The following is a 114,800-nucleotide window of genomic DNA, read 5'->3' as shown; positions in this document are numbered from 1 at the left end:
CAGATGCCAGAAGGCCTGGATACTCAGGTCGGGGAAAACGGCGTGTTGCTCTCTGGCGGTCAGCGTCAGCGTCTGGCGATTGCGCGGGCACTGTTGAAAAACGCGCCATTGCTGATCCTCGACGAGGCCACCTCGGCCCTCGACACCGAATCCGAGCGCCATATTCAGGCGGCGCTGGACCAGGTCATGAAAGGTCGCACCACGCTGGTCATCGCCCACCGCCTGTCGACGATCGAAAAAGCCGACCTGATTCTGGTCATGGATCAGGGCCAGATCGTCGAGCGCGGCACCCACGCTCAATTGCTGGCGCAAAACGGTTATTACTCGCGCCTGCACGCAATGGGACTGGACGCGCCGGCCGAAGACATCGCCTGAAACCCTCTTTTGCAGGAGCTGCCGCAGGCTGCAATCTTTTGACTTCGTTTTTAAAGAAGCTCAAGAGATCGCAGCCTCGTTGCTCTCGACAGCTATAGTCTCTTCGCGAATTTATCCGTTGCAGCCGTCGCACAAGCCTGCGGCTGCCCTGTGTTAATATCGCGCCCCTGTTCATTTTGTATGTGGGTTGCTCCATGAAGTTGTCCATGCCGCGATTCGATCAAGCCCCTGTCTTGGTGGTCGGCGATGTCATGCTCGACCGTTATTGGCATGGTGGTACCTCACGGATTTCCCCTGAGGCACCAGTACCGGTAGTCAAGGTCGAGCACATCGAGGACCGCCCCGGCGGTGCCGCCAACGTTGCGTTGAACATTGCCGCCCTCGGCGCCCCGGCCTCGCTGGTCGGCGTGACCGGCGACGATGAAGCCGCCGACAGTCTGGTCAATAGCCTCAAGGGTGCAGGCGTGCGGGCGCTGTTCCAGCGCATCGCGCACCAGCCAACCATCGTCAAGCTGCGGGTCATGAGTCGGCACCAGCAATTGCTGCGTATCGACTTCGAAGAACCGTTCGCCACCGACTCGCTGGCGTTGTCGGTGCAAGTCGACGAACTGCTCGAAGGCATCAAGGTGCTGGTCTTGTCTGACTACGGCAAGGGCGCACTGAAAAACCACCAGGTGCTGATCCAGGCCGCCCGTGCCCGTGGCATTCCGGTGCTGGCCGACCCCAAGGGCAAGGATTTTTCGATCTACCGTGGTGCGAGCCTGATCACGCCGAACCTCAGCGAATTCGAAACCATCGTCGGTGGTTGCGCCGATGAGCACGAGCTGGTGAGCAAGGGCGCGCAGTTGATGCACGACCTCGACCTCGGCGCGTTGCTGGTGACCCGTGGCGAACACGGCATGACGTTGTTGCGTCCGGATCATCCGGCCTTGCACCTGCCGGCCCGCGCCCGTGAGGTGTTCGACGTCACAGGTGCCGGTGATACGGTGATTTCTACCCTGGCGGCGGCGATTGCTGCAGGCGAAGAACTGCCGCATGCGGTGGGCCTGGCCAACCTGGCGGCGGGCATCGTGGTCGGCAAACTGGGTACGGCAGCGATCAGTGCACCGGAACTGCGTCGCGCCATCCAGCGTGAAGAAGGTTCGGAGCGTGGTGTGCTGGGCCTCGAGCAGTTGCTGCTGGCCGTCGATGACGCCCGTGCGCACAACGAGAAGATCGTGTTCACCAACGGTTGCTTCGACATCCTGCATGCCGGCCACGTGACCTACCTGGAGCAGGCAAGGGCGCAAGGCGATCGTCTGATCGTTGCGGTCAACGACGATGCGTCGGTGAGCCGCCTGAAAGGGCCGGGTCGTCCGATCAACAGTGTCGACCGGCGCATGGCGGTACTGGCCGGTTTGGGCGCGGTGGACTGGGTGATCAGCTTCGCGGAAGGCACGCCGGAGAACCTGCTGCGCGAGGTCAAGCCGGACGTCCTGGTCAAGGGCGGGGATTACGGGATCGACCAGGTCGTCGGCGCGGACATCGTCACCGCTTACGGCGGCACCGTGAAAGTGCTGGGGCTGGTGGAAAACAGTTCCACGACCGCGATTGTCGAGAAGATCCGCAAGTCTGAGTGATTCAGCCCTTGTAGGAGCTGGCAAGTCAGCTCCTACGGGTTCAGGAGCTGACTTTCTTGCGCGGCACGATCTTCTTCAGCAGCAGCTTGGCCTTCCCCCGCAACCGCGCCAGGCCGCTGTCTTTGTCCGGCGGGTTCAACCCTTGCTGCCTCACCCAATCCTTCCAGCGAATCCGCTCATCGCGTACCAGCCAGCCTTCCTGCCGGGCAAAACTCTCGGCCAGAAACAGCCCGCGCGTGCTCGCCGGGTACAGCTGATCCTTCTTCAAGGTATACAGCTCGGCCATCGGGTGGCCGTCTTGTAAAGGCATCAAATACAGGTCGGGACGTTTGCGATCGAGGCGCGCCACCAGTTGATCGCCTTCCAGCCGTTCGTCGACGTGGAACAGGCTCAGGGACTTGGCCTCCTTGGGCACTTCCAGGCGCAAGTCGTAAATCAACTGCAACGAGGCCGTCGGCAAGTGCACATAGGCCCGTGGTCGTTCGATCAGCTGCAGGTTGGCGCAACGCACCGGCCGTGCCGAGCCGGACAGTGGTGACAGGCGAAACGGCAGGGCTTCGCGGTAATGCAGGGCGGACGAGTAGGGCGCTGGCAACCAGGTGTCATTGAAGCGCCCGCCGAGCCAGCCTTCCGGGGTTTCCAGCAGACACTCTTCGGCAATCTCCTGGATCGCCGTGTGCAGCGGCAGGTTCAGCTCGTGGGCTGGCACGTACCCGGAAATCAGCTTGAGCACCACGTCCCCGCGATCCTGCCGACGTTGACGCACCAGTACCCAGTAATCTCGATTCTGCCAATGCAGCGTGAGGCGCACCGACACTCCGAGGTTGGCCAGTTCCAGGGCAAAACGCTCGGTGTCGGCGACGGTCACCGGGCGGCGACGTTGCAAGGTCTGGGAGAAATTCAGCGGCCTCCCGACGCTCTGGTAACTCAGGCCTTCGGGAGTCGCTTCGACGAATAACGGCAGGGTCTTGAAGTTGCTCGGGTTCTTTCTTATGAGCGTACGCGGCATGTCGGCTCCTGCTTTAGGCCGCGTGGGGCGGCATCAGTGGCTGCGTAGGACCTGGGCAACGGTCGCGACGTTATGGGCGAGGTGCAGCGGGTTGATTGTCCCGACAATAGCACTGGCCACCCCCGGATGTTCAAACAACAACTCGAAACTGGCGCGCACCGGGTCCACCCCGGGACTCAGGCATACGTGACCACTGGCGAGGGCTTTTTTGACCAGAATGGCTTTGCCGTGAGCAGCAGCATAGTCAATCACGGCTTTTTCGGTTTGCTCGTTCAGATTGTAAGTGACCATCGCGCAGTCACCTTGTTCCAGAGCCTTCAAGCCACCCTCGACGGTTTTGCCGGAAAAGCCGAACCCGCGAATCTTGCCCTCGGCCTTGAGCGCGGCGAGGGTTGCGTAGACTTCGCTATCGTTGAGGATCGCCAGATCGTTGCCATCGGAGTGCACCAGCACCAGGTCGATGAAGTCTGTTTCCAGACGTTGCAGGCTGCGCTCCACGGAGAGCCGGGTATGCGCAGCGCTGAAGTCGTGGCGCGATTGCCCGTCGGCAAACTCTTCGCCGACCTTGCTGACGATTACCCAGTCCTGACGCTGACCGCGCAGGAGTGGGCCGAGGCGTTCTTCGCTGCGGCCATAGGCGGGGGCCGTGTCGATCAGATTGATGCCAAGGTCGCGGGCCAATTTGAGCAGCATCCGCGCTTCGTCGTCATCGGGAATCTGGAAGCCACTGGGATACTTCACCCCTTGATCACGGCCGAGTTTCACCGTGCCCAGGCCCAGCGGCGAAACCAGCAGGCCGGTGCTGCCCAGCGGGCGATGCAGGTCGAGCAAAGTGGTTTGGCTCATGGCAGAAGTCGCTCCCAGGCCGGAACGCCCATCGGTGGCTTTGGCAGCGGCGGCAGCGCGGATACCGGACCCGGTTGAATGCCGTCTCGGGCAAGGCTGTCGATCACCCGGTCGGCAAAGTCAGGCGCCAATGCCAGCTTGGTAGGCCAGCCGACCAGCAGTCGACCTTCCTCGGCGAGGAACGCGTTGTCGGGGCGGGTCAGGCCTGATTGCAAGGGTTCGGCACGATCCACGCGCAAGGTTGCCCATTGCACCGTGCTCAGGTCGATCCAGGGCAACAACTGGCCGAGTTCTTTTTGCGCGGTGGCGATCTGTTCGGCTGGCTCGCGGGCCACGCCTTCGCTTTCGGCGATATCGCCGCCCATGTACCAGACCCACTGGCCATCGGCAGCCGGATGCGTGGTCACGGTAATGCGCGGTTTGGTGCCGCCACCCAGGCAGTGGGCGTAGAGAGGTTTAAGGCTCGGGCCTTTGGCGATGATCATGTGCAACGGGCGGCGTTGCATGGCGGGTTGGCTCAACCCCAATGCTTCGAGCAGCGCAGCTGTTCCGGCGCCGGCGCTCAAGACGATGCGCTGCGCGCGGATCTCGCGTTCGTCGACTTTCAGGCCGACCAGCACGCCGCCTTCCAGCAACGGTTCGATTTTCTGTCCGGCGAGCAGGCCATCACCTGCAAGATCCGCCAGGCGCTGGATCAGGCTCGGCACGTCGATGACCAATTCGGCCAGGCGATAGACTTTGCCTTTGAAACGTTTGTCTTGCAGGGCCGGTGGCAGTTGATCTCCCTTGACCTGATCGACGCGGCCGCGCACGGCTTTGCTGGCGAAGAAGCTGGTGAGGTTGCCGGCGATCGTGCCAGGGGACCAGAGGTAGTGGGCTTCGGACAACAGGCGCACGCCGGACAGGTCCAGCTCGCCGTCACCGGCCAGCGCTTCGCGCCAGCGACGCGGCATATCGGCAATGGCTTCGGAGGCACCGGTCAGCGCGCCATGCAGTGCGTACTTGGCGCCGCCGTGGATGATGCCCTGGGACTTCACGCTCTGCCCGCCACCGAGGGTGGCGCTTTCCACCAGCACGGTCGAAAAACCCTGGCGGCGCAGGCGCGCATTCAGCCAGAGGCCGGCGACACCAGCGCCGACAATCAGAGCGTCGGTGGAAATAACGGATGGCATTCGGCGACCTCAGTGTTCAAGACGAGGACGCAGTATACAAGGCATCTTCAGGATCTGTTGCAGGTGACCTGTAGGAGCCGGCTTGCTGGCGATAGCGGTGCATCAGATACACCGCCATCGCCGGCAAGCCGGCTCCTACAGAGTGTGTCAGTGCCCGGCGGTTTTGGAGAACAGCTGGATGACAACGACACCCAGCACAATTAACGCCATGCCCAGCATCGCCGGCACATCGAGCTTTTGCCCATAGATAAACAGCGCCGCCACACTGACCATCACGATGCCCATGCCGGCCCACACCGCGTAGGCGACACCCACGGGAACGCTGCGCACCACCAGGGTCAGCATCCAGAAGGCGATACCGTAGCCGACGATGACCAGCAGCAGTGGCAACGGCGTGCTGAAGCCTTTGACCGCTTTCATCGAAACAGTGGCAATCACTTCGGCGCAGATGGCGATGGCCAGGTAGTAGTAAGCGGTCATGGTTCAATCCTCGTGTGAAGTGTTGCTTTCTGAGGTCGGCATTCTAGTGTTTCTCCAGATGCGGTAAAGTCATTACCTATCAGCATGGGAGATAGGTTGAGCCATGAACACACAATGGAATCTGGAGCAGTTGCGCCTGTTTGTCAGCGTAGCGGAGCAGCGATCGTTTTCCGCCGTGGCGCGGGATCAGCGCAAGGCGCAATCGGCGGTCAGCAGTTCGATTGCATTGCTGGAGGAAGACTTGGGTGTCAGCCTGTTCGACCGCAGCAGCGGGCGTCAGCCGACACTCACCGAGGCCGGCACCGCCTTGCTGGAAGAGGCCCGCGAAGTGCTGCGCCAGTGCGAACGGCTCAATGGTCGGGCGCTGGCGATGATGCGCGGGCAGGAGGCCCGATTGCGGGTGGCCCAGGACGAGGCCATGCCTTACCAGCCGATCATCGAAAGCTTTGAGGCCCTGGCGGAAAAATTCCCCAGTGTCGAAGTGCAATTGACCAGCGCCGCCCAGGGCGATGTGGCGCGTAAACTGGTGGAGCGCAGGGCCGATCTGGGGTTGTTGTTCTTTCATGACCAGATTCCCGAGGCGCTTGAGCGGCGGGTGCTGGGCAGCGTTGAAATGGTCACGGTGTGTGGCAAGGATCATCCGCTGGCGACCAAGGGCACGGTGGATTGCCAGCAATTGGCGCAGCACCGTCAGCTGTTGATGTCGACCGAGTCCAGCATCTATCCCGGCAGTGAGCCGGCCAGCCCGCAAGTCTGGCGAGCCGACAGTTTCTACGTGATGGCCGAATGGCTGGTGCGCGGCCTCGGTTGGGCTTGGCTGCCGCGCCATGTGGTGCAGTACCCGACGTATCAGAATCAGATGGTTGAACTGGTCAGCGAGTGGACTCCACCGGCGCTGGTGGTGGAGCTGGTCTGGCGCCGCGACGAACCCCTCGGCCCGGCGGCGCGCTGGCTCGCCGAACGTTTTGCCGTGCACTTGCAGGCGATCGGCGAAAAAAGCCGATAAACTCCGCCGCCATGAATAGAACTCTCTACACCGCGCTGTTTTATCTGGGGCTGCCATTGGTAGCGATTCGGCTGTGGCTGCGCGCGCGCAAGGCGCCGGCCTATGCCAAACGCATCGGCGAGCGTTTCTCCTACGCAATGCCGGCAATGAAGCCGGGCGGCATTTGGGTGCACGCGGTGTCGGTAGGCGAGAGCATCGCCGCCGCGCCGATGATTCGCGCCTTGCTGCTACGTTATCCAGACCTGCCGATCACCGTGACCTGCATGACGCCGACCGGTTCCGAGCGCATCCAGGCGTTGTTTGCCAATGAGCCGCGCATCCAGCACTGCTATTTGCCTTATGACTTGCCGTGCGCTGCAAAACGCTTTCTTGATCGGGTCCAGCCAACACTGGCGGTGATCATGGAGACGGAATTGTGGCCCAACCATATTCATCAATGCGCCAGGCGCGCAATTCCCGTGGCGCTGGCCAATGCGCGGTTGTCCGAACGATCCGCCAGGGGCTACGGCCGCTTCGGTAAATTGACCGGGCCGATGCTCGCCGAGATGAGCCTGTTCGCCGTGCAGACCGAAGCCGAGGCCCAGCGCTTCCGTGATCTGGGCGCCCGAGCCGAAACCGTCGAAGTCACGGGTTCGATCAAGTTCGACCTGACCATCGACCCGCAGCTGTTGGAGCGCGCCAGCGAGTTGCGTGGTCAGTGGCAGGCGCAGGAACGCCCGGTGTGGATCGCCGCCAGTACCCATGACGGCGAAGATGAAGTGGTACTGGCGGCCCATCGTCAGTTGCTGGCCAATCACCCTGATGCGTTGCTGATTCTGGTGCCGCGTCACCCGGAGCGATTCAATTCGGTCTACGGGTTGTGCCAGCAGCAAGGGTTTGCCACGGTGCGGCGTTCCAGCGGCGAGCCGGTCACCGCTGCCACGTCGGTGCTGCTCGGTGACACCATGGGCGAACTGCTGTTTCTCTATGCCTTGGCCGACAGTGCATTTGTCGGCGGCAGCCTGGTGCCGAACGGCGGGCATAACCTGCTGGAGCCGGCGGCCCTGGCCAAACCGGTATTGAGCGGTCCGCATCTGTTCAACTTCCTCGAGATCGCCGCGCAGTTACGCAGCGCCGGGGCGTTGCAGGAAGTGGAAGATGCCGAAGGGCTGGCGCTGGCGGTGCAGCGGCTGTTCGAACTGCCACGGGATGCGCAGCGGATGGCGGAGGCGGGCTTGAAGGTGATGCGCCGCAATCAGGGTGCGTTGCAGCGGTTGCTGGATGGACTAGGCCGGTTGATCGACCGGGCTTGAATCGATCGTTGTCCGATTGTGGCGAGGGAGCTTGCTCCCGCTGGGCTGCGAAGCAGCCCCATACCCCGACACCGCGCTAAATACAGACATATCGCATTGCCAGGTTTTACGACTGCTTCGCAGCCGAGCGGGAGCAAGCTCCCTCGCCACAGAAAGCTTTCACCCAAGTTACCTTTTTACTGCCCCGGTCTTGCCTTCAACTGCTCAGCCGCAGCCTTGGCCAGATCCGGTGGCAGGAAGTCCTTGTCCGGGTTGTAGTCGGCTTTCAGCCAACGAGCCAGGTCCTGCAAATCCCCCGGGTTCAACGTACCGGCCTGTTGCTTGAGGCGCAGGTTGTCGAGGATGTAGTCGTAGCGGGTGTTGTTGTAGTCGCGCACCGAGGTGTACAGCTGGCGCTGCGCATCGAGCACGTCGACGATGTTTCGCGTCCCCACCTGATAACCGATTTCGGTCGCTTCCACCGCGCTCTGGTTGGAGATGATCGACTGTTTGCGTGCCTGTACCTGCTCGACATCGGTGTTCACCGCGCGATGCAGGTCGCGGGTGTTTTCGACGATTTGCCGGCGCAGGGATTCACGCTGCTGCTCGGTCTGGTCCAGTTGTGCGTACGACTGACGGACCTGGGAATTGATCAATCCGCCACTGTAGATCGGGATGTTCAGTTGCAGGCCGATCGTGGATTGCTCGACATCACCCTTGTACGGCTGGCCAAAGGCGTTCGGGTTGCTGAAACCCAAGGCGTCGTTGTCGCCCTTTTCGTATCGGGCCACGGCGTCGACGGTCGGCGCATGGCCGGCCTTGCGCTGCTTGAGGGTCTGCTCGGCGGCGCTGACGGCGTAGTTGCTGGCCAACAGATTGAGGTTCTGTCTGGCGGCGGTTTCGACCCATGCCTTGGCATCGTTCGGCACTGGCGGCAGGATCGGCAAGTTATGGGAAATGCCCCAGATGGCGTTGTACTGACGGTTGGTCAGGGTCACCAGGGCTTCGAACGCATCATCCACCTGGCGCTGCGCAACGATGCGGTTGGCGCGTGCGGTGTCATAGCTGGCCTGTGAGTTCAGCACGTCGGTCTTGTCCGAAAGGCCGACATCGAAGCGCTCGTTGGATTGGTCCAGCTGGCGCTTGAATGCGGCTTCTTCGGCCTTGGTCGAAGCCAGGTTGTCCTGGCTGCGCAACACGTTGAAGTAGCTGTCGGCGGTTTGCAGGATCAGGTTTTGCTCGGTCGCCGAGAGTTGCAGGGCGGCCTGTTCGTTGACGTCCTTGGCGGCCTGGAACTGGAACCAGCGATCGGCACGGAACAGCGGCTGCGCCAGGGTGGCCTGGTAGGAGTGGGCATTGCGGTTGGCCGTGGCCGACGGCTGATCGATCGAGGTGCGGACGCTGGAAACATCCGCGCCGCCCGACAGATTCGGCAGCAGCCCGGCGCGGGCCTGGGGCACGACTTCTTTCTGGGCACCATATTGAGCGATGGCAGCCGCAAGGTCGGCGTTGTTGTCCACCGCCTCCTGATAGACGCTGACCAGATCGTTCTTTGTCGACAAGGGCGCTTCTGCTGCCCAGGCCATTCCATTGGACGCACATGACACGGCTACGGCCAGTGAGAGTTTGCGCAGCATAGGCGATCCCTAGTAGAAATATTACACAAGTAATTTGAGCGCCAAGGCTAAGGCGCTACAGGTGCAGCGTCAATGCGCAGCTCGGCGTAGCGAGTGTAGTTGTGCATTCGAGCGGCAACAATCCTGCCTGCCCCTGTAATTACGCCATTCATCATGGTGTTTACAGCGGTGTTGGCGTTCTTTGTCAGTTGTGTCTAGACTGGCCGGGTTCTTGTCGGGGTGCCTTGCTATGAGGCTGAGATCGAATAATTTCGGATCCCGTTGAACCTGATCAGGTTAGCGCCTGCGTAGGGAACAAGATTTCTCGTCACCCGGCGAGTCCTCTTGTGCTTCGTCCGGGATGTTGTTCGACAATCGAACACCCCTCGAGCACTGAGCACAGCACAGCTGGATTTCCCAGCGCACGTGCGTCCATTCGTTTACAGGTTCGCTCCGACAAAAATCCATTGCCTGGATGAGTGTCTGGAGAGCCCGTGATGACTACAAAAGCAAAAATTACTACCAACCTGAGTGACTCGGCCAAGGTCGATCAGCAATCGGTGCAGCCGTTTACCCGCTCGCAAAAAATTTACGTCCAGGGCACTCGCCCGGACATTCGCGTGCCGATGCGCGAAATCAGCCTCGACGTGACGCCGACCGACTTTGGCGGCGAGGTCAACGCTCCGGTCGTGGTGTATGACACTTCAGGCCCGTACACCGATCCCAACGTCATCATCGACGTGCGCAAAGGCCTGGCCGACGTGCGTTCGCCGTGGATCGAAGCCCGTGGCGACACCGAGCGTCTAGCTGGCCTGAGCTCGAATTTCGGCCAGGAACGTCTCGCCGATCCCGAGTTGACCAAGCTGCGTTTCGCCCACGTCAACAATCCACGTCGCGCCAAACCAGGCGCCAACGTCAGCCAGATGCACTACGCGCGCCAAGGCATCATCACCGCCGAGATGGAATACGTCGCCATCCGCGAAAACATGAAGCTGGAAGTGGCCCGCGCCGCCGGCCTGCTGGACCAGCAACACGCCGGCCACAGCTTCGGCGCCAGCGTGCCGAAAGTCATTACCCCCGAATTTGTCCGTGACGAAATCGCCCGTGGCCGCGCGATCATTCCGGCCAACATCAACCACACCGAACTGGAACCGATGATCATCGGCCGTAACTTCCTGGTGAAGATCAACGGCAATATCGGCAACAGCGCCCTGGGTTCGTCCATTGAAGAAGAGGTGGCGAAACTGACCTGGGGCATTCGCTGGGGTTCGGACACGGTCATGGACCTGTCCACCGGCAAGCACATTCATGAAACCCGCGAGTGGATCATCCGCAACTCGCCGGTGCCGATCGGTACCGTGCCGATTTACCAGGCCCTGGAAAAAGTCGGCGGCGTCGCCGAAGACCTGACCTGGGAGCTGTTCCGCGACACGCTGATCGAGCAGGCGGAGCAGGGCGTCGACTACTTCACCATCCACGCCGGCGTGCTGTTGCGCTATGTGCCGATGACCGCCAAGCGCGTGACCGGCATCGTTTCCCGTGGCGGTTCGATCATGGCCAAGTGGTGCCTGGCGCACCACAAAGAGAACTTCCTCTACACCCATTTCGAAGACATCTGCGAAATCATGAAGGCCTACGACGTCAGCTTCTCGCTGGGCGATGGCCTGCGTCCAGGCTCGATTGCCGATGCCAACGATGAAGCGCAGTTCGGCGAACTTGAGACCCTCGGCGAGCTGACCAAAATCGCCTGGAAGCACGACGTGCAGTGCATGATCGAAGGCCCGGGCCACGTGCCGATGCAGTTGATCAAAGAGAACATGGACAAGCAGCTCGAGTGCTGCGACGAGGCGCCGTTCTACACCCTCGGCCCGCTGACCACCGATATCGCACCGGGCTACGACCACATCACCTCGGGTATCGGGGCAGCGATGATCGGCTGGTTCGGTTGCGCCATGCTCTGCTACGTGACGCCGAAGGAACACTTGGGCCTGCCGAACAAGGATGACGTGAAGACCGGGATCATCACTTACAAGATCGCCGCTCATGCCGCCGACCTTGCGAAGGGGCATCCGGGCGCGCAGATTCGTGACAACGCCTTGAGCAAGGCGCGCTTCGAATTCCGTTGGGAAGACCAGTTCAACCTGGGCCTCGATCCGGACACCGCTCGCTCGTATCACGATGAAACCCTGCCGAAGGATTCGGCCAAGGTCGCGCATTTCTGCTCGATGTGCGGGCCGAAGTTCTGCTCGATGAAAATCACCCAGGAAGTCCGCGAGTATGCGGCCAACCAGCGGATCGAAGCAGTGGACGTGGACGTCGCCCAAGGCATGGCGGAACAGGCTGAGCGGTTCAAGAAAGAAGGCAGTCAGCTGTACCAGAAAGTTTGATCTGAGCAGCGCACATGGGTGCGCCGCTTACCCTTGTGGCGAGGGAGCTTGCTCCCGTTCGGCTGCGAAGCAGTCGCAAACCCTGTATTCGCGATCTGTCTGTCGGAGCGCCGCGACTGGTTTTGGGTCTGCTCCGCAGACCAGCGGGAGCAAGCACCCTCGCCACACGGGTGGTTTGCACAACAACAATGTCCCTCTGAGATAACACCCTTGAGCATTCAACCCAGCACTTACTCACCTGACCTCGCGGTGCCGATCGACAAACGTGTCTTCGGCGGTCGCGATCTGTTTTCCCTGTGGTTCTCCCTCGGCATCGGCCTGATGGTTCTGCAGACCGGTGCACTGCTCGCGCCGGGCCTGGGCCTGTCCGGCTCGTTGCTGGCGATTTTCCTTGGCACGCTGGTCGGCGTTCTGCTGCTGGCGGCGGTCGGCGTGATCGGCAGCGACACCGGCCTGTCATCGATGGCCGCGCTCAAACTCAGCCTCGGTGCCAAAGGCGCGAGCCTGCCGGCGGTGCTGAACCTGCTGCAGCTGATCGGTTGGGGTTCGTTCGAAATCATCGTCATGCGCGATGCTGCCAGCCTGTTGGGCGCAAAGGCTTTCAGCGACGGCAGCCTGATGTCCAACCCGATCCTGTGGACGCTGTTTTTCGGCGCCCTGGCAACCTTGCTCGCGGTCAGCGGGCCGTTGACCTTCGTGCGCCAGATCCTGCGTAAGTGGGGCATCTGGCTGCTGTTGGCGGCGTGCATCTGGCTGACCTGGAACCTGTTTGCCAAAGCTGACCTGGCCGCGCTGTGGGCGCAGGCCGGCGATGGCTCGATGCCGTTCGCCGTGGGCTTCGACATTGCCATCGCCATGCCGCTGTCGTGGCTGCCGCTGATTGCCGACTACTCGCGTTTCGGCAAGCGGGCGAAAAACGTTTTCGGTGGCACTGCCATCGGTTTCTTCATCGGTAATTTCTGGCTGATGAGCCTGGGCGTGGCCTACACCCTGGCGTTCGCGCCGAGCGGCGAAGTCAATGCCTTGCTGTTGGCGCTGGCCGGTGCCGGCCTGGGGATTCCGCTGCTGCTGATTCTGCTGGATGAGTCGGAAAACGCCTTTGCCGATATTCACTCGGCGGCGGTGTCGAGCGGGATTCTGTTGCGTTTGAAAGTCGAGCACCTGGCATTGGCCATTGGCGTCGTCTGCACCTTGATCGCCTTGCTGGCGCCATTGGCCCAGTACCAGAACTTCCTGCTGCTGATCGGCTCGGTGTTTGCGCCGTTGTTCGGCGTGGTGCTGGTGGATCACTTCATCCTGCGCAAACGCAGCGGCCAGGTGGCGTCAGCCGCATTGCGCTGGCCGGCGCTGCTCGCCTGGCTGGGCGGGGTCAGCACCTATCATCTGCTGGCCAATCTCTATCCGGATATCGGCGCAACCCTGCCGGCACTGGTGGTGGCAGGGCTGTTGCAGCTGGTGCTGGGTCGGGCCTTCAGTTACGGCCGGGAAACAGCTCGGGCTTGAGGATGCCGTTCAGGCGGGGGTAGGGGATCTTCAGTTCGACATGGCCCAGCGCGTAAGGCGCGATGCTGCTGGTTTCGTACTTGAGGATCACCCCGCCATAGGTCAGCGCCACGTTCTGGGTTTTCTGGAACGGCCAGCTCTTGACGAACTCCGGTTCCTGATCGAGCTTGGTGCTGATCAACCAGCTGTTGTGCGCCACCTGCGCGGCTTTCCAGAACGCGTCTTCCTGCCCAGGCACCAGCATGTCCGACAGCGTCAGCACTTTATGCTGCTGACGGGAATAGTTGATGAAGCCACGACCCGGCGTGCCATGGGCACCACCTGTGTCCAGGTAGCTGGACAATTCGATGATCACCAAGCCGTCATGCTGCTCGCGTACTTTCGCTTGCAGGTAGCTGCTGTTGCGCGGGCCGGCGGTACGCAAGAACTGCTCGCGGTAAGCCGCCAGTGTCGGTGCTACCGGGGCATCGGGCGAGGTGCGGGTCATTTGCAACAGGCGTTTTTCGATGATGCCGTCCAGCGCGGGCTCGGCAGGAAAATGCAGGGTGTCGATGTTCACCAGTGGGCAATCCTGATCCTTGCAACCCGGCTGGAGCTGTTCGGTGGCGTCGCGGGTTGTTTCCAGCGGCGCGCGATAATTGGGCTGGAACAAACTCTGGCAGGCGCCCAGAGTCAGGGCGACGGCGGCCATGGAGGCGATTTTAAAAAGCGACATGGGTGTCCTTCATAAATCAGGGAAAGGCAAAAAGTTACCCGCTTCGACTATCAACGGAGCAGTCAGTTCGCCACTAAGCTAATTAGAGTGGGTTTCGCCCTCACCGTCTATCCCGCTGACAGGAAAGGGGCTGCATCAAACCTCACGGGCGCGTTAGGATGGCGCGAAGTCGAGGCTCCAGGTAACGGAGCCTCGTATCGGTTTGAAGTAAGAGGATAGTCATGACGGATTTTGCCAACGCCATTCCGACCGCCGTAGAGATCGTTCGGCGCGAAAAGTGCTTCGAAGGCTTCTACAAGCTTGATCGCGTGCACTTGCGCCACGAATTGTTCGCCGGCGGCATGAGCCGCGAAATCAGCCGTGAACTGTTCGTTCGTCATGATGCAGTGTGCATGCTGCCGTACGATCCACAGCGTGACGAAGTGGTACTGATCGAGCAGTTTCGGGTCGGCGCCCTGGGCAAGACCGACAATCCGTGGCTGGTAGAACTGGTTGCCGGTCTGATCGACAAGGATGAACAACCGGAAGAAGTTGCTCACCGCGAAGCGCAGGAGGAAGCTGGGCTTGAAATCAGGGCGCTCTGGCCGATGACCAAATATTTTCCATCGCCGGGCGGCAGCAACGAATTCGTGCATTTGTACCTGGGGCGTTGCGACACCACCGGAGTTGGCGGCCTGCATGGGCTGGAGGAAGAGGCAGAAGATATCCGCGTTACGGTGTGGGCCTTTGAAGATGCCCTGCAAGCCGTACGCGACGGACGTATTGCCAATGCGCCAAGCATCATTGCCTTGCAATGGTTGGCTTTGAACCGCGTTGAAGTGAGGGGGTTATGGTCGTAAACAAACTGCGCGATCGCTATCGGGTGGACCTCGTGGGGCTGCAAGCGTCCTGCGAGGCGAACTACGCGCGCCTGATGCGACTGTTGCCTGACATGCGCAGCGAGCCCGCCGCGCGGCGCATCGCCGTGACCCATGGCGACCAGATGCTCGGCGTGCTGGCGCTGGAGGTGCTGCAGGTCTGTCCTTACACCACCACCCTGCAAGTGCGTCAGGAACACAGCCTGCCGTGGCTGCCGGTGCCGCAACTGGAAGTGCAGGTCTATCACGACGCCTGCATGGCCGAAGTGGTCAGCGCCGAACATGCGCGACGCTTTCGCGGCATCTATCCTTACCCGAATGCCTCGATGCACCAGCCTGACGAAAAGGCCCAGTTGAATATGTTCCTGGGCGAGTGGCTGAGCCATTGCCTGGCATTGGGGCATGAGTACGAAGTGGTCCGTTAACTTCCGTCGCAGTTGTGAACTGCGTCAGGTTCACAGGTTTCTTCTTTCGATCGTCCCCCAGCATAATTGCGCCAATCATCCAATCCCGTGATCACGCCCTGGGAGAACACCTTGCCGAGCGTATCCACCTTGAGCTCCGCCGAGCCGGCACTGCTGGTGCAAATTTCTGACAGCCATCTGTTCGCCGAGGCGGACGGTACGTTGCTGGGGATGAACACCCGCGACAGCCTGCAAAAAGTCATTGAGCTGGTGCAGGCGCAACAGCCGCAGATCGATCTGATCCTGGCTACCGGCGACCTGTCCCAGGACGGCACGTTGGAGTCTTATCAGCAGTTTCGCGATCTGACCCGACAGCTCGATGCGCCGGCGCGCTGGATTCCTGGCAACCACGACGAACCGCAGATCATGGCCGAGGCCGCGGTGCAAAGCGCCTTGCTGGAGCCGGTGGTGGATATCGGTAACTGGCGGGTCACGCTGCTGGATTCGGCGGTGCCGGGTTCGGTGCCGGGCTTTCTGCAGGACGACCAATTGCAGTTGCTGGTCCGCGCGCTGAGCGAGGCGCCGGAACGCCATCATCTGGTGTGCTTTCACCATCATCCGGTGTCCATTGGTTGTGCGTGGATGGAGCCGATAGGCTTGCGCAATCCCGAAGCCTTTTTTGAAGTGCTCGATCGTTTTCCACAAGTGCGTGCAGTGCTGTGGGGGCATGTGCATCAGGAAATCGATCAATTGCGTAACAACGTACGTCTGGTCGCCTCGCCATCGACCTGCATTCAGTTCGAACCGGGCAGCGAGGATTTCAAGGTCGGCGAGCAGGCGCCGGGGTATCGCTGGTTGCGGCTGTTGCCGGATGGGCAACTGGAAACCGGGGTAGAGCGCGTGACTGGCTTCGACTTCCAGGTCGATTACGGCTCAGACGGCTACTGACATATTGGTCATTTACCTATACCGCGCCGCGGCCATCGCGAGCGTGCTCGCGATGGCGTCCGCTCAGGCGACGTGAATTCCACGGATATCCCCCATTCCCCAGTCTCCCTGTAAACTCCGCTTCTTTACCCGACGCGCAGGGAGTTCAAATGTCCGGTTCGATCCTCTATATCCACGGTTTCAACAGTTCGCCGTCGTCAAAGAAGGCATGCCAGTTGATCGACGTGATGGACCGCCTGGGCTTGAGCGAAAAATTGCGTGTACCCGCCCTGCATCACCATCCCCGCGAAGCCATCGGTCAGCTCGAACAGGCGATTGAAGCACTCGGACGGCCACTGCTGGTCGGCAGCTCACTCGGCGGCTACTATGCGACTCACCTGGCCGAGCGCCATGGCCTGAAAGCCCTGCTGATCAACCCTGCCGTCAGTCCGCACCGGATGTTCGACGGATTCCTGGGGACGCAGAAAAACCTGTACACCGATGAGACCTGGGAATTGACCCACGACCACGTAACGGCCCTGGCCGAGCTGGAAGTGCCGGCACCTCAGGACCCGCAGCGGTATCAGGTATGGTTGCAGACAGGTGATGAAACGCTGGACTATCGCCTGGCGCAGCAGTATTACCGGGCCTGTGCCTTGCGTATCCAGGCCGGCGGTGACCATAGTTTCCAGGGGTTTGCCGCACAGCTTCCAGCCATGCTGAGTTTTGCCGGCATTGGCGCCGATTTGTATCAGGCGATAGATTTCACGGCATTGTGAAATCTCGCCCCCTATTTTCAATGAACGACTGACGACGAGACCCCATGGCCACTCCCAGCGCTAGCTCTTATAACGCCGACGCCATCGAAGTCCTCTCGGGCCTCGACCCGGTGCGCAAACGCCCCGGCATGTACACCGACACCAGTCGGCCGAACCACCTCGCCCAGGAAGTCATCGACAACAGCGTCGACGAAGCCTTGGCCGGGCACGCCAAATCGGTGCAGGTCATCCTGCACGCCGATCACTCGCTGGAAGTCAGCGATGACGGCCGTGGCATGCCGGTGGATATTCACCCTGAAGAGGGCGTGTCGGGCGTCGAACTGATCCTCACCAAACTCCATGCGGGCGGCAAGTTTTCCAACAAGAACTACCAGTTCTCCGGCGGTCTGCACGGGGTGGGTATTTCCGTGGTCAACGCCTTGTCGAACGAAGTCCGCGTACGTGTGAAGCGTGACGGCAACGAATACCAGATGACCTTCAAGGATGGCTACAAAGCCACCGAGCTGGAAATCGTCGGTACGGTCGGCAAGCGCAACACCGGCACCAGCGTGTTCTTTGCGCCGGACCCGAAGTACTTCGATTCACCAAAATTCTCCATCAGCCGTCTCAAGCACGTGCTCAAGGCCAAGGCCGTTCTGTGCCCGGGGCTGCTGGTCAGTTTTGAAGACAAGGCCACCGGCGAGAAAGTCGAATGGCATTACGAAGACGGCCTGCGTTCCTATCTGGTGGACGCGGTCAGCGAATTCGAGCGCCTGCCGGACGAGCCGTTCTGCGGCAGCCTGGCCGGTAACAAGGAAGCCGTGGATTGGGCGCTGCTGTGGCTGCCGGAAGGTGGCGACGCGGTGCAGGAAAGCTACGTCAACCTGATTCCGACCGCCCAGGGCGGCACCCACGTCAACGGTCTGCGGCAGGGCTTGCTCGACGCCATGCGTGAGTTCTGCGAGTTCCGCAGCCTGCTGCCGCGCGGCGTGAAGCTGGCGCCGGAAGACGTTTGGGAACGCATCGCTTTCGTGCTGTCGATGAAAATGCAAGAACCGCAATTCTCCGGCCAGACCAAAGAGCGCCTGTCGTCCCGGGAAGCGGCGGCGTTCGTGTCCGGTGTGGTCAAGGATGCGTTCAGCCTCTGGCTCAATGCCCATCCGGAAACCGGTCTGGCGCTGGCCGAGCTGGCGATCAACAACGCCGGTCGTCGCCTGAAGGCGAGCAAGAAGGTCGAGCGCAAGCGCATCACCCAAGGGCCGGCATTGCCGGGCAAACTCGCCGACTGCGCCGGGCAGGACCCGATGCGTTCCGAACTGTTCCTGGTGGAAGGTGATTCCGCCGGCGGCTCGGCCAAGCAGGCGCGGGACAAAGAGTTCCAGGCGATCCTGCCGTTGCGCGGCAAGATCCTCAACACTTGGGAAGTCGACGGCAGCGAAGTACTGGCCAGTCAGGAAGTGCACAACATTGCCGTGGCCATCGGCGTCGATCCGGGCGCTGCGGACTTGACTCAGTTGCGCTATGGCAAAATCTGCATCCTCGCCGACGCCGACTCCGACGGCCTGCACATCGCAACCTTGCTCTGTGCCTTGTTCGTCCAGCATTTCCGCGCGCTGGTCGATGCCGGTCACGTCTATGTAGCCATGCCGCCGTTGTACCGTATCGACCTGGGCAAAGAGATTTACTACGCCCTCGACGAAGCCGAGCGCGACGGCATTCTCGATCGCTTGGTGGCGGAAAAGAAACGCGGCAAACCGCAGGTCACGCGATTCAAAGGTCTGGGCGAAATGAACCCGCCTCAGCTGCGCGAAACCACCATGGACCCAAACACCCGGCGCCTGGTGCAATTGACGCTGGGCGATGATTTCGAAGCGACCTCGGAAATGATGGACATGTTGCTGGCGAAAAAACGCGCTGGCGACCGCAAGACCTGGCTGGAGTCCAAAGGCAATCTGGCGGAGGTGCTGGGCTGATGCGCTTGGGCTTTGCCCTGGCGTGTGCGTTGCTGCTGACCTCGATGACGGTGTCTGCCGAGCCGACTGCGCAACTGCGTCTGTTGTCCGAGCATGCCGTCGATGGCATGCGCGGCGGCAACCTGTCCGGGCTGGCCCAGTGCGGCAACGAGCTGTGGACGGTCTCCGACCGCGACGACGATCAGATCTACCGCCTCGATACCCAAGCCAGTGTCTGGCGCGCAGAATCTGTGGGCATCGGCGTGCCTGTCGTGCCCGACAGTGGGTTGCCCTGGGGGTTGCGTTCACGGGCCTGGGCCGCTTCGTTCGTGCGTGGCGGCAATCTGGATTTCGAAGGCATCACTTGCGACAGCGCCGGCAATCGCTATGTGGTCAGCGAAGCCCATGCAGCGGTATTGCAAATACCGCCAACCGGTCCCGCGTCCTGGCTGAAAATTTCGCCACTCATGGTGCGTGAAGCCCGGGCCAGTGGCCTGTTGTTGCGCTTCAATGCGCTGTTCGAAGGCCTGGCGATCAATCCTGAGGGTGACCAGCTGTGGTTGGCCGCCGAGCGTGAGAGCCGCGGCTTGCTGCTGATCAAGCGCAAGCAATCGGTGTGGGACTGCGATGGTGGCTGCGTGCTGCTGAGTGAAGCCGGAAAAGAAATGCAGCCAGCACAATTTCCTCATGCCAGAGCGATGCCCCGGGATTTTGCCGATCTGTCATTGTTCAACGGCAAGCTGTTCACCCTGGAGCGCAATGCGTTCGAGATCTGCCGCCGGGATGCGCAGACCGCCAAGGTTGAGCGTTGCTGGTCGTTTGCCGATGAGGCATTGCAGGAAAACCGCCGTTATCCACAGGATTATGGCCTCGCGGAAGCGCTGGTCGTGGACGCTGACGGTGCCTGGATCGGTATCGACAACAACACCGGTGCTCGCGCCGATGGTGAAGTTCGTCCGATCGTCTGGCGCTTTGCCGCGCCTGACGGTGGCTGGAGCGCCAAGCCGTGAGTCAGCAAACCCCGGGCAAGCGCGTCGGTCGGGTGTTGATGGTGCTGGCCTGGTGCGCGGCGCTGTTTCTGGCAACGCGTTTTTTCGGCCAATGGGAAGAGCGGCAGCAAAACCCGAATGTTGTCGTGAGCTCGGAACAGGGCGACGGTTTTATCGAGGTGAAACTGGCCAGCAATGCCCAGGGGCATTTCGTCGCCAGCGGTCAGATCAACGGGCAGCCGGTGAATTTCATGCTCGACACCGGGGCGACCGATGTGGCGATCCCGGCCGATCTGGCCAAGCGATTGAAGCTGGAGCAAGGTTTCGGTGTGACCCTGAGCACGGCCAATGGCCTGAGCCAGGGCTATCGCACGCGTATTGAACGCCTGCAACTGGGCGACATCGTGCTGCGGGATGTCCGCGCACTGGTGGCGCCCGGCCTGCATGGCGACCAGGTGCTGCTCGGCATGAGCGCACTGAACAAACTTGAATTTACCCAGCGCGGTGGCACCATGCTGCTGCGCCAGACAACGAACCGATGAGGCCCGCATGAGCGACATCCTTGCAGACAGCTTAGATGGCGTAGAACGCCGATCGCTGGCTGACTTCACCGAAAATGCCTACCTCAACTACTCCATGTACGTGATCATGGACCGTGCCTTGCCGCATATCGGCGACGGCCTGAAGCCCGTGCAGCGGCGCATCATCTACGCCATGAGCGAGTTGGGGCTGGACGCCGATTCCAAGCACAAGAAATCGGCGCGTACCGTCGGTGACGTGCTCGGCAAATTCCACCCCCACGGCGACTCGGCCTGCTACGAAGCCATGGTCCTGATGGCCCAGCCGTTCAGCTACCGTTACACGCTGGTCGACGGCCAGGGCAACTGGGGTGCGCCGGATGATCCCAAATCCTTCGCCGCCATGCGATACACCGAGGCACGCCTGTCGCGCTATTCCGAAGTGCTGCTCAGCGAACTGGGCCAGGGCACGGCGGACTGGGGGCCTAACTTCGACGGCACCCTCGACGAACCGCTGGTGCTACCGGCACGTTTGCCGAATATCCTGCTCAATGGCACCACCGGCATCGCCGTGGGCATGGCCACCGACGTGCCGCCGCACAACCTGCGGGAAGTCGCATCGGCGTGCGTGCGTTTGCTCGATGAGCCAAAAGCCACGGTCGAGCAGCTCTGTGAACACATTCAGGGCCCGGATTACCCGACCGAAGCGGAAATCATCACTCCGCGCGCCGACCTGCTGAAAATCTACGAAACCGGCAAGGGCTCGGTGCGCATGCGTGCCGTGTACCACATCGAAGACGGCGACATCATCGTCACCGCGCTGCCGCATCAGGTTTCGGGCGCCAAGGTACTGGAACAGATCGCGGCCATGATGCAGGCCAAGCCGTCCAAGGCCCCGCAAATCGCCGACCTGCGCGACGAGTCCGACCACGAGAACCCGTGCCGGATCGTGATCATTCCGGTGGCGCGGAAAAACTTCGACCACGATGCGCTGATGCAGCATCTGTTCGCCAGCACCGAGTTGGAGTCGAGCTACCGGGTCAACATCAACATCATCGGCCTCGATGGCAAACCGCAACTGAAAAACCTGCGCGCCTTGCTGGTCGAGTGGCTGGAGTTCCGGGTGCAGACCGTTCGTCGTCGCCTGCAATTCCGTCTCGATAAAGTCGAACGTCGCCTGCACCTGTTGGACGGCTTGCTGATCGCCTACCTCAACCTGGATGAAGTGATCCACATCATCCGTACCGAGGAACACCCGAAAGCTGCGCTGATCGAGCGTTTCGCCCTGAGCGAAATCCAGGCCGACTACATCCTCGACACCCGTCTGCGTCAGTTGGCGCGACTGGAAGAAATGAAGCTGCGCGCCGAGCAGGATGAACTGCTCAAGGAACAAGCCAAGCTGCAAGCCTTGTTGAGCAGCGAAGCCAAGCTGAAGAAGCTGGTGCGCACCGAGCTGATCAAAGACGCTGAAACCTATGGCGATGACCGCCGGTCGCCAATCGTCGAGCGTGCTGAAGCCAAGGCCCTGACCGAACACGATCTGCTGCCGAACGAGAAAGTGACAGTCGTGCTGTCGGAAAAAGGCTGGATTCGCTCGGCCAAAGGCCACGACATCGACGCTACGGGGCTTTCCTATAAGGCCGGTGACGGCTTCAAGGCCTTGGCCGCCGGGCGTTCCAACCAGTTTGCGGTGTTCATCGACTCCACCGGTCGCAGCTATTCGGTGGCTGCGCATACGTTGCCATCGGCCCGTGGCCAGGGCGAACCGCTGACCGGTCGTCTGACACCACCGCCGGGTGCAAGCTTCGAGTGCGTGCTGATGCCGGAAGACGATGCGCTCTACGTGATCGCTTCCGACGCTGGTTACGGTTTCGTGGTCAAGGGCGAAGACCTGCAGGCCAAGAACAAGGCGGGCAAGGCGCTGTTGAGCCTGCCGAACAACGCCAAGGTCATACTGCCGCGGCCTGTCGCCGATCGTGAACACAACTGGTTGGCGTCGGTGACCACCGAAGGTCGCCTGCTGATCTTCAAGATCAGCGATCTGCCACAATTAGGTAAGGGCAAAGGCAACAAGATCATCGGGATTTCCGGTGAGCGTGTGGCCAGTCGCGAAGAATATGTCACGGACATCGCCGTTATCCCGGAAGGCGCAACCTTGGTGTTGCAGGCCGGAAAACGTACCTTGTCACTGAAAGCGGACGACCTCGAACACTACAAGGGTGAGCGTGGGCGTCGTGGTAACAAACTGCCACGTGGCTTCCAGAGGGTAGATGCGCTGCTCGTCGAAAACCTCAATTAGGCGTGCTAGAGGCGTCGTTCTACGATTTAACGCGTAGATCGACGCTTTCGCGCTGGAGTCGGAACGCATATTCACGGATGATATGGCCTTTCAAGCGCCGGCGTGGCCGAGCGTTCTTCATATTTATTGAGTATTTTCACTGTGGTTAGCCTTGTGGCAATCACCTGGATGGGACGATGACTGCTCTGCGCCTTCCTTTTATTCTGATGCTCGCCGGCGTTCTTGGCCTGGCGGGTTGCAGCGTTCACCAGCCGGTGTCGCTGTATCAACTGGACAGCGGAAGTCCGGTTCCGCCTGCGCAAAGCGCGGGCATGGCGGTATTGCTGGGCCCGGTGACCGTGGCCGACTATCTGCAACGTGAAACCCTGCTGCAGCGTCAACCCGATGGCAGCCTGCAAGCTGCGACCGACGGTCGTTGGGCTGGCAGCCTGTCTTCCGATATCGACCAGCTGTTGCTGCGTCAGGTCGCCGGTCATCTGGACAGCCAGCGCGTGGTGTTGGCGCCGGCAACCGTGGGCTTCACCCCGGACGTTCAAGTGCTGCTGACCATTACTCGCCTGGATTCGGGTCAGAAGCAGCCGGCGATCCTTGATGCGCAATGGCGCCTGATCGACCGTCGTGGGCAAGTGCGCGACAACCGCATCATTCATTTGCAAGAGCTGCACGCCGGCACCACGGCGGCGCAGGTTCAGGCTCAGGGTGTGTTGTTGCAGAAGCTGGCCGAACAGTTGTCGATCGCGCTCAAGCCCTTGGCCAACCAGCCGCCAATCGCCGAAGCACCAAAGAAGCCGGCCGCCAAGCCTGTGGCGCCTGCGGCGGAAGCGGAAAAGCAGCCGAAGATTCCAATGGCTTCGCCGATTCGTACCGATATGGAAGTGTTCCGCTTCTAAGTCTGGCTCGAGTCGAACCAAAGCCCGCCTTGTGCGTAATGCTGTTCATTTAAGGACGAACACTGTACCTGTGGCGAGGGAGCTTGCTCCCGCTGGGGAGCGAAGCGCCCCCCCAAAATGGGACTGCTACGCAGTCCAGCGGGAGCAAGCTCCCTCGCCACAGGTTACTGATTGCTCGCTCTATCTCTTATCTGAACAGCATTACGCCTTGTGCGGGCTTTGTTGTTTCTGCTGATTGGAGACTTCCAGTGCGGCTGATGGCCTCATCGCTGGCAAGCCAGCTCCCACAAGGGTATCTGTTGAGCGCAGATTGTATGTACGACATCAATCACTGTGGGAACTGGCAAGCCAGCTCCCACAAGGGTATTTGTTGAGCGCAGATTGTGTACGACATCAATCACTGTAGGAGCTGGCTTGCCAGCTCCCACAAGGGTGTCTGTTGAGCGCAGATTGTGTACGACATCAACCACTGTAGGAGCTGGCTTGCCAGCGATTGCGGCAGTACAGGCAATAAAAAACCCGCAGACGCGTGATCGTCTGCGGGCTTCTTCGCAACCGGGCTTAAGGCTTACGCCCGGCGCTCATGCATCCGCGCCAGTTGCCGTTCGAGCATCGACGGATAAGGCTCCATCAGCCGTTCTACGCAGCAAGCGCCTTCAGGGCTGGCGATCGGGCGGATTCGCGCACGTTGGCGGATCAGCGCGTCGTCACTGATCTTGCGCTCCACCAGCAGCAGGTTGCGGCTGTGTTGCGACAGGGCCAGGGCGTCCTGGGCGGAATCGGTCAGCAGCAGGTCGATCTGGCTCAGGCCGAACAAATCGTCGCCCAGGGTCAGGCCCAGCTGCAATTGCAGGGTGATGCCGCTGTCGGCGACTTCGATCTGCAACTGATGGCCGAGTGCGCGCAGCAACTCGCCGCAGCAAATGGCATTGGTCAGATAGTCGTCGCCGCTGTCTTCGGTGTGGAACAGCATCAGCGTGCTGCCGTCGTTCAACGTGTGCAGTTCGCTTTGGTACAGCGAAGCAGCCTGATCGAGGCAGTCGCGGTAGCGTTTGAGCAGTTCTTCCAGGCGGGTGCGCGGCAAGCGACGCAGTTGCTCCTGGGAGCCCAGCTGCACGGCCAGAACGGCGCTGTGCTGCGGCACGTTCGAGGGAGCAGGGCGGGCTAACGGTTTTGCGGCGCTGTCTGCGTCATCGAGCAAATCCGCAAACGCATCATCATCGTCATCATCTTCGACAGTGCTGACAACGCGTCGTGGAGCTGCCTTCATCGCTGCCATCGGGCGGCTTTCATCGAAGCTTGGATCGCGCAGGTTGCGCACTTCGAACTCCGGTTCGGCATCGTCGTAATCGCTGTCGTCGAGCTCCGGTTCCTGCACGGGTTCCGGCTCGGCCGGCTCTGGTGCGAAGTTGGCGTGCAGTTGACGCGCCAGATCTCCAATCTCGTCCTGACGTTCGGTGGCCGGGGTGTATTCGTCGATATTGCGCAGCCACACGCGCAGTTGCAGGAGCGGCGTGGAGATGTGCCGGCCCAGACGCAGGCTCAAGGCCAGGGACAAGGCCAGCAGGATCGCGCTCAGGATGCCCATGCTTTGCAGGCTGATGGTCATCGGTTGCTGGAACTGATCCATGTCCAGGCTGATGCGCAGTTGCCCGGCAGTCACGTCCTGAAAGGTGATCTTGCTCTGGTACATACCTTCGGCTTCGCCCAACAGGCCGTGCTTGGGACGCTGACCGGCTTCGGCGAGGATACGGTTATCCACGCTATAGATGGCGGCGTGGGCCACCAGCTTGTTCTTGGTCAGGTTGTTGAGCAGCACGTTGAGACTGAGGATGTCGTTCGACACCAGCAACTCGGTGGCCGAGGTGGCGGTCTGCGTGGTCAGGCTTTCGCCCAGCGCATCTGCCTGCTCGTGCATGGCCTGCTTGAACTGCAAACCCATCACACAGGCGTAGATCACCAGGGCCAGAGCGACCAGGATCACGTTATGGCTGGCAATGCGCAATGCAATCGGTACACGGCGGTGACGCAGTGCCCGGAAGATCAGCAGGAAGAAGTTATCGGTTTTTACTGGCGTGGGCCGGTTCACTTGAGCTCGGCTCTTTTGTCCGTGAAGTTGACGCGCAGTATAGCGACAGGCCCTAGACCGTCAAAGCGCTCACGGTGCCCGATGGTCACTGAAAGTGGGTAGAATGCGGTTTTTTTCCACCTGCGGGGGTGCGCCTTGCGCGAAATCGTCCTGATAAACATCACGGGAGTCGACCGTCCGGGTCTGACTGCGGCCATTACCGGCGTTCTGGCCCAGGGTGGTGTGAACATTCTCGACATCGGTCAGGCGGTGATCCACGACACGCTGTCGTTTGGCATCCTGGTTGAAATTCCCGACACCGAGCAAGGCAAATCCGTGCTCAAGGACATCCTGTTCAAGGGTTACGAGCTCGATCAACAGGTGCGTTTCACGCCGGTATCCGAAGAGGATTACCAGCAGTGGGTTGGCAACCAGGGCAAAAAGCGCCACATCGTGACGCTGCTGACCCGCAAGGTCACCGCCGGACAACTGCAGGCCGTGAGTTCGATCACCGCCAAATATGGCTTGAACATCGACCACATTGATCGCCTGTCCGGGCGCATGCCGCTGGATACCCCAGCTGATAAAGGCAAGGGTTGCATCGAGTTTTCCGTCCGTGGCGAAGCGGCCGATCCGCAGGCGCTGCGTGCCGAATTCCTCAGCGTCGCCCAGGAACTGAACGTCGACATCGCCTTCCAGGAAGATTCGTTGTTCCGCCGTAACCGTCGTCTGGCGGTGTTCGACATGGATTCGACCCTGATCGAAGCCGAGGTAATCGACGAACTGGCCAAGGCCGCCGGCGTGGGTGACAAGGTTTCGGAAATCACCGAGCGGGCGATGGCCGGTGAACTGGATTTCCGTGCCAGCTTCAAAGAGCGCCTGGCGTTGCTCAAAGGCCTGGATGTCGGCGTGCTGGATTCCATCGGCGCTTCGCTGCGTTTGACCGAAGGTGCTGAAACCCTGTTCGCCGAACTCAAGCGCCTGGGGTACAAGACCGCCATTCTGTCGGGCGGCTTTACCTACTTCGCCAAGCAATTGCAGGCCAAGCTCGGAATCGATTACGTCTTCGCCAACGAACTGGAAGTGGTCGACGGCAAGGTGACTGGCGTGGCGGTCGAGCCGATTGTCGACGCGCAGCGCAAAGCGGATCTGCTCAAAGAGCTGGCACACAAGGAAGGTTTGCGTCTGGAGCAGACCATTGCGGTCGGCGACGGCGCGAATGACTTGCCGATGCTGGCGATTGCCGGGTTGGGCGTGGCGTTCCGTGCCAAGCCGCTGGTCAAGCAGTCGGCCAAGCAAGCGATCTCCACCCTGGGACTGGATGGCGTGCTGTATCTGCTGGGCTTCCGCGATCGCGACGGCCAGCTCTAACGGCACCGCAAAACCACTGCAGGAGCTGGCTTGCCAGCGATGGAGCCCTCATGGATGCCATCGCCAGCAAGCCGGCTCCTACAGGTTTGAGTACAACAAAGAATTTATGCCTTTGGCAGGCCCATACCCTGGCCCATTTGCACGGCCAGGCCGGCAGTCATGTCTTCAGCCCATTTCACCTGATCCGGCCCGAACAGCACGACAGCGGTCGAACCCAGCTTGAAGCGACCCAGCTCCGCACCTTTTTCCAGGTGGATCGGCGCGCGTGCGGCTTCGTCGTAGCGGAAGGTTTTCAGCTCGCGTTTCGGCGGCGTAACCAGGCCAGCCCATACGGTTTCGATCGACGCAACGATCATCGCACCCACCAGAACCACGGCCATCGGCCCGCGCTCGGTGTCGAAAATGCACGCTACGCGCTCGTTGCGGGCGAACAGTTCCGGCACGTTTTCAGCGGTGGACTGGTTCACCGAAAACAGGCGGCCCGGGATGTAGACCATTTCGCGCAGGGTGCCGGCCAGCGGCATGTGCACACGGTGGTAGTCTTTCGGCGACAGGTAAATAGTCGCGAAATCACCGCCCATGAACGGCGCAGCATTGGCCGCGTCGCCACCCAGCAGTTCCAGCACGCTGAAACTGTGGCCCTTGGCCTGGAACACGCGACCGTGTTCGATCGGGCCGAGTTGGCTGATCGCACCGTCGGCCGGGCTGAGGACCGCGCCCGGGGTTTCGTCGAGCGGGCGGGCGCCGTCTTTCAAGGCGCGGGTGAAGAAGTCGTTGAAGTGCTCATAGGCGGTCAGGTCTTCGACCAGTGCCTGGGACATATCCACCTGATAGCGCTTGGCGAACCAGGCGGTAAAGGCATTCTTGAACCAGCGAACGCGGCATTCGGCGATGCAGCCGGCCAGCCGCGAGAGCAAGTGATGGGGCAGCAGGTACTGGCTGAGGATAAACAAACGCTCTTTCATTGGGTGTCCTTAAAAACCTTAAAGCTCGACAGGCGTGTCAGGGTGATTGCCCCATTCGCCCCAGGAACCGGCGTAGCCTTTGACCCGCGGATAACCGAGGGACTTGGCCACCAGATAAGTGAAGCCCGACCGGTGATGGGTCTGGCAGTGGGTAATGATTTCTTTGTCCGGCGTGATGCCGAGTTTTTCGAGGATCTGCGGCATGTCAGTGCGTATACGCAGTTGGCGCGCCTGATCCATGCCCGCCGTCCATTCGAAATTGACCGCGCCGGGGATATGCCCGGCCTTGGCCGCGAGCACTTTCTCACCGGAATATTCCAGCGGTCCGCGGGCATCCCAGATCGCCAGGTCAGCGGCGCCGAGACGGCTTTGCAGGTACTCGCGTGTAGCGGTGGGTTCGTCGTGCAACGTCAGGGCAACCGGGCCGCCCACGGCTGGCGGGATCTGGATCGACATCGGCAGGCCTTCAGCCAGCCAGGCCGACAGGCCGCCGTCTATATAGTGGTACTTGCGGTGGCCGATGACATCCAGCAGCCAGATAAAGCGACCGGCCCAACCGCCGCCTTCGTCGTCATACACCACGTAGACCGCGTCGGGGTTATGGCCCAGTTCACCGAACAACGCTTCCAGCGCCGCTTGCGGCGGCATCAGGCCCGGCGCAGGTGCCTGACCGAGTTGCGTGCGCTTGGGGTCGACAAAACGCGCACCGGGAATGTGCCCTTCGGTGTAGCGGGCACTGCTGGTCAGGTCCACCAGAATCAGTTCGCGGGCGTCGAGGCGAGGGAGCAAGTCGCTCGGCTCGATCACCAGCGGCAAGCCAGAGAAGTCAGACATGTGAGGTCTCCAGGGCACAAAAAGGGAAGATTGTAACGCAGCCTCACTGGCCGCGGTGGCTAAAGCTGTGCAGGGCTTTCTCGATGCATTGCGCAGTTTTGCCAAAGGCTTGTACGGTAATTTCCGAAAAAGGTCCGCCGCCCTGATCCGCCACGACAATCATGATCACCCGGCCATTGTTGACCAGCGAGCGCAGCATCAGGTGTTCGCCGCTGAACTGTGAGCGCAGGCTGTTGGGCAGCAGGGCGGAAAATTGTGCGTTGTTGTCTGGTGTCAGGCGCACCTGGGCCTGTTGCGCGAGCAGTCGTTGCAGGACGCTGCTCTGACTGACCACGAAATTCAGCCCGGCCGCTTCTTTCGGCAACCCGGCGGTCTGGTGCACCCGCAGGTTGGCGTGGGTGCGATCGGCCATCAGGATCATTACCCGGCGCATGCCGCACGCGACCAGCGCGTCACGGGCCGAGGTGGTCAGGTGCATGGCGTTGGTGAAACGACTCGGCTCGACCAGCAGTTCGGCACATTGCCGGCGCCACCGGGCCAGGTCATCAGCGGTCGGCGCCGGGGCCGGAAGCAGTCCGGCGTGAACGCGATGCGTGCCCCACGGCCAGAGCAACGCAACGGCAGGGTGCCAGAGGTCGGGCATGGCGTGATGGCGGGCGCTGTTGGCGGCCTGCTGGTGCAATTGTTGTTGCACCTCATCCATGGGTATTTGCAGGTAGAGGCTGGTGAGGTACTGCCAGCGCTCGCTGTGCGGGCTGTCCCAGGCCTGTTGCGCCGAGAGCGCCAGCCCGTTGGCCAGCAGCACCGTGTTGGCCGGCTGGTTGAGCCAGCGGCGCAAGGTCGGATCGTCATCGAGGCGATTTTGTTGGCGCAACGGATGTTCGCTGTCGCGGGCAATGCGCAGCACTTTGACCAGTTCCCGCTGCTCGGTGAGCAACAGTTTATAGCCTTGCTGCACCCAGATCGGCAGGCGCCAGGTATCCACCAGGGCCAGGCCGATTTCCAGCAGCCGTGCGCCAAACAACTGCTTTTCGACTTTGCGCGCTGACTCACCTTTATGGATGACCCGCAGTTCCCACTCTTCGAGCAGTTGCGGGTGCGTCAGTGCCAGCGGCCAGAGCGGCGACAGAAACAGCAGGCTGCCCCAATGAATATCCTGCCACAGGCGTGCGAGGCGGCTGGCGAAAAAACCGTTGGCCTGTTGCGTCGCGTGTTGGCTGATCATCTGCAGCTGACGCAGCGCCTTGGGAATCTCGGCCATGGGTTTGGCGGGCAAGCGTGCGAGCAATTCTTCGGTGCGTTTCAAGCCGAGGCGATTGATCGCCACCTCAAGGTTTTCCGCCGGCTCGGTCATGCTGCCGTGGGTGTGGCGGTTGGCTTCGCGGATCACGCTCAAGGCCAGGGCCGGGCTGTCCTGCATCAAGTCGGCGATATCACGCAGGGAGCTGCGACTGTCGCGCAGCGCCCGGCAGACACGGTCGTGACTGGCCTGCGGAACCGGCAGGCGCACGCCATCCAGAAGCTTGACCCAGTCTTGGAGAGTGGTTGGTTTTGGGGTCGGGACGTTCGTTTCGTTAACCATGTCTGGAGGCGATCATCGTCTGCATTACCTACGCCCGGAATGGGTCAAATTGGCTTTTCGCCTGAACTGGCTATAGTCTGGCGCAGTTTTGCCGATAAGTAGAAGAAGAGATTTTTTAACTTCCGAATATGACCTTGAACCCGACTCAGTAAGTGCTCTCCTACCTATGGCTAAAATAATCGGCATCATCGTCGTATTCGCGAGCGTGCTCGGCGGATACGTGCTCTCCCACGGCAAAATTGCCGCCCTGATCCAGCCTTTCGAGGTGCTGATCATTGGTGGTGCGGCCCTCGGTGCATTCCTGCAGGCCAACCCCAGCTACATGACCATGCACGTGCTTAAGAAGTCGCTGAGCATGTTCGGTTCGCGTTTCACCCACGGCTTCTACCTTGAAGTGCTCGGTCTGATTTACGAGATCCTCAACAAAAGTCGTCGTGAAGGCATGATGGCCATCGAAGGCGACATCGAAGATGCCGCCGCGAGCCCGATCTTCGCCAAGTACCCGACGGTCCTCAAAGACGAACGCATGACCGCATTCATCTGCGATTACCTGCGCATCATGTCCTCCGGCAACATGGCTCCCCACGAGCTGGAAGGCCTGTTCGACATGGAACTGTACAGCCTCAAGGAAGACCTCGAGCACCCGTCCCACGCGGTGAACGGCATCGCCGACGCCATGCCAGGTTTCGGTATCGTCGCGGCGGTATTGGGGATCGTGGTGACCATGGCCTCCCTGGGCGAGGGCGATCAGAAATCCATTGGCCTGCACGTCGGTGCGGCATTGGTGGGTACCTTCTTCGGTATTCTCGCCGCCTATGGTTTCTTCGGCCCGCTGGCCCATTCCCTGGCCCACGATGCCAAGGAAGAACTGAACGTCTACGAAGCCATCAAGGCGTCGCTGGTCGCTTCGGCTTCCGGCATGCCGCCATCGCTGGCGGTGGAGTTCGGACGCAAGGTTCTGTACCCGGCGCACCGTCCTAGCTTCGCCGAGCTGGAACAAGCGGTTCGCGGTCGTTAAGTTATGGAAAATAACCAGCCGATAATCATCAAGCGCGTCAAGCGCATCGCCGGTGGGCATCACGGGGGCGCCTGGAAAATCGCCTTCGCCGACTTCGCCACGGCGATGATGGCGTTCTTCCTGGTGTTGTGGCTGCTGTCCACGGCAACGCCGGAACAGAAGATCGCCATCGCCGGTTACTTCAAAGATCCGATCGGCTTCTCCGAAAGCGGTACGCCGTACATCATCGACCTGGGCGGTACGCCGACCCTGGCGCCGGAAAACACCCTCAACCCCGAGGTGAAGTCCCAGCCGCAGCCGGACAAGGTGACGGTCGACGCCGAACAGGTCGAAGGCATGGCCGAAATGGTCGAGAAGGAGCGCCTGGAACTGTTGCTGCAAGAACTGCAGAACAAGGTCGAAGAGAACCCGCAGCTGCAGAAATTCAAAGACCAGATCATGTTCGAGATCACCCCGGACGGCTTGCGCATCCAGATCGTGGACGCGGAAAACCGGCCGATGTTTGACTCGGGTTCTGCGCGGCTGAAATCGTATTTCGAGGACATCCTGCTAGCCATGGCCGACACCATCAAAGCGGTGCCGAACAAGATCAGCATCAGCGGCCACACCGACGCCAAGCCGTACAGCGGCACTGGCGATTTTGGGAACTGGGAACTCTCGTCCAACCGTGCCAACGCCGCTCGCCGAGCCCTGGTGGCGGGCAGCTATCCGGATGCTCAAGTGGCGCGGGTGGTCGGTTATGCCTCATCGGCCCTGTTCGACCGCGAGCACCCGTTCAACCCGGTCAACCGTCGCATTGACATCGTGGTGCTGACCAAGAAAGCCCAGCGTGCCATTGAAGGTTCGCAAGGTGCGGAGCCTGCTCCTGATGCACCGCAAGGTTCAGCCGCGCCAAGCGCCACACCGGCTGCACCGGTCGACCCGAATGCGCTGCCGGCGGACAAGGAACCGCTACCGGCCCACGAGCTTCGCGAGCGCCTGAACCTGTTTGATGATCCTGCGCCGAAACCGGCTGAGCCAGCCAAGCCGGCTGACGCGCCCAAGCAGTGATGTCGAGTCCTGAACAGGTCTACTCCTGTTTCAGGACTCGCCCCCCAGTACCCACGTATCTAACGTCGCCCCCCAAAACTTTCAGATCCCCCCAGTCGATAGCGGTTGTGCGGACAAATCTGCATCCAAAAAAGGAAGCCTCCTACATACAAGCTGTTTCATAAGCGACTTAATTGCGGCCTTCGGGTTTCTCCAGGCGCATGGACGTGCAGGTCCTGGGATGACCACGGGTTGCATATGCCGCAGGAAGCTTGTTAATGGAACTAACAAAAATATTCTCGCCACAGAACCGGCGCTTGATCAAGTTCACCTCCCCGATTGCAAGCCAGCACGAGCTGCTGCTCGAGCGATTTTCCGGCTTGGAGGGTGTGTCGACATTATTCAGTTTCGAGTTGTCACTGATCAGTCAGGACGCACGGCTGGAGCTCAAGTCACTGATAGGGCAACCGGCGTCACTCGACATTGAATTGGCAAGCGGCGGGTCGCGTTACATTCACGGTTTTATCAGCCGATTCAGCCTGCAGAAAAGTGACGGTGGCCTGGCCTACTATTCGGCTACCTTGAGCCCTTGGCTGTGGATGCTGTCGCGACGCTTCGACTCGCGGATCTTTCAAGACCAGACCATCGAGGACATCCTGCGCAAGGTGTTCGCCCACTATGGCGTGCTGCCCACGTTTGATTTCCGACTGGAACAGCCGCTCAAGTCCCACAGCTACATCACGCAATACCGCGAAAGCGATCTGGACTTTGTCTTGCGCCTGCTGGAGCGTGAAGGGCTGTTCTTCTATTTCGCTCATACGAAGGAAGAACACCACCTGATCATCTGCGACCACTCCCGCCACCTTGAACCGTTAATACAACAACCGCGGATCCGCTACCACAGCGCGTCTGTCACCGAGACCGCCGACTCGATCACCCGATGGAGCAGCCATCGGGTTTTGCAGTCCGGCAAAATGGCCATCCAGACGTTCGATTACCGGCAACCGCGCAATCCGCTGCCGGTCAGCATGCCCAGCCTCAACGCCCAAGGCGATGTCCCCGCCTACGAGATCTACGACTTTCCCGGTCATTACAGCCACGGTACGCCCGCAGATGGCGAAGCGCTGGTGCGGCATCGACTCGAAGCCCTGGAGGTACAGGGCAAGACGTTCGAGGGCTCCAGTAACTGTCGCGCCCTGCTGCCGGGTTACACCTTCGAACTGACCCAGCACTTCGATCATGATCGTGATCCCCTGGATGATCGCCAGTTCCTGCTGCTCAAGGTGGAGCACCAAGGCCACAACAACTACCTGACGGATCAACCGGCGAACTACGACAACCGTTTCGTCTGCATCCGCCACAAAATTGCCTTTCGGCCACCGATCACTACCCCGCGGCCGACGATTGCCGGAGCGCTCACCGCCATTGTGGTCGGCCCCGAAGGTGAGGAAGTTTTTACCGACGAGATGGCGCGCGTACAAGTGCGTTTCCATTGGCAGCGCGAGCAGGACCCGGCACAGGCGACGACCTGGCTAAGGGTCGCGATGCCCAGTGCTGGCGCAGGCTTCGGCCATCAATTTTTGCCGCGCATCGGCCAGGAGGTACTGGTGACGTTCCTCGGCGGCGACATCGACCGCCCCTTGGTGACGTCGGTGCTCTACAACGCCGATCATTTCCCCCCGCGTTTCAGTAACGCGACGGGGTTGCCGGGCAATCGAACATTGTCGGGGATCCAGACCCAGGAGCATCAAGGCAGGGGCTTCAACGAGCTGCTCTTCGACGATACGCCTGGCGCGCTGCGCGCTCGGCTGGCCACGACCCATCAGGCCACGGCGCTGAACCTGGGCAAACTCACCACACCTCGAACCGATGGGCGAGCCCAGGAACGCGGTCATGGCGCCGAACTGCGCAGCGATGCGGCGATTGCCCTGCGGGCGGCCCAAGGGATGTTGTTGACCACCTATGCTCGCCAGGATGCGCAAGGCTCACAACTGGACCGCGAAGAGCTGCTCAAGTTGTTGAGTGAGTGTGGCGAGCTGTTCCAGTCCCTCGGCCAGACGGCCGCAGCCCGAGGCAGCCGGCATGTCGATGCCCAGGGCATCGAAGTGTTGCGCCAGTCGTTGAGTCAATGGCCTGCACCGACCAGCAACAGTCCGGGGGAACCGGTGGTCGCGGTAGCGTCTGAGGCGGGCATCGTCAGCGCCACGCCGCGTTCACAGGTGCATTACGCCGGTGAAAACCATGACACCACCGCCCAGGATCACTTGCAGTTGAGCAGCGGCGCGGCCATGCGCCTGCAAGCCGGCAAAGGGATCAGCGCCTTCGCCCAGGACGAGGGCATCAGCGCCATCGCCAATCGCGGCAAGGTGCTGGTGCAGGCCCAGGACGACGACATGGTGCACAACGCGCAAAAGAACCTGCACTTGTCAGCGGCCGAAGGCGAGGTGCTCATCACCGCCCCCACCATCCGCCTGGTGGCCGATGACGGCAGCTACATCAGGATCGGTGGCGGGGTCGAGATCGGTACGCAGGGCAAGGCCATTGTGCATGCCGGCGAGCATGACTGGGTGGGGCCGAAAACTGATAGCGCCACCGTGCCTTCATTCGGTCGTGACCCCGCCGCGCAAAGCCTGGCCATTCACTACCCCGGTCATGACGACGATAGCGCTCGCCTGGCGGTCGACCACGCTTACCAAATCAAACTGGAGGATGGCAGCACCGTGCAAGGACAAACGGATTCAAGGGGGCTGGCGGAACGGGTGGAGCGCGAAATGATGCATCAGGCACAAACGACGGCAATGCGTGGCAAAGGCCCGAAAGGTGGCAGCCAATGAGCCACGAAGACATGTACTGCGTGGCGCAACTCACGACCCGGTTGATGCCCAATTGCAACACCGTGCGCAAGCTGGAAGTACCCGCTGACCTGCCGGGGGTGGTGATTTTCCTGCATGGCGTGAATGATCCCGGGGCGTCCTATGAGTCGGTGGAAACCGGGTTGTGCCAGGGGGTGAATGAACGACTGGATCGGCCGGATCTGAAGGCGGGGCGATATGGGGCGGATTACGCTGAGGCCCAAGAAGTACCGCTTGATGAACGGAGTGCGGATCAGAAAACTACGCTCGACGACCCTGACACGTATCTGTATCAACGCGACACCGACGATCCCAAAACCCGTAGCCTGATGATCCCGTTCTACTGGGGCTACCGGGCCGCGCCGGAACACGTCAAGCGTGATGACGCCGGCGATCCGTTCCGGATGCGCAACCAGTTTCAGGATATCCACGGCAACCGCCTGGATCGCCACTTTGCCAAGGCTGGCGGGTTTTTCGTCAACGCCACCAATAACCTGCAGGAAATGTACGGCGAGGGCTTCAAGGCCAACGTGAAAACCGGCGCCGTGGAGCGTTTGAGTCCGAACAATTTCCTGCTCTTCGCCAACGCACCGCTGCGGCGTTATTTTGTGTTCGCCGCTCATCGTCTGGCGATGCTGATCCGTGAAATTCGCCGGGTATCGCCCGATGAAACCATCACCATCATGGGCCACAGCCAGGGCACCTTGATCGCCCTGTTGGCGCAGGCCCTGTTGATGGACAAGGGCCAGCGTTGCGCCGATACCCTGATTCTCGTGGACTCGCCTTACAGCGTATTGCCCAAGGTCACTCCCAAGGACCATGACACCCTCGCCACACTGATCGGTATCGTCAGCGCGGTGACACAAACACCTCATGCGCAGCCTCCACTATCTGCGCTCAGGGACATCAAGACCTATGGCGGGCGCAGCGGTCCGCGATGGTCGCCGACGCAAGGTTCGCGGCCCGATAAAATCGGCAACCACACGGTGTTTCCCGAGCGCGACAATCGCGGCAAGGTGTACGTGTATTTTTGCCCGGATGACACCACCGTGGCGCTGGATGATGTGCAAGGCATCGGCACCTACGGCGTGCCCGATGCCACGCCCGACGGGCGACCGGCGATGACAGCCCTGCAATCCCTCGGTTTTTACCAACGGCTGTGGACCAAACGCCAGCGTGACGGCGAGCCGGTGCTGGTGGGTAAACCGCCGCAGCCTGAGTTCATTCGCGCGCCGGGCGAGCACCGTTACCCGGGCGCGTCCATGCTCATCGGGGTGGCTTCGCAAGCGCCGATCGCCAAGGGGCAGGAACGCCTGATCAATGCCGAGGCCCTGACCCCGCCCCATGCGCCGCAGATGTTTGGCGGCGAAGCCATCCAGGGCAGCCCGACCACTGCCGGCCTGGACAAACCCGATGACGTTGCCAAAAGCATCGCCCTGGGCAAAGACGCCGCGACCTTTTTGTGGATCAGGATGCCCGTCGAATATGACGCGCCCAACTCCACGCAGCAGGAAGCGCTGGCGCGGTTTAACGGGTTATCCGAAGACCCGGAGGACCACACCCGCGCCGTCCGCAAAGGCGCGGCCCGCACTCGCACCAGTTCTTTTCACGAGCGCGAGGAAACCCCGCGTGAAGCCCGGGCGCGCATGGAGCGTGACCAACGTGAATGGGGAGCCAATTCCTATCACTCGGCGATTTTGCGCAGCCCGGAAAACCAGCGGTGGGTGACGGCGATGGACATTGCCATTGGCCAGGCGCATTGCCTTGATGATCCGCGGATGCGTGAGGTGTTGGTGGCGATTGCGGATTGGAAGATGGATGAAGAACAGTATTTGAATATTAAAGGCTTATCAGGCTGGTCGCGTCTTAGTGCAGAGGCTCAAGCATTGGTGACAGCCAGTTACTTGTATTACCAGGAGGGAGAGTTTCCGCCCTCGGATTTTGTCTCGCTAACGCCACCTTCTCTGCTTGCCGGCGTCGATAAAAAAGGAGGTGCCTTATGAGCGATGCTCAACACCGCCCCCGAACCTTACCAACTCTTAAACCCTATCTCTGGATCGCGGGCGTACTGCTGATCCTTTGGATCGGCTTCGTCTGGCTTGTCCAAATCAAGGCACAGGAACTTAACATGGAACTTCGTGACATGAAGCCGGTGATGCGCTGGGGTATCGCCGCTATTTTGGGGCCCTTGCTGCTCATCTTCAGCGTTCACTGGTGGGGCAAAGCGGTGGCCAGTGAAAAGGCGGCGCTTGCCGCTTACAAAGCCAAAGTCACCGCACAAATCGCTGAGCAGAAAGCCACGCAAGCGCGGACCTATGCGTTGGAAATAAGGGGCGTGGGGCTGGGGATTTATCAGGATCATCAATCGGAGATCTGGCAATTCATCAAGAAAAAAAACGATAACTTTGCTTCGATATATTCTCGAGATCCCAAGGACTATAAGGCGTCACTAAGATCCAGACAAAACTCCAGAGATATCAAAGTCCGCGTTGCCTTCAAACATTCGGCAGGCGAGTCAGTCGCATATTGGCCGATTCCAGTGTTTGCGCTGGGCCCTCCAGATCCCTATGAGAAAGGCTATCGAGCCGCCGGCCTGATTAACTCAGGTCGTAATAAGGCGACTCTGGGAGTTACCCAATTTCTCTGGCAGGACGATGAAAGTACCACCCACGCGCAAGGCATGATCGAGCGACTGTTCCAGTTTTTTGATGACAATCCTCAAGTGCCCCAAGCGTTGATCGCGAGCCGGGACGGTGATGTAACGCGAGATGTCTATCGCAAGCCCGGTACGCCCGGGTTGCAAAGCGTGCAGGTAGTCCCCACGGTGTACGAAAGCATGACCGGGCTGCTGGTCACCCGCTCGGATCGGGTGGATCGGTACATCCGCCGTTATGCCACTCATGAACGTGAAGATAACCAGAACAAAGACACCGATCTGGGCAAACTGTGGGCGTTTTACTGGCAGCAAGCGCCTAAGTTCAGGAAGGCGTATGAGGAGGCGGAGCGAGCCAAAGGCGCCCAAGACCCCTTAGCCCCCGGCACCATGTCCACCGCCTACTGGCATTCCCAACTCCCCACCCTCTGGCAAACCATCAGCAACCGCGGCCCCGGAGAGTTCGAACCTTCCCCATGGCTACCCATCCGCTGGGCCCAGCACCAGGTCAAAGAGTTCGACGCCGCGCCGGTGCTGGGTTACCTGCACCGCCCGATCAAGGTTTCGATGCAGGATGAAAACGGCAAACGGCTCAAGCCGGCGTTGCAGGCCAAGGCGCTGCAAGCCGGGTGGTTACAGGCGCTGGATACCTTGCCCGAAGGGCATAAGCCGGTGCGCGTGTTCTACGACACTACCGATAATCAAGAGGCTGAAATCGCCCTGACCCTTGCCTTGCACGGCCTGAATACCGACGGCCATGGCATCGAGTTGGGCAATGTCGACGAGGGATACAACATCGGGCGGCGCCTGGGTAATACCGGGGTCAGCAGTGCGCTGGTGGAGATCAACCTGGCGACCATCGCGAGCTATCTGGACGGAGGAACCAGCGCGGTGGTCTACGCCGGTCAAGACGGCAGCCTGACGGTACAAATGATCCGCCCGCCGGACGCGGCGCGCAAAGAGAAGAACCGCGCGAATCGTGGTGCCGACCCGTTCAAATTCGGTTCCCCCAGCGGCGGAGCTCCCAAACCATGAGCTATGACGTCGTGCCTGGGGCTCCCGTCCTGTCTAGGGCTTGTTGGAGAGCCGCTGACATGAACCCGGTGATGCGCTGGGGTATCGCCGCTATTCTGGGCCCGATATTGCTGATCTTTACCGTTCACTGGTGGGGTAAAGCCGTGGCCAGTGAAAAGGCGGGGATCGCTGCTTACAAAGCCAATGTCATGGCGCAAATCGCCGAGCAGAAAGCTACACAGCTACGCACTTACTCGTTGGAAATACGAGGCGTTGGGCTTGGGATTCATCAGGACCATCAATCCGAGATATGGCAATTCATCAAGAAAAAAAACGATAACTTTGCTTCGATTTATTCACGAGATCCCAAGGACTATAAGGCGTCACTAAGATCCAGACAAAACTCCAGAGATATCAAAATCCGCGTTGCCTTCAAACATTCGGCAGGCGAGTCAGTGGCGTACTGGCCAATCCCGGTGTTTTCCATCGCGCCGCCCAAGCAACCGTCAGATACCGGGGCGGCGAGCAATATCCTCAGCGGTCGCAATGCCGCGACACTGGGAGTCACGCTGTTTTTGTGGCAGGACGCAGAAAACACAACCCATGCCCAGGGCATGATCGAGCGATTGTTCCAGTTCTTCGATGACAACCCCGAAGTGCCCCAGGCCTTGATCGTGAGCGAGGATGGCGATGTCACGCGAGACGGATTGCGGGTTGCAGGAACCCTTGGATTGCAGAGCGGCCACGTCGTCCCCACCGTCTACGAAAGCATGGCCGGGTTGCTGGTCACCCGTTCCGATCGGGTGGATCGGTATATTCGTCGCTATGCCACCCACGAACGTGAGGACAACCAGAACAAAGAAACTGATTTGGGCAAGCTTTGGGCGTTTTACTGGAACCAATCCCGTGAGTTTCTAGATGTGTACGAAGAGGCAGAGCGAGCCAAAGGCGCTCAAGACCCCCTAGCCCCCGGCACCATGTCCACCGCCTACTGGCATTCCCAACTCCCCACCCTCTGGCAAACCATCAGCAACCGCGGCCCCGGAGAGTTCGAACCTTCGCCATGGCTACCCATCCGCTGGGCCCAGCACCAGGTCAAAGAGTTCGACGCCGCACCGGTGCTGGGTTACCTGCATCGCCCGATCAAGGTCTCGATGCAGGACGAAAACGGCAAACGGCTCAAACCGGCGCTGCAGGCCAAGGCGCTGCAAGCCGGCTGGTTGCAGGCGCTGGATACCCTGCCCGAAGGACATAAGCCGGTCCGTGTTTTCTACGACACCACCGACAATCAAGAAGCTGAAAACGCCCTGACCCTTGCCTTGCACGGCCTGAATACCGATGGCCATGGCATCGAGTTGGGCAATGTCGACGAGGGATACAACATCGGGCGGCGCCTGGGCAACACAGGGGTGAGTAGTGCGCTGGTGGAGATCAACCTGGCGACCATCGCGAGCTATCTGGACGGAGGAACCAGCGCGGTGGTCTACGCCGGTCAAGACGGCAGCCTGACGGTGCAAATGATCCGCCCGCCGGACGCGGCGCGCATAGCGAAAAACCGCAAGAACCGTGGTGCCGACCCGTTCAAATTCGGCTCCCCTAGCGGCGGAGTACCCAAACCATGAAGCATCCCATCTGCCTGGGTGACGCTACAAGCAGCGGCGGCGAAGTAGTCTCCTGCCAGCTCAAAGGCACGCATACCCTCAATGGAAAAACCCCTGCGGTGTTGGGCGACAAGGCTTACTGCCCGCTGCATCTGGGGGAGTTTGCCTTCGTCGAAGGGCATCCGCGCCGGTGTATGAATGGCATTCCGGTTGTATTGGAGGGCCATCTCCTGGCCTGCGGTTGTCATGGCGTGGCGAGTACTGCCCAGAATGTGCAAGTGGTCTAAGTCGAAAGAGCGGGCTATCTCTTTGTTGTGCGACGGCGGGTGGCTTCAGTTTTTTGCAAAAGAAGCCGACAACGATGTCGGCTTCTTTGTGCGCGCAGACTATTAAAATCCACGGATGATTCTGGACTTGAGATCCGTATGGAATCGATCCGCATTAGTCCTGTTAACGCTGCGCATCGACTCGCTGCCGGTCATCGATTCCAGCGACATCGAGCGCTTGAGTATCGATTCGTTTCGATAGGCATCAATGAAGAAATCAATGTCTTTGTCGCTGGTCAGCTTCGGCCATTTGTCGAGATACAACGGCAGTTCTGTCGGGCCGGTCTTGAAAGAACAGATGCGTCGGTTGGTGATGGTCGCCTCACCTATTTCGAACGGCACCCACCACGACAGTGCGGTTTTTTCCGATACCACGGCGAGCAGGTGCGTGCATTCACTGATGTTGCGCGTGATCACCCCGGTGATGTCGTCGGTGGTCTGGGATTCGGCGTCGAGCACATCGAGGTAGGTCTTGATGTTGGCTTGCATCAGGCGGGTGTTGATGTTGACCGCGTGGGCGCGATCCATGTGGCGGTAGCTGATAAACACTGGCATCAGAAATGTCCCTTGATCGCGAGTTCGCGGTAATAGGCACCGAGCGCGGTGAGGCGGCAGCCGGTGGAGTGAATGGCGGCGTAATACATGTGTTCGGCTTCAACCGGTTCGATCAGGCTGTGACGATTGCACTTTTGCAGTTGCGCGAAGACTTCGCCGTGCTCTGGGTTGTATTCGGGCTCGGTGGGCTCAAAGCTCGGGGCGAGGGGGTACACCGATTCCGCTTCGGCAAACCAGTCGGGCAGCTTGCGCAGGATTTCCTTGGGGATCAGCGGCGACACTTCGCGCAGGGAGATGAACTGCGACACGTTGGTCTTGAACACCGGGCGCTGCTCCCAGGCGTCGAGCGCATTGTCGACAAACGAATAGAGGCTGCCGGGGGTGATCTTGCCGAGAATGTTCGCGGCGCCGCCGTGCAGTGCCTGAAGCAACAAGCCGGTGAACACGCCATGCTGCCGGCCTTCCAGCGCCGGTTCATCTTTTTTGCACGCAGTGAGAATGGTCATGCCTTCGCTCACCACGCTGCCTTCACTGCGCAAGGCGCGTTGTTCGCCGGCCGAGCCGCTCTGGCAGCAATCGAGAATGATCACTTTGTTTTTGATCTTGGTGGCTTTGCTCGCCCAGTTGAGAATGTCGCTGAGACGAATCCCGTCCTTGGCGCTCTTGAAATCCTGCGGGATCAGCATGCCTTCGTCGGTATCGATGTCGAAGGTGCCGTGGCCGGCGAAGTACAGCAGCGCCACATTGCAGTCCCCGGAAAACAGTTCGCGGATCTGGTCTTCGAGTTTTTCCCGGCTCAGATAGTCCTCGGCTGAGGTCAGCACGATGTTCTTGAAGTTTGGATCGCCATTGGCGTCGGTCTTGAGCACAGATGCCATGGCCATGGCGTCGTTGCTGCAACCGCTCAGGCGCGAGACATGGGTGTATTCGTTGATCCCGATAAACAGTCCCTTGCGCATGGTTACACCGCCGTGTGCAGGCGAATGGCGCTGATGATGCTCTTGGTGTTCCACGCGCATTCGGCATGGGCGGCGTTGCGTACCACCGTGGAAATGCGCTCGGCACCAAATGGCTTGATGGCGATGATCACTTTGCCCATGCGCCTGGCGATCTCGATTTCCTTGTTGATCCACTTGCTGTAGGTGGAATACATCCCGGCCATGATCAGCACCGCCGAGCACGGACGAATCTTGTTTTCGAGAGCCGCTTCGAGCTGCTTGTCGGTTTTGGCGTCGACAATCGGGTTGTCCGTCGGGACCGAAAAGTTCTTGTACGTGAAATCCGGCTGCGCATTGAGCAGGCGCACCAGATTGTCGTGGGCGTGAGGATAGGTCCAAGAATGGCTGATGAACAAATGGTAGGTCTGCATGGGTGTCCCTCGGTGTCGCAGAAGTGCGAAGAGGGCTTGAACTTAGGCCATTGGCTGGCGGCCACAAGGGGCTGAGCGTTAAAGAGAAATGCCCTACAGGTGCGCGTGCAGACGCCCTACGGAAAGGTCTGATGGTTAAGTGGGCAGGGGAATTAAACAGCAGAACCGGCCACCCACCGCCCCGTTGGACCAGGGGCGGTGGACGCGACTGTTTAGTAGCCGTTTTCCGGCAAACTGGCGATGATCGAACGGTAGCTGTTCATCCGTTGCTGTTGCACGCGGCCATCTTCGAGGGCCTTGAGCAGCGCGCAACCGGGTTCGCGGTCATGTTTGCAGTCGCGGAAACGGCAGGTGCCGAGCAGGTCGTTGAACTCGATGAAACCGGCCTCGACGTCGGCACGGCTGACGTGGCCCAGGCCGAATTCGCGGATACCCGGGGAGTCGATCAGCTCACCGCCACCGGGGAAGTGGAACAGCCGCGCGGTGGTGGTGGTATGAGTGCCCTGGCCGGACAGCTCGGACAACGGGCCGACGCGGGTTTCGACTTCCGGCAGCAGGCTGTTGACCAGCGACGACTTGCCGACGCCGGACTGGCCGACGAACACGCTGATGCGTCCGTCCAACTGCTTTTGCAATTGCTCCATGCCGTTGCCGTGATGGGCCGACACTTCCAGCACCGGATAGCCGAGCGTGCGGTAAACCGCGAGCAGGGCATTGAGCGCCGGGGCGTTGTGCTCATCGATCAGGTCGAACTTGTTCAACAGCAACAGCGGCTTGATGCCCGCATGTTCGGCAGCAACAAGATAACGGTCGATCAGGTTGGCGTGGGGCTCAGGCAGCGGTGCGAAAACGATGACGATCATGTCGACGTTGGCGGCAACCGGCTTGAGCTGGCCACGGCTGTCCGGGCGGCACAGTTCGGTGTTGCGCGGCAGTTGCGCCACGATCACACCGATGCCCTGGTTGCCGGCACGCCAGACAACCTGGTCGCCGGTTACCAGCGCCGGCAGGTTGGCACGCAGGTGACAACGGAACACTTTGCCGGCCATCTCGCCGTCGCGGGCCTCGACCTCTACCTGCACACCGAAGTGCGCGATTACCAGGCCGTGCTGTTCCGGACCCAGGTCGCCACCCTCAAGTGCCTCGACAGCCGAGGACTCGCGTTTGGCGGCGCGGGCAGCGCGCTCGCCCTGAATCTTTTCGATGCGCCAGTTTTGACGACGATTGAGTTGGCGTTTGGCCATGGGTGTTCCGTATCAAGAATGCAGCGATTAGGTAAAACGGCCGCGAGTTTAGCACGCCCAGCCACCGGCCTAGGCTAAACTGCGCAGCATTGCCTAGGAGCCGACACATGCAAAATTCGCAGAACCTGATCTGGATCGACCTGGAAATGACCGGTCTGGATCCGGAAAACGACGTCATCATCGAAATGGCCACCATCGTCACCGACAGTGACCTGAACACTTTGGCCGAAGGTCCGGTGATCGCCATCCACCACAGCGACGCAGTCCTCGCCCGCATGGACGAATGGAATACCCGCACCCACGGCAACTCCGGCCTGACCCAGCGCGTGCGCGACAGTCGTATCAGCATGGCCGAAGCCGAAGCCGAGACCATCGCGTTTCTGGAGAAGTGGGTGCCGAAGGGCCAGTCGCCGATCTGTGGCAACAGCATCTGCCAGGACCGTCGCTTCCTTTATACGCACATGAAATCCCTGGAAAGCTATTTCCATTACCGCAACCTCGACGTGTCCACGCTCAAAGAGCTGGCCGCACGCTGGGCGCCGGACGTGCGCGACAGCTTCAAGAAGGGCAGCACGCACCTGGCGCTCGACGACATTCGCGAGTCGATCGCCGAGTTGCAGCACTACCGCAAGCACTTCATCAAGTTCTGAATCGGTGGCTGCCGCAGGGCTTTTGTGGCGAGGGAGCTTGCTCCCGTTCGGCTGCGCAGCAGTCGTAAGGACTGCAAATGCGGTCTGACTGGAAGAATGCAAGGGAGCGCTTCGCACGCCAGCGGGAGCAAGCTCCCTCGCCACATTGCTTTCTTGTGCCCTCTTTTGGTGCCTCGGGGAAGTGAGTAGACTGCGCGCCTTTTTGCAAGGATCGCCACCATGTTGCTGATGCTCTACCTGATCGCCATCACCGCCGAAGCCATGACCGGCGCCCTGTCCGCTGGCCGTCGCGGTATGGACTGGTTCGGCGTGGTGCTGATCGCGTGCATCACGGCGCTGGGCGGCGGTTCGGTGCGCGACGTGCTGCTCGGTCATTACCCGCTGACGTGGGTCAAACACCCGGAATATCTGGTGCTGACCTCCATAGCGGCCATGGTTACGGTGTTCACCGCACGCTGGATGCGTCACTTGCGCTCGTTGTTTCTGGTGCTCGACGCCGTGGGGCTCGTGGCCTTCACCCTGATCGGCTGCATGACCGCCCTGGAAATGGGCCATGGCATGTTGGTCGCATCGGTCAGCGGGGTGATCACCGGCGTGTTCGGCGGCATCCTCCGGGACATCTTCTGCAACGACATTCCGCTGATCTTTCGCCGAGAACTGTACGCCAGCGTCTCGTTCGCCGCGGCTTGGTGCTACATGCTCTGTTTGTACCTTGATTTGCCGGGAGAGCAGGCGATTCTGATCACCCTGTTCGGCGGCTTCCTGCTGAGATTACTGGCGATCCGTTTCCACTGGGAAATGCCTAAATTCGTTTACAACGACGAAGCCTGACGCTCGGCATGTTGCTTCAGTGCCCACTCGACGTGTTCCCGCACCAATTCCGAAGGGTGCTCGCGTCGCGCTTTCAACGCTTCCAGCACGGGAATCGTTGAAGGCGCATTGCCCAGGCCCACCGCCAGGTTGCGCAACCAGTTTTCGTATCCGGTCCGGCGTAGCGGCGAGCCTTCGGTGCTGCTGAGGAATTTGTCCTCGTCCCACATGAACAATTCCGCCAGCCCTGCGTTGTCCAGGTTGTGCCGTGGCTTGAAATCGCTTTCGCCGGTAGGACGGGCAAAACGGTTCCACGGGCAAACGATCTGACAGTCGTCGCAACCGAACACCCGGTTGCCGATCAGGGGCCGCAAGTCTTCGGGAATGGCGCCCTTGAGTTCGATGGTCAGGTAGGAAATACAGCGTCGGGCGTCCAGCACGTAGGGGCCGACGAAGGCGTTGGTCGGGCAGATGTCGAGGCAGGCGCTGCAGCGGCCACAGTGTTCGGTGGCGTGGGGCGGGTCCACCGGCAGGGGCAAGTCGACGAACAGTTCGGCGAGAAAGAAGTAGCTGCCAGCCTTGCGATTCAACACCAGGGTGTTTTTGCCGATCCAGCCCAGGCCGGCCTGTTCGGCGATGGCTTTTTCCAGCACGGGCGCGCTGTCGACAAAGGCGCGAAAGCCGAACGGGCCAATCTGGGCCTGAATCTTGTCAGCCAGTTGCTGCACGCGTTTGCGGACCAGCTTGTGGTAATCGCGACCCAAGGCATAACGCGAGACGTAGGCTTTTTCCGGTTGGGCCAGCACTTTCGCCATGTGCGTATCGCCGGCCAGGTAGTCCATGCGCAGCGAAACCACGCGCAACGTGCCCGGCACCAGTTCTTCCGGGTGCGAGCGTTTGCTGCCGTGGGCGCCCATGTAGTCCATTTCGCCGTGGTAGCCGGCTTCGAGCCAGCGCTCCAAATGCTGCTCATGCTCGGCCAGGTCGAGGCCGCTGATGCCGACTTGCTGAAAGCCCAGCTCGCGGCCCCAGTCCTTGATGGATTGGGCGAGGGCGGGCAGGTCTGTGGTAATAGCAGGCATGAGGCGAGAGAAACCGGAGCTGAGGTGCGTATAATTCTGCCAGACATCGGAGCCCGAAGACGCATGCCGCACACTAAAGATGAATTACCCGACGCGCTGTACAGCGCCGCCCAGGTGCGAGCACTCGATGCGAGCCTGATCGCGGCGGGTACGCCGGGCTTCGAATTGATGCAGCGCGCGGCGCGGGCGACCTGGCGTGCACTGGTCCGCCAATGGCCGACAGCGAGCGAATTAAGCGTGCTGGCCGGTCATGGCAATAACGCCGGTGATGGCTATCTGGTGGCCGTGCTGGCTCGCCGTGCGGGATGGTCGGTGCGGGTACTGGCGGTCGGTGATCCGCAGCGTTTGCAGGGCGACGCGGCACTGGCCCACGCCGAGGCCGTCTCTGAAAAAATCCTTATCGAAACCTGGACGGCTCAGTCCGAGTTGCGCGGCATCGTGCTGGACGCCTTGCTCGGTACCGGTTTGACCGGCGAAGTGCGCGAGCCGTACCGCAGCGCGATCCACGCTATCAATACCGTCGGGCTGCCGGTGGTGGCGGTGGATATTCCTTCGGGGCTGTGCGCCGATACCGGTCGAATGTTGGGAGATGCGGTGCAGGCCGACCTGACCGTCACGTTCATTGGCTTGAAGCTGGGATTGTTCACCGGCGATGCGGCGGATGTGGTGGGCGAGCTGGTTTTCAATGATCTGCACGCCGATCCGCAACTGCTTGAAAGCGCGCCAACCAGTGCCCGTCGTCTGTCAGCCAGTAATCTTCCAGGCCTGGCCACCCGTACACCGGCTTCGCATAAAGGCCGATTCGGCCATGTGCTGCTGATCGGCGGCGATCGCGGATTCGGTGGCGCGATCCTGCTGAGCGCGCAAAGTGCGCTGCGCACCGGCGCCGGCATGGTGTCGGTGGCGACCCGCAGCGAGCATGTGCCCGCGGCGCTGACGAGAATCCCCGAAGCCATGGTGCTGGGCACGTCATCAGCCAATCAGTTGATGGGATTGCTTCAAAAGGTTTCCGTATTGGTCGTCGGGCCCGGTCTCGGTCAAGCTGCGTGGGGCCGCAGCCTTTTGTCCGCGGCGGCCAACGCGCCTTTGCCGCAAGTCTGGGACGCCGATGCGCTGAACCTGCTCGCCGAGGAACGTGTGGTTTTGCCGAAGGATTGCGTGATCACGCCGCATCCGGGGGAGGCCGCTCGATTGTTGGGGATCAGTACTGCGCAGGTTCAGGCTGACCGACCTGGGGCGGCCCATGCGTTGAGCAAAAAATATACAGCTGTCGTTGTGCTTAAAGGCGCCGGGAGTTTGATCGCCGGTCCTGACGGACGGTTGGCGGTCTGTCATCAAGGGCACCCGGCAATGGCCGCCGCCGGTTTGGGCGATGTGTTGGCCGGGTTGGTCGGCGCGTTGCAGGCCCAGGGCATGGCGGCGTTCGACGCGGCCTGCCTGGCGGTCTGGCTGCACGCCAATGCCGGGGCGCAGCAAGGTAAATTCGGCCGTGGGCTGGCGGCCAGTGATCTGATACCAGCCATTCGTCAGTTGTTGGAGGAGCAAGCACCGTGTCTGAAGTAACCCTGTATCTGGCTGATGAAGAGACGATGACCGCGTTTGGCGCGCGTATCGCTCAAACGACCCAAGGGCACGGTTTGATTTTTCTCGAAGGCAATCTCGGCATGGGCAAAACCACGCTCTCCCGGGGCATCATCCGTGGCTTGGGTTATGTCGGGGCGGTAAAAAGTCCTACCTTCACCTTGGTCGAACCCTACGAAATCGGTGACATCCGCGCCTTCCATTTCGACCTGTATCGACTGGTCGACCCTGAAGAGCTGGAATTCCTTGGTATCCGCGACTACTTCGAAGACGATGCGTTGTGCCTGATCGAGTGGCCCGATAAAGGTGCAGGCTTTTTGCCAAAGCCTGACCTGACCATTACCATTAGCCCGCAAGACAGCGGACGTTCGCTGAAAATTTTATCCCAGGGTTCGCGTGGCGAAGCCTGGTGTGCCGCTTTGGCATTGGAATCCAAATAAATGATGGGGTTAGGTATGCGCTTTCGCGCGTTGGTTGCTGCCGTTGGGGTGTTGTTTTTGGCGGTGACCGTCGACGCTGTTGCCGAGACGAAGGTCAACAGTGTTCGCCTGTGGCGGGCGCCGGACAACACGCGGCTGGTGTTTGACCTGACAGGTCCCGTGCAGCACAGCGTCTTTACCCTGTCGGCGCCCGACCGTCTGGTCATCGACATCAATGGCGCCAGCCTGGGCGCGCCGCTGAACGTCAACACCTCCAATACGCCGATCACTGCCATGCGTTCGGCTCAGCGTACGCCGACCGACCTGCGGGTGGTCATCGACCTGAAAAAGGCAGTCACGCCGAAAAGTTTCTCCCTGGCCCCCAATGCCCAGTACGGCAACCGACTGGTGGTCGACCTGTTCGATAACCCGGCCGATGCCGCGCCCCCGCCTGCACCGACACCGTCGGTCGCCACGGTGCCTGCCGTACCGGTTACGCCGACGGAGCCTGCAATCAAGTTGCCGCCAGCCCCGGCCGGCAAGCGCGACATCATTGTGGTGATCGACGCCGGCCACGGTGGCGAAGACCCGGGTGCTTCCGGCTCTCGCGGTCAGCGTGAAAAAGACGTGGTGCTGCAGATCGCCCGCGAAACCCAACGCCAGGTCAACGGCATGAAAGGTTTCCGCGCGGAATTGACCCGCACCGGCGACTATTTCATCCCGTTGCGTGGCCGTACCGAAATCGCCCGCAAGAAGGGCGCCGACCTGTTCGTCTCGATTCACGCGGATGCCGCGCCTTCGGCCGCTGCGTTCGGTGCTTCGGTGTTCGCCCTGTCTGATCGCGGTGCCACTTCGGAGACCGCCCGCTGGCTGGCCGACAGCGAAAACCGTTCCGACTTGATCGGTGGTGCCGGCAACGTCAGCCTCGATGACAAGGACCGCATGCTCGCCGGCGTACTGCTCGATCTGTCGATGACCGCTTCCCTGACTTCCAGCCTGAACGTCGGCCAGAAAGTCTTGAGCAACATCGGCCGGGTCACGCCGCTGCATAAGCAGCGCGTCGAACAGGCCGGGTTCATGGTGTTGAAGTCGCCGGACATTCCATCGATCCTGGTGGAAACCGGGTTCATCTCCAACGCCAACGAAGCCTCGAAGCTCGCGGCTTCGAGCCACCAGCAAGCGCTGGCGCGTTCGATCAGCAGCGGTGTGCGCCAGTTCTTCCAGCAGAACCCGCCACCGGGCACTTACATTGCCTGGCTGCGTGACTCAGGGAAGATTGCCCAGGGTCCGCGTGATCATCGGGTAAGCCCGGGCGAGACGCTGGCGATGATTGCCGTGCGTTATCAGGTGTCCCCGGCCGCCCTGCGCAGCGCGAACAAACTGTCGAGCGATGAGCTGAAGGTCGGTCAGCACCTGACCATCCCGGGTAATGATCTGGCGGCCAAAGAATGAATCAGGTCGTGAACAACAGCGCGCGCATCGAGCTGCTCAGCCCGCGACTGGCGAACCAGATTGCCGCCGGTGAAGTCGTTGAGCGCCCGGCTTCGGTGATCAAGGAACTGCTGGAAAACAGCCTCGACTCCGGTGCCAGGCGCATCGACGTCGACGTGGAGCAGGGCGGGGTCAAGCTGCTGCGGGTGCGCGACGATGGCAGCGGTATTTCCGCCGATGACTTGCCGCTGGCCCTGGCGCGTCACGCCACCAGCAAGATTCGCAATCTGGAAGACCTTGAACAGGTGATGAGCCTGGGCTTTCGCGGCGAGGCATTGGCGTCGATCAGCTCCGTAGCACGCCTGACCCTGATGTCCCGCACCCGTGATGCCGAACAGGCCTGGCAGGTGGAAACCGAAGGCCGGGACATGGCGCCCCGCGTGCAGCCCGCAGCCCATCCGGTGGGCACCTCGGTGGAAGTGCGTGACCTGTTCTTCAACACCCCGGCGCGGCGCAAGTTTCTCAAAACCGAAAAAACCGAATTCGATCACCTGCTGGAAGTGATCAGGCGTCTGGCCCTGGCACGCTTCGACGTGGCGTTCCACCTGCGCCACAACGGCAAAACCATTCTCAGCCTGCACGAGGCCCACGATGATGCGGCCCGTGCCCGGCGCGTGGCGGCAATCTGCGGGCCGGGGTTCCTGGAGCAGGCGCTGCCGATCGAGATCGAGCGCAATGGTTTGCACTTGTGGGGCTGGGTCGGTTTGCCGACCTTCAACCGTAGCCAGGCGGATTTGCAGTATTTCTTCGTCAATGGTCGAGCCGTGCGCGACAAACTCGTGGCTCACGCGGTGCGCCAGGCGTATCGCGATGTGTTGTTCAACGGCCGGCACCCGACATTCGTGCTGTTTTTTGAAGTCGATCCGACCGGTGTCGACGTCAACGTGCACCCGACCAAGCACGAAGTGCGCTTCCGCGAAGGGCGCATGGTCCACGATTTCCTTTACGGCACTTTGCACCGCGCTTTGGGCGATGTGCGACCGGACGATCATCTGGCGGCACCGGTGGCGACGGCGATTGTTCGGCCAACCGGGCTGGATGCCGGTGAGTTCGGCCCCCAGGGCGAAATGCGCCTGGCGGCCAATGCGCTGCTGGAACAGCCTCAGGCTCAGCCTTCATTCAATACGCCTGCCGGTTCAGGCGCTGGCGCCGGTTATCAGTATCAATACACGCCACGCCCGCAGTCCGCTGTGCCGGTCGCTGAAGCGCAAGCGGCCTATCGCGAGTTTTTCGCACCGCTGCCCGAGGCCAATGCGGTCGCACTGCCGGCAGGGCAGGACGATATTCCGCCGCTGGGGTACGCGCTGGCGCAGCTTAAAGGCATCTACATCCTTTCGGAAAACGCCCAGGGCCTGGTGCTGGTGGACATGCACGCCGCTCACGAACGGATCATGTATGAGCGTTTGAAGGTCGCGATGGCCAGCGAAGGCTTGAGCGGTCAACCGCTGCTGGTGCCGGAATCGCTGGCGGTCAGCCAGCGTGAAGCGGATTGCGCCGAAGAACACGTCGCCTGGTTTCAGCGTCTGGGCTTTGAATTGCAGCGTCTTGGCCCGGAAACCCTGGCCATTCGGCAGATTCCGGCATTGCTCAAGCAGGCTGAAGCCAACCGTCTGGTCGCTGACGTGTTGGCCGACCTGATGGAGTACGGCACCAGTGATCGCATCCAGGCGCACATCAACGAACTGCTCGGGACCATGGCGTGCCACGGCGCGGTTCGGGCGAATCGGCGTCTGGCCTTGCCGGAAATGAACGGTCTGCTGCGTGACATGGAAAACACCGAGCGCAGCGGTCAATGCAACCATGGCCGACCGACCTGGACCCAACTGGGCCTGGACGATCTGGACAAACTGTTCTTGCGCGGTCGTTGATGAGCCAGCTCCCACCTGCGATTTTCCTGATGGGCCCGACCGCCGCCGGCAAGACCGACCTGGCCATCGAACTCACCAAGGTCCTGCCTTGCGAGCTGATCAGTGTCGATTCGGCGTTGGTCTACCGTGGCATGGACATTGGCACCGCCAAGCCGTCGAAAGAGCTTCTGGCAGCGTTTCCGCACCGATTGATCGATATTCTCGACCCGGCCGAGCCTTATTCGGCCGCCGATTTTCGTCGTGACGCCCTCGAAGCCATGGCCGATATCACCGCGCGGGGAAAAATTCCGCTGTTGGTAGGTGGCACGATGCTCTACTACAAGGCTTTGCTCGAAGGCCTGGCAGAAATGCCGGCGGCTGATCCCGAGGTCCGCGCGCAAATCGAAGAAGAGGCTGCACGCCTTGGCTGGCAAGCCCTGCACGACCAATTGGCCGTGTTCGACCCGGTATCTGCGGCGCGGATTCATCCGAACGATCCACAGCGCCTGAGTCGAGCGCTGGAAGTTTATCGTGTGAGCGGTCAGAGCATGACTGAACTACGCTTGCAACAATCTGCGCAAAGTACTGAAGCAGCCGCTTCGGGACGGCAACAATTGCCCTATACTGTCGCGAACTTGGCCATTGCTCCGGCAAATCGTCAGGTATTGCACGAGCGAATTAAACAAAGATTCACTTTAATGTTGGAACAGGGATTCATTGACGAGGTCGTAGCCCTGCGTAAGAGAAGTGACCTGCATGCCGGGTTGCCGTCTATACGTGCAGTAGGCTACCGCCAAGTCTGGGACTACCTGGATGGCAAGCTGACGACAGCCGAGATGCAGGAGCGTGGAATCATTGCCACGCGCCAGTTGGCGAAACGCCAGTTCACATGGCTGCGCAGTTGGGCTGATTTACACTGGCTGGACAGCCTGGATTGCGACAATCTGCCGCGCGCCTTGAAATACCTTGGGACCATCTCCATATTGAGCTGAGTCCTTGCAATTGCCGTCTATCCTTGGGGGTGTGGCGGCCAAAGCCATCTGTTTACCTATTTTTATATTGAATCCTTAAAGGAGTGCGGCACATGTCAAAAGGGCATTCGCTACAAGACCCTTACTTGAATACTTTACGTAAAGAGAAAGTTGGGGTTTCCATTTACCTGGTCAACGGTATCAAACTGCAAGGCACGATCGAGTCGTTCGACCAGTTCGTTATCCTGCTGAAAAACACCGTCAGCCAAATGGTTTACAAACACGCTATCTCTACAGTGGTGCCGGTTCGTCCAATTCGTCTGCCTAGCGCAACCGAATCCGAAGCAGGTGACGCTGAGCCAGGTAACGCCTGATAGGAGTCTCCTTTGTTCTTTGAGCGCCACGGTGGTGGTGAGCGAGTAATCCTCGTTCACTTGGATGGACAGGACCCTGAGGCGCGCGAAGATCCGCAGGAGTTTCAGGAATTGGCTAATTCGGCCGGCGCCGAGACCGTCGCGTTTTTCAACGTGCCGCGTCATCGGCCAACCGCCAAATTCCTGATTGGCAGCGGCAAGGTCGAGGAACTGCGCGACCTGGTCAAAGCCGAAGAAGCCGATCTGGTGATCTTCAATCACGTCCTCACGCCCAGCCAGGAACGCAACCTCGAACGTGTCTTCGAGTGTCGCGTGATCGACCGCACCGGTCTGATTCTCGATATTTTCGCCCAACGCGCCCGTACCCATGAAGGCAAGCTCCAGGTAGAACTGGCCCAGCTTGACCACATGAGCACCCGGCTGGTTCGTGGCTGGACTCACCTTGAGCGTCAGGGTGGCGGTATCGGCATGCGTGGCCCGGGTGAAACCCAGCTGGAAACCGACCGCCGCTTGCTGCGGGTTCGCCTGCGGCAGATCAAGGGGCGGCTGGAGAAGGTGCGCAGCCAGCGCGAACAGTCGCGACGTGGCCGTATGCGCGCGGATATCCCTACCGTATCGCTGGTGGGATATACCAACGCCGGCAAGTCCACGCTGTTCAATAACGTGACGAAGTCCGACGTTTACGCGGCTGACCAATTGTTCGCCACCCTGGACCCGACCCTGCGCCGTCTGGATCTGGACGACCTGGGGCCGATTGTCCTGGCGGACACGGTAGGTTTCATTCGCCACTTGCCCCACAAGCTGGTCGAGGCATTTCGGTCTACCCTCGAAGAGTCGAGCAACTCCGACCTGTTATTGCACGTGATCGATGCGGCCGAACCGGATCGCATGTTGCAGATCGAGCAGGTGATGGTGGTACTGGGCGAGATTGGCGCCCAGGACTTGCCGATCCTCGAGGTCTATAACAAACTCGATTTGCTTGAAGGCGTTGAGCCACAAATCCAGCGCGACGAAAACGGCAAGCCCCAGCGGGTCTGGCTGTCGGCGCGTGATGGCACGGGTCTGGAGTTGCTTGAGCAAGCTATTGCCGAATTGCTTGGCAGTGATTTGTTTGTCGGTACCTTGCGCTTGCCGCAACGATTCGCCCGGCTGCGTGCGCAGTTTTTCGAACTCGGTGCGGTACAAAAGGAAGAACACGATGACGAAGGCATCAGTTTGCTGGCCGTTCGTTTGCCACGAGCCGAGTTGAATCGACTGGTGAGCCGCGAAGGTTTGCAACCGCTGGAGTTTATCGAGCAACACACTTTGCAATAAAAGCCTGAGAAAGCGGTTGTGCCGTGGTGACAGGCATTCTGTAGCATTGGTCGGCGCGCCGTGGGTGCGTCTTTGCTTTATCAGATGGAGAGCGCTATGGCTTGGAATGAGCCGGGTGGCAACTCGAATAATCAGGATCCTTGGGGTGGCAAGCGTCGCAATAACGGCGACCGCAAGGGACCACCAGATCTCGACGAGGCCTTCCGAAAGCTGCAGGAAAGCCTGAACGGGTTGTTCGGTGGTGGTAAGAAACGTGGTGATGACGGCGGTGGTTCGGGCAAGGGTGGCGGCTTCGGCGGTCTGCTCGGCATCGGCTTGGTCGTGTTGGCGGCCGTATGGCTGTACAGCGCAGTCTATGTAGTCGACGAGCAGGAGCAGGCCGTGGTGCTGCGCTTCGGCAAGTACTACGAAACCGTCGGCCCGGGTCTGAACATCTACTTCCCGCCGATCGACAAAAAGTACATGGAAAACGTAACGCGTGAGCGTGCGTACTCCAAGCAGGGCCAGATGCTGACCGAAGACGAGAACATCGTCGAAGTGCCGCTGACCGTGCAGTACAAGATCAGCAACCTGCAGGACTTCGTGTTGAACGTCGATCAGCCGGAAATCAGCCTGCAGCACGCGACCGACAGCGCTTTGCGCCATGTGGTGGGTTCCACCGCCATGGACCAGGTGCTGACCGAAGGTCGTGAGTTGATGGCCAGCGAAATCAAGGAGCGTCTGCAACGCTTCCTTGATACCTATCGCACCGGTATCACCGTCACCCAGGTCAACGTACAGAACGCGGCAGCTCCGCGCGAAGTGCAGGAAGCCTTCGACGACGTGATCCGCGCCCGTGAAGACGAGCAGCGTTCGCGTAACCAGGCTGAAACCTACGCCAACGGCGTCGTGCCGGAAGCCCGTGGTCAGGCCCAGCGCATACTCGAAGATGCCAATGGCTACCGTGACGAAACCGTCTCGCGCGCCAAGGGTGAGGCTGATCGCTTCACCAAACTGGTCGCCGAGTATCGCAAGGCACCTGAAGTCACCCGCCAGCGTCTGTACCTGGACACCATGCAGGAAGTCTTCAGCAACACCAGCAAGGTTCTCGTGACCGGTAACAAGAATGGCCAGAGCAACCTGCTGTACCTGCCTCTGGACAAGATGGTCGAAAGTGGTCGCAGCACCAGCACTCCGGTGACCGGCGCGGCAGCCAGCAGCAATGAAGCGAATGCGCGTGCGGCAGCTGATCTGCAGCAACAGCAAGCACGTACCAGGGAGAGTCGCTGATGAGCAATAAATCGCTGATCGCCCTTATTGTCGGCGTCGTCGTGGCGATCGCTGCCTGGAACTGCTTCTACATCGTGGCTCAGACCGAGCGTGCGGTGTTGCTGCAGTTCGGTCGCGTGGTTCAGGCAGATGTCCAGCCAGGCCTGCATGTGAAAGTGCCTTACGTTAACCAGGTGCGTAAATTCGACGCACGCCTGATGACGCTCGACGCACCGACACAGCGCTTCCTGACGCTGGAAAAGAAAGCCGTGATGGTCGATGCCTACGCCAAGTGGCGTGTGAAGGACGCCGAGCGTTTCTACACCGCAACTTCCGGTCTCAAGCAAATCGCCGATGAGCGTCTGTCCCGTCGTCTTGAATCGGGTCTGCGTGACCAGTTCGGTAAGCGTACCTTGCACGAAGTGGTGTCGGGTGAGCGTGATGCGCTGATGGCTGACATCACCGCGTCGCTGAACACGATGGCTGAAAAAGAGCTGGGCATCGAAGTTGTGGATGTCCGGGTCAAAACCATCGATCTGCCGAAAGAAGTAAACCGCAGTGTGTTCGAACGTATGAGCACCGAGCGGGAGCGTGAAGCTCGCGAGCACCGCGCCAAGGGTAACGAACTGGCTGAAGGTATTCGTGCCGATGCCGATCGTCAGCGCCGCGTACTGTTGGCTGAAGCCTATCGTGAATCTGAAGAGGTTCGCGGTGACGGCGATGCCCAGGCCGCTGCGATCTACTCCAAGGCTTACGGACAGGATCAGGAGTTCTACGCGTTCTACCGTAGCCTGCGTGCCTACCGTGAAAGCTTCGCGAACAAATCCGACGTCATGGTCCTTGACCCAAGCAGCGACTTCTTCCACTACCTGGAAAAAGCCAAGCCTTGATACGACGTTGACCTGAATCATCCTCCGCCGGGCGGCTAAAACCTCTGGCGGGGTGATCCTTTGGGAAAACGTGTGTATGATGCGGCAGCCGGGAAATTCCCGGCTTTTTTGCGTCTGCACGTTTGATTGCTGTTTTATGCAGGTGCCCGAGCGCTATGGCTCGAAAGGTTTTACGAGGAAAGTGGTCGGCGAAGCCCGTTTCAGGCTTTTCGCCACGTCGCTCATGCGCGTGGTTTACGCTGGGTCGGCCATTTTCTGCTTCACTCAAGGCTCGCCCAAAGGCTTGCTGCCCGGATGATAGGGGATTGGCGTAATGGCAACGGTAGACCGCTGGCTGCTGCCAGATGGCATCGAAGAAGTACTGCCACCGGAAGCTGCGCGCATTGAAGTCGCGCGTCGTCAGGTGTTGGATCTGTTCCAGAGCTGGGGTTACGAGTTTGTCGTGACTCCCCATATCGAGTACCTGGAATCCCTGCTGACCGGCGCGGGCCAGGACCTGGATCTGCGTACCTTCAAGGTTATCGACCCACAGTCGGGTCGGCAGATGGGTTTCCGGGCTGACATCACACCGCAGGTGGCGCGTATCGATGCGCATACCCTGCGTCGCGAAGGACCGAACCGTCTCTGCTATGCCGGCAGCGTGCTGCATGCCCAGCCGCGTGCCTTGTCGTCCTCGCGCAGCCCGATTCAACTGGGTGCGGAGCTGTACGGCGACGGCAGCCCGAGCAGTGATGTCGAAGTCATCAGCCTGATGCTGGCCATGCTGCAACTGGCCGATGTGCCAGACGTGCACATGGACCTGGGGCATGTAGGCATCTACCGCGGCCTGGCCCGCGCTGCCGGTTTGTCCGGCGAAGTTGAACAGCAGTTGTTCGATGCGTTGCAACGCAAGGCCATCGACGAGGTCATTACCCTGACCGAAGGCTTGCCTGCCGATCTGTCGGGCATGCTGCGGGCGTTGGTCGACCTGTGTGGCGGCCGTGAAGTGCTGGTGGCTGCGCGTGAGCGTCTGGCCAAGGCACCGGCGCCGGTTCTGGCTGCACTGGACGATTTGCTGGCGATTGCCGAGCGTCTGTCCGCGCGCTTCCCGGAGCTGCCGCTGTATTTCGATCTGGGCGAATTGCGCGGTTACCACTACCACACCGGTGTGGTGTTCGCCGTGTTCGTGCCGGGTGTTGGCCAGTCCATTGCCCAGGGTGGTCGTTACGACGACATCGGCGCCGACTTCGGTCGTGCTCGCCCGGCAACCGGCTTCTCCACCGATTTGAAAACCCTGGTGACCCTGGGGCGTGCTGAGATCGAGTTACCGTCTGGCGGTATCTGGATGCCTGACAGTACGGATGCGGCACTCTGGCAGCAGGTTTGCCAGTTGCGCAGTGAGGGTCAGCGTGTCGTTCAGGCTTTGCCTGGACAACCTTTGGCCGCCGCCCGTGAAGCGGACTGCGACCGGCAATTGATTCAGCAGAACGGGCTTTGGCAAGTATCGCCACTGGCTTCTTGAGTTTTCCTGCCGGCCGCCGCCGGCACCAAGTTTGCGCGAATGAGGACAAGTGTTATGGGTAAGAATGTCGTAGTCCTGGGCACCCAATGGGGTGATGAGGGCAAAGGCAAGATCGTTGATCTGCTGACCGAACATGCTGCCGCCGTAGTGCGCTACCAGGGTGGCCACAACGCTGGTCACACGCTGGTGATCGATGGCGAAAAAACTGTCTTGCACCTGATCCCGTCGGGCGTGCTGCGCGAAGGCGTGCAGTGCCTGATCGGTAACGGCGTGGTGGTTGCACCTGACGCCCTGCTGCGCGAGATCACCAAGCTGGAAGAGAAAGGTGTGCCGGTGCGCGAGCGCCTGCGTATCAGCCCGTCCTGCCCGCTGATCCTGTCCTTCCACGTTGCGCTGGACCAGGCCCGTGAAAAGGCCCGTGGCGAGCTGAAGATCGGTACCACCGGTCGCGGCATCGGCCCGGCTTATGAAGACAAGGTTGCACGTCGTGGCCTGCGTGTGGGCGACCTGCTCAACATGCCGCGCTTTGAAGACAAGCTGCGTGAACTGGTGGATTACCACAATTTCATGCTGGTGGGTTACTACAAAGAGCCAGCCATCGAGTTCGACAAGACCCTGGCCGAGTGCAAAGAATACGCTGAGCTGCTCAAGCCGCTGATGCTGGACGTGACTGCCGAGCTGCACGACCTGCGTCGCGCCGGCAAAGACATCATGTTCGAGGGCGCCCAGGGTTCCCTGCTGGACATCGACCACGGCACCTACCCGTACGTGACCAGCTCGAACACCACCGCTGGCGGCGTTGCTACCGGTTCGGGCGTTGGCCCGATGTTCCTGGACTACATCCTGGGCATCACCAAGGCTTACACCACGCGTGTAGGTTCGGGTCCATTCCCGACTGAGCTGTTCGACGACGTTGGAGCGCACCTGGCCAAACAAGGTCACGAATTCGGCGCGACGACCGGCCGTGCCCGTCGTTGTGGCTGGTTCGATGCCGTTATCCTGCGTCGCGCTATCGATGTAAACAGCATCTCGGGCATTTGCCTGACCAAGCTGGACGTGCTCGACGGTCTGGAAACCATCAATATCTGCGTCGGCTACAAAGATGCGCAAGGTAATGCGGTTGCCCCGACTGATGCGGACAGCTACGTAGGTCTGCTGCCTGTATACGAAGAAGTGCCGGGCTGGACCGAGTCGACCGTGGGTGCCAAAACCCTGGAAGAGCTGCCAGCGAACGCTCGTGCTTACATCAAGCGCGTCGAAGAGCTGATCGGTGCGCCGATCGACATTATTTCGACGGGTCCGGACCGCAACGAAACCATCGTTCTGCGTCATCCGTTCGCTTGATAAGTTGTTGATGTAAAAAACAAAGGCCCCTTTATAGGGGCCTTTGTCGTTTATGCCTGTTGGACGGCATGACCTTTGCTATTAGCTTTGCTTAAAGCGTCACTTTTGGCGTGCCATCAAATTAATGGCGCTTATGCAGAGGGATTTCAAGTGTCGGCCGTTCTCTCACTGTTACAAAGCCGTTTGTTGCGGCCTGTGTTCGTTACCCTTGGTATCGCGCTTTTGGTGCAGGTGCTGGTGGCCGTTGCTCTGACCCGGAGCACGGTGACTGCGCTGGAGGCTGATCTTGGGGTTCGTCTTGGTGCGGACAGTCAAAAACTGTCCGGTGAACTCGAGCAAGCGGGGCGTGAAGTCACGTCGAGCCTCGACAGTCTCTCCACCAGTACCCGTCAACGCCTCACTGCAGGCTTGTCCTCGCGACTGAAGGACGAACAGGCGCAGCTGCGTGCAACCCTGGAAAAAGACCTGAAAGACTCCGCCGGCGACATGGCGCAGCTTCTGGCTTCCGTGGCGCCTCGTGCCATGTGGGACAACGATGTTCCTACCCTGTCGGAGTTCGCCCGTCGAGCCCAGCGCAATCCCAACGTGCTGTTTGTGGTGTATGACGATGCCACGGGCCAGCACCTGACGCGCTACCTCAACCGGGAAAATCCGATCAACAAGGCGCTGTTGGAAAAGGGCCAGGGCGAGCGTGCGCTGGACAAAGTGCTGGATGCCGCGAAGAACGATCCTTCGGTGTTCTACATCGAGGCTTCGATCAATCCTAACGGCGTAGAAATCGGCAAGGTCCTGATGGGCGTCTCGACCGCCTCGGTGGAAGCCGATCTGGCGGCGCTGGACAAGCGCTTCACGGCACTGATAGCCAGCGGTGATGAACTGGTGGGCGACAGCCTCAAAGGTGCGGCGGCCGACAGTGCGACGGCCATGCGTTCGCGTTTGCAGTCAGCGCAGTCCACGGCATCCGAAATGAAGGCCAATACCACCAGTACCGTGCAGGAGGCTGCATCCACCCTGCGCTGGCGCATCGGGGTGAGCCTCGCGGTGGTCGGTTTTGGCGTTTTACTGCTGCTGGCCGTTGTGTTGGGGCGTCGTGTAGTCAATCGCTTGAAAATGCTGATTGTGGCCATGGATGACCTGGCGGCGGGCGAGGGTGACCTCACCAAGCGTGTGCAGATCAACAGCAAGGACGAAATCGGCGACATGGCCTCGGCGGTCAATCGCTTTGTGGATAAGTTGCAGCCGATCGTGCGCGAAGCGGGTGATGTGGCCCAGCGCACAGGCGTGGAAATTGGCGCGTTGACGTTGCGCAACGCCGGAGCCGACGCAGCGGCGGGGATGCAGCGTGATGAGGTCGCGGAAAGCCTGCGTGCCTTGTCGCAAATGGCGGATGAAGCCCAGTCTGAAAGCCATGCCATGCAGGCGGCCTTGAAGCAGGTGGTGGATATTCGTCAGGCGACCGACGAGAACACCCGGACGTCGGCGAAAGTCGGCAGCCTGATCGAGGAGCTGGCCGGACAGGTCAATACCGGCGCACAAGTCATCGAGCGACTGGCGCAGCAGAGTGAACAGATTGAAGTGGTGTTGACGGTGATTCACGGAATTGCCGAGCAAACCAATCTGCTGGCATTGAACGCTGCCATTGAAGCGGCGCGAGCCGGTGAGACCGGACGCGGCTTTGCGGTGGTGGCAGACGAGGTGCGAGCACTGGCGAGCAAGACGCAGAGCTCCACCGGCGATATTCAGGCGCACATCGTGGCGTTGCAGCAGGGTGCGCGTGAGGCGGTGGCGGCGATTGGTCAGGCCGGGCGTCAGGCCAGCGAAGGCTTGCTGGTATTGCGTGACAGTGCGCGGTTGCAGCAGTCGGTGCAGGCATCCGTTGAGCAGGTGCATGCGGCGATCGGCCTGGCAACCCAGGCAGCGGCGCATCAGGCCAAGGGCGCGCAAGCGGTGCGGGGGCGGGTCGAGACGATTCATGCGCAGGCGGAGAAAGCAGCTCAGGCGGTGGTGGAAACCACGGCCAGCGGGAAGGTGCTGGATGGTCTGGCGGCGCAGTTGAAGGCGAGCCTGGGGCAGTTCAGGGCTTAACCGATCAAAAGATCGCAGCCTGCGTCAGCGCCTGCAAGGGAATATACGTTTCTCTGCAGGAACTGCCGCAGGCTGCGATCTTTTGCTTCATCAACGGCTCAGATACATCCGGGTCGTCAGCAAATAAACCGGTAACCCCGAAACCAATATCAACAACGCCGCATAAGGCGCCGCCGCCGCGAATTCCACATTCGCGGTATGCGCCCAGACTTCCGTGGCCAGCGTATTGAGCCCGGTTGGACTTAATAGCAAGGTCGCCGTCAGCTCCTTCATCGCATCCAGAAACACCAAGGCAAACGCCGCCCCCAGCGCCGGAAAAATGATCGGCAGCGTCACTCGGCAAAACGCGGTGAACGATGATGCGCCCAGCGTGCGCGCTGCTTCTTCCAGTTGCGGTGCGGCCTTGTTCAGTGCCGTGCGAATCGGTGCCTGAGCCAGCGGCAAAAACAACAACGCATAAGCGACCAACAGCAGCGCCGAAGTCTGGTACAGCACCGGCACATAGTGCAGGGCGAAATACACCAGCGTCAGTGCGATTACCAATCCAGGCAGCGCATGCAGCAGATAGGGCAGGCGTTCCGCCCAGATCGCCAGTTGGCCTTTGTAGCGCACCACCAGCAGTCCGACGGGCACCGCCAGCACCAGGCACAGTGCCGCACCGCCCAGAGACAGCGCCAGTGAAGACAGCAACGCCTCGCCGATTGCAGCCACCGGAAATGCAGCGGAGGAACCCACCGCCAGCCAATACACCAGCATGCCCAGGGGAATGCCGCTGCCGATGATTGCCAGCAGCAGGCAGTAAAGCTGCCCGGGCAAAGCCCATGCGCCCAGGCGAACCTGCTCCGCCCGCCGCGCCGCGCCCTGGCCGGTGCGTACATGTCGGCCTTTGCCGCGAACCCGCAACTCCAGCCATAGCAACATCAGGCAAAGCACCAGCAGCACCGCTGAAAGCATCGCGGCATTGGCGTTGCTGAACTCCAGTTCGAACTGTTGATAGATCGCGGTGGTGAAGGTTTGCAGGCCGATAATCGACAGCGCACCAAACTCCACCAGCATGTGCAATGCAATCAGCAAAGAGCCGGCGAGCAGTGACGGCCAGAGCAGGGGCAGGGTGATCTTGAAGAATACGCCCCAGCGATTCTGCCCCAGCGTGCGGGCCGACTCTTCCAGTGATGGATCGAGATTGCGCAGGGTCGCGGCCACAGGAAGAAAAATTAGCGGGTACTTGGAAAGCGTCATCACCAGAATCGCCCCACCCAGCCCTTCGAACTGAGCGCTCAAGGATACCCAGGTGAAGCTGCTGACAAAGGCGGGGACGGCGAATGGCAGGCACAGAATCACGCCCCATATCCGCCGTCCCGGCAGATTGCTGCGTTCCAGCAACCATGCCAGCGACAGGCCGATCACACCGCAAGCCAGCGTAACGCCGATCATCAGCGCCAGGGTGTTGCGCAGCAGCCCAAACACATACGGTCGCCACAGCAAATGCACGGCTTCGGCCCACCCTGCCTGCCAGGCTTTGAGCCCGACATAGGCCAGCGGCAGCAGGCTGAGCACCACCAGCAGCAGAACCGGCAGCAACAGCCAGATCGACGGCCGCTTGCGCCGCGGCACATATGCGTTCTGTGCAGTGAGGGCGGATAGCGATGCGCTCATCAGTTCAGGCCAACCTCACGTTCCAGTTCCAGGGCTTCTTCAGCATTGCCCAGGTCGGCAGGGGTGACTTTCGGTGCTTCCAGTTCGCTGAACGGCTTGAGGCCGCGATCCGATTCCATGCCTTTGTGCAGCGGATATTCGGCGGTGGTCTGGGTGATGACCCGCTGACCTTCTTCGCTGGCCATGTAGGCGAGCAATTGTTGGGCTTCTTTTGGATGTTTGCTGGATTTCAGGACTGCCGCGCTGGACACGGTGATCAGCCCGCCGACGTCGCCGCCGGTGAAGTAATGCAGTTTCGAATCGAGCTGGCCTTTTTCGCGTTGCAGGGCGAACCAGTAGTAGTTGTTGACCAGAACAGTAGCCACTTCGCCGTTCTCCACGGCTTTAAGCGCGACCATGTTATTGCTGTAGGTCTTGCCGAATGCGCGCAAGCCGGTCAGCCACTCTTCGGCTGCATCCATGCCGTGCACCTTGATGATCGCTACCGCTTGCTCCTGGAAGGCGCCGCTGGTGGGTACGAAGCCGACTTTGCCCTGCCATTTCGGATCGGAGAACTCCATCACCGACTTCGGCAGGTCTTTTTCATCGATCAGCTTGGGGTTGAACGCAACGACGCGAACCCGAGCGGTTACGCCGATCCAGGTGCCATTGCCAGCCACGTAATCCTTGGGCAGAACTGCCAGGGTAGCGTCGTCGGCCTTGGCCAGCAGGCCTTGTTCGCCGAGCTTGTTCAGTGGCGGCGATTCCTCGGTGTAGATCACGTCGGCGGGAGAGCGGTCACCTTCTTCGACGATCTGACTGGCGAGCTGGTTGCTGCTGCCTTTGCGCACATTGACGTGAATGCCGGTCTTGGCTTCGAAGGCTTTGGCAACGGCGTCACCGACTTCTTTGTGTTGGCCGTTGTAGAGGGTCAGGGAGACCGGATCGGCGGCTTGGGTGAGGGGAGTGGCGAGTGTCAGGCCAAGGAGGGTAATGCTCAGGCCGCGGCGCAGGGTATTTCGAAACATCATTCGCAGGGTTCCTCACTGTCGCATTGCAAAAACTTGCAACAATGATAAACGATATTCTTTCTCAAATGCGCCTTGCGGGGTTGAGAGGGTTTTGCTAGAGGGGGTGGTCCCTCGCCACAAAAGCCTTCCTGTCATTTCGAAAGCCAGAAACGCAAAAACCCGCTTTCGCGGGTTTCTGTGAAATCCAGGGTCGTAACCCTGAATTTGAATTGGTGCCCAGAAGAAGACTCGAACTTCCACGACCTTGCGGTCACCAGCACCTGAAGCTGGCGTGTCTACCAATTTCACCATCTGGGCAATCATCTTCAGCGTTGCCGCTGTTGATGTGGCGCACTATACGGAGAGCATTTTGATCTGTAAACCCCTGATTTAAATTTAATAAATCAGAAACCCTGAATGCAAAAAACCCGCTTTCGCGGGTTTTGTGTGAGCCTTGAAATTGAACTAATCTCAAGCTCGAAATTGGTGCCCAGAAGAAGACTCGAACTTCCACGACCTTGCGGTCACCAGCACCTGAAGCTGGCGTGTCTACCAATTTCACCATCTGGGCAGTATCGGCAACGTTGTCCGTCGTCGATGGCGCGCACTATACGGAGCGTCTTTTTAACTGTAAACCCCCGGGTTCAAAAAAATCTGGAAAATTTCGCCAGCGGTCTTCAAAACAGCTTTGCGGTGTCGATACAGGGCTCAAGAAGGGTCGTCTTAGCTTGAAATTTCCCGTTTCATTACGCCTATGCCAAACTAACCCGCATATAGACAAGGTGAAAACTCTCTAATGGCCGATTGGCAGTCCCTCGATCCCGAGGCCGCTCGTGAAGCGGAAAAATATGAAAACCCCATTCCTAGCCGCGAACTGATCCTTCAGCATCTTGCTGATCGGGGTTCGCCTGCTAACCGCGAGCAGCTGGTTGAAGAGTTTGGTCTGACCACAGAAGACCAGATCGAAGCCCTGCGCCGCCGTCTGCGCGCCATGGAGCGCGATGCTCAACTCATTTACACCCGTCGCGGCACGTATGCGCCGGTGGACAAGCTCGACCTGATCCTCGGGCGCATCAGCGGTCACCGTGATGGTTTCGGCTTCCTGGTGCCGGACGACGGCAGTGACGACCTGTTCATGAGCCCGGCGCAAATGCGTCTGGTGTTCGACGGTGACCGTGCCCTGGCCCGTGTTTCCGGCCTGGACCGTCGTGGTCGCCGCGAAGGCATGATCGTCGAAGTGGTGTCCCGCGCTCACGAAACCATCGTCGGTCGCTACTTCGAAGAGGGCGGCATCGGTTTTGTCGTTGCCGACAACCCGAAGATCCAGCAGGAAGTGCTGGTGACGCCGGGCCGCAACGCCAATGCGCAGATCGGTCAGTTCGTTGAAGTGAAGATCACCCACTGGCCAACGCCACGCTTCCAGCCGCAAGGCGACGTGGTCGAGGTTGTGGGTAACTACATGGCGCCGGGCATGGAAATCGATGTTGCCCTGCGCACTTACGACATTCCCCACGTCTGGCCTGATGCCGTGCTCAAGGAAGCCGGCAAACTCAAGCCGGAAGTCGAAGAGAAAGACAAAGAGAAGCGCATCGACCTGCGCCATCTGCCGTTCGTCACCATCGACGGCGAAGATGCCCGCGACTTCGATGACGCGGTCTACTGCGAAGCCCGTCCGGGCAAGCTGCGCCTGTTCTCCGGTGGCTGGAAGTTGTACGTGGCGATTGCCGACGTCTCCAGCTACGTGAAACTCGGTTCGGCACTCGATGCCGAAGCCCAGGTTCGCGGCAACTCGGTGTACTTCCCCGAGCGCGTGATCCCGATGCTGCCTGAGCAGTTGTCCAACGGCCTTTGCTCGCTGAACCCGCAAGTCGATCGTCTGGCCATGGTTTGCGAGATGACCATCTCCAAATCCGGCGAAATGACCGACTACTGCTTCTACGAAGCGGTGATCCACTCCCATGCCCGCCTGACCTACAACAAAGTCAGCGCGATGCTGGAAACGCCGAAGGCTACCGAAGCTCGCAAATTGCGTGGCGAGTACACCGACGTCGTGCCGCACCTCAAGCAGCTGTACTCGCTGTACAAGGTATTGCTGGCGGCTCGTCATGTGCGTGGCGCGATCGATTTCGAAACTCAGGAAACCCGGATCATCTTCGGCTCCGAGCGCAAGATCGCCGAAATCCGTCCGACCGTACGTAACGACGCACACAAGCTGATCGAGGAATGCATGCTGGCGGCCAACGTGGCCACCGCCGAATTCCTGAAGAAGCACGAAATCCCTGCGCTGTACCGTGTGCACGATGGTCCGCCGCCGGAGCGTCTGGAAAAACTGCGCGCGTTCCTTGGTGAGCTGGGCCTGTCCCTGCACAAAGGCAAGGACGGCCCGTCGCCGAAGGATTACCAGGCGCTGCTGGCCGGTATCAAGGATCGTCCGGATTTCCACCTGATCCAGACCGTCATGCTGCGTTCGTTGAGCCAGGCGGTGTACAGCGCTGATAACCAGGGCCACTTCGGCCTCAATTATGAGGCTTACACCCACTTCACCTCGCCGATCCGCCGCTACCCGGACTTGCTCACACACCGGGCGATTCGCAGCGTCATCCATTCGAAACAGAACACCCCGCACGTTCGCCGTGCCGGTGCGATGACCATCCCGAAGGCGCGCATCTACCCGTACGACGAAGCGGCCCTGGAACAACTCGGCGAGCAGTGCTCGATGAGCGAGCGCCGTGCCGACGAAGCGACCCGCGATGTGGTGAACTGGCTCAAGTGCGAGTTCATGAAAGATCGCGTGGGCGAATCGTTCCCGGGTGTGATCACCGCAGTGACCGGTTTTGGTCTGTTCGTCGAGCTGACCGATATCTACGTCGAAGGCCTGGTGCACGTCACCGCGCTGCCGGGTGATTACTACCACTTCGATCCTGTGCATCACCGCTTGGCCGGTGAGCGTACCGGGCGCAGCTTCCGCTTGGGTGACACCGTTGAAGTGCGGGTCATGCGCGTCGACCTCGACGAGCGAAAGATCGACTTCGAGATGGCTGAAAAAACCATCAGTGCGCCGATCGGTCGCAAGAAGCGCGGCACCGAAACCGCAGCGCCTGCAGCGTCTGCTGCAAAAACTGCCGCAGAACCGGCGCCGGCCAAAACCGGTCGTCGTCCTGCGAAGGAAAAGGCTGTCGAAGCCTATCGTCCGAGCGATGCCGCGGCGAAAAACGCCGAAGTGCGCAAAAGTCGTGAAATGAAACAGGCGTTGCTGGCCGGTGCGAAAAGCGGCGGTAAAGCGGCGTCTGGGGGAAAGACCGGACGGTCGACGCCTGAAAAGGTCGTCGGCGGCAAGCCAGCCAAACCGAGCAAACATCGTAAAGGCCCGCCAAAAGCGGGCTCGGCCCCAGCCAAAAGCGGCGGGGCGCGTAAACCTAAGGCCAAGCCATGAGTCAGTTGGAAAAGATCTACGGCGTACATGCTGTAGAAGCGTTGCTGCGTCACCACCCGAAACGCGTCAAGCAGATCTGGCTGGCTGAAGGTCGCGGTGATCCGCGCGTGCAAACGTTGATCGAGCTGGCCAACGAAAATCGTGTCCAGGTGGGGCAGGCCGAGCGCCGTGAAATGGATGCCTGGGTGGAAGGCGTGCACCAGGGCGTGGTGGCAGAGGTGAGCCCGAGCCAGGTCTGGGGCGAAGCGATGCTCGACGAGCTGCTCGATCGCACCGAAGGCGCGCCGCTCCTGCTGGTGCTCGACGGCGTGACCGACCCTCACAACCTTGGCGCCTGCCTGCGTTCTGCCGATGCGGCCGGTGCGCTGGCGGTAATCGTACCGAAGGACAAATCGGCAACCCTGACTCCGGTTGTACGAAAAGTCGCTTGTGGTGCTGCGGAAGTGATTCCGCTGGTTGCCGTGACCAACCTTGCGCGCACCCTGGAAAAACTCCAGCAGCGCGGTTTGTGGGTTGTCGGTACGGCGGGGGAGGCCGAGGTCAGCCTTTATGACCAGGACCTGACCGGCCCGACCATTCTGATCATGGGTGCTGAAGGCAAGGGCATGCGTCGCCTGACTCGCGAACATTGCGACTATCTGGTGAACCTGCCGATGGCCGGTAGCGTCAGCAGCCTCAACGTCTCCGTGGCGACCGGCGTCTGCCTGTTCGAAGCCCAGCGTCAGCGCAGCGTCAAAGCCAAGGCTGCCGCCAAAAAAGCCTGATTCATGCAGGCCCCCCTGTAGGAGCTGGCTTGCCAGCGATTGAAGCGCCTCGGTGTGTCTGACATACCGCATCGCATCGATCGCCAGCAAGCCGACTCCTACAGGTGCGAGTTTATTGGTGGCTGTTCAAATAATCACCAATTACCTTGCGCCTCTCTCGCCCCTTCTCTACAATTGCGCCCCTTGCTGTGATGGCAGGCACCCACGTGTCTAGCGTCCTCAAGTCCATAAGTGTCATTCACTCCTTGTCTGACCGCTTTTGAGCGGCAGGCTACAACCCGTAAGGAGCATTCATGCGTCATTACGAAATCATCTTTTTGGTCCACCCGGATCAAAGCGAGCAAGTCGGCGGCATGGTTGAGCGTTACACCAAGCTGATCGAAGAAGACGGCGGCAAAATCCACCGTCTGGAAGATTGGGGCCGTCGTCAACTGGCCTACGCAATCAACAATGTTCACAAAGCTCACTACGTGATGCTGAACGTTGAGTGCACTGGCAAGGCCCTGGCCGAGCTGGAAGACAACTTCCGCTACAACGATGCAGTGATCCGTAACCTGGTCATCCGTCGCGAAGAAGCCGTTACCGGCCAATCCGAGATGCTCAAGGCTGAAGAAAACCGCAGTGAGCGCCGTGAGCGTCGCGACCGTCCTGAGCACGAAGGCGCTGAAAGCGCTGACAGTGATGACAGCGACAACAGCGATAACGCTGACGAGTAATCCACGGACCTTTTAAGGAGCCTATCAAATGGCACGTTTCTTCCGTCGTCGTAAATTCTGCCGCTTCACCGCTGAAGACGTGAAAGAGATCGATTACAAAGATCTCAACACTCTGAAAGCCTACGTATCCGAGACCGGCAAAATCGTTCCAAGCCGCATCACCGGTACCAAAGCTCGTTATCAGCGTCAGCTGGCCACCGCTATCAAGCGCGCCCGCTTCCTGGCCCTGCTGGCCTACACCGACAGCCACGGCCGCTGAGACCGGGCAGTCGACTCGTAGCAAAGGATTGAATGTATGCGTGCCTTGGCTGAGTTCATCATGCGGGGCCGTGTACAGGCCACTCTGGTAGTGGCTGGATGTGCGGCATTGCCGTTGTTGTATTGGTTGGGTGCTGCCGCTGGATGCCTTGTGCTCCTGCGGCGCGGATTGAAGGACGCCCTGGGCGTTCTTGCTCTGGGACTGCTGCCGGCATTGCTCTGGTGGCTTTACTCCGACGACCCACGGGCACTTCTGGTGCTGCTGGGGTCTGCGAGCCTTGCGCTGGTTTTGCGCGCAAGCGAGTCCTGGAACCGCGTGCTGCTGGTCAGCATAGCGATGGGAGTGGTGTTTTCAGTGGTGTTGGGGACGGCTTTTGGTCCCCAGATCGAGATGCTGGCGCAGGCTTTGATAAAAGTCATGCCGTCGCTACTCGGTGACGTTTACCAGAAGTTGTCGGTAGACGAACAAGCGCGTTTCGCGTCCCTGATTGCACCGGTCCTGACCGGCCTGATTGCGGCTTTGTTGCAAATCGTCAGCTTGTTGAGCCTGCTTGTCGGGCGCTACTGGCAGGCGTTGTTGTACAACCCGGGTGGTTTTGGTCGCGAGTTTCGCGCCATCCGCTTCCCGCTGTTGCCGGCGATGTTGCTGCTGGCGTGCATGCTTCTGGGACCGAACCTCGGTTCACAGATGGCCATGTTGACGCCGTTGTGCAGCGTACCGCTGGTGTTCGCCGGGCTGGCCCTGATTCACGGGCTGGTGGCGCAAAAGCGACTGGCCAGATTCTGGCTGGTGGGGATGTACGTCACGCTGTTGCTGTTCATGCAGCTGATCTATCCGTTGCTGGTGGTCTTGGCCATCGTCGACAGCCTGATTGATTTTCGCGGTCGTTCGGCACCGAAAGATGCCGATAGCGCGAACGGTGAAGGTTAAAAGTTAAGAGGATTTTCACATGCAACTGATCCTTCTGGAAAAAGTCACCAACCTGGGCAACCTGGGTGACAAAGTGAACGTTAAGGCTGGTTACGGTCGTAACTACCTGCTGCCTTACGGCAAAGCTACCGCTGCGACCCCAGCCAACCTGGCTGCGTTCGAAGAGCGTCGTGCCGAGCTGGAAAAAGCAGCAGCAGATCGTAAATCGTCGGCTGAAAGCCGCGCTGCCCAACTGGCCGAGCTGGAAGTGACCATCACTGCCACCGCTGGCGACGAAGGCAAGCTGTTCGGTTCGATCGGTACTCACGACATCGCTGACGCACTGACCGCCTCCGGCGTTGAAGTGCAGAAGAGCGAAGTTCGTCTGCCGAACGGCACCATCCGCAACGTAGGCGAATTCGACGTAGCCGTGCACCTGCACGCCGAAGTTGAAGCCACCGTACGCGTTGTCGTGGTAGCAGCTTAAGCAGCACTTGTCGGCTGGCACCCTCGGGTGCTTGCCGGTAACATCGGGCACGATCCTGTTTACAGGTCGTGCCCTTTGTCTTTCTGGTAACTCCTGTTTTTCAATCCCTGTTTTTTCTGAACAACCAAGTGGCCATGAACGAAATTTCCGCTCCTGAGCAATACGATCTGCAAACCGCCGCGCTGAAGGTGCCGCCGCATTCCATCGAAGCCGAACAGGCTGTTCTCGGTGGTCTGATGCTGGACAACAACGCCTGGGAGCGCGTGCTCGATCAAGTCTCCGACGGCGATTTCTATCGACATGACCACCGTCTGATTTTCCGTGCGATCGCCAAACTGGCCGATCAGAACATGCCGATCGACGTCGTGACCCTGTCCGAGCAACTGGATAAGGAAGGTCAGACTTCGCAAGTCGGCGGCCTCGGCTACCTCGGGGAGCTGGCGAAAAACACGCCATCGGTCGCCAACATCAAGGCTTATGCGCAAATCGTTCGCGAGCGGGCGACATTGCGCCAGTTGATCGGTATCAGCACCGAAATCGCCGACAGCGCGTTCAATCCGGAAGGCCGTACAGCCGCCGAGATTCTTGACGAGGCTGAGCGCCAGATCTTCCAGATCGCCGAGGCCCGGCCAAAAACCGGTGGCCCGGTGGGTGTGAATGATCTGCTGACCAAAGCCATCGACCGTATCGACACACTGTTCAACACCGACAACGCCATTACCGGCCTGTCCACGGGCTATACCGACCTCGACGAGAAGACCAGCGGCTTGCAGCCCTCCGACCTGATCATCGTCGCCGGCCGTCCGTCCATGGGTAAAACCACCTTTGCGATGAACCTGGTGGAAAACGCCGTGTTGCGCAGCGAGAAGGCTGTTCTGGTTTACTCGCTGGAGATGCCAGGCGAATCGCTGATCATGCGTATGTTGTCGTCCCTCGGCCGTATCGATCAGACCAAGGTCCGTTCCGGTCAGCTTGAAGACGACGACTGGCCGCGCCTGACCTCGGCGGTCAACCTGCTCAACGACCGCAAGCTGTTCATTGACGATACCGCCGGCATCAGCCCGTCTGAAATGCGTGCCCGGACCCGGCGACTGGTGCGTGAGCACGGCGAAGTCGGCCTGATCATGATCGACTACCTGCAGTTGATGCAGATTCCGGGTTCCAGCGGTGACAACCGGACCAACGAGATTTCCGAGATCTCCCGATCCCTGAAAGCCCTGGCCAAGGAATTCAACTGCCCGGTGGTGGCGTTGTCCCAGCTCAACCGTTCCCTGGAACAACGTCCCAACAAGCGCCCGGTGAACTCCGACTTGCGGGAATCCGGAGCGATCGAGCAGGACGCCGACGTGATCATGTTCGTTTACCGCGACGAGGTGTATCACCCGGAAACCGAACACAAGGGTATTGCCGAGATCATCATCGGCAAGCAGCGGAACGGGCCGATCGGCTTTATCCGCCTGGCCTTTATCGGTAAGTACACGCGATTCGAAAACCTGGCACCGGGTAGCTATAACTTCGACGACGACGAGTAAGTTATTTAGCGCCCTCAAGGGCCCCATCGCTGGCAAGCCAGCTCCTACAGGGGGCGCGTCGTACCTGTAGGAGCAAGCTTGCTCGCGATAGGGTCGACGCAATTTCCGACCATGGCCGTCGGAATTGGTCAAAATTTGTGCTATATTCCGCGCCCGCGAAATTCAATGAAAGCCAACACCGGTTATCGACATGCAAGCAGCCAAGCCGTTATTTGACTATCCAAAGTACTGGGCCGAATGTTTCGGGCCAGCGCCATTCCTGCCAATGAGCAGGGAGGAGATGGATCAGCTTGGCTGGGATTCCTGCGACATCATCATCGTCACCGGTGATGCCTACGTCGATCACCCGTCGTTCGGCATGGCAATCATCGGCCGGCTGCTGGAGTCTCAGGGCTTCCGAGTCGGGATCATTGCCCAGCCTAACTGGCAGTCCAAAGACGACTTCATGAAGCTTGGCGAGCCGAACCTGTTCTTCGGTGTCGCGGCCGGCAACATGGACTCGATGATCAACCGCTACACCGCCGACAAGAAAATCCGTTCCGACGACGCCTACACCCCGGGCGGCCTGGCGGGTAAACGTCCGGACCGCGCAAGCCTGGTCTACAGCCAGCGCTGCAAGGAAGCCTACAAAAACGTGCCGATCGTCCTCGGCGGCATCGAAGCGTCCCTGCGCCGCATCGCTCACTACGATTACTGGCAGGACCGGGTTCGCAACTCGATCCTGATTGATGCCTGCGCCGACATCCTGCTCTACGGCAACGCCGAGCGTGCGATCGTCGAAGTTGCCCAGCGTCTGTCCTACGGTCACAAGATCGAAGACATCACTGACGTGCGCGGCACTGCGTTCATCCGTCGTGACACGCCGAAAGACTGGTACGAAGTCGATTCCACGCGCATCGACCGTCCGGGCAAGATCGACAAGATCATCAACCCGTACGTGAACACCCAGGACACCCAGGCCTGCGCCATCGAGCAGGAAAAGGGTCCGGTTGAGGATCCGCAGGAAGCCAAGGTCGTGCAGATCCTGGCAAGTCCCAAGATGACCCGCGACAAAACGGTGATTCGTCTGCCTTCTGTGGAAAAAGTCCGTGGCGACGCTGTCCTCTACGCCCACGCCAACCGCGTGCTTCACCTGGAAACCAACCCGGGCAACGCTCGCGCCTTGGTCCAGAAGCATGGCGAAGTCGATGTCTGGTTCAACCCGCCACCGATTCCGATGACCACTGAAGAAATGGACTACGTGTTCGGCATGCCTTACGCGCGCATTCCGCACCCGGCGTACGGCAAGGAGAAAATCCCGGCCTACGACATGATCCGTTTCTCGGTGAACATCATGCGTGGCTGCTTCGGTGGCTGCACGTTCTGCTCGATTACCGAGCACGAGGGCCGGATCATCCAGAACCGCTCCGAAGAGTCGATCATTCGCGAAATCGAAGAGATTCGCGACAAGGTCCCGGGTTTTACCGGTGTGATCTCCGATCTCGGCGGCCCTACCGCGAACATGTACCGCATTGCGTGCAAGAGCCCGGAAATCGAATCCGCGTGCCGCAAGCCGTCGTGCGTCTTCCCTGGCATCTGCCCGAACCTGAACACCGACCACTCATCATTGATCCAGCTGTATCGCAGCGCTCGCGCCTTGCCGGGTGTGAAGAAGATTCTTATCGCTTCCGGCCTGCGCTACGACCTCGCGGTCGAGTCGCCGGAATATGTCAAAGAACTGGTGACCCACCACGTGGGTGGTTACCTGAAGATCGCCCCGGAACACACCGAGGAAGGTCCGCTCAACCAGATGATGAAACCGGGCATCGGCAGCTATGACAAGTTCAAGCGCATGTTCGAGAAGTATTCAAAGGAAGCGGGCAAAGAGCAGTACCTGATTCCGTACTTCATCGCTGCCCACCCAGGCACCACCGATGAAGACATGATGAACCTGGCCCTGTGGCTCAAGGGCAACGGTTTCCGTGCCGACCAGGTGCAGGCGTTCTACCCGTCGCCAATGGCCACCGCCACAGCGATGTACCACTCGGGCAAAAACCCGCTGCGCAAAGTCACGTACAAGTCTGACGCGGTGACCATCGTCAAGAGCGAAGAGCAGCGTCGTCTGCACAAGGCGTTCTTGCGTTATCACGACCCGAAAGGCTGGCCGATGCTGCGTGAAGCGCTGACCCGCATGGGCCGCGCCGACCTGATCGGGCCGGGCAAGAACCAGTTGATCCCGCTGCACCAGCCGTCCACCGACAGCTACCAGAGTGCCCGTCGCAAGAACTCGACGCCGGCCGGCAGCCACAAGGTTGCAGGGGAAAAGACCACCAAGATCCTGACCCAGCACACCGGCCTGCCACCACGCGCCAGCGATGGCGGTAACCCGTGGGACAAGCGTGAACAGGCCAAGGCGGCGGCGTTTGCCCGCAACCAGCAGGCGGCCAAGGAGCGCAAGGACGCGGCCAAAGGCAAGGGGCCAAAGCCCACCCGCAAGCCGGTCGTCCCGCGCTAAGCTGCGCTTGAGCTGAACAGAACGCCAACCTTCGGGTTGGCGTTTTGCATTGTGCGGTGAATTCCATTTGTGGCGAGGGCGCTTGCTCCCGCTCGGCTGCGAAGCAGTCGCCTATTTTGGGGCCGCTTCGCGCCCCAGCGGGAGCAAGGTCCCTCGCCACAGAAGCCGGGTGGCGCCACATTTACGTGCAATCGATTCAAACCATTTTCCCGCCTCGCCCGATTTTGGTGCTGTACTGCCTCAAGCAATCGGGGAAAGCGCCAGCGCTGCTGGATGGCATAAGTCTTGCGCGCTTTCCAATACGCTTAGGGCTCGCAGGAGGCACGCCGTGTCGATTCATGTCGCATTGCACCACGTCACGCATTACCGCTACGACCGCGCCGTTGAGCTCGGTCCGCAGATCGTTCGTCTGCGCCCGGCCGCCCACAGCCGCACGCGGATTCTGTCTTATGCGCTGAAAATCTCGCCCGAGCAGCATTTCATCAACTGGCAGCAAGACCCGCAGGGCAATTACCTGGCGCGGTTGGTGTTCCCGGAAAAAACCGATGAGCTGCGGATCGAAGTCGATTTGCTGGCCGAAATGGCGGTCTTCAATCCCTTCGACTTTTTTCTCGAACCCTACGCCGAGAAAATCCCGTTCACTTACGCCGCCGATGAGCGCAAGGAGTTGGCCCCTTACCTGGAAACGTTGCCCCTGACGCCCAGGTTCCAGGCCTATCTGGATGCCATCGACCGCACGCCACTGCCCGCCGTGGATTTCCTCGTTGCGCTCAACCAGCGCCTGAGTGAAGACATCGACTACCTGATCCGCATGGAACCGGGTGTGCAAACGCCTGAGTTCACCCTCGAACAAAGCTCCGGTTCGTGTCGCGATTCCGCGTGGTTGCTGGTGCAACTGCTGCGTAACCTCGGGCTGGCAGCGCGTTTCGTTTCCGGTTACCTGATCCAGCTGACCGCTGACGTGAAAAGCCTCGACGGTCCTTCCGGCACCGACGTCGATTTCACCGACTTGCACGCCTGGTGCGAGGTTTACTTGCCCGGCGCCGGCTGGATCGGCCTGGACGCCACCTCGGGGCTGTTCGCCGGTGAAGGGCATATTCCGTTGGCCTGTAGTCCCGATCCGTCCTCTGCGGCACCGATCACGGGGTTGGTGGAACCATGCGAGTGCGAATTCAGCCACGAGATGTCGGTTGAGCGGATTTGGGAGGCGCCCCGCGTCACCAGGCCCTACACCGATGATCAATGGCTGGCGATTCAGGCGTTGGGTCGGCAAATCGATGCTGACCTGCTGGAAGGCGATGTGCGCTTGACCATGGGCGGTGAGCCGACCTTCGTGTCCATCGATGACCCGGATGGTGCCGAGTGGAATACAGCGGCACTGGGGCCGGATAAACGACGTCTGTCCGCCGAGCTGTTCCAGCGCATGAGGAAGCGCTACGCGCCGCAAGGCCTGGTGCATTTCGGCCAGGGCAAGTGGTACCCCGGCGAGCAGCTGCCGCGTTGGTCGCTCAATGCCTACTGGCGCCGTGACGGGGTGCCGATCTGGAACAACAGCGCACTGATTGCCGACGAGCAGGAGGACTATGGCGCGACCGGCGAATTGGCCGGGCGTTTCCTGGCGAGTGTCGCCGAGCGACTGAAGATTCCTACGCGCTTTGTGTTTCCGGCCTACGAAGACAATTTCTATTACCTCTGGCGCGAAGGTACGTTGCCGCAGAACGTCAGCGCCGAAGATTCGCGCCTTGAGGAGCCCCTGGAGCGCGCACGTCTGCGCAAGGTCTTCAGTCAGGGGCTGGACAAGGTGATCGGCCAGGTCCTGCCGCTGGCACGCACCGCCAAGGGCGATCAGTGGCAGAGCGGTCGCTGGTATTTGCGCGATGAACATTGCCGCCTGGTGCCGGGGGATTCGCCACTGGGCTATCGCTTGCCGCTGGGTTCGCAGCCCTGGGTGAAAGCGGCGGAATATCCGTTTATTCATCCACAAGACCCGAATCAGGAGTTTCCACCGCTCCCCGACACCGCCCAATCGCAACGTCAGGGCACGGCGGCGCTGATTGAGGATCGAGTCCCGAAAATTGATGAGTCCGCCGACTGGCTGACCCGCACAGCGTTTTGCGCCGAGGCGCGTGAAGGCCGGTTGTATCTGTTCATGCCGCCCCTGGAGCGGGTCGAGGATTATCTGGAGCTGGTGGCTGCCATCGAAGCCACTGCCGAAGAACTGCGTTGTCCGGTGCTGCTGGAAGGGTATGAACCGCCAAGCGATCCACGGTTGAGCAACTTCCGCATTACGCCTGATCCGGGCGTGATCGAGGTCAACGTTCAGCCGTCCGCAACCTGGGACGAATTGGTCGAACGCACCGAGTTTCTCTATGAAGAAGCGCGCCAGACCCGACTGACCACCGAGAAATTCCTGATCGATGGTCGACACACTGGAACCGGCGGCGGTAACCATTTCGTACTGGGTGGCGCGACACCGGCTGACTCACCGTTTCTGCGGCGTCCGGATTTGCTGCGTAGCCTGATCAGTTACTGGCATAACCATCCTTCGCTGTCCTACCTGTTTTCCGGGCTGTTCATCGGCCCGACGTCCCAGGCGCCACGCGTCGACGAGGCGCGAAACGATGCCTTGTATGAACTGGAAATTGCCTTTGCACAGATGCCTGAACCGGGCGAAGCGTGTGCGCCGTGGCTGGTCGACCGGTTGCTGAGAAACCTGCTGATCGATGTCACTGGCAACACCCACCGCGCCGAATTCTGTATCGACAAGCTCTACTCGCCCGACGGCGCGACGGGGCGCCTTGGTTTACTTGAACTGCGCGCCTTTGAAATGCCGCCGCATGCACGCATGAGCCTGGCTCAGCAGCTGTTGCTGCGGGCGCTGGTCGCACGGTTCTGGCGTGAGCCTTACGCGCCGCCAAAACTGGCGCGCTGGGGCACGGAGCTGCACGACCGGTTCCTGTTGCCGCACTTTATCGAACAGGATTTTGCCGACGTCATCGTTGATCTCAACGCTGCCGGTTATCCGGTACGGGCCGAATGGTTTGCGGCGCATCTGGAGTTTCGTTTTCCCAAGGTCGGCGATTACGCCGTCAGCGGTATTGCGCTGGAGCTGCGTCAGGCACTTGAGCCTTGGCACGTATTGGGCGAAGAGGGCGCGGTCGGTGGCACGGTGCGGTATGTGGATTCGTCTCTGGAGCGCTTGCAAGTCAAACTCAGTGGTTTGCCGCCGCAGCGCTATCTGCTGACCTGCAACGGCATTCCGGTGCCGTTGCAGCCCACCGGGCGTGTAGGAGAATTCGTTGCAGGCGTGCGTTTTCGTGCGTGGCAACCGACCAACTGTCTGCAACCGACCATCCCGGTCCACGCACCGCTGGTGTTCGACCTGCTCGACACGTGGATGGGGCGTTCACTGGGCGGCTGCCAGTATCACGTGGCGCATCCCGGGGGCCGCAACTACGAGACCTTGCCGGTGAACGCCAATGAAGCCGAGAGCCGTCGTATGGCGCGTTTCTTCCGGATCGGACACACGCCTGGGAAACTTCCTATCCCGATTCTGGAAATTAACGACGAGCTGCCGATGACTCTCGATTTACGACGTTTCTAAACCGTACGCGACGCTCGGATTTTTCGTATATCCGGGCGTCATGAGCCTGCGTTAGTCTGACCGTTCATTGCTGTCTGCCGAGCTTTCCATGCCTGACCTGCTAGACCGCTACCCGCTCACGGCGGGCACCTATCACGAACTGCTCGACGACAGCGGGGCCGTGCGCCCGCATTGGCGTCGATTGTTCGACCAATTGCAGCGCAGTTCGCCGGCGCAACTGGTGCAGCGTCAGGCCCTGCTGACCCGGCAGATTCAGGAAAACGGTGTTACCTACAACGTCTACGCCGACCCCAAGGGCGCCGATCGGCCGTGGGAGCTGGACCTGCTGCCCCACGTCATTGCCGCTGACGAGTGGGAACAGTTGTCTGCCGGCATTGCCCAGCGTGCGCGGTTGCTCAATGCGGTGCTGGCTGACCTCTATGGCCCGCAACGCCTGATCGCCGAAGGCCTGCTGCCGGCCGAACTGGTGTTTGGCCACAACAACTTCCTTTGGCCCTGTCAGGGTATCAACCCGCCTGACGGCGCTTTTCTGCATCTGTATGCCGTGGATCTGGCGCGTACCCCCGATGGTCGTTGGTGGGTCACGGCGGACCGCACTCAAGCGCCGTCGGGTGCCGGTTATGCACTGGAAAACCGCACCATCGTGTCGCGGGCCTTTCCCGAGTTGTACCGCGATCTGAAAGTGCAACACCTGGCCGGCTTCTTCCGCACGCTGCAGGAAACCCTGGCGCGCCAGGCGCCGAGCGATGAAGACGCGCCGCTGGTGGTGCTGCTGACACCGGGGCGTTTCAACGAAAGCTATTTCGAGCATCTGTACCTCGCGCGTCAGCTCGGTTATCCGCTGGTGGAGGGTGGCGACCTGACGGTGCGCGATGCCACGGTCTACCTGAAAACCCTCAGCGGCCTGCGCCGGGTTCATGCGGTCATGCGCCGGCTCGACGACGATTTCTGCGACCCGCTGGAGCTGCGCACCGATTCGGCCCTTGGCGTGCCGGGCCTGTTGGAAGCCGTGCGGCGGGGGCGAGTGCTAGTGGCCAATGCCCTTGGCAGCGGTGTGCTGGAGTCGCCAGGGCTGCTGGGCTTCCTGCCGAAGATCAATCAATTCCTGTTTGGTGAAGAATTGATCCTGCCGTCCATTGCGACCTGGTGGTGCGGTGAAGCGCCGGTGTTGGCCCAGGCCCTGGAAAAACTGCCGGAACTGCTGATCAAACCGGCGTTTCCGTCGCAAAGTTTTATACCGGTGTTCGGCCGGGATTTGAGTGAAAAACAGCGTCAGGAACTCGCCGAGCGCATGCAGGCACGTCCTTACGCCTACGTTGCGCAAGAATTGGCGCAATTGTCCCAGGCGCCGATCTGGCAAGCCGAGGGCGGCATGCTGCAACCCCGGGCCATTGGCATGCGCGTGTATGCGGTGGCCAGCCGCGAAGGCTATCGGGTGCTTCCTGGCGGATTGACCCGCGTGGCCGCCGAAGCCGACGCCGAAGTCGTGTCGATGCAGCGCGGCGGCGCCAGCAAGGACACCTGGGTGCTGGGCGACCGTCCGCCCAGCGGCGAACAATGGAAAGCCCAGCGCAACATCGGCGTGCACGATCTGGTGCGGCGCGATCCGTACCTGCCGTCGCGGGTGGTGGAGAATCTGTTCTGGTTTGGTCGTTACTGTGAACGCTGCGACGACAGCGCCCGGTTGCTGAGGATCATGCTGGCGCGCTACGTCGACGGCGATGACCCGCAGGCCCTGCAAGCGGCGGTCGAGCTGGGCGAACGGTTGATGCTGTTGCCTGACGAAGGCGAGCTGCCCGAGCGCTTGCTGGCGGCGATACTCGGTGATGACTGGCCGTTCAGCCTTCGCTCCAACCTGCAACGCTTGCAATGGGCGGCGTCGCAGGTGCGGGGCAAGCTTTCACGGGAGAACTGGCAGGCGTTGGTGGAATTGCAGCGCGAGGCCATTGAGCTGGAAACCGATGAGCCGGATTTCGGCGAGTTGCTCGATTTTCTCAACCGTCTGGTGATGTCCCTGGCGGCACTGTCCGGTTTTGCCCTCGACGACATGACCCGGGATGAAGGCTGGCGCTTCCTGATGATCGGTCGGCGTATCGAGCGTCTGCAATTTCTCAGTGGCAGCCTGGCGGCCTTTCTGCGCGGTGCCGGGGCGTTCGACCAGGCGGGATTGGAGTGGCTGCTGGAGCTCGGCAACAGCAGCATCACCTACCGCTCGCGGTATCTGGCGGTGGCGCAATTGATCCCGGTGCTCGACCTGTTGCTGCTCGACGAACAGAACCCGCACGCGGTGCTGTTCCAGTTGAAGCTGGTGACCCGCACCCTCAAACGTCTGAACGATGACTTTGGCGCGCCGCGCGAGGCAGGGCTGCCGTTGCTGGTCGAACGACTGGCGCGTTTTGATCTGGGCTGCCTGGAGAATCCGCTGTTCGGCGAAAGCAGCGTACGCGCGGCCCTCGATGGGTTGGCTGATCTGCTGCAAGCGATCGCCGACGCCAGCGGGCAGGTCTCGGATCGCCTGGCCTTGCGCCATTTCGCGCATGTCGATGATGTCAGCCAGCGCACGGTGTCTGTCTGATGAGCGCCCATTACCAGATTTTCCACGACACCCATTATCACTACGACAGCCCGGTGTCCCTGGCTCAGCAGCTGGCGCACCTGTGGCCGCGTCCTTGTGCCTGGCAACGCTGCACCGATCAGCAGTTGCAGATCAGCCCTGACCCCACCTCGCGTCGTGATGAGCTGGACGTGTTCGGCAATCCGTTGACCCGGCTGGCGTTTGAGCGTCCCCATGATGAACTGCTGGTCAACGCCAGCCTCACGATCGAAGTACTGCCCCGGCCGGTGCTGGACTTCAATCGTTGCCCCGTGTGGGTAGACACCCGCAGTGCGCTGACCTACAGCGGCCAGCCGCTGTCGCCTGAACTGCTTGACGCCTGCCGTTACCGCTTCGAATCACCCTATGTGCATTTGAAGCGCAACTTCGTCGAATATTCCGCGAGTTGCTTCCCGCAAGGGCGGCCGCTGTTGCTTGGGGTTCAGGCCCTGATGGAGAAAATCTTCAGCGAGTTCACCTTCGATGCCGAAGCGACCCAGGTGGCGACGCCGTTGGTGGAAGTGCTGGAACGTCGGCGCGGTGTCTGTCAGGACTTCGCTCATTTGATGCTCGCTTGCGTGCGTTCACGGGGGCTGGCTGCTCGATACGTCAGCGGCTACCTGCTGACCCAGCCGCCACCCGGCCAGCCACGATTGATCGGCGCAGATGCGTCCCATGCCTGGGTGTCGGTGTATTGCCCGGTGCTGGGGTGGGTTGATTTCGATCCAACGAACAATGTGCAACCGGCGCTTGAGCACATCACTTTGGCCTGGGGGCGAGACTTTTCCGATGTGTCGCCGCTGCGTGGGGTGATTCTCGGGGGCGGCAATCATGATCCGGAAGTCAGCGTCACCGTGATGCCCTTGGAGTAATGAAGATCGACTGGAGGCGCGAGCTGTTTGCGATAGCGGATTGTCAGTCACAGAAATGTTGACTGTCCCACCGTCTTCGCGAGCTGGCTCGCTCCCACAGGGAACTGTATGTTCATTCAAGATTTGAGTTTTTCAGGTTGGCCTGTGAGGGTCAGCAGCAACGCTACCAACCCTGGACACAGATCCGGTGGGCCTGATCAGATCATCCGGCCCGGAGGGTTTCAGGCGTCGGGCGCCTGATCTTTCGGTGCATCAACATCATCTTCTGCTGCCACTTCACCATCAGGGTTCAGTGCTGCTTCTTCAGCTGTAGCTTTCTTGCGCTGAAGTTTTTCCTCTTTCTTCTGCTCCTTTGCCAAGTCACGCTGACGTTTGGCGAAGGAATAATTGGGTTTAGCCATGGGCGATCCTCTGGGGTCGAAGGTGAGGTTGAGCGGCGCGTATTCTGCCCTGTATCGGTGCCAAGTCGTTAGTCGGGTTTTTGCTCGACCCACTTGGGCAGTACGCTCGGCTGCCAACTATCGAGCGCGTCGAGCAGCGTTTGCGGCGATTCGCTCACCTGCAGCATGTCACGGTGCGGCGCGCGAACGAAGCCTTCGCCGACGATGTGATCAAGAAAACCGGTGAGTTTGCTGTAGAAACCGTTCACTTCCAGCAAACCGAGCGGTTTTCCGTGGTAGCCGAGCTGGCCCCAGGTCCAGACTTCGAACAGCTCTTCCAGGGTGCCGAGGCCGCCGGGGAGGGCAATGAAGGCGTCGCTGAGTTCGGCCATCCGCGCCTTGCGCGCATGCATACCGTCGACCACTTCCAGGCGGGTCAGGCCTTTATGGCCGATTTCTTTATCCATGAGGCTTTGCGGGATGATGCCCACCACATCACCGCCGGCTGCCAGCGCGGCATCGGCCACAATGCCCATCAAGCCCACGGCACCGCCGCCATAGACCAGGGTCAGCTTGCGCTCGGCCAGGGCTTGGCCCAAGGCCACAGCCGCTTCACGATAAGCCGGATGGGTGCCGGTGCTGGCGCCACAAAATACACATACGGATGTTAAAGACATGCCTTGCTCCATGGTCGATCAGGGCCACAGAGTAAAGGCAGGTGCTCGGCGCTCCAAGGGCTAAACTTCCCGCTTGGGCGTTTCATAAGTGCCGCTGGCGCCACAGGCATAGGCGGCGAGCAAGCTGCACAACAGGCTATTGATGGACATGACAGACGCTCCGTTGATTGAGGACGGTCTGATCATAGGGCCGGTCCAGACGCTTGGCCGGTAGATTGTTTGCATCGATGTCATAGCCTGAAAGTTGTATACAATTTTTGATTCAAGTCATATGAACTTGCGAAGTTTTCAGGCAGTCTTCTGTCCATTCGCATTTTTCGTTAACCCTGCCTTGGAGATTCACCATGTTTGCCAAACTTGTTGCGGTATCCCTGTTGACGCTGGCCAGCAGCCAATTGATGGCTGCCGAGTGCAAAGTCACCGTTGACTCCACTGACCAAATGTCCTTCAACACCAAGGCCATTGAGATCGACAAGAGCTGCAAGACGTTCACCGTCGAACTGACCCATTCCGGCAACCTGCCGAAGAATGTGATGGGCCATAACTGGGTACTGAGTAAAGAAGCCGACATGCAGCCGATCGCCACCGATGGCCTGAGCGCCGGCATCGACAAGCAATACCTGAAAGAAGGTGATGCCCGTGTGATCGCGCACACCAAAGTGATCGGCGCCAAGGAAACCGACTCGGTGACCTTCGACGTGTCGAAGCTGGATGCCAACGAGAAATACGGTTTCTTCTGCTCGTTCCCGGGGCACATCTCGATGATGAAAGGCACGGTTACGCTGAAGTAAGCCGAAATACTGCGTCATCGTTCATCGCTGGCAAGCCAGCTCCCACAAAGTTCTGTGTCGGACACAGCATGTGTGGACAGCTGAAACCCTGTGTGGGCTTGCCCGAGAAGAGGCCGGTAAATCGACGCATTCTCCGGCCAAAGAAAAGCCCGCTGAAGCTCAACGCTTCAGCGGGCTTTTTCATTCAGTCACGCCTCAAGGCGCAAACGGCATCACACGCTTGTGATGGGTCTTGTTGTACGTATCGCAAATGATTTTGAACGCTTCCTCGCGCACCGGCTGACCATGCAGGAACGCATCGATCTCGGCATAAGTCACGCCGTGGGAAGCTTCGTCCGGCTTGCCGGGTGACAGGTCTTCAAGGTCGGCGGTCGGGACCTTTTCCACCAGGGATTCCGGGGCGCCGAAGCTGCGGGCAATCGCCCGGACCTGGTTTTTCACCAGCCCGCTCAGCGGTGCGAGGTCGCAAGCGCCGTCACCGAACTTGGTGAAGAAGCCCATCACCGCTTCCGCTGCGTGGTCGGTGCCGATCACCAAACCGTGGGCCGCACCGGCGATGGTGTACTGGGCGACCATGCGCATGCGGGCCTTGGTGTTGCCGAGCACGAAGTCCACCGACACCGCGTGCTTGCCTTCGAACGCCGCCACTTCATTGGCCAGGGATTTGACCGCCGGACCGATGTTCACGGTGTGGCGCTCGTCCGGCTTGATGAAGTCCACCGAAGCCTGGGCATCGTGTTCATCGAACTGGGTTTCATACGGCAGGCGCACGGCAATGAACTTGTAGCCGCCGTCACCGGTGCGCTGGCGCAGTTCGCGCATGGCGCGCTGGGCCAGCAGGCCGGCGGTCAGCGAGTCGACGCCGCCACTGATGCCCAGCACCAGGGTCTTGAGCCCGGAATTGATCAGGCAATCCTGAATGAAGGTAATGCGCCGGGCGACTTCTGCCTCGAGGGCGGCGTCATCGGCGAACGGCGGTTGAACCTTGAGCTGCTCAGCAATCTCACGCTGTACGGCTTGCATGAATTCACTCCTTGCTAGATAGACTGGATGAGGCAGGAACCTGGAAAACGTGTCGCAAATAGGCGACGAAATTCGGGTCTTTACAGTGAGTCTTGCCTGGCTCGTCGGAGATCTTCGCCACCGGCTGGCCGTTGCAGGCGGTCATTTTAAGCACGATGCTCATCGGTTCGACACCGGGAATGTCACAGGTCAGGTTGGTGCCGATGCCGAAGCTGACATTGATCCGACCTCGCAGGGCCCGGAATATCTCCAGGGACTTGGGCAGTGTCAGGCTGTCGGAGAAGGTCAGCGTCTTGCTCATCGGGTCGATGCCAAGCTTGTGATAGTGAGCGATGGCTTTTTCCGCCCAAACCACCGGATCACCCGAGTCGTGGCGCAAACCGTCGAAAAGCTTGGCGAAGAACAGGTCGAAATCACCGAGGAAGGCATCCATGGTGATGCAGTCGGTCAGCGCGATCCCCAGCAGACCCCGGTATTCACGGACCCAGCAATCAAGGGCGGCAATCTGGCTGTCGATCAACCGTGGCCCGAGTTGCTGGTGCGCCATGATCCACTCGTGGGCCATGGTGCCCAGCGGTTTCATGTCCAGCTCCCGGGACAGGTGCACGTTGCTGGTGCCGACGAAACGGCCAGGGAAGTCGTGCTTGAGCACATTGACCACTTCTTCCTGCACGCGGTACGAGAAGCGTCGACGCGTACCGAAATCGGCAACCTGCAGTTCCGACAGTTCGTCGCTGCTGGCGTTGGCCGTCAGCCAGTCGAACTTGCGATAGAGCTGCTCGCGGGCCTGTTCGAGGACGATCTCACGGTAGCGAAAGCGGTTGCGCACTTCGCTGACGATCGCCAACAGAGGGACTTCGAACAAAATCACATGCAACCACGGGCCTCGCAGGCGGATGAACAGTTCGCCATTCTCGATGCCGGTGTGGACGTAACGCAGGTTGAACCGAAACAGCCCGAGAAAGCGCAGGAAGTCCGGTTTCAGGAAGCTGATGCGCTCGAGGAAACCCAACTGATCGGCGCTCAGGCTCAATTGCGACAAACGCTCGATCTGGTAACGAATCTCCGCCAGGTACGGACGTAGATCTTCACTGTTACGGCAACGAAACTCCCATTCGACTTCGACGTTCGGGTAGTTGTGCAGCACCGCCTGCATCATCGTCAGTTTGTAGAAGTCGGTGTCGAGCAGGTTCTGCACGATGCGATCGGCAAACACACTCTCGCTCATAACGGGGGTTCTCCACAGGGAATAAGGCTAGTGGCGCATATCGGTGGTGGGTATTGCCAGCAATTTTTTGGACACCAGATCTCTTGTGGCCAAGGATTTTTGTCTGGGCCTAAGCGTGTGGAGTGGCCGGGCTATCAACCTGCTCCAGCATCCACTTCACGAAATCTCGCACCTTGGGCACTTCCGCCGAATGCTCCGGGTATGCCAGGTAATAGGCATCGGTGCTGGGCATTGCATGCTGCCAGGGAATGACCAGCTTGCCGTCCGCCAGTTCCTCTTCCACCAGAAAACGCGGCAGCAACGCTACGCCGCAGCCGACTTGCGCCGCACGGATGCACATATAAAAGGTTTCGAAGCGCGGGCCGTGGTAGCTGTGTTCGGTGTGATAGCCCTGGCTGTCGAACCAGTCATGCCACGCCTGAGGCCGAGACGCGTTTTGCAGCAGGACCAGGTCGGTGAGTTGCGTCGGGTCGGTGAATGGTGTGTCGGGCAGGCTGCCGGGGGCACACACCGGAACCAGCTCTTCACTGAACAGCTTCAGGCATTCGGTGCCAGGGCGCGAACCCTGGCCGAAATAGAACGCCAGGTCGCTGCGACCTTGCAGCAGATCGTCGGCTTCCTGTTCGTTGCACAGGTCCAGATGGATCGAGGGATGACGCAGGCGCCAGCCTTTCAGGCGTGGGACCAGCCAGCGCGCGCCGAAGGTCGACGGCGTCGAGACGCGCAGGACTTCTGTCTCGCCGCCGTAGGAACGCAGGTAATGGGTCGACATCTCGACCTGCGTGAGAATTTTCCGGACCTCCACCAGGTACAAATCGCCCGCCGGGGTCATTTGCAGGCGTCGTCGTACGCGACGGAACAGCAGGTGCTGCAACAGTTCTTCCAGTTGCGCCACCTGCTTGCTGACGGCGCTCTGGGTCAGGTTCAGTTCTTCGGCGGCCCGAGTGAAGCTCAAATGCCGGGTCACGGCTTCGAAACACTGCAGGGCAGCGATCGATGGCAAATAGCGTTTGTTCAGCATGGGCGGTCCTTTTGTTCTTGTCTCTTTATTGCCGGCAATGCACAGCATGAATAAACGGAATGATATCTCTCTTAATGGTCGTTTGTTGAGTAACCTCCGGGGAGCTAAAACTACAGGTCTGATCAGCCGCGATTGTCCGGCTGCACACGTTCCGTTTTTTGCTTGAGGAGTGACCCATGGTTGCCGCATTGCTTGATCGTCTTGGTGTGAACCCGGCCCTGTACCAGAACGGCAAGGTGCCTGTGCATTCGCCTGTCGACGGCAGTCGCATCGCCGCCGTGAACTGGGAAGGTGCCGCTGAAGTCGAGCAGCACATCAGTCGCGCAGATCATGCGTTCGAGCTGTGGCGCAAGGTCCCGGCGCCGCGCCGTGGCGAGCTGGTGCGTCAACTGGGCGACATTCTGCGTGAATACAAGGCCGATCTCGGCGAGCTGGTGTCCTGGGAAGCGGGCAAGATCACTCAGGAAGGCCTGGGTGAGGTCCAGGAGATGATCGACATCTGCGACTTCGCCGTCGGCCTGTCCCGTCAGTTGTACGGTTTGACCATCGCTTCCGAGCGCCCTGGCCACCACATGCGCGAAAGCTGGCACCCGCTGGGCGTCGTCGGCGTGATCAGCGCGTTCAACTTCCCGGTCGCCGTCTGGGCCTGGAACGCCACGCTGGCGCTGGTCTGCGGTAACCCGGTGATCTGGAAACCGTCGGAGAAAACCCCGCTGACCGCGCTGGCCTGCCAGGCGCTGTTCGATCGCGTGCTGAAGAACTTCAGCGACGCCCCCCCGCACCTGAGCCAGGTGATTATTGGCGGTCGCGATGCCGGCGAAGCCCTGGTCGATGATCCGCGTGTCGCGCTGGTCAGCGCCACCGGCAGCACCCGCATGGGTCGCGAAGTGGCGCCGAAAATCGCCGCACGTTTTGCCCGCAGCATTCTGGAACTGGGCGGCAACAACGCGATGATCCTCGGCCCAAGCGCCGACCTGGACATGGCCGTTCGCGCCATTCTGTTCAGCGCCGTCGGCACCGCCGGTCAGCGTTGCACGACGTTGCGTCGCCTGATTGCCCATGAGTCGGTGAAAGAAGAGATCGTCACCCGCCTCAAAGCCGCCTACTCCAAAGTGCGCATCGGCCACCCACTGGAAGGCAACCTGATCGGCCCGCTGATCGACAAAAACAGCTTCGAGAACATGCAGGACGCGCTGGAGCAGGCCCTGAGCGAAGGCGGCAAGGTGTTCGGCGGCAAGCGTCAGCTCGAAGACAAATTCCCGAATGCCTACTACGTAGCGCCGGCCATCGTCGAAATGCCGGAGCAGAGCGAGGTGGTCTGCCACGAAACCTTCGCGCCGATTCTGTACGTGATCGGTTACAGCGATTTCAACGAAGCCCTGCGTCTGAATAACGCTGTACCGCAAGGTTTGTCCTCGTGCATCTTCACCACCGACGTGCGTGAAGCCGAGCAGTTCATGTCGGCGGTGGGCAGCGACTGTGGCATCGCCAACGTCAACATCGGCCCGAGCGGTGCGGAAATCGGTGGCGCGTTTGGTGGCGAGAAAGAAACCGGTGGCGGTCGTGAGTCCGGTTCCGACGCATGGCGCGGCTACATGCGCCGTCAGACCAACACCGTGAACTACTCGCTGGAGTTGCCGTTGGCGCAGGGTATTACGTTCGACTGATGCTCGGTCGTACAGTGATCCCCTGTGGGAGCGAGCAGGCTCGCTCCCACATGAACTGTGTGTTGGTTAGGTTTCTGTTGGAGTCTGGCAATGCCGTTACGCGAAGAGTGTCTGTGGGAAAAACTGACGCCGCAAAGACCCGACAACGCGGCGCTCAAGGGGGAAGTAAAGGTTGATGTCTGCGTCATCGGCGCCGGTTTCACCGGACTGTCGGCGGCGGTGCATTTGCTGGAACAGGGCAAGACCGTTTGTGTGCTGGAAGCCCATCGCGCGGGGCATGGCGGGTCGGGGCGCAACGTCGGGCTGGTCAACGCCGGAATGTGGATTCCACCGGACGAAGTCGAGGCCGGGTTCGGCGAAAAGGTCGGCAGCCAGCTCAATCGCATGCTAGGGGCGGCGCCCTCACTGGTTTTCAGCCTTGTGGATAAGTACAACATCGATTGCCAGCTCCGTCGCGAAGGCACGCTGCACATGGCGCACAACGCCCGTGGCGAAGCGGATTTGCGCAGTCGTGAAGAACAATGGAAACGCCGTGGCGCGCCGGTTGAATTGCTCACCGGCCAAGCCTGTGAACAAGCCACGGGTACCAGGAAAATCGCCGCCGCGTTGCTCGATCGCCGTGCTGGCACGATCAATCCGATGGCATACACCACGGGGCTGGCCAAAGCGGCCATCGGCCTCGGCGGTCAATTATTCGATCATTCCCCGGTGACCCGACTCGAACGTCAGGGCCAGCGCTGGTCGGTGCAAACCGCGCAGGGCTCGGTGCTGGCCGAGCAAGTGGTAATCGCTTCCAACGCCTACACCGAAGGCGCCTGGACCGAACTGCGGCGCAATTTCTTCCCCGGTTATTACTACCAAGTGGCGTCGGTGCCGCTGATCGAAGACGCTGCGCAGCAGATTTTGCCCGGTGGCCAGGGGTCCTGGGACACCCGGCAAGTGCTCAGCAGCATTCGTCGAGACAAGGACGGGCGCTTGCTGCTGGGCAGTCTGGGGAATGGCAATCAGAAGCCAGCCTGGTTTCTCAAGGCCTGGGCCGACCGGGTGCAACAGCATTATTTCCCCTACCTCAAACCGGTGGAATGGGAATGCACCTGGACCGGTTGCATCGCATTTACTCCCGATCATTTGATGCGCCTGTTCGAACCGGCGCCCGGTTTAGTGGCAGTCACCGGTTACAACGGTCGGGGCGTGACCACGGGAACGGTGGTCGGTAAAGCGTTTGCCGATTACCTGTGTAACGGAAATCCTCAAGCGCTACCGATTCCCTTTGCGCCCATGCAGCCATTGGCCGGGGTGGGGTTGCGCAGTTGTCTGTATGAGGCGGGTTTTTCGCTGTATCACGCGGGCCAGTGCTTGCGCATTGTGATCTGATTGTTGAAATTTGTTGCTGGGAGCGGCGCTTTTCGGCGCAGCGGCTAGCCTGTAATGGTGCGGGTTGTAGCAGTCCCGCACCAGCAGTGTGCAGTTCGGTGACGCGCGTTGTTACAGGCTGGTTGCACGCCGTTTAGTGTCGCGGTTGCAATGATGGCGCGGGCGGGTTGCGCCTCAAAAAATTAATGGTTTCACCTTCTGCGGTTTAGACGGTTGCACGCCCAATGAAAATGGGCCCGAAACAGTCGAAATAACAATAAAGCAGCGACTTTTTTCAGAAAAAAAAACCGATGGCACGGCCCTTGCTCTGAGCATTCAGTGAAGTCGCAGTGCCAATTAAAAAAAACCATGGAGCACCACCTCATGTCCCAGACGTTTTACAAGAAAGGCTTTCTGGCCCTCGCAGTGGCAACTGCGTTGGGTGTTTCTGCGTTTGCTCAGGCTGACATCAAGATCGGCGTAGCGGGTCCAATGACGGGCGCCAACGCGGCATTTGGCGAGCAGTACATGAAGGGTGCACAGGCAGCAGCCGATGCGGTCAACGCAGCGGGCGGCGTAAACGGGGAAAAAATCGTACTGGTCAAGGGCGATGACGCCTGCGAACCGAAACAGGCTGTGACGGTCGCCAAGGACCTGACCAACCAGAAAGTGGCCGGCGTGGTCGGTCACTTCTGCTCCTCGTCGACCATCCCGGCCTCCGAGATCTACGACGAAGCGGGCATCATCGCCATCACTCCAGGCTCCACCAACCCGCAGGTTACCGAGCGCGGCCTGAGCGCCATGTTCCGTATGTGCGGTCGTGACGACCAGCAAGGCATCGTGGCCGGCGACTACATCGTCGACGTGCTCAAGGGCAAGAAAGTCGTCGTGCTGCACGACAAGGACACCTACGGCCAAGGCCTGGCTGACGCCACCAAGGCGCAACTGGTCAAGCGCGGCGTAACGCCAGTGCTGTATGAAGGCCTGACCCGCGGCGAGAAAGACTTCAGCACCATCGTGACCAAAATCCGTGGCGCTGGCGCCGACGTTGTTTACTTCGGCGGTCTGCACCCGGAAGCCGGTCCTCTGGTTCGTCAACTGCGTGAACAAGGCCTGAAAGACGTCAAGTTCATGTCCGACGACGGCATCGTGACCGACGAACTGGTGACCACCGCTGGCGGTCCGCAATTCGTTGACGGCGTGCTGATGACCTTCGGTGCCGACCCACGCCTGCTGCCAGACAGCAAGACCGTGGTAGACGCCTTCCGCAAGGCCGGTACCGAGCCAGAAGGCTACACCCTGTACGCCTACGCTTCGGTGCAAACCCTGGCTGCCGCTTTCAACGGCGCCAAGTCCAACAAGGGCGAAGAAGCGGCTGCCTGGCTGAAGAAAAACACAGTCAAGACTGTCATGGGCGACAAGACCTGGGACAGCAAGGGCGACCTGAAAGTCTCCGACTACGTGGTCTACCAGTGGGACAAGGACGGCAAATACCACCAGCTGGAAAAACAGAAGTAAGGGCTGACTCGATCACCTGAACCACGTTGACCACTTGTAGGAGCGGGCTTGCCCGCGATGGGGCCAGATCAGTCGACATCAATGTTGGCTGATACACCGCTATCGCTGGCAAGCCAGCTCCTGCAGATGGGTGGTGGCTTGCCTGATCGTGATTGACATTGCTCCGACGTAAATCTGTATTTTCCTTAGAGGAACCGCACAGCCACATGTGCAGGTTCTCATTGCGTGAGATTGCGTTATGGATGGTATTTTCCTGCAGCAACTGGTCAACGGCCTGACCCTCGGGTCGGTCTATGGCCTGATCGCCATCGGCTACACAATGGTCTATGGCATCATCGGCATGATCAACTTCGCCCACGGCGAGGTTTACATGATTTCCGCTTACCTCGCGGCAATCAGTCTGGCTCTGCTGGCTTACTTCGGTATCGAATCCTTCCCGCTGCTGATGCTCGGCACGTTGATCTTCACTATCGTCGTCACGGCGGTGTATGGCTGGGTCATCGAGCGTGTCGCCTACAAACCCCTGCGTAACTCCACTCGACTGGCACCGCTGATCAGCGCCATCGGTATCTCGCTGATCCTGCAAAACTATGCACAGATCGCCCAGGGCGCCAAGCAACAAGGTGTTCCGACGTTGCTCACAGGAGCCTGGCGTGTCGAGGTCGGTACAGGTTTCGTGCAGTTGACCTACACCAAGGTCTTCATTCTGGTCGCCGCGTTTGTCGGCATGGCCGCGCTGACCTACATCATCAAGTACACCAAGCTCGGCCGCATGTGCCGTGCCACCCAGCAAGACCGCAAGATGGCTTCGATTCTGGGGATCAACACCGACCGGGTGATTTCCTACGTGTTCATCATCGGTGCAGCCATGGCGGCCCTGGCCGGCGTGCTGATCACCATGAACTACGGCACATTCGACTTCTATGCCGGCTTCATCATCGGGATCAAGGCATTCACCGCTGCGGTGCTCGGCGGGATTGGCTCGCTGCCTGGCGCCATGCTCGGCGGGATCATCCTCGGGATTTCCGAGTCGCTGTTTTCCGGTCTGGTGAACTCGGACTACAAAGACGTTTTCAGCTTCTCGCTGCTGGTTCTCGTTCTGGTCTTTCGGCCCCAAGGCCTGCTCGGCCGTCCTCTTGTGTCGAAGGTGTAAGCGATGTCTTCAACCACTAAAAAAACCATTGATATCAAAAAAAGTCTGGTTGACGCGATTCTTGCCGGCCTCATTGCCCTGATTGTGTTCGGGCCGATTGTCGGCGTCGTTCTCGATGGCTACGGCTTCAACCTGGAAACCACCCGTGTGGCCTGGATTGTCGCCATTGTCATGGCGGGTCGATTCGCCCTGAGTTTGTTCCTGCAAACCCCCAAGGGCCTGAAAATCCTTGAGGGTTTTGAATCCTCCGGTTCCGGGGTTCATGTACTGGCGCCTGACTACAAGTCGCGCCTGCGCTGGATCATCCCGCTGGTGATCGTCATCGCCGTGGTGTTCCCGTTTTTCTCCAACTCCTACCTGCTGGGCGTGGTCATCCTCGGACTGATCTACGTGCTGCTGGGCCTGGGGCTGAACATCGTGGTCGGCCTGGCCGGCCTGCTCGACCTGGGTTACGTGGCGTTCTATGCCATCGGCGCCTATGGCCTGGCACTCGGTTATCAGTACCTGGGCCTGGGTTTCTGGACGGTGTTGCCGCTGGCGGCGATCACGGCGGGGCTGGCCGGTTGCATCCTCGGCTTTCCGGTGTTGCGCCTGCATGGTGACTACCTGGCAATCGTGACCCTGGGCTTCGGTGAAATCATCCGCCTGGTCCTCAATAACTGGCTGTCCCTGACCGGTGGCCCGAACGGCATGCCGGCACCACTGCCGACATTCTTCGGCCTGGAATTTGGCAAGCGAGCCAAAGACGGTGGCGTACCGTTCCATGAGTTTTTCGGCATCGCCTACAACCCCGACGTGAAGTACTACTTCATCTACGCGGTGTTGTTCCTGGTCGTGTTGGCTGTGCTGTATATCAAGCATCGTCTGGTGAAGATGCCGGTCGGTCGAGCCTGGGAAGCGCTGCGTGAAGACGAGATCGCCTGCCGTTCCATGGGCCTGAACCACGTGCTGGTCAAGCTTTCGGCGTTCACCATCGGCGCATCGACGGCCGGTTTGGCGGGTGTGTTCTTCGCCACCTACCAGGGCTTCGTCAACCCGACCTCGTTCACCTTTTTCGAATCGGCGCTGATCCTCGCCATCGTGGTGCTCGGCGGCATGGGCTCGACCATCGGCGTAGTGATTGCCGCCTTCGTGTTGACCGTCGCCCCGGAGTTGCTACGTGGCTTCGCCGAATACCGTGTCCTGCTGTTCGGCATCCTGATGGTGTTGATGATGATCTGGCGCCCTCGCGGCCTGATTCGGATCAGTCGTACCGGTGTGACCCCGCGTAAAGGAGTAGCGCCATGAGCGAAGTCGTACTCAGTGTCGAAAAGCTGATGATGCACTTTGGCGGCATCAAGGCGTTGAGCGATGTCAGCCTGAAGGTCAAACGCAATTCGATCTTCGCCCTGATCGGCCCCAACGGCGCAGGCAAGACCACGGTGTTCAACTGCCTGACCGGGTTCTACAAGGCCTCCGGCGGCAAGATCGAGCTCAACGTGCGTGGCGAGCAGACCAACGTCATCAAGTTGCTGGGCGAGTCGTTCAAACCGACCGATTTCGTCTCGCCGAAATCCTTTGCCAGTCGCCTGTACTACAAGATGTTCGGCGGCACCCACCTGGTGAACCGTGCCGGGCTGGCGCGGACTTTCCAGAACATTCGCCTGTTCAAGGAAATGTCGGTGCTGGAAAACCTGCTGGTGGCCCAGCACATGTGGGTCAACCGCAGCCTGTTGGCCGGCATTCTCAACACCAAGGGTTATCGCAAGGCCGAAAGCGATGCGCTGGACCATGCGTTCTACTGGCTGGAAGTGGTGGATCTCGTGGACTGCGCCAACCGCCTCGCCGGTGAGTTGTCCTACGGCCAGCAACGCCGCCTGGAGATTGCCCGGGCCATGTGTACCCGTCCGCAGATCATCTGCCTCGACGAACCGGCTGCCGGCCTCAACCCTCAGGAAACCGAAGCGCTGAGCGCGATGATCCGGCTGCTGCGCGACGAGCACGATCTGACCGTGGTGCTGATCGAACACGACATGGGCATGGTTATGAGTATTTCCGACCACATCGTGGTGCTGGACCACGGCATCGTCATCGCCGAGGGCGGCCCCGACGACATCCGCAACGACCCGAAAGTGATTGCCGCCTACCTGGGCGCCGATGAAGAGGAAGTGGTATGACCCAACCCATCCTCGAACTCCAGGAACTGGACGTGTTTTACGGGCCGATCCAGGCCCTGAAGAAAGTCTCGCTGCACATCAATGAAGGGGAAACCGTCAGCCTCATTGGCTCCAACGGCGCGGGCAAGTCGACCCTGCTGATGTCGATCTTCGGTCAGCCGCGTGCGGCGGACGGGAAGATCCTCTATCAGGGCGTGGACATAACCCACAAGTCGTCGCACTACATCGCCTCCAACGGCATCGCGCAATCGCCGGAAGGGCGACGGGTGTTCCCCGACATGACCGTCGAGGAAAACCTGCTGATGGGCACGATTCCGATTGGCGACAAGTACGCCAAGGAAGACATGCAGCGCATGTTCAAGTTGTTCCCGCGACTTGAAGAGCGGCGTACCCAGCGTGCAATGACCATGTCCGGTGGTGAGCAGCAAATGCTCGCCATCGCCCGTGCGTTGATGAGCCGGCCGAAACTGCTGTTGCTCGACGAGCCTAGCCTTGGCCTGGCACCCATCGTGGTCAAGCAGATCTTCGCCACCTTGCGGGAACTGGCGCAAACCGGCATGACCATCTTCCTGGTCGAGCAGAATGCCAACCATGCCCTTCGCTTGTCCGACCGCGCCTATGTGATGGTCAACGGCGAAATTCGCATGTCGGGCACCGGCAAGGAGTTGCTGGTCAACGAGGATGTGCGTAGCGCTTATCTCGGCGGGCATTGATTTGTAGCTTGCAATAAAAACGCCCTGACAAAATCAGGGCGTTTTTTTATACCCGCGTAAACCCTTCAGGAGCTGCCGAAGGCTGCTCCTGCAAGAGCGGCGATGTGAGCTGAGGGAAATTGTGGAAAACAATATTCCGAAGCTTCCAAACCGCGACATAAAGCCGCTGCAAATAGTTGTTTTGTCACAGTTTTGACTTGTCCCCGTTTACTGTGGAGCTGGCTGTGAATAACGTGGGAGTAGCTGGCTGAAGGCCTTTGAAACCGTGGCTTGCAGAGGTGTGGTTGTTTTTTGATCAGGCGTTTTTACTTGGCTGAAAGAGCGCGTTGTCAACCTTTTTGTTGCTGGTGAAATCCACAGTATTCGGCTTGCACAAGCCTGTGGATAAGTCTGTGATTAAACTCTGGAAAGACTCGGCTGAAGGCCGTGGTTACTGGCTTGGCGCCATCGCCGGTTTGACCTGACAGTCATGAAAATGGCCAAGGGCTACACAGCACGTGCTTGAGGGTCAAGCAAAAAAGTTTCAAAACCCGGCGCAAAGCCTTGTGGATAGCGGCTTGCAGCTTTTCCACTTGCCCCCAAAGACTGTGGACCGGCCTGTGGATAACGTGCGCGCACATGGCTGCAAGCCACGATCTGTATGGCTTTCCCGACACTGATCATTTTCTGAGCAGAATGTACCCCTGTGGGAGCTGCCGCTGGGGGAACGTGGTTGCCGGTAGGAGCGTGGCCGGGCATGCTGGCTGCTGATTTTCTATTCCAATGGCTGGCGATCAGCCGAAGCAAGGAGAACACGATGTCCAACACCCTGTTTATTACCGGCGCTACCTCCGGTTTTGGTGAAGCCTGTGCCCGTCGTTTTGCCGAGGCTGGCTGGAAACTGGTGCTGACCGGTCGTCGTGAAGAACGCCTCAATGCGCTGTGCGCCGAGCTGTCGAAGCAGACCGAAGTGCACGGCCTGGTGCTTGATGTTCGGGATCGCAAGGCGATGGAAGAGGCCATCGCCAACCTGCCGCCGTCCTTCGCCACCCTGCGCGGGCTGATCAACAACGCCGGCCTGGCGCTGGGTGTTGACCCGGCGCCCAAGTGCGATCTCGATGATTGGGACACCATGGTCGACACCAACGTCAAAGGCCTGATGTACAGCACTCGCCTGCTGCTGCCGCGCCTGATCGCTCACGGTCGTGGTGCGGGCATCATCAACCTGGGTTCCATCGCCGGTAACTATCCGTACCCGGGCAGCCACGTGTACGGCGCCACCAAGGCGTTCGTTAAACAGTTCTCCCTGAACTTGCGCTGCGACCTGCAAGGTACGGGCGTGCGGGTCAGCAACATTGAGCCGGGCCTGTGCGAAAGCGAGTTCTCGCTGGTGCGTTTTGCCGGTGATCAGGAGCGTTATAACGCGACCTACGCCGGTGCCGAGCCGATCCAGCCGCAAGACATTGCCGACACCATTTTCTGGGTTCTCAATGCCCCGGCGCACATCAACATCAACAGCCTGGAGCTGATGCCGGTCAGCCAGACCTGGGCCGGGTTTGCTATCGAACGCAAGTCTTAAGACCGCATGACGGCCAATCGCGGGCAAGCCCGCTCCCACTGGGTTTTGCGGTGTGCATACGCACTATGCCACGCAAGATCACTGTGGGAGCTGGCTTGCCCGCCATAGCTATCTGGAAGTCAACGCAGATAATCAGCCAACCCGCTATAACAGGTCGCCAGGTGATAAGGCGTGGTCGATGGCATGTCCCGACGGCTGACCGCACCGTGAGCGTCGCGGCATTCATGCCAGCCACCTGCATGCAGGAAATGCTGTTGCAAGGCCTGCAACTGGCGCAACACCGCCGCTTCGCTGTGCGGGCGCAGTGTCAGCGCCCGCAGGTATTCGGCCTGAGCCCAGATGCGCTGGGTGGCATCTCGCGAGCCGCCGTCAGGGCCGAGGTCGAGCATGGCTCGCACCGCACCGGATGATTGATCGACGCCCAATTGCTCGGTAAAGGCGAAGGCCCGTTCCAGTGAGGCATGCAATTTCGAGCCGCGCAGCAGCGCCGATGATTCCAGCAGGAAATACCATTCGAACTGGTGCCCCGGCTCAAACCAGTTATCCACAGCGCCCAAGGGCTTTTCCATCAACACGCCGTGTTGCGCATCGATAAAGCGTTTCTGCATGGCTGTGCATAACTCGACGAGCCCGCGTTCCACGGCAATGTCTTGACGTACCGATAAGGTCGCGAGGAAGGCTTCGGCCAGGTGCATCAACGGGTTTTGCAGGGGGCCGCTGTCCAGTGACGACCAGTCTCTGTCGAGGCTGGCTTCGTACAAGCCATCACCTGTGGAAAAACGCCGGGCGATCACTTCCAGCGCGGCGTTGAGCACCGATTCCACCAGTGGCTCGCGAACCTTGTCCCAGTAATGGGCGCAGGCGAACAGGATGAAGGCGTGGGTGTAGAGGTCTTTGCGTTGATCCAGCGGCGCACCCTGCGGATCGATGCTGTAGAACCAGCCCCCATGCTCGGCGTCGTGAAAGTGCCGTTGCAAGGAACGGAACAGCGCCGCCGCGCGTTCTTCGGCGCCCGGTACCTGGCCGATCAGGCTGGCGAACAGATACAGCTGGCGCGCGCAGGCCATGGCCCGATAGCGTTGCGGTGGCAGCGGCTGGTGCCCGGCGTCCAGCGCTTCGTAGGGCAGTGCCATGTCGGCATTCCAGCCGGGACCTTGCCAGAGCGGCACGATGACGCCCTGAAAGTGCTGTTGCACCGAGGCGAACAGGTTGGTCAATTCAGGCTGGGAGGCGGAGCGGGGAACATGCGGCATTGGCTGGCGTCGTCACGGCAGGGGCGATTGCGCGACATGTTATCAGGCCTGAGACATGTGGTGTCTGTCCGACCGCCATCGCTGGCAAGCCAGCGCCCACACGGTCAGTGCAAACCCTTGTGGGCGCTGGCTTGCCAGCGATGAGGCCTTAACGGGCGCTAAAGAAATCAGCTGGCCAACAACCAGGCCCCGGTAGCTGCCGACGCCGCACCTGCCAGTCGCACCAACGGCGCCGCCGCCTGAGGCAACACCCGCACCAACGCATAACCCGCCGCATGCAACGCGGCAGTCGCCGCCACGAACCCGACGGCATACGCCCAGGGGCTGGACATGTCCGGCAGCTCCAGGCCATGGGCCACACCATGGAACAAGGCAAACATCGCCGTGGCTGCCACCGCCAGGCTCAACGGCGGACGCACCGCCAGCGCAACCGCCAGGCCCAGCGCCAACACCGATGCGGCAATCCCGCTTTCCAGTGCTGGCAGGTTCAGCCCTTCAAAGCCCAACAGGCCGCCGAGCAACAGGGTCCCGACGAAGGTGCACGGCAGCGCCCAGCGCACGGCGCCTTTTTGTTGTGCCGCCCACAGGCCGACAGCGAGCATCGCCAGCAGATGGTCGAGGCCGCCGATGGGGTGGCTGATGCCGGCGATCAAGCCATTGTCGCCGTGGCCCGGGTGGGCGAAAGCGAGGGCCGGGGTGAGCAGCAGGGCCGCGGCGGCCAGGATGCGTTTCAGTGTCATGGATAAGCTTCCTTGTTGGTAAATGTCGATCAGGCTGCGGTCAGCAAGCCTTGGCGTTCGATGAAGGCAATGATGTCTTCCAGGCCTTGGCCGGTTTTCTGGTTGCTGAAGACGAATGGCTTGCCGTTGCGCATGCGTGTGGTGTCGCTGTCCATCAGGGTCAGCGAAGCGCCCACCAGTGGCGCCAGGTCGATCTTGTTGATCACCAGCAGGTCGGACTTGCAGATACCCGGCCCGCCCTTGCGTGGCAGCTTGTCGCCAGCGGAAACGTCGATCACGTAGATGGTCAGGTCCGACAGTTCCGGGCTGAAGGTGGCCGATAGATTGTCGCCACCGGACTCCACCAGAATCAGGTCCAGCCCCGGAAAGCGGCGGTTGAGCTGGTCCACGGCTTCGAGGTTGATCGAGGCGTCTTCGCGAATCGCCGTGTGCGGGCAACCGCCGGTCTCCACGCCAATGATCCGCTCCGGTGCCAGCGCTTCGTTGCGCACCAGGAAATCGGCGTCTTCGCGGGTATAAATGTCGTTGGTCACAACGGCCAGGTTGTAACGGTCGCGCAGGGCCAGGCACAGGGCCAGGGTCAGGGCGGTTTTGCCGGAGCCGACCGGGCCGCCGATGCCGACGCGCAGAGGTTGTGTGTTCATGTGGTTCTCCAAAATAACAGGCCCTAGGAACGGAACAGACGGCTGTACTGGCGCTCGTGGGCCATACACGCCAGGGACAGGCCAAACGCGGCGCTGCCAAAGTGTTCGGGGTTGATCTGGCTGGCGTCCTGCTGGGCTTGTTGCAGCAGCGGCAGCAGTTCGCTGGTCAGGCGCTGGGCGGCTTGCTGGCCCAGCGGCAGGGTTTTCATCAGCACCGCCAGTTGGTTTTCCAGCCAGCTCCAGAGCCAGGCGGCCAGCGCATCCTGCGGGCTGATTTGCCAGGCACGGGCGGCCAGCGCCCAGCCCAAGGCCAGGTGGGGTTCGGGACGTTGCTCAAGGAAGGCGCGGGCGGCTGCATCGAGTTCTGGCAGGCCGTTAAGCAGCTGTTGCAGGGAATAACCCATCTGCCGGCTTTCCTGATGCAGTTCGCGGGTTTCGCGGCTGGCGCGGTGCTCTTCGCAACGTTGCAGCAGTTCGCACCAGTTTTCCTCGGCGGCGGCTGTGCAATGGGCGAGCAGCAGCGGTGCCTCGAAGCGGGCGAGGTTGAGCAGCAATTGATCGCTGATCCAGCGTCGCGCGCTGTCAGAATCGTGGACGCGGCCATTCTCCACCGCCATTTCCAGCCCTTGGGAATAGCTGTAGCCGCCAATCGGCAATTGCGGACTGGCCAAACGCAGCAACGCCCATGCGGGGTTCACAGGCGCACGCCGAACTGATGCAGCTTGGGCGGGTAATTGAAATCTTCATCACCGTGACGCGAGTGGTGATGGCCGCCGCCGTAGGCACCGTGTTCCGGCTGGAACGGGGCTTCGATGTTCTCGGCGTGGGCGCCCAGTTGTTCGAGCATGGCCTTGAGCACGTAATCGTCGAGCAGGCGCAGCCAGCCGTCACCGACTTGCAGGGCCACGTGGCGATTGCCCAAGTGATACGCCGCGCGGGTCAGTTCGAAGGCATTGGCGCAGGTGACGTGCAGCAGTTGTTCGGGGCGGGCACAGACGCGGACGATGCGACCGTCTTCGGCCTGTAGACATTCGCCGTCGTACAACGGCGATTGCCCGCGCTCCAAAAACAACCCGACGTCTTCACCCTCGGCACTGAAACAGCGCAAACGGCTTTTGCTCCGGGCTTCGAACGTCAGGTGCAACTCGGCGGCCCATACGGGTTGAGGGTCGATTCTGCGATGAATCACCAGCATCGGAAAGCTTCCAGCAATGGACAATGCTGAGGCTAGAGCAAGGGGCTTGCCAATCGGCGCGATGTGTAGGAAATGCCTGAGGGAAGGGTAGGGCGTGCGGTTGGGTGCTGGGGATTTTGATTGAAGTTGGTGCGAGTTATTTTGCGATGCACCAACTTGAGGCGACCCAGCGCTTGTCTGTGGGAGTGAGCCTGCTCGCGATTGGGGCGTCACGGCTTTTCAGGTGTACCGCATTAGCGTTCTTCTTGAGCAGGCTCGCTCCTACAAAGGGCGTTACTCGGTACTGCCCAGGCCCTGCCAATGCTTGAGGCCGATAAAGATGAAGCGCAATTGCTGGGTGATCTTCGCCTGGGGCGTCAGGTGTTCAGGCAGTGCCTCGGCCGGTGGGTCGATGATGTCCGGCAGGGTGGCAAACACGCTTTTGACGATCAGGTCGGCCATGACGCTCAGGCCGGCGATGTCGAGGTGTTGCAGCTTGGGCATCAGCGACAAGTCTGCGGCCAGGTCCGAGCTGATGTTTTCGCGCAGGCGACCAATCGCCTGGCGCACCGGCAGCGAGCCACCGTACTGCTCGCGGGCCAGAAACAGAAATTGCGAACGGTTGGCGCTGACCACATCGAGAAAGATCCGCACCGACGCATCAATAATGCCGCCCATGACGAACTCGTTGTGCCGCACCAGGCGAATGGTTTCGCGGAAGGTCTGGCCCACTTCGCTGACCAGCACCAGGCCCAGTTCGTCCATGTCGGCGAAATGCCGGTAGAAACCGGTGGGCACGATCCCGGCGGTTTTCGCCACTTCGCGCAGGCTCAGACTGCCGAATCCCCGGCCGCCTTCCATCAAATGACGGGCAGCGTCCATCAAGGCGTTGCGGGTTTGTTGCTTCTGTTCGGCGCGGGGCAGCATCGCAAGGGTGTTTTCTGAAGTAGGACAGCGGCGCACTCTAGCAAATCGGCTTCGCTGGCGTCGAACGGGGACAGGGAGATCGAACGGGGAAGTATTCGGCTTCTACAAACGGAACAACCAGAAAGTCAAAAGCCCAATCCGGTGATTGGGCTTTTTTTCAGGGCCACCATGGGCTCAGCTCAAAGCGCTGTTGCGTTCGATCACACGGTCACCACCGCCTTCAGCCAGTGTTTGGCCAGGGGTACGATCGGAACCGTCTGCAGCCAGTGTTTGGCCAGGGGTACGATCGGAACCGTCAGCAGCGAGGGTTTGGCCAGGAGTGCGGTCGGAACCGTCAGCAGCGAGGGTTTGGCCCGGGGTGCGATCGGAACCGTCAGCAGCAACAGTTTGACCTTGTGGGGTTTTGTCGTAGCCGTCTTCAGTGATCAGGTTTTTTTCTTTCAGGCGATCGTTACCGCCTTCAGCCAGGGTTTGACCTGGAGTGCGGTCGGAACCATCGGCAGCGACGGTTTGGCTGAATACCGAATGGTGGTCTTTGGCTTGTGGAGTAGCCTGTTCTGCGGCTGGCAGGGCAAAAGCAGTGCTGGCCAGCATGGAGAGGGTAAGACTAAGCAGTAATTGGCGTTTCATGATTGGGTGCTCCGTAGGAGGGCGATAAATTGGGTACGAGGGCAATGCTACTCTCGATAAGTCGATATAAAAGTTCATAAACGCAATGTTAATAATCAACGGAATTGATTGTTCTCTGCAGGCCTTGTAAACCGGGGCTTTGCGCCCGTTACTTTTGCACCGAGGTGGGTATTTTCGACTCACGCGTGCCACGCAAAAGTGCGGGGCCGGTAACGCTGCAGGAAGGTAGAGAGCAGCAAGCGAGCGCTGGATTGCGGCAAAATCGGTTATTCGATTAAACCTGCCGGCTGTTTTTCAGTCGTAGATTTCATAGCGGGCCGGTTTGGCCCAGCGATTCTTATGGGCGTCGCCGTCGGGGCGTTCAGTCGTATCAGGAGTTTTGTGCAATGACGCGCACCCGTAGAATTATCGCCTGGACCACGGCCACCCTCGTTGTATTGCTGGCTGTGTTGGTGCTGATCATCGTGTTTTTCGACTGGAACCGGATCAAGCCGCCCCTCAATGCCAAAGTATCCGAAGAGCTGCATCGACCATTCGCTATCAACGGCAACCTGGCGGTGGTCTGGCGTCGCGAGCTTGACGAAGGCGGCTGGCGGGCCTGGGTGCCATGGCCGCATGTGGTGGCCGAAGACCTGACCCTTGGCAACCCGGACTGGTCGAAAACGCCGCAGATGGCCAGCCTCAAGCGAGTCGAATTGCGCATTTCGCCGTTGGCCTTATTGGGGCAGCGTGTGGTCATCCCGCGCATCGATCTCACTGAACCCAATGCCGAGCTGCAGCGCCTGGCTGATGGGCGTGCCAACTGGGTGTTCAAGTTCGACCCTAAAGACCCGAACGCCGAACCTTCGCCGTGGGTTGTGGACATCGGTGCGATAGGCTTCGACAAGGGCCATGTCACCCTCGACGATCAAAACCTGAAGACGCAACTCGACCTGCTGATCGACCCGTTGGGCAAGCCGATTCCCTTCAGCGACATCGTCGGCGACAAAGCCGCGAAAAAAGCCTCGGATGAGGGCGCAGCTCCCATGGACTACGCGTTTGGCCTGAAGGTCAAAGGCCAGTATCACGGCCAGAAACTCGCGGGCCAGGGCAAAATCGGCGGACTGCTGGCATTGCAGGATGCGAACCGGCCGTTTCCCCTGCAGGCTCAGGCGAAAATCGGTGATACCAGTGTCGAGCTGGCTGGCACCCTGACCGACCCGATGAACCTTGGCGCCCTGGACCTGCGCCTCAAACTGGCCGGCACCAGCCTGGGTAATCTCTACCCGCTGACGGGCGTGACCCTGCCGGATACCCCGCCGTATGCCACCGACGGACATCTGATCGCCAAGCTGCACGAGCCTGGCGGTGCGGTGTTCCGCTATGAAGAATTCAACGGCAAGATTGGCGAAAGTGACATCCACGGCAACCTGACCTACGTCGCGGGCCAGCCTCGGCCAAAACTCAGCGGCTCACTGCTTTCCAATCAATTGCTGTTTGCTGACCTCGCCCCGCTGATCGGTGCCGATTCCAATGCCGAGCAAAAGGCCCGTGGTGGCGAAAGCAAGCAACCGACGGACAAGGTGTTGCCGGTCGAAGAGTTCAAGACTGAGCGCTGGCGCGATATGGACGCCGACGTCGAGTTCACCGGCAAACGCATCGTGCACAGCGAGAAATTGCCGTTCAATGATCTCTACACCCATCTGGTGCTGACCGACGGTGTCCTTAGTCTTGAACCGCTGCGTTTTGGCGTCGCGGGCGGCAAGCTGGATGCGCAGATCCGCCTCAATGGTCGCACCGAGCCCTTGGAAGGCCGGGCGAAACTCACCGCGCGCGGCTTCAAGCTCAAGCAGTTGTTCCCGACCTTCGAGCCGATGAAAACCAGTTTCGGTGAGCTCAACGGCGACGCCGACATCACCGGTCGCGGCAACTCAGTGGCCAAACTGCTGGGCAGTGCCAACGGCAACCTGAAAATGCTGATCAACGACGGCGCCATCAGCCGCGAGTTGATGGAGCTCGCGGGGTTGAACGTGGGCAACTATGTGGTTGGCAAAATCTTCGGTGACAAGGAAGTGAAGATCAATTGCGCCGCGTCCGACTTCGACATCAAGAACGGTCTGGCGACTACCCGATTGTTCGTCTTCGATACCGAGAATGCGATCATCTATATCGATGGCACGGCGAACATGGCCACCGAGCAACTGGACTTGACCATCACCCCGGAATCCAAGGGCTGGCGTTTGATCTCGCTGCGTTCACCGCTGTACGTGCGTGGCAAGTTCATCAAGCCCGACGCAGGCGTGAAAGCGGTGCCGCTGATGTTGCGCGGCGCCGGAATGGTTGCGCTGGGCGTGATCGCTGCTCCGGCGGCGGGGCTGCTGGCGCTGGTGGCGCCGAGCGGCGGCGAGCCGAATCAATGCGCGCCGTTGTTGGAGCAGATGAAATCGGGCAAGGCACCGGTCACCGTCAAGCCAACAAAATAATCGGGCGCCTGTCAGGGCCTCATCGTCGGAACGCCGCCCGAGCAGGCTCGCTCCCACAGGGGATCTGTGTTCGCAGAACCCATGTGGGAGCCAGCCTGCTCGCGATAGCGGTCTTTCATGCCAGCGCATGCCCCGACGCCAACGCCTCTTCACGCAACCAGGCAAAAAACGCCCGCACCGGCGGATGCCGCTCGCGACCGGGTACGCACAGGGCGCTGTAACCGGCGCCATCCACCTGCACATCCCCCCGATAAGGCAACAGCAACCCGTTGGCGACACTTTCCGACACCAGAATATTGCTCGCCAGCACCAGGCCTTGCCCGGCGATGGCCGCTTGCAGGGCGTAATGCTCTTCGTCGTATTCACGCACGGCGGGCTGGCCGCTCAGCCATGTCTCGCCGGATTGTGCGCACCAGGCCTCCCAGCCATGGGCATAGAGCTTGGAGTTGTGCCAGTGCACGCTGATCAGCGTCGGTACGCGGGTTGACGCCAGCGCCACTTGCTCGGGCGAGCCATAGACGCCAAAGAACTCATCGAACAGGCACAAACCGTACAGGTTCGGGTAGTCATCAAGGCTGTAGCGCACCACCAGGTCGACGCTGGCGTCCTGATGCAGGTCGATGACGTCGCAATGGGTGTCGAGGCGAACGTTGATGTTCGGGTGCCGAGCGTAAAAGCGGCCCAGCCGTGGCACCAGCCACAGGGCGGCGAAGGCGGCGGTGGTGGAGATCGTCAGGCTGGTGCCGCTGCGCTGCGGTCGCAGGGTGTCGACGCTTTGCGCCACATCGAGAAAAGCCCCGTGCAGGCTGTGGAACAGCCGTTCGCCGCATTCTGTCAGGCGCACTCTGCGGGGCAGGCGCTCGAACAGCGGCACGCCGAGCCAGGTTTCCAGCGAGCGGATCTGATGAGACACCGCCGTCGGTGTCACCGACAGTTCTTCGGCGGCGGCCTTGAAGCTCAGCAGGCGCGAGGCGGATTCAAAGGCGCGCAGGGCGGTCAGCGGCAACGAGGCAAACATTAAATGCTCCAAGGATGAAATAGATTCATCCCGACTGATTTTTGCTCATTTGAATGAAAGCAGCTGAGAGCTTCAAGCTGCAAGCCACAAGTGTATTCAGTCTAGCCCTTGAGGAGATTCAGATGAGTAAAATTCTTGCTGTTCATGCCAGCCCACGGGGTGAGCGTTCCCACTCGCGGCGCTTGGCCGAGGTGTTCCTGTCGGCGTTGCAGGCGCGTAATCCGCAGGTGCAGCTGACCCGCCGTGAAGTTGGGCGGGCGCTCATTCCGCCGGTCAACGAAGCATTTGTGGCTGCCGCGTTTTATCCCGAACCCAACGCCCGGCCATTGTCGATGCAGGCGGACCTGGCGTTCAGCGATGAGCTGGTCGGGGAATTGCTCGGCCACGATCTACTGGTGATTTCTACGCCGATGCACAACTTCAGCGTGCCCAGTGGCTTGAAGGCCTGGATCGATCAGATCGTGCGGCTCGGCCTGACCTTCAATCACACCCTCGACAACGGTATCGCGCAATACGAGCCGCTGGTGCAGGGTAAAAAGGCCTTGATCGTCACCAGTCGCGGCGGCTTCGGTTTTGGTCCGGGCGGCGAACTGGAAGCGATGAATCACGCCGATCCCTTGCTGCGCACGGCGCTGGGTTTCATTGGCATCACTGACGTCACGGTGGTTGCGGCCGAGGGCGAAGAGTCCGAGGCGCGCACTTTCGCGGTGTCCGCCGCCGAGGCCGAACAGCGCTTGCTCGCGCTGGCCAGGGCATTCTAGATGGCCTGGCTGTTTTTACTGATCGCCGCCGGATTCGAAATCACGTTCGCCATGGGCATGAAGTACGCCGAAGGCTTCACCCGGCTCTGGCCATCGCTGATCACCGTGGTGGCCGCGGTGGGCGGGATCTACTTCTTGACCCTGGCCATGCGTGAGTTGCCGGTGAGCATTGCCTACCCGATCTGGACGGCCATCGGTTCGCTGGGCACGGTGTTTCTCGGCTTTGCACTACTGGGTGAAAGCCTGACGGCGGTCAAGTTGCTGTCAGTGGGGCTGATCGTCGCGGGCGTGGTTGGGCTGAAGTAGGACGGATGTCATAGACTGGTCGTCGAGTTGTCATCTTCGCTGGCGATGCTTGGCGGATGTCTTGCATCACGCCTTGCGTCACCTCTCGATCACAAGGATGTCCGCCCATGTCGCAAGGTTCTGCCCCGCGCTACCCAATGGTGCTGGTCCCGGGAATGCTCGGGTTTATCCGTCTGGTGCTTTATCCGTATTGGTACGGCATCGTCGATGCGTTGCGCCGTGGTGGTGCGACTGTTTTCGCTATCCAGGTTTCGCCGCTCAACTCCAATGAAGTGCGGGGTGAGCAGCTGTTGGGGCGGATCGAAGAGATTCTGCGCGAGACAGGGGCGCAGAAAGTCAACTTGATCGGCCACAGCCAGGGCTCGCTGACCGCCCGTTACGCGGCGGCCAAGCGCCCGGACCTGGTCGCCTCGGTGACGTCGGTCGCGGGGCCGAACCATGGTTCGGAACTGGCGGACTACCTGCACCGACACTATCCCCATGACAGCACCAAAGGCCGCTTGCTGACCTTTTTGCTGCGCATCATCAGCGCCGTGATGAGCTGGCTGGACACCGGTTATCGTGGGCCGAAGTTGCCGGTGGACATCCATGGCTCCCACCATTCACTCACCACTGAGGGCGTCGCGCTGTTCAACCAGCGTTATCCACAGGGCCTGCCCGAGACGTGGGGCGGGCACGGTCCGGAGGAGGTGAATGGGGTGCGTTACTACTCCTGGTCCGGGACCCTGCAGCCGGGCAAGACCGATCGCGGGCGCAACCTGCTCGATGGCACCAATCGCAGTTGCCGGCTGTTCGCCAAAACCTTCGTGCGTGAGGCCGGGCATTGCGACGGAATGGTTGGCCGCTACAGCTCGCACCTGGGAACGGTGATTGGCGATGAGTATCCGCTGGATCATTTCGACATCGTCAACCAGTCACTGGGGCTGGTGGGTAAGGGCGCCGAGCCGATCAGATTGTTCGTCGAGCATGCGGCCCGGCTGAATGCGGCAGGCCTCTAGGCCGCCTGTGGCGAGGGAGCAAGCGCCCTCGCCACAAAAGTATTACGCGCGCCCCAACACCGTCGTCCAACGCTCCGAAACAATCACTCCGCCCAACGTCAGCACCCCGCCCACCAGGTGATACAGCGCCAGTTGCTCATGCAGCACCACGGCCGCGATCAGCGCAGTCATCACCGGCAGCAAATTGAAAAACATCACCGTCCGGCTCGGCCCCAGGCGCACCACCGCCTGCATCCACGCCAATGGCGCGACCATCGAAGCCAACAGGCAGGCGTACAGCACCAGCGGAATATTGTGCAAGGTCGGACCGATTTTCGGCGAGGCAAGAAACAGCGGAAACAGCACCACCACCGCCACCAGCACCTGTAAATACAACAACACCAGCGGCGGCAATTTCAGCTGCCATTTCTTCAGCAATGTGCTGTAGACCGCGTAGGCCAGCGTGGCGACCAGCATCATCGCGTCGCCCAGGTTCACGCCATGTTCCAGCAGCAAGCCGAGGCTGCCGGAGGACACGACCACCAACACCCCGGCGAACGACAGTACCGCCCCGGCCAGTGCGCCGGCGGTCAGGCGCTGGCCGAGACTGATGATCGCCATGGCGAGGGACATCAACGGCATCAACGACAGAATGATGCCCATGTTGGTGGCCGAGGTCAGGGCCGCGGCGAAATACGCCAGGCTCTGATAGACCGCCATGCCGAGCACGCCGAGGATGAAAATCTTGCCCAGGTTCGGGCGAATCTGCGGCCAATGGGCAATCACAGGCTTGAGCATGAAAGGCGTGAACAGCAAACCGGCCAGCAGCCAGCGATAGAAACCGATCTCGGCGGGGAAAATCGCCCCGGCCGACATTTTGGTGATCACGGTGTTGCCGGCCCAGATAAAAATGGCCAGCAGGGGATAAGCGTATTGCATCGAGAAAAACCAGAACGTTAATGAAGCGCAATTATCCACTGTCTGGATGCAAGCCTATACTCCGATCCAGACAACCCGCCCTTGATTCCGGACAGCATGACCAGTAAACACATCGATCTGCTGGATTTCAGCGAACTGCCGGCCCCGGTGTACTTCCGTTATGCCGACTTCGGCACCCATCAATACGCTTCGGCGCACCGGCATCCCTGGGGCACGCTGGAATATGCGGCCCACGGGGTCTTACACATGGATGTCGACGGCAGCCGTTTCCTCTCACCGCCGCAATACGCGGTGTGGGTGCCGCCCGAAGTCGAGCACAGTTTCTACAGCCATCAGCCGATCAATTACCGTGCGGTTTGCCTGGCGCCGGCGGTCTGTGATGATTTACCGCAACAGGCCTGCACGCTCGCCATCAGCGACATCCTCAAGTCGATCCTCAAGGACTTCGCCGCCCGTGACGTAAAGATTCCCGAGCTCGCCGCGGATAAACGCCTGGCCCAGGTCCTGGTGGACCAGTTGCAACAGGCACCGGTGCATGAATGTTACCTGCCCTATGCCTGCACGCCGGGACTGCTGGGCATCTGCGAAGCCCTGCAAGCCGAACCAGGTGACAACCGGCCTTTGGCGCACTGGGCGGCGCAGGTTCACGTCAGCGAACGGACACTGGCGCGGCAGTTTGTCCGTGAGTTGGGCATGAGCTTTGGTGAGTGGCGCCAGCGGCTGCGATTTCTGGCCGCGATTGAAGCGCTGGACAGTCATCGCAGTATTCAGGAAGTTGCTTTCGACATGGGCTACAGCACGGCTTCGGCATTTATTGCGATGTTCCAGCGTCAAGCGGGTTGTTCGCCTGACTATTATCGGCGATCCATGCGCCGCTCCTCAGCAGCACACAGAGTGCCAGGCGTTTGAGGGCGCGGCTCGCACAACCGGCCAATGACCATCCGGAGGAAGGTGTAACAACGCTTGACTACACTTTGGGTGAATGCCGCATCGCTCGGTGCGGCAACAAGGAGAAAACGCCATGAAGATAATGCGTGCCCCTTTGTTGATGGTCGGTTTGCTGCTCTGTTCCCAAGGCTTCGCCGCAACTGACCAGCAGAACAAAATGACCACCTGCAACGCTGAGGCGACCGCAAAAACCCTCAAGGGCGATGAGCGCAAGGCCTTCATGAGCAATTGTCTCAAAGCCACCCCGGCCGCCAACGATGCCGGCACTGCCTTGACCCCGCAGCAAGAGAAAATGAAAACCTGCAACGCCGATGCGGCCACCAAAGCCTTGAAGGGCGATGAGCGCAAGGCGTTCATGAGTGATTGTCTGAAGAAGAAATAAACATTCAGCGGGATTTGTGGGGGCTGTGAGGGCCTCATCGCGGGCAAGCCCGCTCCCACAGGTTTCTCTGTTGAACTCGATTTCCATGATCAACCGCAGACTTGTGGGAGCGGGCTTGCCCGCGATGGAGCCGGAACCGGCGCTGCAAAAAGCAGATTAACCCCTGACCAAGGTCGCCCCACACAATCCCTAGTGCTGACACCGGATCGCTGGCAGACTGCCAATCCTTTTACGCCGTTCGTTTTGAGGCAGTATGCCAACGTTTTCTCAGCGTCAAGTTTTGCTGGTCATCAGCTGGGTCATTATCTTTGGCGGACTGCTGCTGGTGATCCCGCTGCGTTTGCTGCCCAGCCTGCTGGCCGGGTTGCTGGTGTTTGAACTGGTCAACATGCTCACCCCGCAATTGCAGCGGCTGATCGAAGGCCGGCGAGCGCGCTGGCTGGCGGTGGCACTGCTGGGGACGTTGATTGTCAGTGTGCTGACGCTGATCTTCGCCGGCGCCATCAGTTTCCTGTTGCACGAAGCGGAAAATCCCGGGGCTTCCCTGGACAAATTCATGGGCGTGGTCGATCGCGCCCGGGGTCAGCTTCCGCCGTTCATCGACGCCTATCTGCCGGCCAGCGCCGCCGAGTTTCGCGTGGCGATTGGCGAATGGGTCAGCAAGCACCTGAGCGATTTGCAATTGGTGGGCAAGGACGCGGCGCACATGTTCGTGACGCTGTTGATCGGCATGGTGCTGGGGGCGATCATCGCTTTGCAGCGTATTCCCGACCTGACCAAGCGCAAGCCCCTGGCCGCCGCGCTGTTCGATCGTTTGCACCTGCTGGTCCAGGCCTTTCGCAACATCGTGTTCGCGCAGATCAAGATTTCCCTGCTCAATACCTTCTTCACCGGGATCTTCCTGGCGGTGGTGCTGCCGATGTTCGGCATCAGTTTGCCGCTGACCAAAACCCTGATCGTCCTGACGTTCCTGCTTGGCCTGTTGCCGGTGATCGGCAACCTGATGTCGAACACCCTGATCACCATCGTCGGCCTGTCGCTGTCGATCTGGGTGGCCATGGCGGCGCTGGGTTACCTGATTGTCATCCACAAGCTCGAATACTTCCTCAACGCGCGCATCGTCGGCGGGCAGATCAGTGCCAAGTCGTGGGAGTTGCTGTTGGCAATGCTGGTGTTCGAAGCCGCGTTCGGCCTGCCGGGGGTGGTGGCGGGGCCGATTTATTACGCGTATTTGAAGAGCGAGTTGAAGCAGGTGGGGATGGTTTGATGTGCTGTTGATCTGATTGTGGCGAGGGAGCTTGTCGGAACGCCGCACCGTCCCGCTGGGGCGCGAAGCGGCCCTAAAAATGGGACTGCTACGCAGTCCAGCGGGAGCAAGCTCCCTCGCCACAGTCGATCGGATCAGCCCATCGGGCCATAGCGCTTGGCAGCCTCGATCGCCAGACCACTGCCGATACTGCCAAAAATGTTCCCTTCCACATGCCGCGCATTCGGCAGCATCGCCGAGACGCTGTTGCGCAATGCCGGAATCCCGCTCGAACCACCGGTGAAGAACACCGTATCCACCTGATCCACCCGCACATTGGCATCAGCCAGCAACTGGGTGACGCTGTTGCGCACGCGCTCCAGCAGGTTGTCGATGGCCGATTCGAACAGGGCGCGGCTCAGTTCGACGCTCAGGCCGGCTTCGATTCGGTCCAGCGGCACGTGACGGCTGTCGGCGTGGGTCAGCTGGATCTTGGTTTCTTCCACTTCCATCGCCAGCCAGTGCCCGGCGCGCTGTTCGATCAGCTTGAACAGGCGATCGATGCCGCCGGTGTCTTCGATGTCGTAGCGCATGCTACCCAGGGCCAGAGTCGACTTCTGCGAATACACCGAGTTGATGGTGTGCCAGGTCGCCAGGTTCATGTGGTGGCTGGTGGGCATGTAGGCGCCACTCTTCATCCGGCTGCCGTAGCCGAACAGCGGCATCAGGCCTTGCAGGCTCAGCTGCTTGTCGAAGTCGGTCCCGCCGATGTGCACGCCGCCGGTGGCGAGGATGTCGTCGTGGCGGTTGTCGTGGGTGCGACGCTCCGGTGACAGGCGCACCAGCGAGAAGTCCGAGGTACCACCGCCGATGTCGACGATCAGCACCAGCTCTTCTTTTTCGATGGTCGACTCGTAGTCGAACGCCGCCGCAATCGGTTCGTACTGGAACGACACATCCTTGAAGCCGATGGCGCGGGCCACGTCCACCAGGGTGTTTTCCGCTTCCTGGTCAGCCATTTCGTCGTCATCGACAAAAAACACCGGACGACCCAGCACCACCTCTTCGAATTCCCGACCGGCGGCTGTCTCGGCGCGCTTCTTCAATTGACCGATGAACAGCCCGAGCAGGTCCTTGAACGGCATCGCCGTGCCGAGAACGCTGGTGTCGTGCTTGATCAGCTTGGAGCCCAGCAAGCTCTTGAGCGAGCGCATCAGGCGGCCTTCGTAGCCTTCCAGGTACTCGTGCAGCGCCAGCCGGCCGTACACCGGGCGGCGTTCTTCCATGTTGAAGAACACCACCGAGGGCAGGGTGATCTTGTCGTCCTCCAGCGCGATCAGCGTTTCCACGCCGGGGCGCAGCCAGCCGACAGTAGAGTTGGACGTGCCAAAATCGATACCAACGGCACGGGCTGGAGATGCGTTGTTCATGTCTTTCAAGTTCCGGTTAAAAAACGGCCGCGCAGTGTATGTCAGTGCGGCACAGAATCGAAGGCCGACTATCCGCTAAATCTTGCCATTTGGCGCCTTGAAAGATGCCGCATCACCCCCAAACTACCCTGCATCAACCGGACAGCCGCGCAACGACTGCAAGTCGTCCCGCCTGCTGCCGATAAACTTCTGATGCGCTGCCCGGTCACAACCTTGAGATCGGTCAAGCCCTGTGCTGCAAATAAGTGCATGCTGTGGCAGGTGGCGCGATTTCGATAACGGATGGTGATTCCCGCGATGGACTTCAAAGACTATTACAAGATTCTCGGTGTGGAGCCGACGGCAGACGACAAGGCGATCAAGGCCGCCTATCGCAAGCTCGCGCGCAAATACCACCCCGATGTCAGCAAGGAAAAGGACGCCGAGGCCAAGTTCAAGGATGCCTCCGAGGCCTATGAAGCGCTGAAAAGCGCTGACAAGCGCGCCGAATACGACGATTTGCGCCGTTACGGCCAGCACGGCCAACCGTTCCAGGGACCACCGGGCTGGCAGAGTCGTGGCGGTTTCGGTGGCGGCGGCCAGGATACCGGCGATTTTTCGGACTTCTTCAGTTCGATCTTCGGTAACCGTGGCCCTGGTTTTGGTGGTGGAGAGTCGCGCCGCAGCACGGGGCGTCGAGGGCAAGACGTGGAAATGGAACTGGGGATTTTTCTCGAAGAGACCCTCTCGAACGAATCGAAGAAGGTCACCTTCCAGGTACCGCAATACAACGCGGCCGGCCAGCACGTCAGCAACACCCCGAAAAGCCTGAATGTGAAGATCCCCGCCGGCGTGACCGACGGCGAGCGCATCCGCCTCAAAGGCCAGGGCGCACCGGGCGTCGGTGGCGGTGCCAATGGCGACCTGTACCTGACCATTCGTTTTGCGCCGCACCCGAAATTCGATGTCGAAGGCGAAAACCTGATCATCACGCTGCCGCTGGCACCGTGGGAACTGGCGCTGGGCACTGAAGTGGCCGTGCCGACCCTGACCGGCAAGATCAACCTCAAGGTCCCGGCCGGCAGCCAAAACGGCCAGCGCATGCGCGCCAAGGGCCATGGTTTGCTGAACAAGGCGGGTGAGCGCGGTTACCTGTTCGTGCAACTGAAGGCGGTCATGCCGAAAAAATCGGACGATGAGATCAAGGCCTTGTGGCAGGAACTGGCGAAAAAAGCGGCATTCGACCCGAGAGAAAATTTCTGAATTCAGAGACGGAGTAGCCCATCATGAGCAACCCCCTGATCGTTCAACTGGACCTGGCAGAATTCTGTGAGGCGACCGACCTGTCGGACGTCTACGTGATCGAAATCGTCGAGCACGGCATCCTCGAACCTCAGGAAGGCGCGCCCAAGGACTGGCGCTTCACCGATTACGAACTGACCCTGGCCAAACGCGCCGCCAAGCTGCGGCGCGACCTGGAACTGGAATGGGAAGGGGTTGCGCTGGCGCTGGACTTGCTCGAGGAAGTCCAGCAGCTTCGGGCGGAGAACCGGATGTTGAAGCAGCGGTTGGGGCGGTTGGTGGTGGAGTAGTTTTTCGAAGATTGACGCTGAACCTGTGGCGAGGGAGCTTGCTCCCGCACGAGTGCGAAGCGCTCGCAAGGTCTTAAAGAATCTGGCTTCAGGTAGTGGGGCGGCTGCGCAGCCCAGCGCGAGCAAGCTCCCTCGCCACAAATGCATTCTCTTCACAACAGCCCA

97 protein-coding genes, 2 tRNA genes, 1 pseudogene and 1 riboswitch (1 of these 101 cut by a window edge) are annotated in these 114,800 nt (G+C 60.3%); of the genes and pseudogenes, 66 read left to right on the top strand and 34 right to left on the bottom strand.

Annotated elements, in window-relative coordinates:
* A protein-coding gene (msbA, locus tag KHO07_RS26485; RefSeq protein WP_212625941.1) for a lipid A export permease/ATP-binding protein MsbA crosses the window boundary here: on the top strand, positions 1-375 show its final stretch. Its footprint begins 1,425 nt before the window's first position; the window shows 375 of its 1,800 coding nt (coding positions 1,426-1,800); its start codon lies off the left edge, out of view; it ends in the stop codon at positions 373-375.
* A gap of 194 nt (positions 376-569) precedes the next feature.
* Positions 570-1,994, top strand: coding sequence for a bifunctional D-glycero-beta-D-manno-heptose-7-phosphate kinase/D-glycero-beta-D-manno-heptose 1-phosphate adenylyltransferase HldE (hldE, locus tag KHO07_RS26480; RefSeq protein ID WP_046819873.1), 1,425 nt, complete (start codon positions 570-572; stop codon positions 1,992-1,994).
* Between the two features lie 40 nt (positions 1,995-2,034).
* On the opposite strand, the gene KHO07_RS26475 is transcribed toward hldE, so the two are convergent.
* The 4 genes from KHO07_RS26475 to KHO07_RS26460 form a co-directional block, all read right to left on the bottom strand.
* Positions 2,035-3,003 (bottom strand): metal ABC transporter ATPase, encoded by a 969-nt coding sequence (locus tag KHO07_RS26475; protein ID WP_150735627.1) that lies wholly within the window; start codon positions 3,001-3,003, stop codon positions 2,035-2,037.
* Positions 3,004-3,036: 33 nt separating this feature from the next.
* Entirely contained in the window at positions 3,037-3,849 is an 813-nt protein-coding gene (locus KHO07_RS26470) for an aldo/keto reductase (RefSeq protein WP_212625940.1), read from the bottom strand.
* The gene (locus KHO07_RS26465; RefSeq protein ID WP_212625939.1) at positions 3,846-5,021 is read right to left on the bottom strand and encodes an FAD-dependent oxidoreductase; all 1,176 of its coding nucleotides are present in this window, start codon (positions 5,019-5,021) and stop codon (positions 3,846-3,848) included. Before KHO07_RS26465 ends, KHO07_RS26470 begins: the two co-directional genes overlap by 4 nt.
* Before the next feature lie 147 nt (positions 5,022-5,168).
* Positions 5,169-5,501, bottom strand: a complete 333-nt coding sequence (locus KHO07_RS26460; protein WP_008004867.1) for a multidrug efflux SMR transporter — start codon at positions 5,499-5,501, stop codon at positions 5,169-5,171.
* 103 nt (positions 5,502-5,604) lie between these two features.
* Between KHO07_RS26460 and KHO07_RS26455 the strand changes: the two genes are divergently transcribed.
* Both KHO07_RS26455 and waaA read left to right on the top strand, forming a co-directional pair.
* Entirely contained in the window at positions 5,605-6,507 is a 903-nt protein-coding gene (locus KHO07_RS26455) for a LysR family transcriptional regulator (protein WP_150735630.1), read from the top strand.
* A gap of 11 nt (positions 6,508-6,518) precedes the next feature.
* Entirely contained in the window at positions 6,519-7,799 is a 1,281-nt protein-coding gene (gene waaA / locus KHO07_RS26450) for a lipid IV(A) 3-deoxy-D-manno-octulosonic acid transferase (RefSeq protein WP_212625938.1), read from the top strand.
* Positions 7,800-7,975: 176 nt separating this feature from the next.
* Here waaA and KHO07_RS26445 read toward each other — a convergent pair whose 3' ends face one another.
* The gene (locus KHO07_RS26445; protein WP_075947313.1) at positions 7,976-9,415 is read right to left on the bottom strand and encodes a TolC family outer membrane protein; all 1,440 of its coding nucleotides are present in this window, start codon (positions 9,413-9,415) and stop codon (positions 7,976-7,978) included.
* A 205-nt stretch (positions 9,416-9,620) separates the two neighbouring features.
* Positions 9,621-9,726: riboswitch (TPP riboswitch) on the top strand.
* Positions 9,727-9,891: 165 nt separating this feature from the next.
* Here KHO07_RS26445 and thiC point away from each other — a divergent pair.
* Both thiC and cytX read left to right on the top strand, forming a co-directional pair.
* Complete coding sequence (thiC, locus tag KHO07_RS26440; protein WP_150735633.1) at positions 9,892-11,781, top strand: phosphomethylpyrimidine synthase ThiC; 1,890 nt, start codon at positions 9,892-9,894, stop codon at positions 11,779-11,781.
* A gap of 210 nt (positions 11,782-11,991) precedes the next feature.
* Positions 11,992-13,284 (top strand): putative hydroxymethylpyrimidine transporter CytX, encoded by a 1,293-nt coding sequence (gene cytX / locus KHO07_RS26435; RefSeq protein WP_150735634.1) that lies wholly within the window; start codon positions 11,992-11,994, stop codon positions 13,282-13,284.
* Here the strand turns inward: cytX and KHO07_RS26430 are convergent.
* Positions 13,253-13,999 (bottom strand): RsiV family protein, encoded by a 747-nt coding sequence (locus KHO07_RS26430; RefSeq protein WP_212625937.1) that lies wholly within the window; start codon positions 13,997-13,999, stop codon positions 13,253-13,255. The genes cytX and KHO07_RS26430 overlap by 32 nt on opposite strands.
* 221 nt (positions 14,000-14,220) lie before the next feature.
* Between KHO07_RS26430 and KHO07_RS26425 the strand changes: the two genes are divergently transcribed.
* The 9 genes from KHO07_RS26425 to KHO07_RS26385 all read left to right on the top strand — a co-directional run bounded on the left by KHO07_RS26425 (position 14,221) and on the right by KHO07_RS26385 (position 23,593).
* A complete protein-coding gene (locus KHO07_RS26425; protein ID WP_150735636.1) occupies positions 14,221-14,838 on the top strand; it encodes an NUDIX domain-containing protein in 618 nt (205 codons plus the stop codon).
* A complete protein-coding gene (locus KHO07_RS26420) occupies positions 14,829-15,281 on the top strand; it encodes a DUF1249 domain-containing protein (RefSeq protein ID WP_008063540.1) in 453 nt (150 codons plus the stop codon). Before KHO07_RS26425 ends, KHO07_RS26420 begins: the two co-directional genes overlap by 10 nt.
* 111 nt (positions 15,282-15,392) lie before the next feature.
* A complete protein-coding gene (gene cpdA / locus KHO07_RS26415; RefSeq protein ID WP_212625936.1) occupies positions 15,393-16,208 on the top strand; it encodes a 3',5'-cyclic-AMP phosphodiesterase in 816 nt (271 codons plus the stop codon).
* 149 nt (positions 16,209-16,357) lie between these two features.
* Positions 16,358-16,966, top strand: coding sequence for a YqiA/YcfP family alpha/beta fold hydrolase (locus tag KHO07_RS26410; protein ID WP_150735638.1), 609 nt, complete (start codon positions 16,358-16,360; stop codon positions 16,964-16,966).
* Positions 16,967-17,010: 44 nt separating this feature from the next.
* Positions 17,011-18,918, top strand: coding sequence for a DNA topoisomerase IV subunit B (parE, locus tag KHO07_RS26405; RefSeq protein ID WP_150735639.1), 1,908 nt, complete (start codon positions 17,011-17,013; stop codon positions 18,916-18,918).
* Positions 18,918-19,907, top strand: coding sequence for an esterase-like activity of phytase family protein (locus KHO07_RS26400; RefSeq protein WP_212625935.1), 990 nt, complete (start codon positions 18,918-18,920; stop codon positions 19,905-19,907). Before parE ends, KHO07_RS26400 begins: the two co-directional genes overlap by 1 nt.
* On the top strand, positions 19,904-20,428 hold the full coding sequence (locus KHO07_RS26395; protein ID WP_212625934.1) for a TIGR02281 family clan AA aspartic protease: 525 nt from the start codon (positions 19,904-19,906) through the stop codon (positions 20,426-20,428). The genes KHO07_RS26400 and KHO07_RS26395 overlap by 4 nt, the downstream gene beginning before the upstream one ends.
* A 7-nt stretch (positions 20,429-20,435) precedes the next feature.
* On the top strand, positions 20,436-22,703 hold the full coding sequence (parC, locus tag KHO07_RS26390) for a DNA topoisomerase IV subunit A (protein ID WP_212625933.1): 2,268 nt from the start codon (positions 20,436-20,438) through the stop codon (positions 22,701-22,703).
* 176 nt (positions 22,704-22,879) lie between these two features.
* The gene (locus tag KHO07_RS26385) at positions 22,880-23,593 is read left to right on the top strand and encodes an ABC-type transport auxiliary lipoprotein family protein (protein ID WP_150735642.1); all 714 of its coding nucleotides are present in this window, start codon (positions 22,880-22,882) and stop codon (positions 23,591-23,593) included.
* 568 nt (positions 23,594-24,161) lie between these two features.
* Here the strand turns inward: KHO07_RS26385 and KHO07_RS26380 are convergent.
* Entirely contained in the window at positions 24,162-25,682 is a 1,521-nt protein-coding gene (locus KHO07_RS26380; RefSeq protein ID WP_212625932.1) for an AhpA/YtjB family protein, read from the bottom strand.
* Between the two features lie 135 nt (positions 25,683-25,817).
* Here KHO07_RS26380 and serB point away from each other — a divergent pair, with 135 nt between their 5' ends.
* Entirely contained in the window at positions 25,818-27,032 is a 1,215-nt protein-coding gene (gene serB, locus KHO07_RS26375; protein ID WP_095192149.1) for a phosphoserine phosphatase SerB, read from the top strand.
* A gap of 104 nt (positions 27,033-27,136) precedes the next feature.
* Here the strand turns inward: serB and asd are convergent, their stop codons facing one another.
* Genes asd through KHO07_RS26360 form a run of 3 tightly spaced genes read right to left on the bottom strand, consistent with a single transcriptional unit; the run spans position 27,137 to position 30,413 of the window.
* Complete coding sequence (gene asd / locus KHO07_RS26370) at positions 27,137-27,997, bottom strand: archaetidylserine decarboxylase (RefSeq protein WP_212625931.1); 861 nt, start codon at positions 27,995-27,997, stop codon at positions 27,137-27,139.
* Positions 27,998-28,015: 18 nt separating this feature from the next.
* Positions 28,016-28,831 carry a rhodanese-like domain-containing protein gene (locus KHO07_RS26365; RefSeq protein ID WP_075947328.1) on the bottom strand — a complete coding sequence of 272 codons (816 nt, stop codon included), beginning with the start codon at positions 28,829-28,831 and terminating at the stop codon, positions 28,016-28,018.
* Positions 28,832-28,874: 43 nt separating this feature from the next.
* On the bottom strand, positions 28,875-30,413 hold the full coding sequence (locus tag KHO07_RS26360; RefSeq protein WP_212625930.1) for an HDOD domain-containing protein: 1,539 nt from the start codon (positions 30,411-30,413) through the stop codon (positions 28,875-28,877).
* A gap of 166 nt (positions 30,414-30,579) precedes the next feature.
* Here KHO07_RS26360 and motA point away from each other — a divergent pair, with 166 nt between their 5' ends.
* The 7 genes and pseudogenes from motA to KHO07_RS26325 all read left to right on the top strand — a co-directional run bounded on the left by motA (position 30,580) and on the right by KHO07_RS26325 (position 40,867).
* A complete protein-coding gene (gene motA, locus KHO07_RS26355; RefSeq protein WP_150735646.1) occupies positions 30,580-31,431 on the top strand; it encodes a flagellar motor stator protein MotA in 852 nt (283 codons plus the stop codon).
* A gap of 3 nt (positions 31,432-31,434) precedes the next feature.
* Positions 31,435-32,481 carry a flagellar motor protein MotB gene (gene motB / locus KHO07_RS26350; RefSeq protein ID WP_212625929.1) on the top strand — a complete coding sequence of 349 codons (1,047 nt, stop codon included), beginning with the start codon at positions 31,435-31,437 and terminating at the stop codon, positions 32,479-32,481.
* 251 nt (positions 32,482-32,732) lie between these two features.
* Complete coding sequence (gene tssI, locus KHO07_RS26345; protein WP_212625928.1) at positions 32,733-35,294, top strand: type VI secretion system Vgr family protein; 2,562 nt, start codon at positions 32,733-32,735, stop codon at positions 35,292-35,294.
* Positions 35,291-37,315, top strand: a complete 2,025-nt coding sequence (locus KHO07_RS26340) for a DUF3274 domain-containing protein (RefSeq protein WP_212625927.1) — start codon at positions 35,291-35,293, stop codon at positions 37,313-37,315. The genes tssI and KHO07_RS26340 overlap by 4 nt, the downstream gene beginning before the upstream one ends.
* Positions 37,312-39,000, top strand: a complete 1,689-nt coding sequence (locus KHO07_RS26335; protein WP_212625926.1) for a DUF2875 family protein — start codon at positions 37,312-37,314, stop codon at positions 38,998-39,000. The genes KHO07_RS26340 and KHO07_RS26335 overlap by 4 nt, the downstream gene beginning before the upstream one ends.
* A gap of 56 nt (positions 39,001-39,056) precedes the next feature.
* Positions 39,057-40,601, top strand: a pseudogene (locus KHO07_RS26330) (DUF2875 family protein); the annotation flags it as partial.
* Positions 40,598-40,867 carry a PAAR domain-containing protein gene (locus KHO07_RS26325; protein WP_212625924.1) on the top strand — a complete coding sequence of 90 codons (270 nt, stop codon included), beginning with the start codon at positions 40,598-40,600 and terminating at the stop codon, positions 40,865-40,867. The pseudogene KHO07_RS26330 and the gene KHO07_RS26325, both read left to right, overlap by 4 nt.
* A gap of 102 nt (positions 40,868-40,969) precedes the next feature.
* On the opposite strand, the gene KHO07_RS26320 is transcribed toward KHO07_RS26325, so the two are convergent.
* The 4 genes from KHO07_RS26320 to rsgA form a co-directional block, all read right to left on the bottom strand.
* The gene (locus KHO07_RS26320; protein WP_150735796.1) at positions 40,970-41,461 is read right to left on the bottom strand and encodes a toll/interleukin-1 receptor domain-containing protein; all 492 of its coding nucleotides are present in this window, start codon (positions 41,459-41,461) and stop codon (positions 40,970-40,972) included.
* Positions 41,461-42,420: a caspase family protein gene (locus tag KHO07_RS26315; RefSeq protein WP_150735795.1), complete on the bottom strand. Its 960-nt coding sequence runs from the start codon at positions 42,418-42,420 to the stop codon at positions 41,461-41,463. Before KHO07_RS26315 ends, KHO07_RS26320 begins: the two co-directional genes overlap by 1 nt.
* 2 nt (positions 42,421-42,422) lie before the next feature.
* Positions 42,423-42,830 (bottom strand): TIR domain-containing protein, encoded by a 408-nt coding sequence (locus KHO07_RS26310; RefSeq protein ID WP_150735794.1) that lies wholly within the window; start codon positions 42,828-42,830, stop codon positions 42,423-42,425.
* Positions 42,831-43,042: 212 nt separating this feature from the next.
* Positions 43,043-44,074: a small ribosomal subunit biogenesis GTPase RsgA gene (rsgA, locus tag KHO07_RS26305; RefSeq protein WP_150735793.1), complete on the bottom strand. Its 1,032-nt coding sequence runs from the start codon at positions 44,072-44,074 to the stop codon at positions 43,043-43,045.
* Positions 44,075-44,181: 107 nt separating this feature from the next.
* Between rsgA and orn the strand changes: the two genes are divergently transcribed.
* Together orn and KHO07_RS26295 are read left to right on the top strand one after the other, a co-directional pair.
* The gene (gene orn / locus KHO07_RS26300; RefSeq protein WP_150735792.1) at positions 44,182-44,724 is read left to right on the top strand and encodes an oligoribonuclease; all 543 of its coding nucleotides are present in this window, start codon (positions 44,182-44,184) and stop codon (positions 44,722-44,724) included.
* Between the two features lie 219 nt (positions 44,725-44,943).
* Positions 44,944-45,555 carry a trimeric intracellular cation channel family protein gene (locus KHO07_RS26295; protein ID WP_150735791.1) on the top strand — a complete coding sequence of 204 codons (612 nt, stop codon included), beginning with the start codon at positions 44,944-44,946 and terminating at the stop codon, positions 45,553-45,555.
* Here the strand turns inward: KHO07_RS26295 and queG are convergent.
* Complete coding sequence (gene queG, locus KHO07_RS26290) at positions 45,537-46,616, bottom strand: tRNA epoxyqueuosine(34) reductase QueG (RefSeq protein ID WP_150735790.1); 1,080 nt, start codon at positions 46,614-46,616, stop codon at positions 45,537-45,539. The two genes, KHO07_RS26295 and queG, sit on opposite strands and share 19 nt — an antisense overlap.
* A 63-nt stretch (positions 46,617-46,679) precedes the next feature.
* Here queG and KHO07_RS26285 point away from each other — a divergent pair, with 63 nt between their 5' ends.
* The 12 genes from KHO07_RS26285 (at position 46,680) to KHO07_RS26230 (ending at position 61,681) form a co-directional block, all read left to right on the top strand.
* Positions 46,680-48,179 carry an NAD(P)H-hydrate dehydratase gene (locus KHO07_RS26285; RefSeq protein WP_212625923.1) on the top strand — a complete coding sequence of 500 codons (1,500 nt, stop codon included), beginning with the start codon at positions 46,680-46,682 and terminating at the stop codon, positions 48,177-48,179.
* Positions 48,167-48,637 carry a tRNA (adenosine(37)-N6)-threonylcarbamoyltransferase complex ATPase subunit type 1 TsaE gene (gene tsaE, locus KHO07_RS26280; protein ID WP_212625922.1) on the top strand — a complete coding sequence of 157 codons (471 nt, stop codon included), beginning with the start codon at positions 48,167-48,169 and terminating at the stop codon, positions 48,635-48,637. The genes KHO07_RS26285 and tsaE overlap by 13 nt, the downstream gene beginning before the upstream one ends.
* Before the next feature lie 3 nt (positions 48,638-48,640).
* Entirely contained in the window at positions 48,641-50,068 is a 1,428-nt protein-coding gene (locus KHO07_RS26275) for an N-acetylmuramoyl-L-alanine amidase (RefSeq protein WP_212627694.1), read from the top strand.
* Positions 50,069-50,076: 8 nt separating this feature from the next.
* On the top strand, positions 50,077-51,975 hold the full coding sequence (mutL, locus tag KHO07_RS26270) for a DNA mismatch repair endonuclease MutL (protein ID WP_212627693.1): 1,899 nt from the start codon (positions 50,077-50,079) through the stop codon (positions 51,973-51,975).
* Positions 51,975-52,946 (top strand): tRNA (adenosine(37)-N6)-dimethylallyltransferase MiaA, encoded by a 972-nt coding sequence (miaA, locus tag KHO07_RS26265; protein ID WP_150735801.1) that lies wholly within the window; start codon positions 51,975-51,977, stop codon positions 52,944-52,946. The genes mutL and miaA overlap by 1 nt, the downstream gene beginning before the upstream one ends.
* Before the next feature lie 92 nt (positions 52,947-53,038).
* On the top strand, positions 53,039-53,299 hold the full coding sequence (gene hfq / locus KHO07_RS26260; RefSeq protein WP_007902656.1) for an RNA chaperone Hfq: 261 nt from the start codon (positions 53,039-53,041) through the stop codon (positions 53,297-53,299).
* Positions 53,300-53,311: 12 nt separating this feature from the next.
* Positions 53,312-54,613 (top strand): ribosome rescue GTPase HflX, encoded by a 1,302-nt coding sequence (gene hflX, locus KHO07_RS26255; protein ID WP_075947744.1) that lies wholly within the window; start codon positions 53,312-53,314, stop codon positions 54,611-54,613.
* Positions 54,614-54,709: 96 nt separating this feature from the next.
* Positions 54,710-55,882 carry an FtsH protease activity modulator HflK gene (gene hflK, locus KHO07_RS26250; RefSeq protein WP_150735786.1) on the top strand — a complete coding sequence of 391 codons (1,173 nt, stop codon included), beginning with the start codon at positions 54,710-54,712 and terminating at the stop codon, positions 55,880-55,882.
* A complete protein-coding gene (gene hflC / locus KHO07_RS26245) occupies positions 55,882-56,751 on the top strand; it encodes a protease modulator HflC (protein WP_150735785.1) in 870 nt (289 codons plus the stop codon). Before hflK ends, hflC begins: the two co-directional genes overlap by 1 nt.
* A 313-nt stretch (positions 56,752-57,064) precedes the next feature.
* Complete coding sequence (locus KHO07_RS26240) at positions 57,065-58,252, top strand: ATP phosphoribosyltransferase regulatory subunit (protein ID WP_212625921.1); 1,188 nt, start codon at positions 57,065-57,067, stop codon at positions 58,250-58,252.
* A 54-nt stretch (positions 58,253-58,306) separates the two neighbouring features.
* Positions 58,307-59,596: an adenylosuccinate synthase gene (locus tag KHO07_RS26235; protein WP_150735783.1), complete on the top strand. Its 1,290-nt coding sequence runs from the start codon at positions 58,307-58,309 to the stop codon at positions 59,594-59,596.
* A 150-nt stretch (positions 59,597-59,746) separates the two neighbouring features.
* The gene (locus KHO07_RS26230; protein WP_212625920.1) at positions 59,747-61,681 is read left to right on the top strand and encodes a methyl-accepting chemotaxis protein; all 1,935 of its coding nucleotides are present in this window, start codon (positions 59,747-59,749) and stop codon (positions 61,679-61,681) included.
* A 90-nt stretch (positions 61,682-61,771) separates the two neighbouring features.
* Here the strand turns inward: KHO07_RS26230 and KHO07_RS26225 are convergent, their stop codons facing one another.
* From KHO07_RS26225 to KHO07_RS26210, 4 genes are all read right to left on the bottom strand, one after another.
* Entirely contained in the window at positions 61,772-63,337 is a 1,566-nt protein-coding gene (locus KHO07_RS26225; RefSeq protein WP_212625919.1) for an iron ABC transporter permease, read from the bottom strand.
* Positions 63,337-64,347 carry an extracellular solute-binding protein gene (locus KHO07_RS26220; RefSeq protein ID WP_150735780.1) on the bottom strand — a complete coding sequence of 337 codons (1,011 nt, stop codon included), beginning with the start codon at positions 64,345-64,347 and terminating at the stop codon, positions 63,337-63,339. Before KHO07_RS26220 ends, KHO07_RS26225 begins: the two co-directional genes overlap by 1 nt.
* A 210-nt stretch (positions 64,348-64,557) precedes the next feature.
* Positions 64,558-64,644, bottom strand: a tRNA-Leu gene (locus KHO07_RS26215).
* Between the two features lie 166 nt (positions 64,645-64,810).
* Positions 64,811-64,897, bottom strand: a tRNA-Leu gene (locus KHO07_RS26210).
* Positions 64,898-65,122: 225 nt separating this feature from the next.
* On the opposite strand from KHO07_RS26210, the gene rnr reads away from it, so the two are divergent.
* From rnr to KHO07_RS26155, 11 genes are all read left to right on the top strand, one after another.
* The gene (gene rnr, locus KHO07_RS26205) at positions 65,123-67,759 is read left to right on the top strand and encodes a ribonuclease R (protein WP_150735779.1); all 2,637 of its coding nucleotides are present in this window, start codon (positions 65,123-65,125) and stop codon (positions 67,757-67,759) included.
* A complete protein-coding gene (rlmB, locus tag KHO07_RS26200) occupies positions 67,756-68,523 on the top strand; it encodes a 23S rRNA (guanosine(2251)-2'-O)-methyltransferase RlmB (RefSeq protein WP_150735778.1) in 768 nt (255 codons plus the stop codon). Before rnr ends, rlmB begins: the two co-directional genes overlap by 4 nt.
* Before the next feature lie 293 nt (positions 68,524-68,816).
* On the top strand, positions 68,817-69,239 hold the full coding sequence (gene rpsF / locus KHO07_RS26195) for a 30S ribosomal protein S6 (protein ID WP_003217491.1): 423 nt from the start codon (positions 68,817-68,819) through the stop codon (positions 69,237-69,239).
* A gap of 28 nt (positions 69,240-69,267) precedes the next feature.
* Positions 69,268-69,498: a 30S ribosomal protein S18 gene (gene rpsR / locus KHO07_RS26190; protein WP_002551829.1), complete on the top strand. Its 231-nt coding sequence runs from the start codon at positions 69,268-69,270 to the stop codon at positions 69,496-69,498.
* A 36-nt stretch (positions 69,499-69,534) separates the two neighbouring features.
* On the top strand, positions 69,535-70,428 hold the full coding sequence (locus KHO07_RS26185; protein ID WP_212625918.1) for a hypothetical protein: 894 nt from the start codon (positions 69,535-69,537) through the stop codon (positions 70,426-70,428).
* Between the two features lie 19 nt (positions 70,429-70,447).
* Positions 70,448-70,894 carry a 50S ribosomal protein L9 gene (gene rplI / locus KHO07_RS26180; protein WP_034149636.1) on the top strand — a complete coding sequence of 149 codons (447 nt, stop codon included), beginning with the start codon at positions 70,448-70,450 and terminating at the stop codon, positions 70,892-70,894.
* Between the two features lie 134 nt (positions 70,895-71,028).
* Positions 71,029-72,426 carry a replicative DNA helicase gene (gene dnaB, locus KHO07_RS26175; RefSeq protein ID WP_150705315.1) on the top strand — a complete coding sequence of 466 codons (1,398 nt, stop codon included), beginning with the start codon at positions 71,029-71,031 and terminating at the stop codon, positions 72,424-72,426.
* Positions 72,427-72,616: 190 nt separating this feature from the next.
* Positions 72,617-74,920, top strand: a complete 2,304-nt coding sequence (locus KHO07_RS26170; RefSeq protein WP_150735776.1) for a YgiQ family radical SAM protein — start codon at positions 72,617-72,619, stop codon at positions 74,918-74,920.
* 328 nt (positions 74,921-75,248) lie between these two features.
* Complete coding sequence (locus KHO07_RS26165) at positions 75,249-78,524, top strand: transglutaminase family protein (RefSeq protein ID WP_212625917.1); 3,276 nt, start codon at positions 75,249-75,251, stop codon at positions 78,522-78,524.
* Between the two features lie 88 nt (positions 78,525-78,612).
* Positions 78,613-81,099 (top strand): circularly permuted type 2 ATP-grasp protein, encoded by a 2,487-nt coding sequence (locus KHO07_RS26160; protein ID WP_150735773.1) that lies wholly within the window; start codon positions 78,613-78,615, stop codon positions 81,097-81,099.
* Positions 81,099-81,989, top strand: coding sequence for a transglutaminase family protein (locus tag KHO07_RS26155; RefSeq protein WP_212625916.1), 891 nt, complete (start codon positions 81,099-81,101; stop codon positions 81,987-81,989). The genes KHO07_RS26160 and KHO07_RS26155 overlap by 1 nt, the downstream gene beginning before the upstream one ends.
* A gap of 221 nt (positions 81,990-82,210) precedes the next feature.
* Here the strand turns inward: KHO07_RS26155 and KHO07_RS26150 are convergent, their stop codons facing one another.
* Positions 82,211-82,390: a hypothetical protein gene (locus KHO07_RS26150; protein ID WP_034149642.1), complete on the bottom strand. Its 180-nt coding sequence runs from the start codon at positions 82,388-82,390 to the stop codon at positions 82,211-82,213.
* Positions 82,391-82,458: 68 nt separating this feature from the next.
* Positions 82,459-83,046: a TIGR00730 family Rossman fold protein gene (locus KHO07_RS26145; protein ID WP_150735771.1), complete on the bottom strand. Its 588-nt coding sequence runs from the start codon at positions 83,044-83,046 to the stop codon at positions 82,459-82,461.
* 344 nt (positions 83,047-83,390) lie between these two features.
* Between KHO07_RS26145 and azu the strand changes: the two genes are divergently transcribed.
* Positions 83,391-83,837, top strand: a complete 447-nt coding sequence (gene azu, locus KHO07_RS26140) for an azurin (protein WP_150735770.1) — start codon at positions 83,391-83,393, stop codon at positions 83,835-83,837.
* 195 nt (positions 83,838-84,032) lie between these two features.
* On the opposite strand, the gene nadE is transcribed toward azu, so the two are convergent.
* The 3 genes from nadE to KHO07_RS26125 all read right to left on the bottom strand — a co-directional run bounded on the left by nadE (position 84,033) and on the right by KHO07_RS26125 (position 87,109).
* On the bottom strand, positions 84,033-84,860 hold the full coding sequence (nadE, locus tag KHO07_RS26135) for an ammonia-dependent NAD(+) synthetase (protein WP_150735769.1): 828 nt from the start codon (positions 84,858-84,860) through the stop codon (positions 84,033-84,035).
* 4 nt (positions 84,861-84,864) lie between these two features.
* Positions 84,865-86,088, bottom strand: a complete 1,224-nt coding sequence (gene pncB / locus KHO07_RS26130; RefSeq protein ID WP_150735768.1) for a nicotinate phosphoribosyltransferase — start codon at positions 86,086-86,088, stop codon at positions 84,865-84,867.
* A 109-nt stretch (positions 86,089-86,197) separates the two neighbouring features.
* Entirely contained in the window at positions 86,198-87,109 is a 912-nt protein-coding gene (locus KHO07_RS26125; protein WP_075947761.1) for a LysR family transcriptional regulator, read from the bottom strand.
* A gap of 176 nt (positions 87,110-87,285) precedes the next feature.
* Here KHO07_RS26125 and KHO07_RS26120 point away from each other — a divergent pair, with 176 nt between their 5' ends.
* The 8 genes from KHO07_RS26120 (at position 87,286) to KHO07_RS26085 (ending at position 97,227) form a co-directional block, all read left to right on the top strand.
* A complete protein-coding gene (locus KHO07_RS26120; protein ID WP_212625915.1) occupies positions 87,286-88,776 on the top strand; it encodes an aldehyde dehydrogenase family protein in 1,491 nt (496 codons plus the stop codon).
* A gap of 90 nt (positions 88,777-88,866) precedes the next feature.
* On the top strand, positions 88,867-90,150 hold the full coding sequence (locus tag KHO07_RS26115) for an FAD-binding oxidoreductase (RefSeq protein ID WP_212625914.1): 1,284 nt from the start codon (positions 88,867-88,869) through the stop codon (positions 90,148-90,150).
* Between the two features lie 363 nt (positions 90,151-90,513).
* Complete coding sequence (locus KHO07_RS26110) at positions 90,514-91,647, top strand: ABC transporter substrate-binding protein (RefSeq protein ID WP_150735765.1); 1,134 nt, start codon at positions 90,514-90,516, stop codon at positions 91,645-91,647.
* Positions 91,648-91,885: 238 nt separating this feature from the next.
* Positions 91,886-92,800, top strand: a complete 915-nt coding sequence (locus KHO07_RS26105) for a branched-chain amino acid ABC transporter permease (protein WP_046819754.1) — start codon at positions 91,886-91,888, stop codon at positions 92,798-92,800.
* 3 nt (positions 92,801-92,803) lie between these two features.
* On the top strand, positions 92,804-94,087 hold the full coding sequence (livM, locus tag KHO07_RS26100) for a high-affinity branched-chain amino acid ABC transporter permease LivM (RefSeq protein WP_150735764.1): 1,284 nt from the start codon (positions 92,804-92,806) through the stop codon (positions 94,085-94,087).
* On the top strand, positions 94,084-94,956 hold the full coding sequence (locus KHO07_RS26095) for an ATP-binding cassette domain-containing protein (RefSeq protein ID WP_150735763.1): 873 nt from the start codon (positions 94,084-94,086) through the stop codon (positions 94,954-94,956). The genes livM and KHO07_RS26095 overlap by 4 nt, the downstream gene beginning before the upstream one ends.
* The gene (locus KHO07_RS26090) at positions 94,953-95,669 is read left to right on the top strand and encodes an ABC transporter ATP-binding protein (protein WP_150735762.1); all 717 of its coding nucleotides are present in this window, start codon (positions 94,953-94,955) and stop codon (positions 95,667-95,669) included. The genes KHO07_RS26095 and KHO07_RS26090 overlap by 4 nt, the downstream gene beginning before the upstream one ends.
* Before the next feature lie 796 nt (positions 95,670-96,465).
* Complete coding sequence (locus KHO07_RS26085; RefSeq protein WP_150735761.1) at positions 96,466-97,227, top strand: SDR family oxidoreductase; 762 nt, start codon at positions 96,466-96,468, stop codon at positions 97,225-97,227.
* Positions 97,228-97,346: 119 nt separating this feature from the next.
* On the opposite strand, the gene KHO07_RS26080 is transcribed toward KHO07_RS26085, so the two are convergent.
* From KHO07_RS26080 to KHO07_RS26050, 7 genes are all read right to left on the bottom strand, one after another.
* The gene (locus KHO07_RS26080; RefSeq protein WP_212625913.1) at positions 97,347-98,480 is read right to left on the bottom strand and encodes an AGE family epimerase/isomerase; all 1,134 of its coding nucleotides are present in this window, start codon (positions 98,478-98,480) and stop codon (positions 97,347-97,349) included.
* Between the two features lie 167 nt (positions 98,481-98,647).
* Positions 98,648-99,220, bottom strand: coding sequence for a HupE/UreJ family protein (locus tag KHO07_RS26075; RefSeq protein ID WP_212625912.1), 573 nt, complete (start codon positions 99,218-99,220; stop codon positions 98,648-98,650).
* A 29-nt stretch (positions 99,221-99,249) separates the two neighbouring features.
* Positions 99,250-99,864 carry an urease accessory protein UreG gene (gene ureG, locus KHO07_RS26070; protein WP_056852405.1) on the bottom strand — a complete coding sequence of 205 codons (615 nt, stop codon included), beginning with the start codon at positions 99,862-99,864 and terminating at the stop codon, positions 99,250-99,252.
* A 23-nt stretch (positions 99,865-99,887) separates the two neighbouring features.
* Positions 99,888-100,562, bottom strand: coding sequence for an urease accessory protein UreF (locus KHO07_RS26065; RefSeq protein ID WP_150735758.1), 675 nt, complete (start codon positions 100,560-100,562; stop codon positions 99,888-99,890).
* The gene (gene ureE / locus KHO07_RS26060) at positions 100,559-101,059 is read right to left on the bottom strand and encodes an urease accessory protein UreE (protein ID WP_150735757.1); all 501 of its coding nucleotides are present in this window, start codon (positions 101,057-101,059) and stop codon (positions 100,559-100,561) included. The genes KHO07_RS26065 and ureE overlap by 4 nt, the downstream gene beginning before the upstream one ends.
* 273 nt (positions 101,060-101,332) lie before the next feature.
* Positions 101,333-101,965 (bottom strand): TetR family transcriptional regulator, encoded by a 633-nt coding sequence (locus tag KHO07_RS26055; protein ID WP_150705404.1) that lies wholly within the window; start codon positions 101,963-101,965, stop codon positions 101,333-101,335.
* 174 nt (positions 101,966-102,139) lie between these two features.
* A complete protein-coding gene (locus tag KHO07_RS26050) occupies positions 102,140-102,595 on the bottom strand; it encodes a hypothetical protein (RefSeq protein ID WP_150735756.1) in 456 nt (151 codons plus the stop codon).
* Between the two features lie 386 nt (positions 102,596-102,981).
* Between KHO07_RS26050 and KHO07_RS26045 the strand changes: the two genes are divergently transcribed.
* Complete coding sequence (locus KHO07_RS26045; RefSeq protein ID WP_212625911.1) at positions 102,982-105,057, top strand: AsmA family protein; 2,076 nt, start codon at positions 102,982-102,984, stop codon at positions 105,055-105,057.
* 115 nt (positions 105,058-105,172) lie between these two features.
* Here the strand turns inward: KHO07_RS26045 and KHO07_RS26040 are convergent, their stop codons facing one another.
* The gene (locus KHO07_RS26040; RefSeq protein ID WP_191635287.1) at positions 105,173-106,087 is read right to left on the bottom strand and encodes a LysR substrate-binding domain-containing protein; all 915 of its coding nucleotides are present in this window, start codon (positions 106,085-106,087) and stop codon (positions 105,173-105,175) included.
* A 110-nt stretch (positions 106,088-106,197) separates the two neighbouring features.
* Between KHO07_RS26040 and KHO07_RS26035 the strand changes: the two genes are divergently transcribed.
* The 3 genes from KHO07_RS26035 to KHO07_RS26025 all read left to right on the top strand — a co-directional run bounded on the left by KHO07_RS26035 (position 106,198) and on the right by KHO07_RS26025 (position 108,140).
* Complete coding sequence (locus tag KHO07_RS26035) at positions 106,198-106,836, top strand: NAD(P)H-dependent oxidoreductase (RefSeq protein WP_212625910.1); 639 nt, start codon at positions 106,198-106,200, stop codon at positions 106,834-106,836.
* The gene (locus tag KHO07_RS26030; RefSeq protein ID WP_212625909.1) at positions 106,837-107,142 is read left to right on the top strand and encodes a multidrug efflux SMR transporter; all 306 of its coding nucleotides are present in this window, start codon (positions 106,837-106,839) and stop codon (positions 107,140-107,142) included.
* 107 nt (positions 107,143-107,249) lie between these two features.
* Positions 107,250-108,140, top strand: a complete 891-nt coding sequence (locus KHO07_RS26025) for a triacylglycerol lipase (RefSeq protein ID WP_212625908.1) — start codon at positions 107,250-107,252, stop codon at positions 108,138-108,140.
* A 42-nt stretch (positions 108,141-108,182) separates the two neighbouring features.
* Here the strand turns inward: KHO07_RS26025 and KHO07_RS26020 are convergent, their stop codons facing one another.
* Positions 108,183-109,058 carry a DMT family transporter gene (locus KHO07_RS26020; RefSeq protein WP_150735750.1) on the bottom strand — a complete coding sequence of 292 codons (876 nt, stop codon included), beginning with the start codon at positions 109,056-109,058 and terminating at the stop codon, positions 108,183-108,185.
* A gap of 96 nt (positions 109,059-109,154) precedes the next feature.
* Here KHO07_RS26020 and KHO07_RS26015 point away from each other — a divergent pair, with 96 nt between their 5' ends.
* The 3 genes from KHO07_RS26015 (at position 109,155) to KHO07_RS26005 (ending at position 111,655) form a co-directional block, all read left to right on the top strand.
* Positions 109,155-109,967: a helix-turn-helix transcriptional regulator gene (locus KHO07_RS26015; RefSeq protein ID WP_150735749.1), complete on the top strand. Its 813-nt coding sequence runs from the start codon at positions 109,155-109,157 to the stop codon at positions 109,965-109,967.
* 112 nt (positions 109,968-110,079) lie between these two features.
* Positions 110,080-110,388, top strand: a complete 309-nt coding sequence (locus KHO07_RS26010) for a PsiF family protein (protein ID WP_150735748.1) — start codon at positions 110,080-110,082, stop codon at positions 110,386-110,388.
* 253 nt (positions 110,389-110,641) lie between these two features.
* On the top strand, positions 110,642-111,655 hold the full coding sequence (locus KHO07_RS26005; RefSeq protein ID WP_150735747.1) for a hypothetical protein: 1,014 nt from the start codon (positions 110,642-110,644) through the stop codon (positions 111,653-111,655).
* Positions 111,656-111,789: 134 nt separating this feature from the next.
* Here KHO07_RS26005 and KHO07_RS26000 read toward each other — a convergent pair whose 3' ends face one another.
* Positions 111,790-113,064 carry an Hsp70 family protein gene (locus KHO07_RS26000; RefSeq protein ID WP_212625907.1) on the bottom strand — a complete coding sequence of 425 codons (1,275 nt, stop codon included), beginning with the start codon at positions 113,062-113,064 and terminating at the stop codon, positions 111,790-111,792.
* Positions 113,065-113,361: 297 nt separating this feature from the next.
* Here KHO07_RS26000 and KHO07_RS25995 point away from each other — a divergent pair, with 297 nt between their 5' ends.
* Both KHO07_RS25995 and KHO07_RS25990 read left to right on the top strand, forming a co-directional pair.
* A complete protein-coding gene (locus KHO07_RS25995) occupies positions 113,362-114,306 on the top strand; it encodes a DnaJ C-terminal domain-containing protein (protein WP_150735745.1) in 945 nt (314 codons plus the stop codon).
* Positions 114,307-114,329: 23 nt separating this feature from the next.
* Positions 114,330-114,635, top strand: coding sequence for a chaperone modulator CbpM (locus tag KHO07_RS25990; RefSeq protein ID WP_150735744.1), 306 nt, complete (start codon positions 114,330-114,332; stop codon positions 114,633-114,635).
* The last annotated feature ends 165 nt before the right edge of the window (positions 114,636-114,800 follow it).

Source organism: Pseudomonas sp. PP3 (assembly GCF_905336995.1).
Taxonomy (GTDB): Bacteria; Pseudomonadota; Gammaproteobacteria; order Pseudomonadales; family Pseudomonadaceae; genus Aquipseudomonas; species Aquipseudomonas reinekei.
This window is presented reverse-complemented; position numbering and strand designations above follow the sequence as displayed.

What these genes read in the sequence shown, in the direction of transcription:
- KHO07_RS26170 (WP_150735776.1), top strand. Translation starts at nt 72,617, where the DNA reads ATGCAAGCAGCCAAGCCGTTATTTGACTATCCAAAGTACTGGGCCGAA.
- KHO07_RS26310 (WP_150735794.1), bottom strand. Translation starts at nt 42,830, where the DNA reads ATGCAGACCTACCATTTGTTCATCAGCCATTCTTGGACCTATCCTCAC.
- KHO07_RS26020 (WP_150735750.1), bottom strand. Translation starts at nt 109,058, where the DNA reads ATGCAATACGCTTATCCCCTGCTGGCCATTTTTATCTGGGCCGGCAAC.
- KHO07_RS26125 (WP_075947761.1), bottom strand. Translation starts at nt 87,109, where the DNA reads ATGCTGAACAAACGCTATTTGCCATCGATCGCTGCCCTGCAGTGTTTC.
- rplI (WP_034149636.1), top strand. Translation starts at nt 70,448, where the DNA reads ATGCAACTGATCCTTCTGGAAAAAGTCACCAACCTGGGCAACCTGGGT.
- KHO07_RS26150 (WP_034149642.1), bottom strand. Translation starts at nt 82,390, where the DNA reads ATGGCTAAACCCAATTATTCCTTCGCCAAACGTCAGCGTGACTTGGCA.
- KHO07_RS26055 (WP_150705404.1), bottom strand. Translation starts at nt 101,965, where the DNA reads ATGCTGCCCCGCGCCGAACAGAAGCAACAAACCCGCAACGCCTTGATG.
- KHO07_RS26385 (WP_150735642.1), top strand. Translation starts at nt 22,880, where the DNA reads ATGACTGCTCTGCGCCTTCCTTTTATTCTGATGCTCGCCGGCGTTCTT.
- KHO07_RS26325 (WP_212625924.1), top strand. Translation starts at nt 40,598, where the DNA reads ATGAAGCATCCCATCTGCCTGGGTGACGCTACAAGCAGCGGCGGCGAA.
- KHO07_RS26335 (WP_212625926.1), top strand. Translation starts at nt 37,312, where the DNA reads ATGAGCGATGCTCAACACCGCCCCCGAACCTTACCAACTCTTAAACCC.
- queG (WP_150735790.1), bottom strand. Translation starts at nt 46,616, where the DNA reads ATGCCTGCTATTACCACAGACCTGCCCGCCCTCGCCCAATCCATCAAG.
- hflC (WP_150735785.1), top strand. Translation starts at nt 55,882, where the DNA reads ATGAGCAATAAATCGCTGATCGCCCTTATTGTCGGCGTCGTCGTGGCG.
- orn (WP_150735792.1), top strand. Translation starts at nt 44,182, where the DNA reads ATGCAAAATTCGCAGAACCTGATCTGGATCGACCTGGAAATGACCGGT.
- KHO07_RS26475 (WP_150735627.1), bottom strand. Translation starts at nt 3,003, where the DNA reads ATGCCGCGTACGCTCATAAGAAAGAACCCGAGCAACTTCAAGACCCTG.
- parC (WP_212625933.1), top strand. Translation starts at nt 20,436, where the DNA reads ATGAGCGACATCCTTGCAGACAGCTTAGATGGCGTAGAACGCCGATCG.
- parE (WP_150735639.1), top strand. Translation starts at nt 17,011, where the DNA reads ATGGCCACTCCCAGCGCTAGCTCTTATAACGCCGACGCCATCGAAGTC.
- thiC (WP_150735633.1), top strand. Translation starts at nt 9,892, where the DNA reads ATGACTACAAAAGCAAAAATTACTACCAACCTGAGTGACTCGGCCAAG.
- KHO07_RS26015 (WP_150735749.1), top strand. Translation starts at nt 109,155, where the DNA reads ATGACCAGTAAACACATCGATCTGCTGGATTTCAGCGAACTGCCGGCC.
- KHO07_RS26005 (WP_150735747.1), top strand. Translation starts at nt 110,642, where the DNA reads ATGCCAACGTTTTCTCAGCGTCAAGTTTTGCTGGTCATCAGCTGGGTC.
- KHO07_RS26315 (WP_150735795.1), bottom strand. Translation starts at nt 42,420, where the DNA reads ATGCGCAAGGGACTGTTTATCGGGATCAACGAATACACCCATGTCTCG.
- KHO07_RS26400 (WP_212625935.1), top strand. Translation starts at nt 18,918, where the DNA reads ATGCGCTTGGGCTTTGCCCTGGCGTGTGCGTTGCTGCTGACCTCGATG.
- KHO07_RS26025 (WP_212625908.1), top strand. Translation starts at nt 107,250, where the DNA reads ATGTCGCAAGGTTCTGCCCCGCGCTACCCAATGGTGCTGGTCCCGGGA.
- hflK (WP_150735786.1), top strand. Translation starts at nt 54,710, where the DNA reads ATGGCTTGGAATGAGCCGGGTGGCAACTCGAATAATCAGGATCCTTGG.
- motB (WP_212625929.1), top strand. Translation starts at nt 31,435, where the DNA reads ATGGAAAATAACCAGCCGATAATCATCAAGCGCGTCAAGCGCATCGCC.
- KHO07_RS26340 (WP_212625927.1), top strand. Translation starts at nt 35,291, where the DNA reads ATGAGCCACGAAGACATGTACTGCGTGGCGCAACTCACGACCCGGTTG.
- KHO07_RS26445 (WP_075947313.1), bottom strand. Translation starts at nt 9,415, where the DNA reads ATGCTGCGCAAACTCTCACTGGCCGTAGCCGTGTCATGTGCGTCCAAT.
- KHO07_RS26185 (WP_212625918.1), top strand. Translation starts at nt 69,535, where the DNA reads ATGCGTGCCTTGGCTGAGTTCATCATGCGGGGCCGTGTACAGGCCACT.
- KHO07_RS25995 (WP_150735745.1), top strand. Translation starts at nt 113,362, where the DNA reads ATGGACTTCAAAGACTATTACAAGATTCTCGGTGTGGAGCCGACGGCA.
- hldE (WP_046819873.1), top strand. Translation starts at nt 570, where the DNA reads ATGAAGTTGTCCATGCCGCGATTCGATCAAGCCCCTGTCTTGGTGGTC.
- KHO07_RS26360 (WP_212625930.1), bottom strand. Translation starts at nt 30,413, where the DNA reads ATGGTTAACGAAACGAACGTCCCGACCCCAAAACCAACCACTCTCCAA.
- KHO07_RS26155 (WP_212625916.1), top strand. Translation starts at nt 81,099, where the DNA reads ATGAGCGCCCATTACCAGATTTTCCACGACACCCATTATCACTACGAC.
- nadE (WP_150735769.1), bottom strand. Translation starts at nt 84,860, where the DNA reads ATGCAAGCCGTACAGCGTGAGATTGCTGAGCAGCTCAAGGTTCAACCG.
- miaA (WP_150735801.1), top strand. Translation starts at nt 51,975, where the DNA reads ATGAGCCAGCTCCCACCTGCGATTTTCCTGATGGGCCCGACCGCCGCC.
- KHO07_RS26035 (WP_212625910.1), top strand. Translation starts at nt 106,198, where the DNA reads ATGAGTAAAATTCTTGCTGTTCATGCCAGCCCACGGGGTGAGCGTTCC.
- KHO07_RS26225 (WP_212625919.1), bottom strand. Translation starts at nt 63,337, where the DNA reads ATGAGCGCATCGCTATCCGCCCTCACTGCACAGAACGCATATGTGCCG.
- KHO07_RS25990 (WP_150735744.1), top strand. Translation starts at nt 114,330, where the DNA reads ATGAGCAACCCCCTGATCGTTCAACTGGACCTGGCAGAATTCTGTGAG.
- KHO07_RS26075 (WP_212625912.1), bottom strand. Translation starts at nt 99,220, where the DNA reads ATGACACTGAAACGCATCCTGGCCGCCGCGGCCCTGCTGCTCACCCCG.
- azu (WP_150735770.1), top strand. Translation starts at nt 83,391, where the DNA reads ATGTTTGCCAAACTTGTTGCGGTATCCCTGTTGACGCTGGCCAGCAGC.
- rpsF (WP_003217491.1), top strand. Translation starts at nt 68,817, where the DNA reads ATGCGTCATTACGAAATCATCTTTTTGGTCCACCCGGATCAAAGCGAG.
- KHO07_RS26425 (WP_150735636.1), top strand. Translation starts at nt 14,221, where the DNA reads ATGACGGATTTTGCCAACGCCATTCCGACCGCCGTAGAGATCGTTCGG.
- KHO07_RS26320 (WP_150735796.1), bottom strand. Translation starts at nt 41,461, where the DNA reads ATGCCAGTGTTTATCAGCTACCGCCACATGGATCGCGCCCACGCGGTC.
- KHO07_RS26420 (WP_008063540.1), top strand. Translation starts at nt 14,829, where the DNA reads ATGGTCGTAAACAAACTGCGCGATCGCTATCGGGTGGACCTCGTGGGG.
- rnr (WP_150735779.1), top strand. Translation starts at nt 65,123, where the DNA reads ATGGCCGATTGGCAGTCCCTCGATCCCGAGGCCGCTCGTGAAGCGGAA.
- hfq (WP_007902656.1), top strand. Translation starts at nt 53,039, where the DNA reads ATGTCAAAAGGGCATTCGCTACAAGACCCTTACTTGAATACTTTACGT.
- rlmB (WP_150735778.1), top strand. Translation starts at nt 67,756, where the DNA reads ATGAGTCAGTTGGAAAAGATCTACGGCGTACATGCTGTAGAAGCGTTG.
- KHO07_RS26095 (WP_150735763.1), top strand. Translation starts at nt 94,084, where the DNA reads ATGAGCGAAGTCGTACTCAGTGTCGAAAAGCTGATGATGCACTTTGGC.
- KHO07_RS26455 (WP_150735630.1), top strand. Translation starts at nt 5,605, where the DNA reads ATGAACACACAATGGAATCTGGAGCAGTTGCGCCTGTTTGTCAGCGTA.
- KHO07_RS26470 (WP_212625940.1), bottom strand. Translation starts at nt 3,849, where the DNA reads ATGAGCCAAACCACTTTGCTCGACCTGCATCGCCCGCTGGGCAGCACC.
- KHO07_RS26085 (WP_150735761.1), top strand. Translation starts at nt 96,466, where the DNA reads ATGTCCAACACCCTGTTTATTACCGGCGCTACCTCCGGTTTTGGTGAA.
- KHO07_RS26365 (WP_075947328.1), bottom strand. Translation starts at nt 28,831, where the DNA reads ATGTCTGACTTCTCTGGCTTGCCGCTGGTGATCGAGCCGAGCGACTTG.
- KHO07_RS26295 (WP_150735791.1), top strand. Translation starts at nt 44,944, where the DNA reads ATGTTGCTGATGCTCTACCTGATCGCCATCACCGCCGAAGCCATGACC.
- asd (WP_212625931.1), bottom strand. Translation starts at nt 27,997, where the DNA reads ATGAAAGAGCGTTTGTTTATCCTCAGCCAGTACCTGCTGCCCCATCAC.
- KHO07_RS26465 (WP_212625939.1), bottom strand. Translation starts at nt 5,021, where the DNA reads ATGCCATCCGTTATTTCCACCGACGCTCTGATTGTCGGCGCTGGTGTC.
- dnaB (WP_150705315.1), top strand. Translation starts at nt 71,029, where the DNA reads ATGAACGAAATTTCCGCTCCTGAGCAATACGATCTGCAAACCGCCGCG.
- KHO07_RS26105 (WP_046819754.1), top strand. Translation starts at nt 91,886, where the DNA reads ATGGATGGTATTTTCCTGCAGCAACTGGTCAACGGCCTGACCCTCGGG.
- ureG (WP_056852405.1), bottom strand. Translation starts at nt 99,864, where the DNA reads ATGAACACACAACCTCTGCGCGTCGGCATCGGCGGCCCGGTCGGCTCC.
- KHO07_RS26110 (WP_150735765.1), top strand. Translation starts at nt 90,514, where the DNA reads ATGTCCCAGACGTTTTACAAGAAAGGCTTTCTGGCCCTCGCAGTGGCA.
- KHO07_RS26080 (WP_212625913.1), bottom strand. Translation starts at nt 98,480, where the DNA reads ATGCCGCATGTTCCCCGCTCCGCCTCCCAGCCTGAATTGACCAACCTG.
- KHO07_RS26050 (WP_150735756.1), bottom strand. Translation starts at nt 102,595, where the DNA reads ATGAAACGCCAATTACTGCTTAGTCTTACCCTCTCCATGCTGGCCAGC.
- pncB (WP_150735768.1), bottom strand. Translation starts at nt 86,088, where the DNA reads ATGAGCGAGAGTGTGTTTGCCGATCGCATCGTGCAGAACCTGCTCGAC.
- KHO07_RS26000 (WP_212625907.1), bottom strand. Translation starts at nt 113,064, where the DNA reads ATGAACAACGCATCTCCAGCCCGTGCCGTTGGTATCGATTTTGGCACG.
- KHO07_RS26235 (WP_150735783.1), top strand. Translation starts at nt 58,307, where the DNA reads ATGGGTAAGAATGTCGTAGTCCTGGGCACCCAATGGGGTGATGAGGGC.
- KHO07_RS26285 (WP_212625923.1), top strand. Translation starts at nt 46,680, where the DNA reads ATGCCGCACACTAAAGATGAATTACCCGACGCGCTGTACAGCGCCGCC.
- KHO07_RS26220 (WP_150735780.1), bottom strand. Translation starts at nt 64,347, where the DNA reads ATGATGTTTCGAAATACCCTGCGCCGCGGCCTGAGCATTACCCTCCTT.
- KHO07_RS26145 (WP_150735771.1), bottom strand. Translation starts at nt 83,046, where the DNA reads ATGTCTTTAACATCCGTATGTGTATTTTGTGGCGCCAGCACCGGCACC.
- ureE (WP_150735757.1), bottom strand. Translation starts at nt 101,059, where the DNA reads ATGCTGGTGATTCATCGCAGAATCGACCCTCAACCCGTATGGGCCGCC.
- KHO07_RS26090 (WP_150735762.1), top strand. Translation starts at nt 94,953, where the DNA reads ATGACCCAACCCATCCTCGAACTCCAGGAACTGGACGTGTTTTACGGG.
- KHO07_RS26240 (WP_212625921.1), top strand. Translation starts at nt 57,065, where the DNA reads ATGGCAACGGTAGACCGCTGGCTGCTGCCAGATGGCATCGAAGAAGTA.
- rsgA (WP_150735793.1), bottom strand. Translation starts at nt 44,074, where the DNA reads ATGGCCAAACGCCAACTCAATCGTCGTCAAAACTGGCGCATCGAAAAG.
- KHO07_RS26460 (WP_008004867.1), bottom strand. Translation starts at nt 5,501, where the DNA reads ATGACCGCTTACTACTACCTGGCCATCGCCATCTGCGCCGAAGTGATT.
- KHO07_RS26115 (WP_212625914.1), top strand. Translation starts at nt 88,867, where the DNA reads ATGCCGTTACGCGAAGAGTGTCTGTGGGAAAAACTGACGCCGCAAAGA.
- motA (WP_150735646.1), top strand. Translation starts at nt 30,580, where the DNA reads ATGGCTAAAATAATCGGCATCATCGTCGTATTCGCGAGCGTGCTCGGC.
- KHO07_RS26045 (WP_212625911.1), top strand. Translation starts at nt 102,982, where the DNA reads ATGACGCGCACCCGTAGAATTATCGCCTGGACCACGGCCACCCTCGTT.
- KHO07_RS26275 (WP_212627694.1), top strand. Translation starts at nt 48,641, where the DNA reads ATGGGGTTAGGTATGCGCTTTCGCGCGTTGGTTGCTGCCGTTGGGGTG.
- KHO07_RS26120 (WP_212625915.1), top strand. Translation starts at nt 87,286, where the DNA reads ATGGTTGCCGCATTGCTTGATCGTCTTGGTGTGAACCCGGCCCTGTAC.
- KHO07_RS26030 (WP_212625909.1), top strand. Translation starts at nt 106,837, where the DNA reads ATGGCCTGGCTGTTTTTACTGATCGCCGCCGGATTCGAAATCACGTTC.
- livM (WP_150735764.1), top strand. Translation starts at nt 92,804, where the DNA reads ATGTCTTCAACCACTAAAAAAACCATTGATATCAAAAAAAGTCTGGTT.
- KHO07_RS26160 (WP_150735773.1), top strand. Translation starts at nt 78,613, where the DNA reads ATGCCTGACCTGCTAGACCGCTACCCGCTCACGGCGGGCACCTATCAC.
- KHO07_RS26410 (WP_150735638.1), top strand. Translation starts at nt 16,358, where the DNA reads ATGTCCGGTTCGATCCTCTATATCCACGGTTTCAACAGTTCGCCGTCG.
- KHO07_RS26010 (WP_150735748.1), top strand. Translation starts at nt 110,080, where the DNA reads ATGAAGATAATGCGTGCCCCTTTGTTGATGGTCGGTTTGCTGCTCTGT.
- rpsR (WP_002551829.1), top strand. Translation starts at nt 69,268, where the DNA reads ATGGCACGTTTCTTCCGTCGTCGTAAATTCTGCCGCTTCACCGCTGAA.
- waaA (WP_212625938.1), top strand. Translation starts at nt 6,519, where the DNA reads ATGAATAGAACTCTCTACACCGCGCTGTTTTATCTGGGGCTGCCATTG.
- KHO07_RS26430 (WP_212625937.1), bottom strand. Translation starts at nt 13,999, where the DNA reads ATGTCGCTTTTTAAAATCGCCTCCATGGCCGCCGTCGCCCTGACTCTG.